Raw genomic sequence first — 115,343 nt, 5'->3', positions numbered from 1 at the left:
CCCTGAGGGTGTCCCGGTGGCGTTCGTACAGGTCGGCCGGGCCGCTGTGGAGGACCAGGGTGGACGGGCCGCCGACGAGGTACGTCGGAACCATGATCGCGCCGTCGAGATAGCCGATGCCGTGCGCGTCGGCCCACTCGGCGGTGGCGCGGGCGTCGTCGGGGGTTCCGGCGGTGAGGTTGACCAGGGTCCGGCCCTCGAGCTCGGCGGCGTGCGGGGCGATGACGGAACGGACGGCTTCGTGGTCCAGCACGCAGATCACCACGAGGTCGCTCGCCGCGATCGCCTCCGCGGCGGTGCCTGCCTCGACGGCGCCGTTCTCCACCAGGCCGTCCGCCCGACCCGGAGTACGGTTCCAGACGGTTGCGGAATGGCCCGCGGCCAGGAACGCGGAGGCCAGAGCCCGGCCCATCGGGCCCAGGCCGAGAACGGTGACGGGGGAAGCAGACATGGGGAACTCCGAGGTAGTGACGGTGACCGATCCGCACACATGCGGGATGGGTGTGGCCGTCGGGGTGTTCGAGGGCAAGTGGAAGTCGTTCGTCATGTGGGCGCTCTCCGAGCGTCCGCGCCGCTTCGGGGAGACCAGGCGGCTGGTCACCGGCATCAGCGAGAAGGTGCTGACCCAGCAGCTCCGGGAGCTCCAGGCCGACGGGATCGTGCACCGGGAGGACTACGACGAGGTGCCGCCCCGGGTCGAGTACTCGCTGACCGAACGGGGCCGTCGGCTCTACGAACTGCTGGAACTGCTCTCCGCCTGGGGTCGGGACCACCTGGCCGCGAGGACAGGGGCGGTATCGGACGACGGACTGGGCGCGCCTCAGCAAGACTTCCCGGTCGCCGGTCCTTGATCAAGTACGCACCTTCAGGTACGTGCCCACGTCGCCCTCCCGCCTTGGCGTTCGTCGCCCCGGGGCGGTACGCCGACGGCCGGCGACGGGGCCACCGGCCGCTCGCCGGGTGTGAGATCCGGTGGGACGGCGGGCAGCAACAGGCCCCTACCGCCGGCGCCCCGGGCTGCTTCGACAACAGAGGAACCGCAGATCGAAACCCCTCGAAAGAGGTCTCGACCTGCGGTTCTTCAAACTGTTTGTCAGTAGTACTCCGAGTAGCCCCGACGGGGCACACGGCAGAGGGATGCAGGATGCGCCCCCGGTCATCGAAGCCTTTGTTCGCTGGACCGATCTGTCGTGTGAGAAGCGGTTCCCGGTTCGCGGTTCGCGGTTCGCTTCGGGCGAGGGTGGGTTTCGTCGACGAGGTCAGCGAGACGGTCCGGCCGGCCCGGACGTCGCGTCGCTTCTTCGATCCGCCCGACAGGGATCAGGCCGTCGAGGACGTCGACGACGAACCGGGACGCGGGGCATGGCTTCGAAGTCGTCTCGTGAGTCGTCGTACGGCAGCGTGTGCGTATCGGGTGACGGATGCTCGGCGATGGCTGGGCGGCCGGCCGGTCAGTCGATGCTGTCGATGATGCGGAAGTCGCGCTCGTAGCCGTCGGGGAGAGCCACCAGCGCCTTCTGGTATGCCTCGCTCTCGTATGCCGCGACGGCCTGTTCGAAGTTGTCGAACTCGATCAGAACGACGCGTTGCGTGATTCCGGCCTCGTGGGCGACGACTCGACCGCCGACGGACAGGGTGCGTCCGCCCCCGGCCCGGACGGCGGGACCGGCCAGCTTGTCGTAGGCAGTCAGCGCCTCGGGGTCGGAAATGGCGGGGTAGACGCTGACCCAGTAGCCCTTGGCCATGGAAACCTCCTGTGTTCGGCCGGATACGTCCGACTTCGAATCGACACTCGGATCGATCGATCCGGCGACCGGTACTGCGGTCGGTTGGATCGTCATATGCGCAGGCTAGGGCTGGATGTGCGGTCGAGGGAAAGACCGATACGGGATAGACTCAGAACGGATCGTTATCAATCGGCAGGGAGGGCGCGTGGCGCCGGATACGGTGAGCCTGCGGTACTTCCTGGTGCTGGCGCAGGAGTTGAACTTCACCCGCGCGGCCGCACGGATCGGTATCGCACAGCCCGCACTCAGCGCCCGGATGCGCCGACTGGAGGCGGAACTCGGTACGGCCCTGCTGGTCCGCAACACGCGGAGCGTCGTATTGACCGCGGCCGGTGCGGCTTTGGCGGAGTCCGCGCCGCCCGCGCTGGCGGCGCTGGACCGGGCATGGGACACCGCCCGGAGCGCGGCGGCCGGCCAACTGGGCACGCTGCGCATCGGATACAGCCTCAGCACCGGGGCCGAGACGGCACCGGCCCTGGTGGACGGGCTGATTCGCGGCAACAGCGGACTCGAGGTCGGCGCGGTCCCGATGGCGACACCGGAGATCTCCCCCGCGGTCGCCGACGGCCGCATCGATGCCGGGATCACCCGCGGTGAACAACCGGGCCGTGGCGTGCGCCGGTTCCTGCTGCGGCGTCAGCGCGTCGGGGTCCAACTGGCGCAGCACCATCCGCTGGCCGAACACCCGGAGATCGAGATCGCCGACGCGGCCGCGTATCCGCTGCGACTCCCGGACCGTGCGGCCAACCCCGTGATCCACGAGCAGCTGTCCGCACTGTTCCGAGACACCCGACCACACCCCCGATTCCACACGCCCGCAGTCTCTTTCGACATGTCTCAGCGCGACCTGCGCGACGGCGTCACCCTCGCCCCGGCCGGAGAAGCCGCGGCCACGGCACAACCGGCCGGTCTCACCTGGCGACCGCTGCGAGGCGCGCCAAGCCTGACGATCCACCTGGTCCTCCCACGCGAGCAGTCGCCGCTACACCGCCGCATCCGTGCCGTCGCCAAAACCCTGGCGCACGAGTTGCACTGGCTGCCGGACTGACGCGCAAGAGGTCGAGCGAGACGCACGCCTGCGGTGGCGAGGCCGAAGACCTTGCGCTCGGCGGACTTCGCGGTGATCACGACGACGACGGCGGTCTTGCCGAATGTCCGACACGACTTCGCCACGCCGGCGGATCAGCATCCTGCGATGGCCCCGGGTCCGGTCCGAGTCGTACACCGCGGCGACGTCCTCGCCCAGCCCGAGATCTCGTGGGAGCGAACACGGGGCACGACCTCATCAGCCCCGCGAACGCGGGGATCGTTCCGCAGCGACGAACTTCCCGGCGGAACGGCCCGCGTTCCACCGGGCCCATGGTGTGCGGCTCCCGATCGCGACGGGCCCGAGTCGTTCTTCCCGCAGGCATGGTCGGGTACATCGAACTCGACAAGACCGCCGAAGTCGACCCCGACAGCGGCCTGCAACTGCGCAGGGTCTTCTTCCTCCTCCCGCACGACCGGGACAGCGAGCCAGAGGGCCCCTACCAGGCAGGCGCGCCCGGAGAGGCGGTCGGACCCGCGCACCATCGCCCCCAGGCGCTTCGGCGAGAAGACCACCCGCTCTTAGCGATGCTCCGCCGCGACAGCGCCGGCCGGCCACTGAAGCCCGCACGAGGGGGGCGCACTCCCGGTCCGAGGAAGGCCTGTGCGGGAGCAGTCGAGAGCGTTTTGTCCACCAGGTGCGGTGGTGTGGAGATCACGATGGGTTCTCGGCCGTGGTGCAAGACGTTTTCGGCCGTAGCCTCTCACCATGCAGTCCACTCTGATGATCTACGACGGCACCGTACCGGCCGATTCCGGCGTCCTGCGGACCGGGGGAGTGCCGCTGGCTCCTGCGGGATTCAGCTGGCCCATATGCGGGTCCTTTTGCGGCGGGCCGCTGCAGTTCTTCGCCCATCTTCCCGTCGAGTACGGCGTTCTGTCGGTGTTCGTGTGCCAGAACGATCCCGGCGCGTGCGAGTTCTGGGACGCGACGTCCGGCGGGAACCGGGTCCATCTGTTTCCCCGGGAGGAACTGCGGCCGGTCGAGGTGCCCGCGACGGGCGTCACGCTGCTGCCCGCCGCCTCGGCCATCCGCACCCACGTCGTGACGCTCGACCCCGCGGAGGACGGCGAAGACGGCGATGACGACGAAGTCGCGCCCGACGCGTACGACCTCGCCCGCTCGGGGTGGAAACGGGAGCCCGAAGAACGATTCGGGAGGCAACGCGAAGTGCTCGGGTCACTCGGAGGCAGCCCCTCCTACCTCGAGGACGACCGACTGCCCGCATGCCCCTCCTGCACCGGCACGATGGAGTTCGCGGCACACCTGGAGGAGGGAATCTCCGCGCAGACCGCGATGAACCTCGGCGGCCAACTGGGCTACGTCTTCGTCTGCCGCGACTGCCGCGAAGGTGCCTTCCTCACGAACTGAGCGGCACACCCCACGCAGCCGACGCTCCGTCGGCCGCCCACCGGCGGCCGACGGAGGCTTGGCGCCGGTTCCGTTTCGACGCCTCGACGCCCTGCGGCGCTCCTGCCCGAGCCGGACAACCTTCCTGCGGCATCGAGGTGACCACAGTGCCCCGGGCGCCACGCGGTCGGCCGTGGGACTCGGCGAACGCCTTGTCCACACCGCGGACGCCCCGCGTCGACTCGGCCGGGCCGAGTCCTCGTCGGCGTCCTGGTCTCCGCCACGCCCACGATCCGCCGGGCCACGTCCACCTCGGTCGCGACACGAATCGGCGAACCGCCTGAGCGTGGCGGTCTTTTCGGCGTTCCCACCGGGTGGACGGGGGAGCCGCGCCCGTAAGTTTCCAGCGCTCGGGAGCACGGTCGTTGGACGCCGTCGCGCTGAAGAGCCGCACCGAGCGCGCGTCGGCCCGGGCCGGGTTGCCACCCAACGCCGGGCGCCGGTGACGGTGCGCCACTGGTCGATGCCGACAAGCGCCGGGGCACCGGGCGCGGACCACTCGGGCGCGGCGTCGGCGGCCAGGCGTGCGGGCCCCGTTGAGTCTGCCAGGCCCGCACGGGGCAGACCTCCGGCTCGCGCCGGCGCAGGATCCGCGCGTCGCGGACCGAGTGCTTCGTCTTGCCGGTGAGAGTGGTCACACGAACCAGGCCGCGCGGGTGGGGCGCGACGTCGCGGGCGAAAAGTCCGGCGGGGTCCTGGGCGCGGGCGGCGTAGTGCACGGCGGCGAGGATGAGCGTGCGGTCGTGGTGTCCGGTGAGGGTGTCAGGGCAAGGCCCGCACCACAGTATACAGTTCTCCGATTACTGACTGTGATGATTTTGAGCCTGTCATCGAAACATTCGGACGGACCGATGAGTTTGTGGCCCGCGGCCGGTCCAAGCTCGTGACACCCGAGGAAAGGACACCGTCATGTCGGAGCTTCTCGTCGATTTCATCACCTCGCTCGACGGCTACGCGTCGGGGGAGGGTTGGCCCGGGTTCTGGGGTCTCGAGGGCCCGGAGTACCTCGGTTGGCTCGGTGAGCAGCCTGAGGTCACCTACCTGATGGGAGCGAACACCTACCGCCAGATGTCGGGCTTCGCCGCCGGCGAGGTCCCGGATGGTCAGGACGAGTTCAGGGCCGAGGAAGAGGCGTCCGTCGACGGGCTCACGCAAGCGTCCAAGGTGGTGTTCTCGTCCTCGCTCGAGGAGCCACTGACGTGGGCCAACTCCACGCTCGTCCGCGACGACGCCGTCGAGACGGTCCGCGCCATGAAGGAGAACGGCTCGGGGCTCCTCAGCACGATCGGCAGCCTCAGCCTGTGCCGGTCCCTGCTGCGGGCCGGACTCGTCGACCGCTTCCGGGTCGGCATGTTCCCGGTGATCACCGGGGCCACGGGCGCGGAACGCATCTACGACGGCTACCCGGACGTCGCCCTCGAGATGATCGAGCACCGGACCTTCGACGGCCGCATCCAACTGGTCGAGTACAAGCCACGCGTGCTCGAACACCCGCCGCTCGGCGCCCCTGCGTGACGTCACTCCGTCCGAGGCGTCGAACGCCACCGCCCGCAGCCTCTTCCAAGTGATCGAACCGGCGAGACCGGCCCCTGTACGGGCACGACTTGGTCGACCTCGCGCTGCGCCCGGCGACGACGACCACCGTGCGCCTGACCGGGTGGGCGCACGACGTCCGTCCGCAGGACTTGGTCCGAATCGCCCTGCGGTCCGCCCCAACCGCACACCGCGACCGCAGGGCGGTGTGCGGTTGACTCGCGGCGGGCCGGCGCCGCGATGGTCGGTTGGATGGGCTCGCGTGTGACGAACCTGTGCATGCAGCGATTGCATCGGAACTCGTCGCCGGGTGGTGGTACGCGACCGCCTCGGCCGTTCGCGCGCGACCGCCTGAACTGCCGGGGGTCGGCGCGCCGCGCGCAATCCGTACACCTTGAAGGGGAGCGAACTCCCGACACAGGTCGTGCGGAACGACCTGCACCCGTCCCGGTGCGTGTCGCCTTCGATGGAGCGGGCGTTCCGACCGGCAGCCGCGACATGGGCACACCGGTGGGGACGGGTGGCCTCCGCCTGCCCGTGGCGACCACGTGGCGGGTGGAGGGAGTAACGGTTCCCCATTGTTTGTGTGCGGCCTGGAACGCCATGCCGCCCCCCTGTGCTCTCGTGAGACCAGTCCTTGTAGGCCATCGTGCTGACTCTCTCCGCAATCCCCAGCAGGCGGCCGTCGATCAAGTCCAGCTCGCGGGATGTGTCGGGCAGTTCGGGCGAGGCGGAGCGAGATCGACAGCAGTGCGTAGACGACGGCGTCCGTCTTGGGGTCGTCGGCGAAGTGGTCGAGTCTTTCCTCGGCCAGGCGGGCGCGCGACCTCGAAGCCGCCGGTATCGTCTCAGGCTTCCGCTCTGACGATGACTACGCAATGGCCTGCGCCCCGGCCGACGACTGCGGCATCGAAGGGGGCAACGGTTACGGGTACCCATATTCCGCCGGGCGACCAACGCGCGCCTTCCGGGGCCTTCGACAACGGCTCGGGTGGATAGCCTTCGCCCCGCACGCCCCGCACGACATAGTCACCGTTCGCCCGCCAGTCACCCTCGGGGCCCAGCAACTCGACCAAGTCATCCGCCAACGCGCGGGCCCTGGCAACGAACTCCTCGGGTGGGCCCCCGTCCATCGCCAGAAAACGGGTCAGTGTCGCCATGATCCACAAGGGTGCGCTGTCGACGGTGAGCCTGAGGCGCAGGGCCGCATCCAGTTCAGCGGGGTCTCGCGGGCCGTCATGGGCGTCTCCGGGTGGCTGACGATGGACCAGTCCCGTGGGTTCCAGGACGCCCCAACATGCCTCGCCGTGGCTTCGCGGGCCGTCCGGCATCATCGCGCCGACCCGCTCATCGTCGTCGGCCCATTCGCTCAGTCGCTTGCCTACATGTGCCGCATCCGGTGGGAGCGTGCTCGACTCGTCCATGGGCCCAATCCTGCCGCCAGACAAGGCGGAGGGCGGTGCGGTGACGGCCAACTGTCCAAGGTCCGCGCTTTCTGACCTTTCGGCCATCATCCTCCGCAACGAAGGGCAGCAAGCCGTACAAGCACCGTCGGCCCGGCCATCAGCCTGGCCGAAGCCGGCCTGAAGTCTCGGGTTCGGTCGTGGGTCGGCGACGGCCCCAACGAGGCGATCACAGCCGACCGGATCGTTTCGGTCGTCGGTGAGGACCAACTCGCCCGAGCCGCCGAAAGTTTGGGGAGGCGGCCCGGGGAGTCGGCCGTGGACCTCGCCGCCCGCCTCCCCGGGCTCGTCGACGCTGCCGCGCCCGACACCCCGGCCACCGCCGACATCGAGGGTGGGTTCCCCGGTCCCCGGATCCGCTGGGCCTCCAGCACGGCGGCGACAGCCTGGACCTGTCCAACGAGGTGCCGATCGACGGCCTGTCGATCATCGACGTCAAGTACCTCTGGAGGCGGCGCCCGGGAATTGCGGCGGATCGAGACCGCCGCTCCGGCTGGGGTCGCTTTCTGGGGCGGCCGCGGCCGGTAATCTCGTCGGACCCGGCACGATGGCGACGGGGCTCGCCCCCGTCGGGCTCACCGCTTCTCGATTGGCGGGTCGGGAAGTTGTGAGGAACGACGGCGACCGTGTCTTCGTGCGGAGAAGCCACCGAGGACGACACCGTGCCCGCGGATCGAAGCACTCATGGCAGCAACAGAATCCACGCGGCGGGTCCGGCGAACCGCGACGTCGACGACATCCTCTGCGTCTCCGTCCTGCTGCCGCCGGGGCCGGGGCCGGGGCCGGGGACGCCGCCGACCTGCGGCCCGTCCCCGCACCCTTTGGGAACAAGCCGCCGCGCGGCGATCCGCGGGCGGCCGATGTCCCGTGCTGTCCGATTCGTCGGTATCAGTGGACGATTCGCTCCACGATCCAGTCGACCAGTGTCTTGGTCACCTGGCTGTGCACGGTGTTCTCCCTGTCGCACTTGAACTCGTCGAGTGCGCTCTTCTCGTCGGCCGCTTCGACCTTCTCGTACGGGTTGACGTCCCACCGGGCCGGGTCGTAGTCCAGAGCGACCGCACTCACCGAGGGGACGAAGCAGCTGAACTTGTAGGTTTCCGGGAGGTCGGCTCCGAGTGCGGCGGCGATCTTGCCGAAGGAGTCGAGGGTGCCGCCGGGGGCGCCGTCGAGGCCGGGAACGTGCGAGGTGAAGCCCCGTCGGACCTGGCCGACGGCCCGCATCTCACCGATCGGCTCGCGCGTCCCGCCGTCGGGCTGGAAGTTCGCCCGGGCGTAGACGATCAGTGGTACCTGCCGCTTGAACACCTCCGTGCCCGCCGGCAGGTCACGGCCGGTGCCGTCGCCGGTGCCGTTGGCCACGCCCAGCTTGCGCGGACGTTGCGGGAACCGGCCGAGGTCTTCCAGCTCGGCCAGGAATTGCGTGCGCAATTCGCTGGAGGTGGCGACGGGGCCTTCGTATTTCGCGTCCGGCACCCATGCGTACAGCAGTTGCTGCGCGGCAGGGCTCCTGATCAGCTCGGCCTCCTTGACCTTGCCGGGCGCGGCCGGCAGCGACTCGAAGAAGTAGGCCATCTGCTGGAGGATCAGCGGGATCCAGGCGCCGTTGTGGGGGGAGTCCCAGGAGAGATAGGTCGCGGTCTGGTGGTCCTGCTGCCGGCTCTCCATCTCGGCGAGGGCGTAGCGGGTGATGATGCCGCCCATGCTGACTCCGCCGACGATCAGCGGCTCACTGCCCTGCCTCTCTTGGATGACCTTGTTGATGGCGCTGATCACCACCCCGGCGTTGGCCTGGATGTAGGTGTGCCGCTCCTCGAAGCCGACCAGGACGACGTCGATGCCCGCGGTGAGCAGCTGCTCGAGGAACCCCACGCTGCTGCCCGGGTAGGGCGCGTTGAAGTGGGCAAACAGTCCCGGGAGGTCACTGCGGCCGTAGTTGAAACCGTCCGCGAAGATGAACGGCCGCTGCAACTCCTTGTGGCCGTCGGCGAGGTAGACCGCGGCTTCGCCGACGGCCACCTCCCGCCGGTACGGTCGGGCGGACCGGAGCGGCCAAATGTGCTTGGGCTTCCGGTCGCCGTCGCGCGCGACGGCCATCGGGGTGCCGAACCAAGGGCCTTGCGGCAGGTTCCCGGCGAACTCCGCCACCTGGTCCGCCGAGGACTTCTCCTCGTCCTGCTTCCACGTCAGTTCGACGTCGATCCTGGCTTCCTGTGTCATGGGACAGCTACCACCTCTGCGTAGATGTTGTTCACGTGGCCCCCAAAGGCCGTCGCGATCACGTGCGAGCGGGCGATCGGTGCGCGGATTTGTCACACCTCCGGCAGCGGATGGGATTCGCTGCATGCCCTCACAGTGATCGAATGTAACTGAATTGTTACCGATTGTGGCGGAGGTTCGCGCGGAGCATCCGCTTCGCCGCCCAGGCATCCTTCGGGATCCGGACGGCGCGACATGGCGGCCGCCGGCCTTCCCGCAGCACGACCGTCGGCTCGGTCCGATCCGGGGACAGGCAGTAGTCCATGGCCCGGCCCGTGGGGCACCGGCCCTCGGTCTCTGCACGGGGACGGGACTCCTGCCGTTTGCGATCCCCAACCGCCTGTCTCGACCGTATGACCTGGCGGTGGTTGCGTGTGCTCTCCGGAATACCGGCCGGGGCAGTGGAACCTCGCGCCCAGCGGCTTGGTCGTGCGCCGGCGAGGACGGGGTTCACGGTCGGGATTCCTGTGTCGGCCGCCGCCTTCGGCTCACTGACCGGACGAGGTAGGAGTTGGAGGATGAGCGGAACGAACTCGTCCAGGCAACCCGCGACTCCGGTTCGCCGGTCTCTCAGGGACGACTGAAGCATCGAAAGCCAACGATTGATCTTGGTGTCGATGTTCTCCTGGCGGAGGCTTGACCGTTGCGGTTCACCGGCCTCCCGCCGCTGGATCCGGTCCCGCGGTGTGCGCTGTTAGTGTCCCTGGCCACGCAATGGCGTCGGCCGGGCGGAGCCGCGGTCGGCCGGACGGGGGAGTACCGCATGGCAAAGATGCCGCGCATGCCAGGAATCGAGTGTCTGGCGGCCCACGGCCGGCAGGCCGATGTGGAGGCGGCCATCAGGAGGGATCCGTCGGCCTTCGCCGACGCGGTTCGATACGCGCCGCACGTCCCACAGCCGCTTTCGGACGCCGCGATCGCAGTCGGCGGCGAATGGATCGGGGCGCTGGCGCGCAATACGGATGCCGTTGCCGAGGACCCCGTCCTCCGTCGGCGGCTCGCCGGCACCGGGCACCCGCTGGTCGCCCGGGCCGTTTTCGAGAACGAGTACGGGCCCTGGGACAGCGTCGATCTGCGGGCGTTGCTGGCCGCGGCCGACGGTGCCGACCCGGATTGGAAGCCCCGGTTGTCCCGGCTCCGCGCCCTGACCCGCACCCGGGAGAACGAGGGCCGGCTCGGTGCCGTTGCCCTGTTGCGTGCCACGTGGTCGGGTGGCAGCACCGGGCTGCGCGCAGGTGACCGCGTCATCGCCATGTCGCATCAACTCGGCTCAGGCCGCGGGACCTGGGCCGACCTGGTCGCCCTTCCCGCCCAGGCAGTCGCCGCCGCGCCGCGGTCCGTCAGTCTGGCCCAGGCGGCCACGCTGCCGCTGCCCGGACTCACAGCTTTGCAGACGCTGGACTGGCTGGCCGTCAAGTCCGGTGAGCGGCTGCTGATCGCCGGCGCCGCAGGGGCGGTCGGCGGACTGGCTTTGCAAATCGCCCGCGCACGCGGCGCCCGGGTCGATGCGCTGGTCTCCCGGGATGCGCAGGGAGCCTTCGCACGCGCTCACGGTGCCGATTTCGTCACCACCGACCGCAATACTCTGCAAGACCGTCACTATGACGCAGTCTTCGACACCTTCGGGGCATTCGTGACCGAAGCGGTGGCCGACGGAGGCCGATACGCGTCGATCGCCACCCAGGCCGGTCCAGTCCCCGACATGTCCTCCCGCAGCGTGCGTACCACCGTCAACCAGGTGCACGAGGACGGCACGGGGCTGGACGAACTGGCCAGGCTCGTCGACGACGGCTCCCTGCGGCCGCGCATGGCCTCCGTTTTCGGCCTCCAAGAGATCCAGGCAGCACACGCTCGTTTTCTCCAGGGCGGCTTGGCAGGAAAGATCGCCGTGGTCTTCTGACCCGGCATCCCGATCTCCGGCTCAAGTGCCGGGGGTTCCGAGGAATCCCCGAGCGGGAGGACCTTTCACGAGCCCCATCACTCCGCACGTTCATCGGGTTTGCGTCACTTTCCGGGATTTGCCACGGTGAGTGACGGGGCGGGGCAGCGGCGCGTGCGTCGATTGTGGGCGCCAGAGTACGTCCGGGCCGTACGCCCCTTGGCCTGACGCTCCGTCAACTCTCTTCCCGGAGCTCGTCTCGGTGCCGTCTCGTCCGCACGGTCGGGGCATGGAGATCACGTGGTCCGGCTGGGCCGGACTGTTGTTCCCGGGGGTAGCCGGGGTCCGTGTCGAGAGGGTGAGATCGCCTCCCGCCGGGTCCGGGTCCGGGTCGAACCAAATGCCGCGAGCGCCGCGTGCCCGGGTGCCTGGGTGCCTGGGTGCCCGGGTGCCCGGGCACCCAGGCCCCGCACCCAGGATCCCCGCGATGGCCGTAGAGATCGCCTACGAGACGCACGCCACCACCACCGACAACGAGGCGGGCTTCGCCACCGGCTGGTTCCCCGGCCGGCTCTCGGAACTCGGTCGTCGCGAGGCCGCGGAACTCGGCGAACGTCGACGTGCCTGCCGGCGCCAGATCGTGGTCGGCGACAAGGTCGTGAACACCCGGAACGGCAGCCGCAAGTCCTGGGCCCCGCAGACCACCGAGACGCGGGGATCGACGGAGAGCGAGAAGCCTCATGACGAGCGTCGCGCCCATGGAGACCACCAGCTTGGGTCGGGAGGTCGCCGTCCTGCCCACCCCCGAGGACGCAGTCCAGTCGGCGGAGGGCGATCTCGCCGCCGACCCGGAGCGCTGGGTCAACCAGGGCATCGTCTGCGACGAGTACCAAGACTTCCGGACCTTACACAGGTCGAACCCTCGAGGTTACGGCTCCGTCCGGCACACATGCGCCGGAACATGTGCGCTTTGGAAATGCCGCCTTGATCACCTGGAACAGCGCGGAGGAGCCGTCCTCGGGCAGCGGCAGCCAGCCGAGTTCGTAGACCCATGCGGATTTCCGCATAGGTCGACCTCCGCCGAACCCGCGAGTATGCCGAGCGTGGGGGCAGAGCTGGTTGGTCGGAGCGGCTGAAAGGGCTCAGTCTTCGGCATGGTCCGGGGTCATGTCGTACTCGTCGATGTCGAGGACGGTTCCGGTGGTCTGCAGGAAGTCGAGCACTTCGCGGTCGAGATGCCAGCCGAACAGGTTCGGTGGGGTCCCGCCGTCCCGGCTGTCGGGATGACCGGGGGGACCCGGTTCGTCGTTGAAACGTCGGACGACTTCCAGGACGGCGCTGGGGCCTTCCCGCTCTTCGGCGTCCAAGCGGCGTGCGAGCGCGGCGATGGCTTCGGTGCGGGGAGCGAGGCGTGCGAGCACGAGGGTGATCTGCTCGTCGACACGTAGGCCCGGTTCGCGGCAGACGACTTTCCAACGGTGGAGCACCGGAATGGCTTTGGGGTCGGTCGTGCGGCTTCCGCGGACCGTGGTCTCGTCGGGTTCGAGACCGAGAATGGCTGTCATCTCCGCAGCGGTCGTGTAGCGGCTGGACAGCGCGAAGTAGACGTACTGGTTGACGGGCATGGGGGAAGAATAGGGGCCGCACCTCACCCCGGTTGCCGTGTGTGGCCTCACCCACGGCGTCGGAGCCTTCCCCGGCAGCCTGTGCGCCGGGCTGAGCCCGCAGAGGGAGGAGCGGCTCGTCGGGTTGTGGCCGGCGTTCGGGCAGGGCGGCGAACTCGGGATGACCGATTTCGAGGCCCATCCGATGGAGACCGTCACGGCCATGGAGAGGTGGCCGACCGCCCCCTGAGCACCCCCCGAGGTCCCAGGCGGCAAGGTCACCGGCAGTCGGAAACTCACGGGCGGGCGCACCATCACGCCGTACGGGGGATAGCTGTCGACGACCGCCGTGCCGAGAACGCCACGCGTGGAAGGAGCGTAGCCACGGAAAACGCGGAGACACCGCGGGCGCGGGATTGCAGCATGCGGTGATGGAACAACGCCGCGCGCTTCGTGTCGATCTCGATCACCTCGACCTCCTCGAACACGATTGGTTGTTCGTGGTGCTGGAGGCCCCTACCGGTACGGTCTACCACCTTCAGACGTGCGGGACCTCGTGCGTGCAGAGCGAGGTCGAGGGCAGTCTGGTGCCCGTGCAGGCCCCCGACTCGTACGCGGCCCTGAACGACCTGTTCGTGCGGGAGTTTGCGGGGACCGGCGGCCCGAGGACCTGGACCCAGATCGACCTCGCCGCACTCCGCGCGGCTGTGGCCCCGATCAGGCTCCCCCTCGGCACCGCCCCGGCCTTCTTCGACCTCGGCCACCCCGGTACACCCGTGCAGGTCGACGAATCCCGCCTGGCCGAGGCAACGGAGGCGTGGATCCCCGTGACCACCGAGTTCGGAAACGGCATCCTCGTGTGGCCCAACTCCGACTGACCGACTGTCAGCCGGCACGCCTAGGCTCCGTTCGTCCTGATCGCGGTTGGGCGATCGGTGAGGCGACGGACGACGAGAGACCACGCCGCGCGTGGTCGCTGATGGGGGAGCGTTGCGGTGTCCGAAGGCGTGACCGTGAAGGACGATCGCCGGCCCGGGTGGCCGCAGGCGGGGGTGGGCACCGTGCGCACCGCCATGGGCGCGATGTCACAGGAGGACAAGGACAGGTTCCCCCACGACGCGCTCCCGTGGCACCGGTTCCCGCACTTCGTCGGGGACGGTCTCGCCCGGTTGTGCCTGGTGGACGACCCCGTCTCCGACGAACTCCGCGCCCTCCTCGGCGACCCTCGCATCGAGCAACACGGCGCCCTGGTCCGGCAGGTGCCATGGCTCCTTTGGATGGCGTGGACATCGCGGCCGGGGGAGTCGTGGTGGGTGCGAGCTTCTTCTGGCGGCGGTTGCCCGGTGGGACGGTGGCAGGTGGGTCCGCGCGGGAGTTGGAGGAGATGGTGCCGTACTGGCACGACCGGGAGTTCGCTTCGCTTCGGGATGCGGGCATGGTGCTGGGGGTCGAGCGCATCGGCGACGTGATGCACGCGGTGCTCACCTTCGACGACCGGGAGGAAGGGGCGTGCGAACTCCCCGTCTACGGAGGCGAGGTACGCGAGGAGGGAGAGGAACACCCGGAGTACGGGTTCCTCGGCGCCGTGGTGTGGGTGCTCGAGCCTCCGCAGGTTCGCGAGGCGGCGTGGTTCCTGCGCGGCGTCGACGTCGCGCAGCGCGTTCGGGAGGTGGAATCGGTGTTCACCGACGACGAGGACTCGCCGCTGGACCTCCTGATGCCGTGGGACGACGACGTGAGGCGGGCGTTGCACGAGGGACTCGTTCGTCTCGCAACGTTCTTCGTCGCCGCTGCAGCTGCGGGTGACGCCGTGGTCAAACGCCAGTCGGCATAAACCCGCCCATTGCCGGTCCGGACCCCGGAGCGACGCCTCCCGCGTCGTGCCGGACCTGTCGATGGACCCCCACTTCGGACACCAACGGAGCACGCCCTGGGCACGTGGGACATCGAGCCTTTCGAGTACGACATGGCCGCCGACTTCGCCCTCACCTTGGGCGAGGCGTCCCTGGACCGGCGCGAGGCGCTCGTGCGGGCCGCGCCCACCCGCGTGGACCGCGCCCGAAACTGCCGAAGCCCGGGCGGGAGGAGGTGGTGGCCGCCGCCGCGCTCGTCGCGGCACACTGCCCGGGCGGCGACCCGATCGGCACGGTCCACGGTCCCGCCGAAGCCCTCCCGATCTTCTCGGACGATCTTCGGGGTCTTGCCCGTCGCTGCGCTCGACCGGGTGATCGCCGAGGACTCCGAGTTCGCCGCACTGTGGGACGAGACCCCCGACGGCCCGAAGCGGCGGGCAGGCATTCGCCGCCTGCGCGCCGTCCTGGCCCCGGAGTTCGAGGCCCGGGCTGAGCCGCTGTTCGAACCCCGGGGGTGAACGCGACGAGGCCGCCGCCGAGGACGCGCTTGCGTACGACGGCGACTTGCCGCCCGACCCCGCCCTCGGCGGGCGCCGAGCAGGACCGCGAGGAGCCACGAACCACACCCCCACGGAGGGCGTCGGCCCCCGGCTACTCGGCCGGCCGCGCGGTGTCAGGTGATGAACCGGATCCCACGCCGGCTTCGGTGCCGCGTATCACAGGGATGGGGGCTCTGCGGATACGTCGGCCCGCGGATCATCCACCGGATCGCACGGCGCGGGTTTCGGCAGGCGGTGGACCGCGATCGCGTCCTCCACCCGCCCCTGCCCGATCAACATGTGGGCCAAGTGTGAACGACCGTAGCCGGTTTCGGCGGCGTAATCCCACAACGCGGCGATCGCCTCGTCGACCCTGCCCTCCGATTCCAACAGCACGGCCAACTGCTCGACGCCGCGCCGGTCGTCGTCGTTCTCGATCCGGGCGGCGACCTCGGTGATCGCCTCGTCTCCTCGCCCGGTCTCGGACAACAACCACGGACGCAGACCCGTGACGTACTCCGCGACGTGCGTATTCCGCTCCGCCGTCTCGGCCGCGAGGTCGAGGGCCATCCGCGCACCGCCGGCAGCGATCAGGAGTTCGAGGAACTCGACCATCAGGCAAGCGCAGTCCACGTGATCCAACTCCGGACGCACCGCCTCCACCGCCTCGTCGACGCGGCCGCTGCGAGCCAGCAGGAGCGCCAACCGGTCCGCGACGCACGGCACGTCCGCCTCGACGGCCGAGCGAAGCACCGCAACGGCGTCGTCGACGCGACCCGACTGCTCCAACCTCTCCGCCAGGGAGCCGACCGCCCAGCGGGCGTGCGGCCCGGTGGCGAGCAGACGCAACTCGTCGAAGCGGTCGTGCCGAGCCAGGATCGCGGTCAACTCCTCGACGTCGTTCGTAGACGTGTGCCGCGCCCTGTCGATCCGCGTGCGCAGCACCTCGACGGCCTCGTCCACCCGCCCGCCACGCTCCAGTACCCGGGCCAACATGATGACCGCGGTGTTCCACGGCCCACCCCTGCCGTCGGCCCGACGCAGGAGGTCGATGACCCGGGCATCACGGCCGTGACCGTCGGAGATTTCGACCAGGGCGTCGCGGTGGAACCAGTCGCCCAGGCGCGGGCGCAGTACCTCGATCGCCTCGTCGATCCGGCCGTTGTCGGCGAGGAGCCGGGCCAGGGAGTCCAGGCGAGGCGTTCGCCGCCCTCGGCCCGGGCCCGCACCAGCGCGATCGCCTCCTCGCCCCGACCCCGGGTGTTCAAGACCCGGGCGGCCTCCTCGACGGCGGGCCACCACCCCGTCTCGGCGAACGGGGCGATTACCTCCCACGCCGCCTCGTACTCGCCACACGCCAGGAAATGCTTCACCGCACCCCGGGCACACCACCACTCGCCCAGCCGCGCCGTGTCCACCACCACGTCCAAGTGGCCCTGTTCAAGCAGGAGATCGACGGTGCGCGGCGGCACTCCGTCGAAGAAGCGTTCCTGGCGGTCGAGTTCGTCGATGTTCACCCGCCGCACCCTAGAGACCAGGCCCGACAGCCGGCGCCGAGCCACGCCACGCCACGCCACGCCACGCCGACAGTTCGGCACTGTCAGCGCGGTGCTTTGCGAGGCGGATCCGAGCCACGACGAACATCGACGACCCGACCGCGTGCCACCGGAAGATCGGATGATTCCCGCGAATCGCCCGCGGTGCTGCGGGTGCGCCTGTCTTGCGCCCATTTCCGACCACTTCCTTTGAAGCACTTCATCTGACGTACTTAGATTGAAGTACTTCACTTGACGTACTTCAGTTGAAGTGCTTCACTCTCGGTGTACTTCAGATCGAAGAGGGGTGTGCGAGATGCGTCAGAACTCACCCCGTCGGGCCGCGCTGCTCGACGGCACCATCGAGGTTCTCGCCCGCGAAGGGGCGCGGGGCCTGACCCAGCGCGCCGTCGACAAGGAGGCGGGGGTGCCCGTCGGCACCGCGTCCAACTACTTCCGCAACCGCGACGACCTGCTCGTCCAGGCCGGCGCCCGTGTCTACGAGCGGCTCAGGCCGGAGGAGGGCGCGCTCGCCGAGATGTTCGACCAGGCGCGGGATGCCGCGTCGTACGGCGCGATGTTGCGGGAGAGCCTCGGCAGGATCACCGCCTTCCCCTCCGGGCATCTGGCGCTGCTGGAACTGCGGTTGGAGGCCACCCGCAGGCCGGAGCTGCGCACTCTGCTCACCGAGCGGGTCCGCGCCGACATCGACGAGAACGTCAGCCGACACGAGTCCGCGAGCCTGCCCGGCGGCGCGACCGCCGTTCTGCTGATGTACCTGGCCATGAACTGGCTGATCGTCGAGCAGCTCACGCTGCCGGACGTGTTCACCGACGCCGAGCGCGACGAGCTCGTCACCCGGGCAGTGGAGCGCATCGTCACTCCGTTCCCCACCACCACGAAATAACCCCGCGACGGCGTCCGCTCCCGAACAGCGCCCGCCGACTCCGCACTTCATCGCAACCGCACCGCGCCGTCCCGTACCACACCGCAACAGATCGACAAAGGACCCATTTTGCGCAAGCTCGTATACTTCATCGCCGCCACGCTCGACGGTTTCATCGCCGGGCCCGACGGCTCCGACCCCACCGGCCCCGGGGGCTTCTGGTCCCCGTCGGAGGACTACATCCGACACCTCGTCGAGGAGTACCCCGAGACCCTGCCGGGGCCTGCCCGCACCGCGCTCGGCGTAACTGCCGAGGGCACCTGCTTCGACACCGTCGTCGAGGGTCGCAACAGCTACGCGGTCGGCCTCGCGGCCGGCGTGACCGACGCCTACCCCCACCTCAGGCACCTGGTCTTCTCCCGGACGCTGACCGAAAGCACGGACCCCCGCGTCGAACTCGTCGCCGACGACCCGGTGTCGAAGATCCGGGAGCTGAAGCGCGCCGATGGCAAGGACATCTGGCTCGTCGGCGGCGGGGAGTTGGCCGGCGCCCTCTACGGCGAGATCGACCGGGTGATCGTCAAACTCAGCCCGCTCACCATCGGTTCCGGCATTCCCCTCTTCGGGCGGACCGCGATCTTCGCACCCAATGCCTGGGAGCTCGTCGACCACACGATCCTCAAGGGCGGCGCGGCCTTCCTCACCTACGACCGGGGCCCCGGAATGGTGTGATCCTCCGCCTGGTGACCGCCCTCCGCACCCATGGCCGTGCGGAGGGCGACGGCGGGTCGGGATGTCGGGTTCGTGGCTCAGGGCCTCGAACGCGCCCTGGCCGGCGTTGCGCAGAGCCTTTCGCCCGGCCGTCCGCCGCACCGGCAACGGCCGGGATCGGCCCCGCTCCGGTGTCGTCGGCCGCCGATGCTTCGCCTCTTGGCCCGGACGAACTCGTCGTCCGTCAGTGCGCCGTGCCGGTGCAGGACGGCGAGCCGGGCGAGTTCGTCGAGCATCGACGGGCTGTCCGGCCGCCGAGGGGCGGCTGGTTCCCCAGTGTCCTGCCGCGCTCTCGCGGCCGCGGCAACCGCGGCGGCGACGGCGTCGCGCAGCGTATCGACGAACGTGTCCGCCCGGGCGAGGTTCTCCCAACCGTACGCACCGCCGACGGCGACGATCTTGAGTACGTGCCCGGTGAGCTGTGACCACGTGGTCGTGATGTCGGTGATGCCCCAGGGGCACCGCCACGGTGGGCCGGCCCTCCTTGGCGTAGATCAGGCGGTGGGTGGTGAGCACCGGGGTTCCGTTGGTCCCTGCCGGGCGCGGGCGGATGTCGCCAGTACGGAGGTTTCGCCGGGCACGGCGGTGTCGTCGACGGCCCACGTCACGGTGTTCGCCCGGTCCATCTGATCGAGCGCCATTTCTGCGGGGTCACCTCAGTCCATGACCTTCACCTTCCTTTCTCAACTCGAATTCCGCGACACATCTGCTGAGTTCACGAACCACCGGGCGCCGGCTCCGGCCGCGCGCAGCACACGCGGCCGCGTGCGGGCCGTACGGGCTGTGCGGGCTGCGCGGCACCACCAACAGTAGGAACCCCGTCCCCGGACTCTCGGGGTTGGCGACCCGAATCGCCTCGTAGCGCACCGGCGGCGCCGTGTTGCCGGGGCGATTCCTTGCGCGCTCAGTCGTCACCCGGGGTGGGTGGTTCGGTTCTCGAGGGTCGTGATGTGTTGGTGAGGTCGGCGCCGGTGGCGGCGTCTCGCCGGGAGTGGACGACGCCGTCCTCGGGGATGACGGCCACGCGCCCGCCATCCGCTCGAAGCCGATTACCTCACCACCCGGCGCGCGAAAATCTATCGTGGCCGCAGTAGACATCAGGTGGTGCTGTGGCTATGGTTTCTGTCGTAGCCCAGAGAGACCGAAGGGCCTGGCAGAGACGAACTGCCGGTCGCAGTACCCGTAGTCGCAGTGCGCAGTACATGAGGTCGCAGGTGCAGGACGGTGCGCTTGTGGTGTCCCGAAGCCAGGGTTGTCGCAGGACGGCGACGGGACTGACGGACGTACCGGGCGGTCCGCAGTGACCAGGGCAGCCGTGAGCAGTACCGCGGTTCACGCGGTGGCGGTACCGGCAAGTGCAGGTCGCAGTGGAGTAGGTGAGCGGTACCTCGGTGAAGGCGTCGGCTGCGGGCGCGCGCACCGGGAGGTTCGGCAGTGGGGTTCCAAGCCAAGCGACACGCAGAACGGGCGATCGGGGCCGGCTGGCGAAGCAGGGGTGGCGCCGTCACGGGCCACCGAGCAGTACGCATTACCCGCGGCACGCAAGAAGGCAGCACCGGCAGTACGCAGTAACCCAAGAGAGCAGTACGCAGCAACCGATAGGGCAGTACCGGCAGTACGCAATCTGGTCACCGAGGAAGAACGAAGGAGTGGAAGCGCCATCGGGATCGCCCGGGCGGAAGTCTCCAACCCGGGTACCGCAGGACATCGTTGGTGAGGTGGTCTCCGGTCACGAATCCGCGATCCCCGCAACCCCCGGCTGCGGTTCGGTCGGGTTTGCGGAACGACAGGCCGGCACAGTGTCAGGGCCGGCGGATGGTGTAGCAGTTCCTTCGGGGCCCTGGTGCCAACGGCACCAGGGCCCCTCAACGCGTTCCACAGAGAGGTGTGATGACAGCAGAGGACCCGCACGGCCGCCTCGACGACGACCACTACCCCGCCTACACCACGGGCCGGGCCGCCGAACTCCTCGGCACCACCCCGAGTTTCCTGCGCGCCGTCGAACAAGCCCGCCTGATCACCCCGCAGCGCTCCACCGGCGGACACCGCCGCTACTCCCGCCACCAACTGCGCATCGCCGCCCGCGCCCGGGAACTCGCCGACCACGGAACCTCCATCGAGGCAGCCTGCCGCATCGCCGTGCTCGAAGGCAGGCTCGAGCAAGCCCACCGCGTCAACACCGAACACCGCCCCGACACCGAACCGGCGAACCCCACGGCCGCGGCCTGAGAACGGCCGAGTCCAGCAAACCGCAGGAGCCTTACGGCTGCCCGCCTGTACACCTACCGCCCGGGACGCACAGCGTTCCGGGCGACCGCACACCCGCTGCGGCCACGAGGCCGAGAACCCACGCGCGAGCACACCCCTCGACCACCCCGGCCCGAGCCATTCTCTTCCCCTCGTCGGATCGGCGGAGTACCGTTCCCGGTCCGTTGACCTTGGGAGGTCCCCGACATGTATGTCGGGAATTCACCAACGACGAAGGTGTCACCTGCCGGGCCGTGACGACCGAAGAGGCCGCCGCCCGACCCGACGAGGAACACCACGTGATGTACCGCCGCGTCCTCGCCACCCACCGCCCGCCCGACCCCGCGATGGAACCCGTCAACCGCACCCTCGCGACACCAACCTGAACGCCCTCGTCCTCGAACACCTCGAAGGACTCCTACACCCCGGCCGCCACATCGGCCTGAACGACCTCGCGCCCGGCCTGCTGCGCCCGGACCCGGCCCGCAGCCGATGGCGAGCATGGACCGCCTGTTCGACCATCAGATCGAAACGATCGCCGACCGGATCCGGCGAGGCCAGGCGGGATGACCCGTCAGCGGGCCACCGGTGATCCCCTCCACCGGTGGCCCGCGCGACGAACGAGAACGGCTGCGACCGCGCCTTGCTGCGGATGCCGTTGGCGAATTCGTCCCCTGCCGGAACGAGACGAACGGAGCGGCTTCACCGCAGGTGGCCGCGATCGGGTCGGCGGGGTTCGGGAGTTCGCCGACGGCATCCACGCGTTGCCGCGACTGGAGCCGTTCCCCGTCATCCTCCGCGGGGCACAGCCCGCACAACACGCCGAAGGCGAATGTGTGGACCCCGCGAAAGGCACCCGCCGACAGTCGCGCCAACCCGGCACCCAGCGCGGGCAGTTCACCCGAACGAGACGAACGAGCCCGCGCCCGACCGGGCGAACAAGCCGAACCGGCCTCCCCGAGGACGCGTGAGACAGCGGAGACACCCGATCCCGAGGCCGCACACCAACCCCGACGACTACGGTCGCCACATGACCGACGACACCCCCCACGCCCCACCCCCGACACTGGTACGGGTGGCACTGTCCGCGAGAACCTGGGTGGACCTCCGCCGAGGAACTCCGGGCCGGGGGCCGTTTCCCGGTGTTCGGGACGATCACACTGGCTCTTTTTGTTTTCGATGCCTGCTTCACTGCTCCTGACCAGGGAATACGCCGAAGTCCTGCCGGAGCGCCGATACTCCGGCAGGACTTCGGGCAGGCGTCGGGAACCAGGTGATCGACAGGTCGGTGCATCTGAGTGCAGCGCTGCCGTAACCCGGTCGTCATCGGGCCGGGGCGGCCGTCAGTGGTCGTTGATGTAGCTCGCCCGGTAGTAAGTGCTGCCCCCTGCGCCTTGGTAGGTGAGGTCGATACGTGCGCCCTCCGCCAGGTTGTACCAGCTGCCGTCGCTGACCCCGCGCGTGACGCACGAACCGTAGCCCTTGGTGACCGTGATCGTGTAGCTGGCAGAGCTCCTGTCCGTGACCGACACCGTAGCCGGCTTGCCGTTGCCGGCCGAATCGCAGACGGAGACGATGTCCCCGTATTCCTCGACGTAGACCGTGACGCCGGGGGCGCGGTACACGTGGTCCCACACGATGCCGTCCGGAACGTCGGCGGCTGAGGCGGGCGGCGCGGCGACGGCGGTCAGCGCCGCCAGTCCGGCTGCGCCCACCAGAGCGCCGATGGTGCGACGAACGCGACGGGAGCGCTTGGTGACCGGGGTTTCACCGGTGGGAGGCATAGGTGTCCTCTCGAAATGTTGGCCGATTGGAGCGACCACCGTAGATCCGAAGCCCTGCTCCTGTCTCGTGCGCAGCGTGGATCGGCGCTTTGTGGATGAAGCCGTTTCTCGGTTGCTGCCGGCGATACCGGGTCGGGCGATGCGGGCGATGATCTGCCGCTCGCGCGGCCACGGAAAGACTTGTTGCAATGTCCGAACTATGTCATCGGCTCGGGCTCGACACCGGAAAAGCATTACGGTGGAGCGTAAAGTGATGCGTCTTTCATAAGCCCGCATGGAGATTCGACGTGGTGGCACATTCGCCACCCGGGCCTTTCGGCTGCCCCGGTCCGACGTGCCGGCGGTCGTTCCTGGATCAGCCGTGCCGTACTTCCGGGTGGCGCGCACGTCCGGCGCCCGGTTTCGGCACGAGCGCGTGCGGATCTTGCCCGAGCCGTAAGGGTCATCGCGTGCTCCGGACGCCGTTGGCCTTGCCCCGGAGCTGCATGGACACGCCGTAGCCGTCGGTCCGCACGTCCAACGGGCCGTCGTCGTTGTCCACGATGTCGGGGTGCGCGTGCACCCGGTGCGTTGCCGCGTTGCCGATGTGGAGCGCGGGATGAAATGCGTGGCGGCGATTGCCTCGGCCCCGGCCGGCTGTCGAGACGCCGGTGGTGAATGCGAGCGCGATGGCCACGCAGAACTTGGCAACGCGTCTGTTCATGGCGCGCAGGGGTATTCCTTTCCGGGGACGGGTTATCGGGGCCGGTCTCCGGTCGGAACCGACGGGGCCGCCGGCCACGGACCGCATTCATTCGCCGCGCTTTTCGGATAGTCGCGGACGTCGCCGTACGGTGCGCGCATTCGCCACGCGAGTGGTGGCAGAATTCCTCAACCGTGGTGCATCGGCAGCCTCTTGTCAGCGGGAAATGGTGCATCAGTTGCGCTGCCTGAAGGGAAATAGTGCTCAAGCACCCAACGGCGAAGGGAAAATGGTGCACGGGTTCCCTATAGCCATGCAGCGGATACGTTCCCCGGCAGTGTCGTCCGCCGCGAATGTGTCGGGTCGGGTCGGGTCGGGATCGGGCTCCCGGAGCTGGGCGCCTCGTTCGGTTGGTGGCGAGTCCGTCGGTGGCGTTGCTGTGCCGAAGCACGCTGGTTTGTCACCGGGGCAGGCTTGTGTGACCGATCTGCTGTGGTGGCCCGCCCAAGGGTGGCGGCGCATGTGTGGCGTGGCTGTCGTGGGGATGCACGTTCCTGTGGCGCTCGGCCCGACCGCAGGGTGTGCTTGCGCCGGCCCCGGCGGTGTACGCGCGCGACGCGGACAGCGTGGGCGAATGGCCCAGTGGCGGGCCGCGGGGGTGTTACGCGCGGGGATGGTCGATGAGCATGCGCTGCCAGTCCAGCGACCACCGCTGCGCCGGATCGGGCCGTCCGGTGGGGTTCCAGTCGGGGTCGATCTCGGTCAGTCGCTGCCGGCGTTCGCGCCATCGGTCGGGGTTTTTGCGGTGGCGGTGCGGCCTTCGCCGGGGTGTTGGCGTAGGGCGCGGCCGATGGCCTGGGCGACCTCCAGGATGCTGCACTTGGGGGTGGCGTGGGAACCGCCGGAGGTCGACCGGTTCGGCCGCCCGACACCGGCGACCCACCCGACGTTCGCCTCCCATTGGGCATATGCCTCCGGTAGGAATCGCGCCGCGACGCAGATGTGGGAGACACCGTTCCTGCGCACGCCGGCAACCATTGCGCCCTCCCGCGCGGGGGCTTCGTGTGCTTGGCTCGTCCGGAGATTAGTTCGTACGCATTTTCGTTCGCCGGTCGAACCACCGGAGTTGATGGTCGTGTCCTGCGGGCGTGGGGATCCCTCGGAGTGGCGTGAATATCGGCTGGGCCTCGGATCGGGCATGCTCCCGATGGTCTTCGTGCTCGGCATCGGTGTCGTGGCCACGGTGGGGATCGCTTCGGAGACCGGCTGGTTCTCCCTCGGGCCGCTGCTGATGGGGCTGTTCTCCGTGTTGATGTCCTTCGAGCTCTTCCGTGTGCACGTGATCAGGGCAACGGTCGTCGACGGGCACGGCGTGACGCTTCGCGGGGTGATTCGTACCCGCGTGGTGGAGTGGCGGGACGTGCAGGGCATCGAGATCGAGACGCTGCCCTGGGGATTGGAGGACCAGCCGACACGGGCGGCCGTGTTGTACGACTCGACCGGGCGGAAATACGACCTTCCCAATATGGACGACCTCCGCACGGACGACCTGAACCACGAGGTGAACGCCCTGCGGGAGACATGGGTACGACGCCGGGGCGAGCATTGGGCGTCCGTCCCCGAGGTGGCGGCCCGGATCAGGCGCGACCGCGGAAGGTGAGTCGACCCCGTACGCGAGATCGCGTGTGTTTCGGTCGTGCCGCGTAGCGTTCGAGGTGTCGGGGGTGGCCCCGTATTCACGGATTTGTGCGGATCGACCGCCCCCGGACTCGGGACCCGTCAACACTTTGCGCTCGCGCACCGGGGCCTCGCGGTCGAGTGCGCTGAAGGCGACGGTTGCCTCCCCGTCGCTGTGGCTCACCTGCGCGAGCAGACCGGGCGCGACGGACACGAGAGGCTCAACCGGCACACGACCGCCAACGCATTGGGAAGATCGCCGGGTTCGTCCGCGACGACGTGACCGGATGGGACTGTCAGTGGCCGAGCTCAAGCACGCCTCCCGCAGCGACATCACCACCGCCCGCACTCTCGTCCGCACGGTCGAGCGACTGCTCATGTCGCTGTTCCTGGAGCGTCTGTGACCACCGGCCATCGCCGGCTCCACAGCACGGAGCGGGCGAAGCCGATCACGCGAGCGACGGCGCGGCCGAAGCACACCACAGGACCGACACGCCCGCCGCTGTGCGGCGCGCGGAGCCGGAGGCGTGTCGGCTGATCTCGCGGACCTCGTCGGGGCGGTCACCGGCGCGGATGGCGGCCGGCACGACCGGAGTGGGCGGCCAGGCGCACGGGGAGCCCGGCGCGTTCGGCGACCCGGGTGATCACCGCGCAACAGCCGTTCGGGGACGGGCTGTCGCCGATCCGGCCGATCCGGTCGACCCGGTCGATGGTGCGGAACGCCGGTCCCTCGACGAGTTCGGCGGCGGTGACTCGTCCGTAGCCGCCGTGGGAGTTCGGGGGCCGCTGGAGGACGGGGAGATCGCGGGCATGGTTCCCACCCTGCGGCGGAACGGGCGCGCGGGAGTACGGGCGGATCGGGCGGGTAGCGGTCAACGATTCGTGCCGACACTTCCCGACCGGGCCACGTGCCGGACGCGACAACCGGTGGTACGACAGGAGCAGCGATGAGCACCCCGTCCGAGCAGAACCCGCCGCCGCCGCAGCAGCAGCGGGCCCCCGGCACCACGTCGGCCATGGATCCCACGCCGCAGGACGAGATGCGCGACTATCTCGGCAGCGGCCTGCTCGAGGGTCGTCGGGCGCTGATCACGGGCGGGGACTCCGGCATCGGTCGCGCGGTGGCGATCGCGTTCGCCAAGGAGGGCGCGGACGTGGCCATCGCGTACCTGTCCGAGCGCGAGGATGAGGACGCCGCACACACCGCGCGGCTGGTCGAGCGAGCCGGGCGTATCTGTGTGGTTCTTCGCGCCGACCTGTCGGTGGAGCTCAACTGTCGGGACGTGGTCGCGCGGGCCGCCCGCGACCTCGGCGGCTTGGACATCCTGGTCAACAACTGCGGAACCCAGAACCCGGTGGACGATCTGGAGCAACTCGACAGCGAGCAGTGGGAGTACACCTTCCGGGTCAACATCCACAGCTTCTTCTGGACGACCAAGGCCGCCCTGGCGCACCTGCCGTCGGGCGGATCGGTGATCAACACCTCGTCGATCAACGGACTGCGCGGCAACAAGACCTTGATCGACTACTCGGCCACGAAGGGCGCCATCCTCGCCTTGACCTATTCCCTGGCCCAGTCCTTCCAGGAACGCGGCATCCGGGTCAACTGCGTGGCCCCGGGCCCGGTTTGGACCCCGCTGATCCCCGCGACGTTCCCACCGGAGAAGGTCGCCACGTTCGGGCAGCAGGCTCCGATGGGGCGCGCGGCTCAGCCGGACGAGATCGCCCCCTCGTACGTGTTCTTCGCGTCGAATCGTCTGTCCGGCTACTACTCCGGCGAGGTCTTGGCTCCCATCGGAGGTGAAACCCTCCCGGGCTGACGCGCCGCTCGCTTGCGGCCACCGACATCGTCCGACTCCTCCTCGCTCCCGTTTCCGACGCGAGCCGATCGCGGACGCGCCGGGAACGGGGGCCGGTAACGCTCGCCCGAACGGCCGGGTTCGCCGATGCCGTGTCAGCACGACGGCACTTTGCCGCGTCCCGTGCCGAGTGCGTTCCACGCGTTCACCGCGTCGGAGAGGGTTTCAACGGGGACCAGCCGCAGTCCGCCGCATGCGGCTCGATCGGCTTCGGCGTATTCGGCACGTGGCAGGACGAACGCCGTTGCCCCGTCCCACTTCGCGGCCAGGAGCTTCATTGGGAGGCCGTCGATCTTGCCGACCCGGCCGTCGTCGATCGCTCCGGCCCGGCGATGGTGCGTCCACCGGTGAGATCTCCCCGGGGTAGCCGAGCCGACATGACTGCTCTGGCGCGACGCTGCTCAGTCTCCGACCCGGTGAAGACCGCTGTCCGGGTCGACCTTCAGATCGCTCAGCAGCCGGCCCGCCTCGGCGAGCAGGGAACCGGACAGCGCGGTTGTCACCGGTCCCGACCGCGCCGCCTCGGGCAAGCGCTCGGCGAGTACGGAGTGGATTTCGGCGGCTCGGTCCAACTCGTCCCGGGCGCGGCGCAGTCGCGCGTTCGGTGGGCCTGCCGCGTCCGGCCGCGCCGATGTGCCGGTCGTGGCCACGGCCCGTCCGTACTCGCGCACCGCTCGTGCCAGTGCCTCCAGGAAGGCCGCGTAGGGCGCCAACGTTCTGCCGTCCGGGGTCAGGTCCACCCCGTCCGCTCGCGCGGTGTCCCGAATGGTCCTGGTGATCGCGATCGTGCGGGCCACCAGGTCCTGCAGCGTGGGCAGGAAGCCGTGCTCGATCTCCGGTACCGGACCATGGCGGTGCCGGCGGGGGTTCATCCGGACACTCTCGCGTGCGTGTTCGGTGGCCGCCCGCAGGTCCTCCCACCGGCGGGAGACCCGCAGCGCCCGCCGATACCGTTCGTCCGCCGCCGCTGCGTCCCATTGCTCGCGCAGCCCGGCGGCCGACTCGGCCAGGATCTCCGCGACCTCGTCCGCCACGTCGAGCGCGGCGCGGCGGCTGTCCCGCAGGTGCATCGGCGGCCGGATCAGCAAGTTCACCGCGAGTCCGATCAGGGCTCCGAGGAGTGCCTCCCCGAGACGGTGTCCGATGGTGGCGCCGGTGACCGGGCCGTAGGACAGCACGAACAGCGCGCTGGTCGAGCTGTACATCCCCTTGTCCCCGAACCGCCGCCAGTTGCCGATCAGCATCGTGATCGGCAGCACCGCCGCCATCGCCCCGATGGTGCTGCCGCACATCACCCAGGCGAGGGCGGCGATCAGCGTGCCGAAGGTCATCGACACCAGGACCTGGAGAGCCTGGGCCACCGATCGGTACACCGTCGCCTGAACGAGCACGATCGCCACCCAGGGCGCCATGATGGCCATCGGGGCCCGCAGCCACCACCCTGCCACGGCCCAACTGAGCACCGCCGCGAGCGCGGCCTTGGCCGACTGCCAGACCAGATCCCGCTCGCGCCCCGGACCTCGCCACGCACGGGTCGCCGACCGCCCGATCCCCCGCAGTTCGGCCCCGACCACCGCGGGCGCGCCACGAAGACGTCGCCCCCAAGAAACAGATGACATCACCCGAGCCTGTCCCGCTGTCCCGATTTGACACCCGCTTTTGTGTCTGGCGGAACTCGGCTATTTCGGCGCGGGCGACGGTCGGGAACTCGAACAACGGAGACCTACACTCGACAAACGAGCCGCCGGGCACGTGGGTTTCGCAGCCGAACAGCCGTTGCCCGCACGTGTTCGCCTTTGATCGGCGCTCACTCGTCGAGTTCTTCGTCGACCACACGGACGCTGCCGACTTTGGGGTCCACCGCGTCCGGAACGACCACGCCGGCCCGGACTCCGGACGTCAGGGAGTCCACGACCGGGGCCGTGAGCCCCTCGCCGGGCAGGGCGGCGGGGATACCCGGGGGGTAGGACGTGAGCATTTCGGCACTGGTGCGGCCGACCGCATGATCTGCCCAGCGCCCTGAACCTCATCGACAGGCGTGCGAACGTCGATGAGGAACCCTCCGTACATCAGCTGCGCGACACCGGCGTGTGTGGCGACGGCGACACTCGCGGCCGAAGGCCTCATCACGTCCGCGCACGCGACGCGCCGTTTTTCGGTCCCACGCCTATGCCCCGATTCCCAAGTCTCGTGGTCCATGCCCGGTCTCGGATCTACTTGTCGCCGCTGCCTCGTCCCGTACCGGCCTGGCGTCGGTTGCGGACCACGAACACCACAATCGCGGCGATGACCGCGATCACGCCTGCCATGACGGCGGGGAGTACCCAGGGGTTCTCGTCGGTGTCGGTGTCCTGCGCCTTCGGGGGCGCCGAGTCGGTGGGGGCCGAGGGACTCGCCGGCGAGGGCTGTGCGGCCGTCGCGCCGTCGCTGCCGGGCGTGGCCGAGGGGCTTGGTGCCCAGGTGGCCGGCAGTCCGGGGACCTCGCCGCGGAACCCGATCGAGAGGTAGCTCTCCTGGCTGCGGTCCCCACCGCCGCCGACCTTGGTGGTGGCCACGGCGCAGCGGGTGCGCAGGCAGTCGACGGGACCGAACGCGGCGCGTACGCGCAATTCCCGGGTGAAGGTGCCGTCGGTGTCGACCCGAACGGGCTCTTCACCCAGGTCGGTGTCGCATGCCGCGTCGGGCCCCTGGGCGGGGTCGCACGTTTTGACGCGCACCTCGCTGCCGGGCCGGAAGCCGCGGCCTGTCACGGTGATGCGATCGCCGGCGGGGTCCAGTGAGCCCGTGCGGTCGGCGGTCAGGGTCGGTCGACCGTCGTTCGTGGGGACGGGGGAGGCGTGCGCGAGTCCCGGCGAGTTCGCGAGTGTCCACATCAGGATGGGTGCGGTGAGGGTGAGGGCGGCTCGAAGGGGACTGCCGGTCGAGGGCATGACCATGATGCTTCCAATCGTTCCGAGTTCGCCGTCGGCCCGTGGGCGCATGGCGGTGCCTTGTTCTGTTTGCCGGGTCAACCCGATTCCGGGAGTGCAAACGCGAAAGTGTTGATCGCTTCGGTTTCTGCCGATACCCGGAGGCGGCGCGGTCATCCGCGACACGCGAGGTGTCGCGGGCGGATCCGCCGGAGGGGGGACGCGAGGCCGGGAGAAATCGGGGGACCGGACCGATCCAGATCCGCATCTCGTCATCCGCGTGCGTTTGACGGTGGAAATGGCCCGATGGGCGTTCGTTCTCGGTGTGCGCTCGGCGTCACGATCGTGTGGCGGATGGGTGGTGGGTCTGGGGCGCGTCGGCGCGGATGACCACGAGTTCCTCTTGACGTTGGCCCGGTGCGATCAGGCCGCGCTGTTCCAGGAAGGTCGCGCGGGCGGTCAGGACCGGGCCGAAGGGTTCGAGGCGGCGGGCGACGACTTCGGCGTGCAGGCCGAGGGATTCCAGGAGGCCCAGGGTCGGTCGCCGGAGTCGTCGATCACCAGGACCCGCCCGCGTGCGGTGTGGTGGCCGGATCCGCCGGCAACAGTTTCACGCGGCGGGCGTTGATCCGCTTGTGGTCCCAGGTGGGCTCGGACAGGTCCCAGGTGGGCCCGGACAGGAGGAACCGGAGCCGCTGCACCGCCGGATGCCGTGCACCGATCAGAGGCTCCGCACCGACCAGACAGGTCGGCGTCTTGTTGCGGTCCCTCGGCAGCAACGGCCCGGCCGGGTACTCGCGGAACCCGCGCCGCTGCGCCAACGTCGAGAAGAGGTCGTCGAACCGCGCGGCGTAGGCCTCCAGCGGCCCGGGTGCGGGCGGACAGGGCACACGCTTGGTCATCGCACCCCCGAGGCGCAGACGGCGGTCCCTTCTATCGGCATCCCGCGACCCCGGCCCGCTGTATTCCGCGCCGCGCCGGGGTCGGGTCGGCGACGGCCCGCCGCTGGGTGGGTGGGTGGTCGTCATCGGTCGGGGCTTTTGGCCTGTTGTTCCTATCTGCCAATTTTGTCGGGGTTGACGTCGAGGATGTGCTCTTTTCCGCGTTGGGTCTCGTAGTCCAGGATGGCGATCTCGGGGTGGCGGACGTCGAAGGCCGGCGATTCGGAGCGGATCCGGGGCAGTCTGGTGAAGTTGTGCCGCGGCGGCGGGCAGGAGGTGGCCCATTCCAGTGAGCGTCCGTAGCCCCAGGGGTCGTCCACGATCACCTCGCGTCCGAACCGGTGTGTCTTCCAGACGTTGTACAGGAACGGAAGGGTGGACAGGCCGAGGAGGAGGGCGCCGATGGTGGAGATCGTGTTGAGCGTGGTGAAGCCGTCGGAGGCGAGGTAGTCCGCGTAGCGGCGGGGCATGCCCTCGGCACCGAGCCAGTGTTGGACGAGGAAGGTGGTGTGGAAGCCGACGAACAGGGTCCAGAAGTGGATCTTGCCGAGCCGCTCGTCCAGCATTTTTCCGGTGAACTTGGGCCACCAGAAGTGGAATCCGGCGAACATGGCGAAGACGACGGTTCCGAAGACGACGTAGTGGAAGTGGGCGACGACGAAGTAGGAGTCGGTCACGTGGAAATCGAGCGGGGGTGACGCGAGGATGACGCCGGTGAGGCCGCCGAAGAGGAAGGTGACCAGGAAGCCGATCGACCACAGCATGGGCGTTTCGAAGGAGAGCGACCCGTGCCACATGGTGCCGATCCAGTTGAAGAACTTGACGCCGGTGGGGACGGCGATCAGGAACGTCATGAAGGAGAAGAACGGCAGCATCACGGCACCGGTGGGAAACATGTGGTGGGCCCAGACGGTGACCGACAGGCCCGCGATGGCGATGGTGGCGGCGATCAGACCCTTGTAACCGAAGACCGGGTTGCGCGAGAAGACCGGGAGGATCTCGGTGACGATGCCGAAGAACGGCAACGCGATGATGTAGACCTCCGGGTGGCCGAAGAACCAGAACAGGTGCTGCCACAGCAGGGCACCGCCGTTGGCGGGGTCGAAAACGTGGGTGCCGAACTTGCGGTCGGCTTCCAGCGCGAACAGCGCGGCGGCCAGGACCGGGAACGCCATGATGACCAGGACCGAGGTCAGCAGCACGTTCCAGCAGAAGATCGGCAGCCGGAACATCGTCATGCCGGGCGCGCGCATGCAGATGATCGTGGTGATGAAGTTGACCGCGCCCACGATGGTGCCGAATCCGGACAGTGCCAGGCCCATGATCCACATGTCGCCGCCGATGGAGGGTGAGCGCACGGCCGAGCTGAGCGGGGTGTAGGCGAACCAGCCGAAGTCGGCTGCCCCGTCCGGGGTGAGGAACCCGGCGACCGCGATCAGCGAACCGAACAGGTAAAGCCAGTAGGCGAGCATGTTCAGGCGGGGGAACGCCACATCCGGGGCGCCGATCTGGAGCGGCATGATCCAGTTGGTGAAGCCGGCGAACAGGGGCGTGGCGAACATCAGGAGCATGATCGCTCCGTGCATGGTGAATGCCTGGTTGTACTGCTCATTCGAGAGCAACTGGGTCCCCGGCCGGGCCAGTTCGGTCCGGATCGCGAGCGCGAGGATCCCGCCGAACAGGAAGAACAGGAACGATGTCGTGAGGTAGAGACTGCCGATCGTCTTGTGATCGGTGGTGGTCAACCACTTCACCACGATCGTCCCACGACGAGATGAGCGCGGAGCCGCCACGTCGGGTGGGAAAGGCGCCAAGGGGGTTTGGACGTCGGTCATTCGTGCTCCACGGGAAGGGTCGTAAGGCGGTACCGGAACGAGGTGGTCGATCGCTGCGCTCGACGGGTGAGGACGTCGTTCACGGATGCCGACACCGATGCCGATGCCGGGAGGCCCATGCCGGCAGGGGCAGTGCTCCCAGTGCCGCGAGCGACGCGCGGGGAACCAGTACCAGCGGATGCGACAGCCTCGTCGCCGCCACCACGCCACACGCCACGGCCACGGGAGCCAGGACGATGACGGCTGCGACGATCCGCAGCCTCGGTGCGGGCGGTGCGGCGCCGGCCCGCACAGGTCCATGCGCCCACACGCCGAGGCGGAGTTCCGCCACGAGGGCGCACCACGCCCGCCGTTCGCCTTTACTCAGGATTCCGGTAGCCATGGCCTTCTCCTCGTAGCACCGCGACAACGCGTCACGGCAAACGCGCGGCCCCTGCCCGCGAAGCCGCCGATCCACGCACCGGCGAGCGGAGTTCACCCGTCCGGTCCTACCGCACAGTCGGGTTCGCTCTCGAAGGCGTCGCAAGCGGCGACCTCGGGTCGAGCGGTGCGCACCCGCCCCGAACTCCTCGTTGTCAATGGCGCAACGGTCGATCGCGGCGCGGGAGCAAGGCGGAGCGGTATGCGGCCCGTGCGCACGCGTAGCCTCGCCGACATGGCGCATGAGGAGGGGTCGCACGTGAGACGCCGGGACCGGATCGCCGCGCCGTGGGGGACTCGCACGCCATAGCCGAGGAGGACCACACGCTGAGCGTGATCGCCCACGGCGGACCGGGTACCAGCCATCTGGACGGAAAATGCCCGGCTGTGCACGGCCACGGCCGCCCGCCGTGCTCAAGGAATCGTTCGACTGTGACGGACAGCCCGGCTCCAACGTCGATTCGATGAACGGCCAGTCCACCGCACAGAACACCCGTGAATGCGGCGCCGATGGCGACCTGCCCGGCTTTCGCAACGGGGCCGACGACACGCACGGATCAGACCCGGTCGCCCCCGTCGCGTGAAGGGTGCGACGGGGGCGGGTGCGTGCGTGTGGCTCTGCTGCTCTGCCGTGGTGCAGCCGAGGATGCGCCGATGCTTGGGTGGGTCAGGTGATGGTCAGGGTGATCGGCCCGGCGAGTGCGGTGTGGCCGTTGTTGTGGAGGTACCAGACCCGGTAGTTGCCGGGGGTGAGCTTGCCGCCGGCGGGGAAGTCGAGGCTGCCGTCGGCGTCGGGGGCGTACTTCCAGTCGGTGGCTGAGCCGTTGGTGGGGCTGGTGCCGTCGCGGTAGAGGCCGATCCAGTTCGTGGCGGCGAGGGTGGCGGCCGGGGTCGAGTAGCGCAGGGTGATGGTGCCGCCGGCGGCGATGGTGGAGGCGGCTGTCGTGAGGGTGCTGGTTGCCGCCGGCGTCGAGGGCGGGGCAGGGGTGGCCGGGGTGAGCGTCGGTGTCGTCTCGGCGGGGAGGTTGTAATAGGCGGTGAGGCGTTCGGCGATGGCGTCGGTGTACGGGGCGAGTGCCGGGAACCGGGTGGCGAGGGTGGTCCTGGCGGCGGCGGTGAGTGCGGCGCGGTCGGTGGTGGCGCCGGCCAGGTGGGGTTCGAGCTGCCGCATCAGGTGGTAGTCGCTGGTGATACCGAGGGTGCCCATCGCCTTGGCCAGGGACGGGGTCGCGGTGGCGGTGTCCTGGACGCGGCTGACGAAGGTGACGCGGTGCAGGATGCGCCAACAGGGGGGCTTGCGGTCGCCCTGCCGGGTCTGACGCAGCGCGCGGGCGTCCGGTCCGGTGTTGCGGTCGAGCCACTCGGGGTCGACGACCTTGCCGTAGAAGTCCTCGTAGTTGTCGGTGGAGCTGTCGAGGTAGAAGGTCATGAACCGGTAGGCGTCGACGCGGCCGGGCACCAGGACCGGGTTGCGCGCGATGTCGAAGACGGGCTTGTCGCCTTCACGTTTTTGCAGGTCGCGTGCGGGTTCGGCCTTCACTTCCAGGCTGAACGTGCGCTTGGCTTCCTTGGTCTTGCTGCGGGTGACCGCGTAGCCGCCGCCGAGGGTGACGCTGCCGGAGAGGTTGACGCCGACCGGGCCCGCTTCGATTTCGGCGAATCCGCCGACGCTCAGGCTGCTGCTGACCGTGTAGTCGCCGGTGGTGACCTGGGTGACCTGGTCGGTGGTGGACATCGTCTCGGAGAACAGGCCGCCGGCCGCGGTCCACACGTAGGTGTTGACCATGTGGCGGCGGGACGCGCTGTTCGCGGCCTTGCGGACTTCGGCCGGGTTCGTCTTGTCCGGGGTCAGACCCGTTCCGGTGCCGCCCATCATGCCGCCGAGGACCCGGTTGGCCTGGTCGCGGACGGGGTTGTGGGCGGCGAAGGTGGCGCTCTCGGTGGACACCGATTCGTAGAAGCTCTGGAGTTGCTGCTCCTCGCGTTGGATGCGTCGTTTGATGGCGTACGCCTCGCGGGGGCGGTAGTAGCTGTGTTCGCCGCCGTCCCCGGCGTTGGGGAACGCGGGGTCGGGGAAGGGCTGCAGTGCTCCGGAGCTGCCCTTGGGAGCGAAGCCGACCAGGCCGTCCAGGGTGCCCTGCTTGGTGTAGCGGGGGTTGATGGGGAACGCGATGATGTTCCAGTCGCGGGGGATGTCGGCGTTGGGGATCATCCGGTAGGCGACCAGGACGCCGGTGTGGGCCAGGCGCAGCGCGTACAGGTCGGCGGTGGCGGACTGGACGATCGCGAAGCCGGTGTTGGCGGGTACCCAGCGCCGGCCGGCGTCGGGGTTGACCTGGCCGGTCCGGGCGTCCTCCTCCCACTGGCCGGTCAGCACGACGCCGCTGGTGCGGGTGGTCTCGGTGCTCTGGGACACGGCGAGGTTGGTGGCCCAGCCGTTGGAGAACTTGATCTCGGCCTCGACGGTCATGCCCACCTTGACCTTGACGGCCTCCTTCGCGGTGCCGACGCCGAGGGGCGCGACGACGATGGAGGTGTCGTCGTTGACCCAGAACTCCACCTTGCCCTTGGCGGACGCGTCCAGGCTGCGCTTCTCGTCGTTGGAGATGGTGTTGGTGACCGAGTCGGCCTGGATGAAGGACACGGACGCCTTCTCGGCGTAGTCGCCGGCGGTTCCCCAGACCATGTTCTCCGAGGGCATCGGCGGGGCGCCTTCGAGGAAGCCGACCAGTTGCGGGTCGAATTGGGCCTGCCCGACCCACGTGCTGGTCAGTTCCCCGGTCTTGAAGCCGGTGTGCAGCTCCCACCTGCCGTGCCGGACGAAGGTGTAGGCGCGTTTCATGACGCCGAACGCGCGTCCGTCGGCGTCGGCTTGCAGGTCTCCGTACTCGGAGGCGGCGGGGGGTGCGTCGATGCGGGCGTTGAAGGTGCTGCCGATTCCGGTGAGTGCGGAGCGGACTTCCGCGGCGTCGGCGGAGATGGGTGCGCTGGAGATGGTGTTTCGCGGTGCGTCGGGTGAGGGGTTCAGGTCGTTGCCGCGCGGCCCGAAGTCCTTGACGGTGGCGCCGGCTTGGGTGGAGGCGCCGTCGAAGGGGAAGTGGGCGACCAAGTCCTTCTTCTCGCCGCGCAGTCGGGCGAACATGTTGTCCAGGATCTGCTCCCGGGTGCGGCAGGTCCGCCAGATCCGTACCTCGTCGATGGTCCCGGTGTACCCGTTGGCCAGTGTTCCGCTGTGGCGTCGGCCTGCGATGGTGGCGTGTGCCTCGCCGGGGTACGTCGGTTGGGCGTGCATGGGCGCGATCCAGGCCGGTTGCGGGCTGCCGTCGACATAGAAGGTGGCGAGGTTGCCGTTGGGGTCGGGGGTGCGCACGCGGCGGGCGCCGCGCACCTTGGCGGGGAAGGTGTCGCAGGCGTCCGCGGTGACGGCGCCCTCCTTCTCGGGGAAGGCCCACCACGCGGTCAGCCCTGGGGTCTTGGGGGTGATCGCGGCGCCGATCTGCTTCTCGTCGCGGGCGACGTTCCAGATCCGTACGTCGGTCAGGGAACCGCGCAGGTGACTTGTGGTCCGGCCCTGGCGGAGGCGGCCCAGTTCGCAGTTGTCGTCGTTGCCCACCGGTGCGGCGCCCTCGAACACGAACGGCTTGTGCCCGACGGGGGCGCCGTCGATGTACAGGCGGATCGCCACACCGCCCCTGTCGTTGTGACCGCCCTTGCGGGTGACCGCGACCCGGGTGAACACGCCGGCCTGGAGCTTGGTCCCGGAGCGGACGGTGACCAGGCTGTCCTTGCCGCCGCCGCCCTTCTCGAACATGAACGCCAGTTGGCCGTCCGCTTCCACGAGCAGCGCGTACGGCACCGCCGTGCCAGCCGCCCCGCCTTCCACCACGCCTTTGCCCACCAGGCCGTGCACGACGCCGAGCGCGTCCAGGCGTACGCCGGCCTCGATGGTCAGGTCGCCGAGCAGGTTCAGCCCCTCGGGTCCGCCCGCGTCCAGGTGGCCGGCGCCGTCCATCGCCATGGCCCAGTGCTGCTTGAACGCCAGCGCGACGTGGCTCCAGTCGCCGATCGCGACCCCTTCCGACAGGGCGAAGGTCTGCGAGCCGACGGTGGCCACGGGCGCGAAGCCGTCCAGTCCGGAGGCCGCCGACCGGAACGGGCCCACCAGGGTGCCGTGGTTGCCGCGGCCGGAGCGGTCGAGTGTCGATCCGTTGCTGAACTGCCAGTACGCCAGCAGGTCGTCCTCGCGGCCGCGCAGTCGGCGACGCATCGTCTCCTTGATCTGGTCCGCGGTCCGCGCGCGGCCCCACACGCGCACCTCGTCCAGGCAGACGCGCGATCCTATGCTGCCGCCCTGGGCACGGAACCCGAGCTTGACGGTGCGTGAATCGTTGGAGCCGGCGATACTCTGGCCACCGAACGTGCCCGCGGCGACCGCGCCGCCGGTTTCGGACGTGCACGCCATTTCCATGCCGTCCCGGTATACGCGGCGGGTTCCGGCGGAGGCGTCGTGGACCACCGCCCAGTGGTGCCATTCCTGGGCGGGGACGGTGGCGGTGGTCATCGCCCAGGTGAGGTCGGCCTGGCCGGGGATGCCGACGTCTCCGCCGAACATGAAGCGGTTGTTCGAGTCGATCCCGACCATCAGGCCGAATCCTGTGCTGAACAGCAGGTCGTCGCGGTTGGTGGCCTGGCGAAGGGCCCACATCTCGATGGTGAAGCTGGTCCCGGTCAGCGTGAGCCGGTCGCCGCATTCGACGACGTTGTCCTCTTCGAGGCTGAGAGCGCTGAACAACGTGGTGCCGCGCAGGGCCAGGCCGTAGGGGGTGGCAGGTCCGGCGGCGCGCAGCACGGTGCCGGTCGCGGAGGCGGGGTTGAGCCACGCCTCCAGGGTCAGGTCGCCATCGGTGGCGAAGTCCGCCCCGTCCACGGCGGTCAGGTACTGCGTGGTTCCGTCGAACGCCGGTGCGCGGCCCGGGGCGTGACCGCGCCAGTGCGGCCCGACCCCGTCGCCGGCGTCTTTCGCGTCGCCGTCGGCGACCACGGCGGTGGTGGAACCCACGCGGGTGACCGCGACGATCCGCGATCCCGAGGACAGGTCGGTGCCGGTCACGCTGCCGGTGGCGTCGGCGTAGTCGTAGAGCACCGCGGTCACCTGCGATCCGGCCGCGGCGATGACCGCGTCGCCGGAGACGGTGAACGTGGTCGCGCTCGCCGGTGCCGCGGCGTCGACCTTGCGTACTCTCCCGCCGACCAGGACCCGGCTGCCGACCGCGAGCGGTGCGGGGAGCGGCGCGGTCAGTTCGACGAGCCGGTCCTTGACCGACAGGACGGTGCCCAGCAGCGTGCCGGCCGGCGGGTTGCCGTTGAGGACCGCGGCCAGCGAGGCCGCGGCACGCGGCACCCGCAGATACGTCTCGGTGCGCGACCCGCAGGTCACGGTCACCGTGCACAGGTCCGCGGCCGAACCGGCATCGGCGGTGACCTGCACGGTGAAGTCCTTGGCGCGCGTGGCGGTGTCGCGCGCGACGAACTCCAGCCGGTCCGAGCCCGCGCCCAGGCTCCGGGTCGCCCTTGTGACCAGCGTGGAGTAGTAGGCCGAGAAGAACTGCCCGGCCCCGCCCCGGAAATACAGCACGACGTCGCCGCCCGCGCCGTCCAGAACGAACGGCGCGTCCTCGGTCCACGCGAACGCCAGCAACGCCCCGTAGACCGTCAGTCCTTGCCGGTCGGTGGAGACCACCGGCATCGCCACCACGGTGTCGCCGCCGCCGCGGGTACCGCCCGACACGGTCATCAACGCGTCCTCCGCGGCGTCCACGGCCGCCTGACGCGCGCCCAGCCGTTGTTGCGCGGCCTGCTGCTCCTGAAGCCGTCTGTGCACGCCGAAGATCGACGCGAACGAGGGGCCGAACATCCGGTCGTAGGAGTCGATGGCCGCCAGAGTCTGCTGAACCTGCGCCGCCAGCTGCCGGTCCGCGTCCAGACTCGCCCGCGCGGCGTCCACGGCCGCCTGCGCGGCGGCCACCGCCGCCGCGTCGCCCACCGCCCCGGACTTGCCCGCCTCGGCCAAGGAGACCAAGGACGGGATCGCCGCGAGACGACCGTCCCGGGCGACCGCGAAGTCCACCGCGGCGACGTAACTGCGATTGGCCGCGCCGCCCGCCGGTGCCGGGCCGGAGGTCCCGCACGCCACGAGCACCCGCGTCTGCCGCTTCTCGTGCCCCACCGCCGTGCCGTACCCGGTCGTGGCCGGCTCCTGCTGGGAATAGGTGACCGCCGCGAGCCCGGTCGACACGGCGCGGCCGGCGAAGCCGAACACGTCCCGCGACAGTCCCGGCCCGTCACCCACCGGAGCGTCGGAAGCCACCCACACCGCGCCGTTGTGCACCGTGCCGTCGCGCATCGCCCTGGTGTGGTCGCCGGCCACTGTCCCGGCCCCCTCGTCGAAGCGGCAGTACACCGCCAGGCCCGGCTCGATGCCCGACAGACGCCGCCCCCGATCGCCGAACTCGGCCTCGGTCCGCGCTCGTTCCCAGATCCGCACCTCGTCGACGTCGCCCTTGAACCCGGCCTCCGGCACGCCCGAGGCCAGCCTTGTCCCGACGCTCGCCGCGGACCGAGCGTCCGGTACCGCCGTGACCGCACGTACACCCGTCCGCACCCCGCCCACGTACACGGCCGCGTTCTTGCCGTCGAACACCGCCGCGACGTGCACGTAGGCGTTCACGGGCACCGCGGTGCCCGACACCACACGGGTTCCACCCAGGTCCGCCACCAGCTTCCGGTCCGCGTCCAACTCCAGCGCGAACGTGCTGGTCGGCGATGCCCCGGTATGGTGCGCCAGGATGGTCCCCGAGGCCGCGGCCGGACGTACCCACGCCTCCACCGTGTAACCGGACGACGCAACCGTCGCGGACCCGGGCGGCGCGGCCGGCAGCAGCACGTGCGTGTTCTTCGCCGGGTCGAACCGCATCGCCGTACCGGCCCGGTCGCGGGTCGCCGGCACGGGCACAAGCGGCCTCTTGGTGTGCGGGCACGTCCCCGGCCCGCGCTCCAGTACCGAGGAGGCGAACTTCGGGTCCGGACTGGTGTAGAGCTGAGCGCCCACCACGTCGAACAAGCCGTCCGAGCCCTGCGCGCAGTTGTAGCCCTCCACGCGTCCCGTCGCCTTGTTCGCCGCGAACACCTGCCACCGGGACTCACCCACGACCGCGGTGGGCAGCAAGAGCACGGTGAACGCGCCGCGTTGCAGAGGCGCGACGAACGACAGCTTCGCGGTGGGCTCGAAGAAGGGGTTCCCCTCCATGTCCCGGGTGCCCAACGTGTCGCTCTCCGAGGCGCCCCGCAGCTTCGACCGCGACCGCTGGTACCGCACCTCCACGACCGGCTTCAGCACCGACCCCACCAGGACGAACCGGTCGCACAGCAACGACCCGTCGACCACGGCGGTCGCCGTCGCCTTCGTGCCCGCCGCCGCGGTGGCCCGATCACCGGACACCGTGCCGCCCTCGGCGTAGAACACGACATCCTTGTGGTTCGCGTCCACTCCCTGGCGAAAGAGCAGGATGTAGCGGCCGTCCGAAACGACCTGGAACGGTGCCGGCGCGCTCAGCCGCGCCGTCGTCGACAAGAACGGGTCACGCTCCTCCACCGGCAGCGGCACACCCGCCACCGCTTCGGTACGTCCCCCGGCCCGTACCCACGGCATCCGCAGTACACCCGACGCCGCGTACGCCCCCGGCGCGGGTACCTCCACAAGCTCGCCGGGGAACGGCACTACCGCCGGTTCCTCGTTCCAGTACCGCGCGTCCAGCGGACCGCGCTTCGCCGACGCCTGCTCCAGGTCCAACACGCTGTAGACGATCCTGCGGTCCGCGTCCATGGCGAACGCCACGGTCGTACCCGAGTGACGCACCATCGTCGTCGACACGTACTTCCGGTCGCTGTACACCCTCGTCAAGCTCTCGTCGTGCGCCACGAAACCCCCACCCGTCGTGCCCGCACCCACGCGGGCCATGGCCAGTTCGCGAAACTCGAACACCGCGCCACCGCCCTACTCGGGCAAGCGGCGTCCACACCACAGCTGATCGACACCGGGTGACCACACGGGTCACCGGCCCCTACAGCCATCCAGGAAATGACGCAGCCCATCGGCTGCCGCACCCGTGCGACGACGGGCGGGAGGCCCGGCGCCCCCGAACCCCGTGTTGGCCCCACGTCAACGACGGACGGTAAAGCCCTTACACAGCAAGGTGGTTCGTGCATGGAACGTATCAACGGGACCGCTGCCACCCGGCGCCTTCACCAAATCCCCACAACCGCGCACACACGCACGCACTCCTGCCTGCGAGAGGCCGCGCCTGGTGCGCTTGTTGCGCTTAGTGCGCGTGGGGCGCCTGGTGCGTGTGGTGCGCCTGCGAACGCTGCAATGCTGGGCGGGTGATCCAGCGGCCACCCGCGTGGCTCACCTTCAAGAGCCGGCAGGCGGACCTTCGACGAGTTGGTCCGGGCGGACGGGGTGGGCCCGGACGAACTGTCGTCCGACGAACGGGTGTTGGCCGACGTCATGGCCGGGTGGGCGATCCCGAAGGCCGACCTGGTCGTGCTGGTCGCGTCCCGGCGGTGGAGTTCGAGGCGATCGGGGCGGGTGGGGAGATGCCGATGGTGTGCTTCTTCGGTGCGACGGCGATCGTGATCGGGTGCACCCGGATGGCCGGCTGCTTCGAGGGGCGCCGTTCACCTCACACACGTCTTCGTCATCGATCCGGTCGGGGAGGACGGGGAGGACGGGGGTGGACGGGTGCGGTCGGCGCCGCGCTGGTGCGGCCCGAACTCCGAGGCCGGGCACTGGCCGTGGTGATCGGTGGACTCACCGCGGCGACCGCGCTGGGGGTGCCGCTCGGCACGCTGGTCGGCCACCTCGCCACCTGGCGGGTCGCACTCGGGGTGGTAGCGGGGTTGTGTCTGGTGATCGCCGTCGCGATCCGGATGATCATGCCCGCACTGCCCGGCGCCGACTGGGTGCCGTTGCGGGCGCGACTGGCGGTGCTGCGCCGACCCGGGGTGCCGGGCGTGCTGCCGCTGACCGTGCTCGGCATGACCGCCGCGTACACCGCATACGCGTACAGCGCGCCTGCGTTGGCGGCGGTCGGGGTCACGGGTTCGGCGGTGGCGTGGATGCTGGTCCTGTACGGCGCGGGTGCGGTGTTCGGCAACCTGTGCTCCGGGCAGGCCACCGACCGACGGGGCCCGGTGCGGGTGCTCGCGGTGACCTATCCTGCGATGGCCGCGGTCCTGGCGCTGCTCGCCGGGCCGGCGGCGGGCGATCCGCCCCGACTGCTCGTCGGCGCGCTGCTGTTCGGGTGGGGCGCCGCCTCCTGGGCGCAGACCCCCGCGCAGCAGCATCGCCTGATCGAGGCCGCACCGCAGGAGGTCCCTCTGGTGGTCTCGTTGAACTCGTCCGGCATATACCTCGGCATCGCGCTGGGTTCCGGCATCGGCGGCATCGCCCTGGGACACGGCGGTGCGGCCACGATGTACGGAGTGGGGGCCGCAATCGCAGTGACGGCCTGGCTGTTCCTGCTCGCCACCACGCGCCGACGCCGGTGGGGGTGAGGGGGGGGACGGTTGGGCTGTGATCGGAGAATCCCGCCTGCGCGTGCTGTGATCGCCGGCCACCATGTGGTTCATGTGCCGAGAGAATGGTGGTGCGGTGGTTGAGTGACCATGAGGGCCGCCGACTGCAGGCGATCGTCTGTCGGGGAACGAAGGGTGCGGTGCGCTTTCGTCGGGCAATGATCGTGCTGACGCGGCTGGTGCAACTCCGTCGGGGCCGCTCTGAGGTCGATCCACGGGCCCCGCGCACGCGTGCGTGCCCGGGGCCGCCCTAACCCGGAGCCTGACGGGCCGCGTTCGGCTGCGTGAGCGAAATGCGCGGTTGCCGGACCGGGTAAGCCCGCAGCCGTTCGGCCGGTGGGCGGCCGGTTCGAAGACGAGCACATGAGGAGCAGCGGTGGCGGACGCACGTAAGCGGGCGAGCATTCCGCTCCGCCGTGCCGTGCGGGGCGTGAGCCCCGACGATCCGTTCGTACGGAACCTTGCCCGTGCGACGACAACGGAAGACGTCCTCGAATTGGTGGACCAGGCATTGCAGCGAGCCGGACAGCGCGGCACCGCAATGGACTTGCTGTCCGTCCACGCCGACGACCTGCGGCCGGTCGCCCTGGGCAGTGTGCATTTCGCCCGGGTCAATCACGATGTCGAGATCGACGGCTTCTCGTGCGACATGCCCACCGGGGCGAACACGTTGGCCGAGGTCCGGGGGAACAGGGTGGTCCTGGATTCGCGGTTCTTCACCACGACAGGCGAAAAGCACGGCCGAACAGACGATGCCCTGGCGCTCATTCAGAAGGAGGGCGGAGGGCCCGACGCCGTGATGTTCGGCATCGTCGGGGTGACGCTCCACGAACTGGAAATCGTCCGTCACCATCAAATCGCCCGGCAGTACGGGCGGGGAGTGCCCGACATCCTGCGCGCCGATGCCATGTCCTCGGAAGCCGAACGCGACGCGGCCGCGTTTCCGTCCCGAGGGCAAGCGCCCGCCGTGCCTTGGAGGGTACGGTCCCTCTACCGGGCACAGCCTGACCTTCGGCTGATCACACCCGAGATCGTCGAGCCCGTGATGGGCAAGAGCGCGGCGCACGACACCGTGGAGTTCACCGCCATAGGCGGGCAACGTGTCCATCAACTGGGCAATCACACCGACCGCCTGAGCGTCGTCGTGACCACCGCGCGATCGTCGGCACGGAGCAAGCCGCGGCGATCCAAGGCGCGGCCCCCGGACTCACCGCCGCCGCGGCCCAGCTCCGGAGATCCACGACCGCCTCCCGTGACGTGTGCAATCGCCCGCACATTGCGTTGACCAGGGGCTTCCCGCCGGCCCGGCAGCTCTCCGCATCCCAGGCCGCGGCCACTCGAGGGCGGGAACCGCTCCAACCGGGCCAGAGCGCAGCCGCGCAGGAGACCGGGCAACGGCCGGCGGCCACCGACCGGGGAAACCGGATGGCACGCGAAGTGGGCGACCGTCGGCTCGATTCCTAGCCTCATCGCGTTGTCGAGTCGGCGCGTCGCTCATGGCGTGAGCGCGCGAGGTGATGGGCCGCACGCAGCAGCTCGCGTGTCGGTGCTTCGGTGCGCTCGCCCGGATTCACCACTGCCAGCCAGCCGGCGGTGCCGTAGACGGGGTGGGCGATCACGGTGTCGGTGGCACTGGGGTCGACCTCGGCGGAGGCTGGTTCGTGTGCTGCGTGACCGGTCCAGTGGATGAACGCTTCCTTCCCGGCGGCAATATTCACGCGGAAGGTGTCCAGCCGGTCCAGACGCGATGCCTCGTCGCCGGGGTAGTCCTTGGTCACGACAGTCGCGAACGGTTGGGCCCTCGTCGGAGTGGCACCGTCGGGTGCGTAGTAGAAGAACGTGTCCCCCCAGCTGATTTCCGGCGTGCCGTCGCCGGGTGCGGGCCTGATGATCAGGACGCCGTCGAGGTCGCCCACAAAGCTGATGATCTCGTCGATGGTCATGTGCTCTAGCGTTGCATTGAAGTACTTGTGGAGACTTTGAGGCCGAGATCGAGGGATGCCGGGATGCCAAGTCTCAAATCAGGGGATATGCGTGCGTACCGCTGATGTCGCGCGACGCGTTGGGTACTCCGTTCAGCAAGTTCGCAATCTCGAGCACGACGGTGTACTTCCGCCCGCGATGCGCACCGCCGCGGGCTACCGGATCTATGGGGAGGTACATCTGCAGTCCGCAATGGCCTACCGAGCCCTCGCCGCGGGCGTGGGGCCGATCGAGGCCAAGAAGATCGTTCGGGCCTTCCACCGGTTTCCCACTTCGCAGGCGCTTGCCCTTCTCGACACGGCGCACGCCCGGCTCGATGCAGAGCGCGCGGAACTGAGGCGCGCTCAGGAGGCCGCCCACGCGATCTCCAGCGAGTCGATCGAAGACGTGCGTGCGTCGGACTCGATGAGCGTCTCCGAACTCGCCGCCGCCCTCGGTGTGCGCCCTTCGACGTTGCGGCACTGGCATGCGGAGGCTCTCGTCATCCCGGACCGCGACCCCGTGCGCGGATCGCGACGATACACACCGACTCAGGTGCAGGATGCGCGGATCGTTCACCAACTGCGCAAGGCCGGATACCGCATCACGCCCCTGCGGGCCCTCATGCCGGAGCTGCGGCGCGCCCGCCGATCGGAGGATGTCGTCTCGGCGCTGGCTGCCAGGGACGCCGGCATCACTGCTCGATCCAAGGCCCTCCTCGACGGTGCCGCCGCACTCAGTGCCGTGCTCTCCATTCACCGGCAAACGGCCTGATCCGGGATTGGCAAGCCACTTGATCGGCACGGCCGACAACGACACGAAGGCACGCGGCCGGGCGCACCCTGGTTTGACGAGACGACCCGGTTGCACCAGATCCTCGGTGCCGGTCCTGGACGGCGGAGAGGTCGACCGCGACCTGCACCGGCCGGTGGCCGAGCCGGTCGGTCCGGCCGGTCCGGCCGGTCCGGCCGGGTGAGCGTGGTGATCGCCGACGCGGGGAACTCGCGGTCGGCACCGAGGGCGAACTGTACGGCGGCGGGGAGAACACGGGGGTCAGCCACCCATTCACGCGATCACGTGGCTGACCCGGCGGTGTTCACGATGCTCGACGGCGTCGGGCGTTCACCGCCGGAGCGGTGTTTCCCCGGGGTCGACCGGGGCCTGGCTCGTGTGGTGTTTCGCGGTGGGGTGCCCCGGGCGTAGTCCGAGTAGCAACGCGTGGCGGCGGGCGGCGCCGATGGCCGCAGTGCCGGCGTCGTCCAGGAGCAGAGTTGCGGAGAGGTCGAAGTCGACGTCGACGACGTGGTCGGGCAGCGCGTTGATGCCGTGCAGGAGGGCTTGGCGCACGCCGTGGGCGACCGTCGCGTCCACCACCCGGGGGAGTGTCACCAGCGCCCGGCCGTCGTCGATCACGCGCACACGGACTTCGCCGTCGTCGGTCACCGTTGTCCCTGCCTCCGTCGTTGTGGTGTGGGTCGAGAATCCGTGCCGTACTGGGTCGGGTCGGTCGCCGGCGTCTTCCCCTGGGACCGTCCCGCCGGGGGAACGCATCGGCGGCCTTCGGGTTCCGGGGTCAATTGCCCAGTCGTGCGCGCAGGAGTGTCTTGGCCTGTTCGGCGCCCTCGCGGGTTTCGCCCTGGGCGCGTCGGAAGAATTCGGCGAGTTCGTTGTCGCCGTCGCGTTCGGCGTCCTGGATGTAGGTCTGCAGGCGTAGGGCGTTGCTCAGGCATCATTCCTCGGTGAGCCAGATGATGTTGTAGTCCTCGTCCTTGGTCCCGGTGATATTGCCGGTCCCGGTCATGGGTACGCGCCCGACACGGTTCCGGAGAAGGTCCGTGTTCCGGCATCCCTCGTCACCTCGGAGCGCTCTGGTGTACGCGCGTTCAGACCACGGGCCCACTGGTGTGACTTTCGTTTTCGCCGGGGCGCTGCCGGGAGCGGCGTACGGCGGAGAGCAGGCCGAGCACGATCCCGGCGCCGATCAGCGGCAGCCCACGAGCCCAGACGTCGGCTTCGACGCGGGTGGACAACAGGACGCACGACGCGGCGCCCAGGATCGGCAGGACGGTGGGGACGCGGAAATGCTCCCGCTCGTGCTCCCCGGGATTGCGGCGCAGCACGAGTACCGCGACGTTGACGGCGAGGAAGACCACCAGAAGCAGGAGGACCAGGGTCGAGGCGAGGGTGGCGACGTCACCGGTGAGGGCCAGGAGCAGGGACAGTCCGGTCGTCGTCGCGATCGCGGTCCACGGCGTGCGGCGGCCCGGCAGGACGCGGGCCAGGAAAGCCGGCAGCAGGCCGTCCCGGGCCATGCCGTACGTCAGTCGCGAGGACATGATGCCGGTCAACAGGGCGCCGTTGGCGACGGCGACCAGAGCGATGGCGCTGAACAGCCACTCGGGTACGCCACCGGCGATCTCGACCACTTCCAACAGCGGGCCGCTGGACGCCACCAGCCGGTCGGTGGGTACGACGGCGCTCGCGACGATGCCGACCAGCGCGTAGATCACGCCGGCCACGACCAGAGCCCCGAAGAGGGCGCGCGGGTAGGAGCGTCGAGGGTTCCTGGTCTCCTCCGCGACGTTGACCGAGGTCTCGAACCCCACGAACGAGTAGTACGCGAGTACCGAACCGCTCAGCACCGCGCCGGCCGGCCCCTTGTCATGGACGCCCAGCTCGGTCAGTCGCGACGGGTCGCCGTCGCCGCGCAGCATCACCCAGGCCCCCAGGCCGATGATCAGGATCAGGCCACCCACCTCGATCAGTGTCGCCACGGAGTTCGCCCGCATCGACTCGCTGATGCCGCGTGCGTTGAGCAGGGCCAGGGCGATCAGGAACAACACCGCCACCAGTGCGATGGGGGCCGTGACGAACTCGGTCAGGTAGTCGCCACCGAAGGCCCGCGCCAACGCGCCGACCGACACGATGCCCGCCGCGAGCATGCAGAACCCGATCACGAAGCCCACGAACGGCCCGTACGCGAGGGTCGTGTAGTGCGAGGCACCGCCCGCCCGCGGGTACTTCGTGGCCAACTCCGCGTACGAACCCGCCGTCAACAGGGCGAGACACAACGCGACGACCAGCGGCACCCACACCGCCCCTCCGACCTCGCCGGCGACTTGGCCCACCAGGACGTACACGCCCGCGCCGAGCACATCGCCGAGAATGAAAAGGAACAGCAACGGCGTCGTCAAGGTCTTCTTGAGTCCGGGCCCGGCTGCCGCGACGGAGGGCACCATCGGTGTCTGCGATGTGGTCATGCGCACCCGTATGCCCCGAAGATCGATTCACAGACGCGGCACGGGCAGAGGTACGTCGAGCGTTTCGGGTACGAGACGGCCAGGTTCGGGTAGTCGCCGCGCATGGCTCGACGACAGCAGTTGATCAACGCGAATGCCGAACGGGTTTGGGACGTACTCGCGGACGCGCGGCGCTATGCCGAGTGGGTCGTGGGAACCAAGCGCGTCGAAAGCGCCGATGACGCTTGGCCCGGCGAAGGGGCGCGTCTGGTGTACACGATCGGGTTCGGGCCGATCACGTTTCGGGACGAGTGCATCGTCCGGCTCTGCGAACCGGGCAGACGCCTGGAGCTGGAGGCGGTGGCTTCGCCGTTGGGGACGGCTCGCATCGGCATCGAACTGCTGCCGTGGGACACCGACACCCTGGTTTTGGTGGACGAGCATCCGCTCCGGGGCCCGGCCGCGCGTCTGCACGGCCCACCCGGCGAGTTCCTTCTGCACCTGCGCAACCGCAGGATGCTCCGCAACCTCGCCCGGGTCGCCGAGGAACCGTCGGAGGGCGAGTACGCTCCGGCGCCCGAAGCCGGCCCCCGATGACCGACGAGGCCGACGCGGTCGTCATCGGCGCCGGCCCGAACGGGCTGGTGGCGGCCAACATCCTCGCGGATCGCGGATGGCGGGTCGAGGTGCTGGAAGCCCGGGAGGCCCCCGGCGGCGCGGTGCACAGCGATCGCGAGGTGCATCCGGACTTCGTGAGCGACACCTTCAGTTCCTTCCACCCCCTTGCCATTGCCTCGCCCGCGATCGCCGCACTGAACCTGCACGAGTTCGGACTTCGTTGGAGTCACGCCCCTTCGGTCCTGGCACACCCCCTCGCCGACGGACGATGTGCCGTCCTGCGGCGCGGCGTCGATGCCACGGCCACAGGGCTGGCAGCGGACTTCGGCACCGACGACGGGGCGGGGTGGCGCAGGCTGTCGGCGCTGTGGGACCGCGTGGACCCGCATCTGGTGAACGCGCTTCTGACTCCCTTCCCGCCGATTCGTTCCGGGATGGCGCTCGCGGCGCGACTCGGGCCGGCGGACGGCCTGCGGTTCGCGCGCATGATGGCCTTGTCGGTGCGCAGATTGGGCGAGGAGGAGTTCTCCGACGTCGGCGCCACGATGCTGTTGGCCGGCTGCGCGCTGCACGCGGATCTGTTGCCGGAGGCCGCCCCGAGCGCGGCATACGGCTGGCTCCTGGCCATGCTCGGCCAACAGTACGGTTGGCCCGTGCCGGTGGGCGGGGCGGGCACGTTGACCGACGCGCTGGTCCGACGCCTCACCGCCAAGGGCGGCAACGTCCGCTGCGGCACGCGGGTGACGTCGGTCGTCGTGCGCGGCGGTGCGGCTCTGGGCGTACGTACGGCGGACGGCGCGGCGGTGCGGGCGCGCCGGGCAGTGCTGGCCGACGTCCCGGCGCCGGCGCTGTACGGCGGGCTCGTCTCGTGGGACGACCTGCCCACGCGGCTGCGCGAGGACCTGCGCCGGTTCGCCTGGGACCCGGGGACGTTCAAGGTCGACTGGGCCCTCAACGGGCCGATCCCATGGACGGCGGACGCGGCGTCCGAAGCCGGCACCGTACATCTGTCCGGCGACCTCGCGGAACTCTCCGACTACGCCGTACAGGTGGCCTCGGGCAGACTGCCCGCCCGCGCGTTCCTGCTGCTGGGACAGATGACCACGACGGACCCCACCCGTTCCCCGGCCGGAACGGAATCCGCCTGGGCCTACACACACGTTCCCAGGCACGTCACCGAGGACCTCGACGGCCGCCTCACCGGACGCTGGGATCTCGCGGAGACGGAAGCGTACGCCGATCGCCTCGAAGCGCGGGTCGAGTCCTTCGCGCCGGGATTTCGCGCAAGGATCACCGCGCGCCGGATCATGTCCCCGCTCGCCCTGGAGGCGGCGAACGAGAGCCTGGTCGGCGGCGCCCTCAATGGCGGATCCGCCGCGCTGCACCAGCAGTTGGTCTTCCGGCCCGTCCCAGGCACGGGCGGATCGCGCACGCCGGTCCGCCGGCTGTATCTGGCCTCCGCATCCGCTCACCCCGGAGGCGGTGTGCACGGGGCCTGCGGCGCGAACGCCGCCCGCGCCGCGCTGCGCGCCGACCGTCTGGCGATCACCCGCGTCATCGGCTGTTGATCGCCCCCGCCGGGCACGTCGAGCGCTCGATCGCTTCGTGATCGATGTCGACGGGCGGTCTCGAGGTACCGTCGGCCGAGGAAGGTGTGTGCGTGCGTAGCCCCGATGGGTTGCCGCTTGCCATCGGTGGGATTGCGGGGCCGCGGTCGTCTCGGTGACAAGCAGGCCCATGAGCGCTTCGGGGCCGCCGCCGCGCACGGCCGCGACGGCCGCGTTCGGGCGCCTCACGCGCATCCGCGTTTCGGTCGCGGTCCCCCGTGGGCTCAGGACGAATCATTCAGTCGGCGGTGGTCTTTCGCACTCCACTTGCGGGTGTCCCTCGGCCGGACGTAGGGCTCCTCGTCCTCGGGGAGGCCGCCGGCGATGGCGCGTCGGCGGGCGAGTTCGGCGTCGAACTCGAGCCCGAGCAGGACGGCGAGGTTGGTGATCCACAACCACACCAGAAAGATGATCACTCCCGCGAGTGTTCCGTAGGTCTTGTTGTAGGAGGCGAAGTTCGCGACGTAGAAGGCGAAGCCGGCGGAGGCGAGCATCCAGATCGCCAGGGCGAGGAAGCTGCCGGGGGTGATCCATCTGAAGCCGCGGCCCTCGGCGTTGGGCGCGGCCCAGTACAGGATCGCGACCATGATCGTTACCAGCAGGACCAGGACCGGCCACTTCGCGATCGACCACGCCGTCAGCGCGCCGTCGCCGATACCCAGTGCGGTGCCCACCTGTCGCGCCAGGGAACCGGTGAATACCACGATCAGCGCACTGGCGCAGGCGAGAATCATCAGCACGACGGTCAGGCCGAGGCGCAGCGGGAGGACCTTCCACACCGGCCGGCCCTCGGGCATGTCGTAGACGGCGTTGGAGGCCCGGATGAACGCGGCGACATAGCTGGAGGCGGACCACACGGCGACCACCAGGCCCACCACCGCCAGGAGCGAGCCCAAGCCACCGTTGTTCTGCAACTGGCGCACCGCGTCGGTGATCACATCGCGTGCCGAGCCGGGGGCCCACTTGTTCAGGTTGTCCAGCACCCGGTCGGTGGTCGATTCGCCGGCGATACCCAACAGGGAGACCAACACCAGCAGGGCGGGGAACAGTGCCAGTACGCCGTAGTAGGTCAGGGCCGCGGCCCGGTCGGCGAGTTCGTCGTCCTTGAACTCCTTGACCGTGCCGCGCAGCACCGCGAGCCAGGCCCGCTTGGGCAACTCGCTCGGCTGATCGGGTGCGCGTTCCTCGACCTGCTCGGACGGGCCCACGTCCTCGGGGCGGCCTTCGGCGTCGTCACGGTTGTGGTCGTCCTCGTGTCCCGGCCGCGGTGCGTGTGTCATGCCTGACGAGTTTCCGTCTTGGCGGCCCGCATGCCGATTTTGACATTCCTGATGGGGCTCGGGTCCGAGGCCGCCATGGACGACCATCCGCGGCTCGTGCAGACGGTCCTGGACACCACCGAACCGAGAATTCTGGTGGAGTTCTACCGCCTACTGCTTGGACTGTCCTTTCGACCCGGCGACGAACCCCCCGTGGAGGGGCGTCCGACGACGCCGACGGGCTCGTCCTGCGCGATGCCGACGGAACGAACAAGCTCGCCTTTCGACGCGTCGACCACCTGACGCGGACGACGTGGCCTCGGCACGACGCCCTGATGCCGATGCACCTGGATCTCGCCGTCCCGGGCACGACCGATCTGCATACGCAGCGTGAGCGCGTGCAGTCTCGGGACGCGGTTCCTGCCTGACGACCCCGACGACCCCGACGAACCGCTGTATGTGTTCGCGGACCCCTCTGGGTATCCGTTCCGCATCTTCGTCGCCTGACCGGCCCCCGGTCGGGACCAGCCGCGTTCTCGGCGCCGGCCCGGCCGCCGGCGGCCTGGTTGCGATGTTCGTCGGTGGGTTCTCGCGCGCTGCCACGGCATATCGCCGAATCCGGGCCCCGAGAACCGCATCCGCCCGGACACGGCACCCCCAAGCCCAGTCATCGGCCCGCCACCCCGCCGGCCCCCGGCCGCCCTCGGTTCCAAGCGTTTGCCCAGGCCCCCCACCCCGGTCCCCTCGACGAAGCGCTACCGGTACCGGTCCTGCGTGCCGGGGGCTGTGTCGTCGCGGCCGCCGGCTCCGAGCAGTCCGGTCGCGTCGAACGTGTGGTGCGCGGCGAGGCGCGGAAGTTCGGTGCGGGCCAGGCGGGTGACCAACGGCGGCAGGGCGGCGCGGACCGGCTGCAGTGCCCTGAGCCATGCGGGGGCGTAGACCGCGCAGGAGCGTCGTTCCACGGCTCGCACCATCCTGGAGGCGACGGTGCGCACCGGGTAGACCTTGCGGGCCGGCCGGGGCATGTGCGCGCGCAACTCCCGCAGGACCGGGTGCTGGTCGGCGTCTCGGATCATGTCGGTGTCGGTCCAGTTCAGGTAGGCGACGCCCACTCCGACGCCCTCGTGGGCGAGTTCCGCTCCCAGGGCGTGGGCGAACGATTCGACACCGGCCTTGGACGCGCAGTAAGCGGTCATCATGGGCGAGGCGCCCATGGCCGCCAGGGATGCGATCTGCAGGTAGTAGCCCCGGGAGGCGAGCAGGTCGGGCAGGAACGCCCTGGCGGTGATCGAGCTGCCGATCAGATTCACCTCGATCACACGCCGCCAGGTCGCGGGGTCGGACTCGGCGAACGGCCCACCCTCGGCCACTCCGGCGTTGGCGACGACCACCGACGGCGCACCCAACCGCTCGCGCACCTGTGCGGCGGTGCGGTGCATCGCCGCATCATCGGTGACATCGACCTCCCACCAGTCGGCTCGCCCCGGCAGGGACCGCGCGACGCGCTCCAGGGACCGCGCGTTGTGCCCGAGCAGCGCCACGACCGCGCCACGTTCCGCCAGTCCAACGGCCACGGCCGCGCCCAAGCCGCGCCCGGCCCCGGTTACGACGGCGACGCGCCCAGCCAGGGGTCGTGCCCTTTTTCGACCGATTACCGACATCCCGCCAGCCTACGTAGACGAGGTCTCGCGGGCCACACGGCGCTCGCGAGGCCCGTTCCGGGCGGGGGCCGGGGCCGGGAACCCGGGCGCCGTCGATTCCCGGTGGCGGCGGCATGGCACCGCTTGGCGACCGTGCCCTCGTCCGGGCGTGGTTCGACGGCGGGGCCGGCACCTCTCGCCGGGGCGATGGGTGCCGGTCCCGCCGTCGTGGGGTTCTCGGGTCGATCGGTCAGACTTCGCCCCGCCAGGCGCCGGTCGCGGTGCCTCGGGATTCGATGAACGTCTTGAAGCGTTCGAGGTCGCCCTTGGCCTGACGGCGGACGAATCCGAGTTTGTCGCCGACGGTGTCGGCGATGCCGTGGGGGTCGTGGTCGAGTTGCAGCATGATCTTGGTGTGGGTGTCTCCCAAGCGGTGGAAGGTGACCACGCCGGCTTGGTGCACCTCGCCCTCGACGGTGGTCCAGGCCACGCGTTCGTCGGGGATCTGCTCGGTGACGGCGGCGTCGAACTCGCGTTTGACGCCGTGGACGTTGGTGGTCCAGTGGGTGAGCGTGGGGGTGCGCTGCTCGATGCGTTCGACGCCGTCCATGAATTGGGGGAAGTCCTCGAACTGCGTCCACTGGTTGTAGGCGACGGTGACGGGAACGTCCACTTCGATGGATTCCTCGATCTGGGACACGCGGCCAACCTTCCTCGATGACGTCGGTGTGACGGTGGACCGCTGCCCGATTTCTCCCGCCCGACACGCTTCACGCCGTGGAGGAGCCCGTGCGTCGGACTCACCTGCGGTCACCCGCTTCGACGGCGGTCACGCGTGGGCGGCTTCGGAGGATGTCTTGGTTGCCTGCGGCGCCCGTTCGGGGGTGCCGACGCCGTTGCGGCCTCGCGGTACGGGTCGCCCGGGGTCGACCGGACGGCGTGGCCGGTGACGGTGCTTGCGTGGGGTCGGCGCTTGGACGCCGACGCCCGGCCGGTGTGTGGGCCGACCAAGGGAAGCCGCGTCGGTCCGCCGGCCCTTCCACGTCGTCCAGTGCCTTGACGGGATCCATCGCACTCCAGAGGGAGTCCGAAACGGCGCCGTCGTAGCGAGCAGCATCCACCAGGGCCTACTCCGGCGACGGATGGGCGGGGTCGATCTCCAGCAGGCCGGCCATGGCTGGTCGCGCGGTGGGGGCGGGAATAGTGGCGCCCATCCAGTGGACGACCTGGCCGGGATGGCGAAGAACGCCCCCGGCGACTCCCCGGCTCGCAGCCTCGTCACCCAGGCGGCAGACAGCGGGCGCCGCGCGGCAGACTTTCTCGACAAGCGCGACGTCGGCACCCTGGTGGGAGACATCCAGGGGTTCGCCCGTCGACGCCCGACCGTACTCCTACGGAACGTTGGCGATCCAGCTCTACGCCCAGACGTTCCCCCGTCGGGTGCGCGCCCTGGTCGGCGACGGCAACATGGATCACCAGAACCTGCGCGGCCCGTGGGACTGGATGAACGCGGGGATCGGTGCGCTCGAGGACAACTTCGTCCGGTTCGCCGACTGGTGCGACACCACGACGGACCCCCGCCCCCTGACGGCCGGTTGGGACTCCGATGACGTGGCACGGTCGTCGGGGGCAGGCTGGTGATGTGTGTCATCGAGGTGGAGGGCTTGTTGCCGAGTTGTCGGTGCGTCGGTTGTACGGCGAGAACCCGGACTGTGTGAAGACGACGTTCGTCGAGCAGGTCGAAGGGCTGACCGAGCGGTATCAGCGGCGCACCCGGCCCTGCGGCGGATGGTCGAGGCGGTTGCGGTGGCGCCGACAGGGTCAGCTGTTGTTCCTGATATCGACCGCCTCGTCGGGTGTGAACGTCACGTCCGCAAAGGTCGTCCGGCATCCGGGGCCGTTCGGTGACTGCGCGAGGAATCCGACCTCGACCGGCATGTCGATCGGTGTTCCCAGGCTGCATACGCGTACCAGGTGCCACGTCCGGCCGTCGGCCGAGCTGTGCAGGGCGAACGCGTGGGTCATACGGGAAACGCGCAGGTATACGGCATCCCCTGCTACGTCCCAGGAGTTCGCGTCGTCGGACGCCCCGCGTGTCACGACCGAGACGACGCTTCCCCGGCCCGCGGGCGAGAACTCGAAGCACAGCTTCAGCCAGGTCGTCTCGTCGGCCCACACCACCAGTACGCCGGCGTCGAAGGTGTGCTGGAAATCGACGCGAACACGGGCGCTCAGCTGGAACGGCCCGGCGACGGCTCCGGTGAGCCTGGTCAGGGCAGAGGGCGGTTGCCCGGGCCCGGCGGTCGGGTCGATGAACAAGTCGCTCTTTTCGGCGGCGACGATTTCGAGTGTGCCGTCCGGAACCGTCCTCCACCGCGCTCCGTCCGGGCCGCCGGCAGTCAACGGAAACGGCAGCCCTGGCAGCCGGACGGCCTCGGGATTCATCGGCGCACCTCACTGGGGTCGTGGCTCAACAGGTCCTCCAGATCGCACAGTGCCAGCGAGTCGAGCCGGATGTCCGCGGCGTCGAAGTCGTGCGAACGGGTCAGCACGTGCGGCACCGCGACACACAGGGCGCCGGCGGCCTTGGCCGCCCGCACCCCACGCCCGGAATCTTCGAAGGCCACGATGTGCTCGGGTTCCGTCCCGAGCCGCCGCGCAGCCAGGAGGTACAGATCCGGTGCCGGCTTGACACGTACGACATCGTCCGCGGTGACCACCACGGAAAAGGCATCGCGCAGCCCGAACTGGTCCAGGTAGGGGACCACGGATGCCTCGCGGGAACTGGACGCGATGGCGAGCGGCACGGCGCGCAACTGTGCCTCGGCGATCAGACGCCGCACACCGGGCAGCGGCGCCTCGTATGCCATCCACGCTCTGAAAAGGCGTTCCGCCTGCTCTTCCAACTCGCTCGCGTCCACGCTCCCGCACCGGGCGGACAGGTCCGTGAACGGATCGAAGTCGTGCAGCGTTCCGCCGACGGACTCGACGACGGAGGCGTACGGCAATTCCTGGAAGTACGTCCGGTAGAGCCGGCGCAGTACCGCGAGCCACAGTACTTCCGTGTCGGCGACCAGGCCGTCGAAATCAAGTACCAGCGCCTTGCGTCGCCTACTCATGAAGTCCCCACCGTGTCCGAGGAATCGCTGCGGGGAACGAGCCGGATGTCCGTCCGGTACGACGCGGATCGGCCGAATGAACACGCTGCGGCGAAGGCGTAGAGCGCAGCGATCGCTGCGAACAGCAGCAGCGGCCGCACGTCGAAGACGACCGCTGCGAGGTAGCCGGTCGGGATGGACACCACGGCGGTGAACGTCTGCACCGCGGCGAAGAACGCGGCGCGTTCGCCCGTGTGGACGCAGCTCACGACGATGGCATCCCGGTAGGACTCGACCAGGAAGGGTCCTGCCGAGGTAAGCACGGCGCACACGCACAGCAGCACGATCTCGCCCCGGCCCAGCAGCAGGAACAGCGCCCAGCCGGCGCAGCTGGTGACGAGTGACCAACGCACCATTGCGGCTGCCGGGATCCTCCCGGACGCCCGCGGCATGACGACGGTGTAGCAGAACAGCGCGGCAAGCGCCCCCACAGCCGGGACCGCGCCGACTACGAGGTGTCCGTACCCCAAGTTCTTGGAAAGGTACACGGCCAGGAAGATGTTGAGTTGACAGGCGACGAAACTCGACACGTACATCAGGATCAGACGGCGCAGCGCGGCGTGTCGGCCCGCCGCCCGCAGCAGCTTCCCCCCGTCGAGCACGCTGCGCAGCAGCCTGGTGTCCGCGTGCCGTTCCATCGCCTCGGAGCCGGCCCGCGTCTCGACGGTGTACCGATGGCGGAGCAAGTTGTGCAGGAGCATGGCAAGTCCGCCGACGAAGAACAGGACTCGCAGCGTCGGCACTGTGCCGTACCGGTCCATGAAGAGCCCGACGACGGGAACCAGCAGCCCCGCGAACATGATCACCACTTTGATGGCCGCGAAGATACGCGGCCGGTCCTCCTCCCGGCTGTCCTCCGTCGCCAGGAGCCAGAACGACACGTTGACGATCTTGGAGGAGGCGTTGAGCAGGTAGCCGACGAGGAACATCCAGGTGTTGTGGCTGAACGCCCAGACGAACATCGGGACGACCCAGGAGGTGACGTCGAACCAGAAGGTGGCCCGGCGTCGCCCCATCCGGTCGGTCAGGGCGCCTGCGACGAGCTGGAACATGAACGCGACGTACAGGTTGGCAGAGAGAATGGCGCCGATGGCGACGGTGCTCAGGCCGACGCTCTCCATGTACAGAGTCGCGTAGTACAGCGCGGCCGTACCGAAGATTGCCCAGAACGGCTCTGTGTAGATGCAGTACCGCGCATTGCGGTCGAGGTCCCCGACGAAACCCCGGCGGGTCACGACCGGATCACGGCCTTGACGGCCTTCACCTCGACCGCCCGCCCGGTGGCGAGGTCGACACCCATGGTGGCTTCGAAGGCCTGGCGGAAGTCGGGCATGCCGACCTCGGTGGTCACCATGTCCGCCAAGGCCGGAGTATCCGCGGCGAAGTCCAACGCCGGGCCGATCGCGTCGTGCACGGGGACGGCTGCGACGATGCTCAGCCCGTCGTCGATGAGCCGCGTGGGTGCCACCTCGACGCGGTAGGTGTCGTCATAGCCCATCGGCACCACCCGGCCGCCCTTTGCGACGACCTCCAGCGCCGTGGCCAGTTGGTTGCCGACCGCGTCGATCACCACGTCGAACTTCCTGCCGCCGGTAAGCTCCGCAACCGTCTCCGGGGTGAGGTCGGCGGGATGGAGCGCGTGGTTGGCGACGCCGGCGGCGAAGTCGCGGCGGAACGCGTTGGGTTCCGTGGCCACGGTGAGCCGGCACAGCCTGCGGGTGATCGTCTGGCACAGCAGCCCGATCGCGCCGGACCCGATCACCAGCGCGGATTCGTGCGGGCGCAGGTTCGACTTGAGGACGCTGTTCAGCGAACATCCCAGCGGTTCGATCAGGCTTGCCACCCGCCAACTCATGCCTTCGGGTATCGGATACAGGTACTGCGCACTGCCGACGTAGTACTCGGCGAACGTGCCCGCAAGCGTGAAGCCCACCTGGTGGTCGTCGAAGTTGAAGCAGTAGCAGTAGGCGCCCAGCCGGCAGTTGCGGCATGTCCCGCAGGACTGCGTGGGATTGACGACGACGCGGTCGCCGACTTTCAGGTGGGTCACAGCGTCGCCCACTTCGACCACAGTGCCCACTCCTTCGTGGCCGAGCACGGTGCCCACGTCCGCGACATCGAGCTTGCCCGCGAGGATTTTGTGGTCGGTGCCGCAAATGCCGGTCATGGCGATCCGCACCTTGGCTTGGTGGGAAGCGGTCAGACGCGGTTCCTCGACATCGACGAGGTCCATCCGTCCTTTGCCCGCGTAGACAAGTGCCCGCATCAGCAGTGCTCCGTTCCGTCGTATTGCCGGTAGGTGGCCAGCGCCGCGACGACGGACCGCTCCACGTCGTCGAAATGCGCTGGTGTGTGTCGGTCCGAGAAGACGAAGTAGCCCTTGGTGAAGATCTGTTGGTCGGCGAGCGCGGTCATCAGGTGCGAGCGGACCGGGTCTGTCCAGAAGTCCGACGCCCCGGGGGTACCGAGCGAGAAGCTGGAGTAGTCGCCGCGGACTTCGACTCTGCCGACCAGTCCCAGTTCGGCGATGCGGGAGCGCCAGTCGGCCATCATCGTGGTGGCCCGGGCCCGCCACGACGGCCATTCCGGCGCCTGTTCCAGCAGGTCCTCACAGGCCAGGGCGGCCGCGAACGCGAGCGACTCGCTGGAATGGGCGTTGCTCATGCGGACTTCCGCGGCACGCATGACCAGGTGGCGGTCGCCGAGGACGGCAGCGAGCGGCAGGCCGTTGGCCATGCCCTTGGATATGCACAACAGATCCGGCCAGACATCGGCTTCGCCGCACGCGCCCCGAGGGCCCATGCGCATTCCGCAGGTGACCTCGTCGAAGACAACCACAACGCCCCGGGACCGGGCTTCCTCGGCAATGGTCCGCAGATCGCCCGCAGACCAGCGGTTCGGACACAAGACCACGGCTGCGGGGAGGCCCTGGGATCCGCGCACCAGGTCGACCACGCGCTCGATGTCACCTGGTCTGCCGACCAGGGTCAGCGCCGCCACGGAGCGGGGGATGCCGAGTTCCCCGGGGCCCTGGGCATAATGCGCCGACGCGGCCCAGTCGTGCCAACCGTGGTACTCCGTCGCAACCACGAGGTCTCGTCCGGTCGCCGCTCGGGCCATGCGCACCGCGCCGCTCACCGCGTCGGCACCACTCTTGGCGAATTTGACCGACTCGAACACCCCGAGCCGGGCCAGGAGCCTTTGCGCCAAGGTCAGTTCGAGCGGATCAGCGACGGAAAACGAGGTACCGCGACGCAGTTGCGTGATCACGGCTTCCTCGACCTCGGGACGCCGGTGCCCCCATGTCACCGTGCCCATGGCCATCTCGCAGTCCAGCCAGGTGCGGCCGTCGACATCCGTGAACTCGGCATCCTTCGCGTACGCCGCTGCGATCGCACCGCGCCCCGGCAGCAGTCGGTGCGGTGTCTTGGCCAGCGTGCTGCACCCGGCCGGCACAACATTCTCGACCTCGGCGAGCCACGCGAGACTGCGCGTATGCGAAGCGGGGCCTCCTGGCGTGGCCGTCACCGAACCCTCGCTCCCGGCCAGCAGCCGGCGGTCAGGTCCGCCAGACTCTGCACGTTGCCGTACAGGTCGACGACGACGTCCGCCGACTGCGTCTCCAGGCGCTGGGTCAACCACATGCCGTTGTCCAGCAACCGCACGAAGTTCTCGACCAGGATCAGCATCGGCCGCGGCTCGGTGAGGAGTTCTCTCGGCAGCATTTGCGGAAGCAGGATGGGGCTCCCGCCGTCGACGCGCGTCGAGTAGTCCAGGATGTCGTGCCGGTCGATCCCCGATGCGTCGGCAAGCGCTCGCCAGAAGTCGTCGGCGTCCGTGCGCGTTTCCGCGAGGTCGAGTAACAGGCGGTCGCGCACGTCCACGATACGGTCCGCGAGGCCGGCGAGGAGCCGAGGGGTGATGTCGTTGTCGATCTGCGCGCCCCAGGATTTCCAGAACCGCGCGAGGTTGTTCTTCCGATTTCCGTCGCGGTGCACCCCGTTGCGCCGCTCCCAGTGGTACGAGGTGACCCTCGGGTCGATCATCGTGCGGTAGCCGAGCCGCCGCGCCCGCATCTGGTAGTCGAAGTCCTCATAGCCGTTGAAGTAGCGCTCGTCCAGCAGGCCCACCTCGTCCCGGACTTGCCGGGTCATGGCGAAGAGCGCGAATGCGGCCATCGGGACGGTGTACGGGTCCTGCGGCAGAGCGGCAGGCCTGGCGTTGAGGTAGAGGTGTCTGCCGAGGGTCTCTCCGAACGAGATGCCGCAGTGCTGCACGCCGCCGGTCTGCGGGTACAGCAGCACGCCCGCGGTCATGCCCGCGTCGGGGTTGTCGCTCAGCGTCCGCAGCATTCCGGACTGCCAACCCGGTTCCAGGATCAGATCCGAGTCGACGAAGAAGATGTGATCGCCCTCCGCGAGGGCAAGGCCTTGGTTCAAGGCCTGTCCGCAACCGCGCGGGTTCTCGTTGTGGAGCGTCGTCACTGTGATCGCATGGGCCCGCTCCGCCTTGATCGCCCGGCCGAACTCCTCGATCTGCTCGCCTACTTCCGTACCGGAGCCGTCGTTGACAACGATTAACTGGGTATCCGGCTCGACCGTCTGCCGCATCGACTCCAGGAAGAGAGCCAGCACGTTCCGGGATTGGAACACGGGCACGATGACACTGCTGCGCATAGATCTCCTTAGAGAATCCCGACGACGCATACCGACCCGCAGGCCAGGCTGACGCGTCGGCGGCACGGCGGCAGACGCGACCAAGCTGGACCTCCGTCGAGAGCTGCCGGGCGGTCCGTGAACGTTCACGTGAACGGTCACGTGAACGTTCACGAGTCTCCATGCACCCGGTTTTCACTGTCAACCCTCGAGACTGCTCCACCACTTCGTCCGCGGAGCGCGGATGCCGGGGCGCCGCGGACAGCGCACGAAGGGCGGACACGGCAAACGGCTAGAATCGCGCACACGATTCGGATTCGGCGATGCGCGGCAATGGTCGGGCGAGGGGACGGCCACATGCAGAACCACGGCTGGAAGTCCGGCGGTTCGCGCGTCACCATCGAGGACGTCGCACGCGCTGCGAGCGTCTCCCGACAGACGGTTTCGCGCGCGATCAACGACAAGGGCGAGATCGACCCCGAAACGCGCGCGCGGGTCCTCGACGCCGCGCAACGGCTGGGCTACCGCCCCAACAGGTTCGCGCGCGGCATGGTGTCGGGCGCCGGCATCACCCTCGGGCTACTGGTTCCCCATCTACGGAACCCGTACTTTCCCCAAGTCGCCGACAGTGTGGTGGATTCCGCAGCCGAACTCGGGTGGACAGTGGTCGTGCACCACACCCGGTCGACGGTCGAGGGCGAGCGCTCGGCTCTGGCGGCGATCCAGCGGCAGGCCGACGCGTTCGTCGGGTACCTGGAGCACCGGGAGTCGTTGGTGCGGGCCGAGCAATGCCATATGCCGTTCGTCCTGTTCGGTGGAGAGGACTACAGGATCACCGGCCCGCGATTCGCCCGCGTAGACGTCGATTTCCGCCACGGGATGCGCTTGGCGCTGGGACACCTGCGCAAAACAGGCCACTCGAGGATCGGGTTCCTTGACGTGCGCAAGCAGTCCGCACCGGGCGAGCCGAGTCCACGCGCCGCGACCCTCCTCGACCTGGTGGACGCCGAGTTCGATATCGCCCTCGGGACAGCCGCGGAATCGACCGTGGAAGCCGGGGCCGAAGGCGCCCGCAGACTCCTGGCCGAGCACCCGGACATCACCGCGATCATGACGTACAACGACATCACCGGCATCGGAGCCGCCCGTGCCGTGATGGCCGCGGGGCTTCACATACCCGAAGACTGCGCGATCGTCGGCTTCGACGGCCTGGACGTCGCAGACCTGGTGGACCCGCCGCTGACGACGCTGCGCGTCGACCTGCGACGACTTGGGCGGGAGTCCGTGCGCCTGGTGGAGCGTGCGATCGGAGGGTCCGCCGACGAGCCCACCGCTGTGATCGCACCAACCCTGGTCGTCAGGCGCTCGACCGTGGGGGAATGAGCACACCGATCCGCAACTCGAGGCCCCGGCCCTGTTGGCCACTCGCGCGGTTGCCCGCGGTCCAGCCCGGGAGTCGACGGGCCCGCCCGGGCGTCACGGTTCGAGGTCGACGACCCCCCTGCCGCCCGGCATGTCCAGCGGCACGGAGACCTGGTCGTGCGTGATCAGCCAATCGCCGTCGATCTTCCGGAAGCAGAAGGTGACCCGGACCCACATGCCGCCCATTGCCGTCCCGTCGGGCAGTGTGCCGCTGAGGCGACCGAAGGCGTGCGTGAACGCCACGTCTTCGCCCACTGTGGGCATCAGGTGGCGCAGCTCGTAGGTCACCTCCCAGAAGAACGTGAACACGTTCGCCCAGTTCTTGAGTTTCGCGTCGATCCCCACGTGCTGGAGCGGCGGATCGATGTCGAAGGACACGACGTCCGCGGAGTAGAGCCGCCTCAGGCCCTCGAGGTTCTTGGCCCGGATCGCGTCGACGATCCGGCCGATGTGGTGGCGGATGGCGGCTTCGTCCGTCTCGCGCTGTGTGGGTGTGGCTGTCCGTCCTTCCGTGCTGTGGGCGACGACGTGGTCCAGCAGTGTGTCCAGGGCGCTGACGTGGTGGGCGCCCGGGGTGAGTGTCGCGTGGTCCTCGAAGTCGGTGTGCAGGGACAGCGAGACCTGCGGGGTCACGGCACCCATGTGGAGCAGCTCGCACAGTGTCCGCAGCTGCCGGGCCGCGCGGGTGCCGCCCCCACCTCCGTAGGAGACGAACCCGACGGCCTTGTGGGTCCACTCCGCGTACAGGTAGTCGATGGCGTTCTTGAGGACGCCGGGGATGGAGGCGTTGTACTCCGGGGTGACCATGACGAATCCGTCGAAGCGGGCGATGGTGTCCGCCCATGCCCGGGTGTGCCCGTGCCGATAGCGCCCGGCGAGCGCGGGCAGCGGCTCGTCCAGGTGCGGCAGCGGGTGGTCGAGCAGGTCGATCACCTCGAATTCGGCGTCGCCGCGGCGGGTCGCCCGCTCGTGGACCCACCGGGCGACCTGGTCGCCCTTGCGGCCGGGGCGGGTGCTGCCGATGAGTATTCCGATCCTGGTCATCGCTGTCTCCCGAGGTGTCCTGCCCGGGCTCTCCGGGCCGGTGGTGTCTGTGAGCAGTACGACGACGCGGCCCCGCGGAACGTCAGGGGGAGTCGTGGACCTGACAATCGGACGTGCTCTCTCGTCGGACCGGTGAGGGACGATCCGAACTTGGGGAGCCATCGAAACCATGACCGATCACGCGGCATCACGGCACGACGAGTCGGACGCGGGCTTGGGCGCGATCATCAGCGAGCGGCGGCGGCTGATCGGTCTCGCCTACCGGCTCCTCGGTTCCCTGGCCGAGGCCGAGGACGCGGTCCAGGAGACCTACACCCGTTGGTACGCCATGTCCCGACAGCGGCAGGACGCCATCGACTCGCCCGGCGCCTGGCTGACGACGGTCGCCAGCCGCGTGTGCCTGGACCTCCTCGGCTCGGCACGTGTGCGGCGCGAGCGCTACGTGGGCGAATGGATCCCGGAGCCGCTGCCCGAGCGGACCGACTGGATCAGCGGGCGCCCGGGTACCGCCGCGACCGACCCCGCGGACCCGGCCGACCGGGTCACGCTCGACGAGTCGGTGAGCATGGCGTTTCTCGTCGTCCTCGAATCCATGACCCCGGCCCAGCGGGTCGCGCTCATCCTGCACGACGTCTTCGGCTTCTCGTTCGCCGAGATCGCCGTGATCACCGGCCGTACCCCGGCGGCGTGCCGCGAACTGGCCTCCTCCGCCCGGCGCCGTGTACGAACCTCCCGGCCCCCCGAGGTTCCGGCGGCCCACCAGGCGGGCCTCGTCGCGGACTTCAAGCGGGCGTGGGACGCACAGGACATCAATGCCCTTGTCGGCCTCCTCGCCCCCGGCGCCACCTTCACGGTGGACGGGGGCGGCGTGGTCGCCGCCGCACTCCGCCCGATCGAGGGCGGCGAGGGGATCGCGCGGTACCTCGCGGACCTCGCCGTCCGGGCATCCGGCGGCCTGATGGTCCTGGAGCGCACGGTCAACGGTCGAGCCGGACTGGTGATCGAGCACGAGGGCGTCATCGTGGCGGTGTACGCGTTCGACGTCGCGGACGACCGGATCACGCGCATCTGGGCGGTGCGCAACCCCGACAAACTCCACCCGTGGACGGCGGGCTGACCGCAGGACCGGTTCAAAGTCGGGGCTGGTGTGCGAAGTTGCCGGTCCCAACAGTTCGCCTCCATGACCATCCGAACACGGACGTTCGTCGGAGCCCCGAACGACGCACCCGTCCCCGACGCGTTGCCTCTCCCGTCGTGGACGAGAGCGACGACGTACGTTGCCCGACCCGGAGGGCGCCGGACGATCCGTCTGCTTCGGCGAGTGCGGCCCGCCGACCCAGCCGGTGTCGTCGGCGACGGATGCCTGGTTCGAGGAAGACGACAGGGCCGAAACCCTGGTGGACACCGCACGACGCCCGCTTCCTCGTGTCGGGCGGGGTCGGCTCGACGCGTATCCGAATCACACGAGGCGCAGGGTGACGTGTGTGGTGTGGTGGCGCGGTTCCTCTCGGATGTCGACGCTTTCGGCGAGGTGTTCCACGATGGCCAGGCCTCGACCGGGTTCGCCGTCGGCGCATGGGGGGAGGGCGCTCGTTCGGCTCGCCGGAGTCGACGACCCCGACGCTCAGGACACGGTCGGTCAGGACCAGGATGATCGCCATGTCGGCGCGGCCGTGCCGGGCGGCGTTGGCGGCCGGTTCGCCGACGATCAGGACGGCGGAGTCCAGGTCGTCTCCGGTCACACCCCAGGAGGCCAGGAGGGCGCGGGCGAATCGGCGGGCGTCGGAGACCCGGCACTCCCGGGCGGGCAGGGCCGCGGCGGCGCACCGGCGCGGGGCCCCGGGTGGGGGTGGTTGCGTGGTGGTCGGTGACGGTGTCCGGTGGCGAAGCTCTCCGGTCTGGGCCGGCGGCGTTGCGTCCGGTGGGACGAACATGGCGAGGCTCGCGATCTATATCGGTCCCGACCCCCGAGGGGGTGACACCGCGGCACCGACCCCAGGGCAGTGCTGCGCCGCCGAATCACCGATGGCGGCCCGCCCCCGCCCCCACCCCCAACCCCAACCCTCACCCCACCCCGACCGCCGACGGCGAACTCGTGAAACCACCAAACGAGACGACACAGTTCGTTTCCATCCGCTGGGAAACGCCTGAGCACGCCCGACGGTCCCGCTGCCCGTACCCTGCCGGGGCGGCGACCGGCGGCGCGTGGCGTGCCGTCACGGGAGCGATGTCGTCCCGCGATCGGGCCACCGGAAATCGGGGTCCGCCGTGGTGCGGAATCCGCTCCGTCCGCGTCGGGCCGGCATCGCGCGCGATGTCCCGGCCACTTTTCACGCCCGCCGGCCGACTGGTAACTTGCCTACTCCCTATCGCCGTTCGTCAAGGGACGCCCGTGACAGAGGACGACCACGCGCAGTCGTTGGCGGAGGAACTCGGCCACGCTCTTCAAGGGTATATGTCCGTTCTCGGCGAGATAGCGATGGCAAGGTCGTTGGACAACGGCGTGCACGGGCCGACCGCCTACTTCGAAGAAACCCGACGAAGAAGCAGACGACTTCTGTCGGTGGTCCACCAGGAACTCGCGAAGCAGGTGGGGGCCGCCGCGGAGCGTGCCGCGGGTGTCGAGGTCGCCTCGGGCCGTCCGGCGAGCGTGGTCGATATCCTCAGGTTCCTGCCGGACCACGTGTCCACCGTCCCGGACCGCGCCGATGTACCCACGCTGGAATCCGACCCGCCCGCAGTGGTCCTCGCTGATCAACTCGCCCGGGGAGCGCGGGGAATCGCCGACCAAGTGCCCATGGACGACGCGGGCGCCCATCCCATGGCCTGGCAGCTGTTGGAGGTGGCCGTAGGCGCGGCCAGGCGGCCCGAACATGCGAAGGACGTCCGCCCGCTCCGGTACGCCATCGAGATGTACGTCGAGGCCGAGTGCATGTCTCGCGATCCGTCCTGGCGAGTCCGTGAGCGCGCCTCTGAGCCGCAACTGGCCGCGGAAACCTGGGTTGCGCGGTGGATGATCGAGGCGACCGCCGAATTCCTCGACAAGACGACCGAGGTGTTCGTCGCCCGGCGCGACGACTACCTGCCCGCACGCGCGGAGGGCGTCGCCGGCGGCGTGGCACGGATGTACGCCCAACGTGGGCAGGGGCAATCCGTGGCACAGTCCGGGGAGTTGCCCGACAGGACCGCGGGTGGTCGTCCGGTGCCCGTAGTCGGAGCGAGGGCGAAGACAGGTGCCCGGCATGCCGACGGCGCCCCGGTGGCGGGCCGCGTTTCGAACGCACCGGCCGAAGTCAACAGGGTCGAACCGGGGGCCCCGGCACCGGGCGCGAAGAGCGCGACCTTTTCGTCCCCGACGCCCGCCCACCACGTTGCCGCCATCGGCATGCGGGCGGTGGACAAGAACCTGTCGGCCGCACCACCTCCCGCGATCGGTCCGGGGAGCAGCGACGCCGCCGTCAACACCACCCGCGAAACACGCATCCCCACCCGCGCCCAAACCGCCCGAATGACCAGGTAGACGCACGTAGCCTGGTGCGTGTCCGCACGCGGTGGTCACGCGGATCCGCACGTAGCCGGTGCGGGGAACGCGGCCGATCGATTCCGATCGGCGGTCGGCGCCGCGTCGCACGACGTGCTGACCACCGGCCGACGCCCGGAGCATCACACGCTCTGCCCGGCGATCCCGGCCCCGCCGAACCCCGGCGTGACACCCGGCGCCGTACGCGCGTCGTTACCGTGTCGCTTCGTGTCGGAAACGATCGGCCTGCCTGTTGCCTGTTGCCTCCTGCCTGCCGTCTGCCGTCTGCCGTCTGCGGTCTGCCGTCTGCGGTCTGCCGTCTGCCGCCGATCGGCGACCGGGGGACCGGCAACCGCCCGGATGCTGGTCTGTGGCCGTTTCGGGCGCGCCGGGGTTGCCACGCGGCAGTGCTACCGCAGGCAGGAGAGTCGCGAGGGGAGGGTCAGTGCCAGGGCGCCACCGGCCACGGCGAACGATACGGCGGGCGACCCGGGCCGGGAGCGATGCGCCCAGGACGCTGATGTCCAGGGGCACCAGGGTCAAGGCGCCGACGGCGGGTGCCGAGGATGACGCCGGCCGCCGAGGAGACGACTGCCTCGGCCGCCACCACGCGTAGTACTCGGCGTCTCCCGGCTCCGACGAGCCGGTGGAGCGCGAACTCGCGGCGGCGCCCAGCGACTGAAGCCGCTGGGAAGGGCCGGGCCGTGCTTGGAGATCCCTTCCGTCCGCTCAACGGAGGTTCCCCGGACTGTGTTTGGAAGCTGCCGCGCCGGGAGCCTGATGTCGTCCGGAAGACCTGAGATCGAGGACCCGCGCATCCCACAACCCGCGTCGTCGACGAGTCGGTTCACGCGGACGAGTTCTGCGGGGCCGACAGGAGGCTGGTTCCCAGGGCGGTGGTGGTGTGCAGAACCGTGTTGGCTTGGCGGAGGCTGGTGACCAGGCCGGTGGCCCGGAGCGCGGCGGCGTGTTGGGAGGCCGACGCGTTGGAGATTCCCAGGTGTCGGGCCAATTGTGTGGTGGTGTGACCGCCCGGGTCTGCGAGCGCCTGCAGGACGGCCGCGCGTGTGCGGCCCAGGAGCGTCGCCAGGCTCTTCGCTGCGTGCGCAGGAGCCGGTTCGCGGACGAGGTCGTTCGTCCGTGGATCCCGGAGCGGCGGGTAGATCAGTACGGGGGTGTCGACGTCGTTGAGTAGTGCCCGAGGGCGTGGGCCGCAGAAGACGTGCCCGCACAGGAGGAGCCCGCGACCCTCCAGATGGAAGTCGACGTCACCCTCTCCAGGAAGACCGGGAAGCTCCAGTACCGGTTCGCGCCAGTGCGCGTGCGGATGCAGTCCGGCCAGCAAAGCGCCGATCCCGGCGCGTGCCATGATGTCGATACGCCGGGCTCGGTCGGCGTCCAAGACGGCGCGCATGCGGTCGGCGAAGGGCGTTACGGCGATGTCGTGATAGGCCGCCAGGGTGTCGGCCACCGTGTCCAGGGTGTCTCGGTCTCCGTCGGCCAGTTGCCGCACCCACGCGGGCGGGCGGCGGTGCGATGACAGGCGTTGTACATCGGTTGCGAGGCGCTCGCGTGGCGTGGCCCGTATCGCCTCGAAGACCCCCGTGCCGGGGAACGCCGGCGCGCTGGGGGTGAGGAAGTCCGGTACCCAGCCGACAGCCGGGACCAACGACCCGAGCAACGACGCGCGAGGAGGCAGCCGTTCCAGCACGTGACTCCGCCAGGCACGGAAGAGCGGGACGGAGCCCCGGCGCAGGACTTGCAGACTCATCACCGCCTCGCTGATCGGAAGCGCGCGGTGGTGAGCGAACGCCACCCCCGTCAGATCCCGAGCCGTGAAGTGAATACGTAACATGTGCCCCCCATTGTCGGTTTACCCGCCGCCGCAGCCCGGCGGCCGGTGATATTCGGTCACGCCCGAAAGTTGTTGTCGCGATCGGTGCGACCGAAGAGGCTTTACCCAGGCGCAAGGCATGAAGCCTCCCGTCCCGCGCCCCTGACGATTCGCGGCAACGTGTTCGGAACACGCGGTGACCCGCAACAAGGTACTCGCGGTGACAAGCGGGTGAATTCGGTCGCCTCGGGGCCCAGCCCTCGGATTTCAGGGCGGATGCCGTTCCGCGTTCGTAGGCGAGAAGGACAAGGCAAGGCACGAACTCGGTGTTCCTACCGAAGGAGAGATCCACGCGTATTCGTCGTGCGATCGCGATCGCGGCTGTCGACACCGCGCCGCTGTTGGGCGGCTCGGCCGCGCCGGTGTTTGCCGCCGCGTCCCAGGCGGCGGCCGCCGCTTCCGCGGTCGGGTCCGACTGTTTTGCGCGGGGGAGGAAGAGGCCGGTATCGCGGGGCCCGAGGTCTCCTTGCGGCCGGGCGGTGAGCCGTACCCTACGAGTCGGTGTGGCCTTTGTCATCGGGGGTGACGGGTGGAACGCGGGGAACTGGTCGCGGGGCGTTACGAGTTGCTGAAACGGCTCGGCCGCGGCGGGATGGGTGAGGTGTGGGCGGCGCGGGACCGGGTGCTGCACCGGGACGTGGCGGTCAAGATGCTGGTCCTGGACGAGGCGGTGCACGCGGACCTGCCGCGCCGGTTCGAACGCGAGGCGGTGGCCGCCGCGCAGATCAACCATCCGAACGTGGTCGCCCTGTACGACCGGGGGATCCACGAGGACCTGTGGTTCCTGGTGATGGAACGCGTCGAGGGAGCCGACCTCGCCGCGCACATGCGCGACGGGGAACCCGTGGATACGGACCGCGCGCTCGCCATCGCGCGCGAGATCTGCGCGGCACTGGCCGCCGCGCACCGGGCCGGCGTCGTCCACTACGACATCAAGCCGCACAACGTGATGATCACCCCCGACGGCGCCGTGAAGGTCGTCGACTTCGGCATCGCCGGCTTTCTCCAGGCCGCCTTCACCCTCGCGGCCTCCTCCCAACTCGCCCCCGCCGGCACCCCGCAGTACGGCGCGCCCGAGCAGTTCCTCGCCGAACGCGGCGACGCCCGCTCCGACCTGTACGCCCTCGGCAGCGTGCTGTTCGCCCTGCTCGCCGGCCGACCACCGTTCACCGGCCACACCAGCTTCGCGATCATGCAACGCAAGCTCACCGAGGACGCCCCACACCTGGACACCCTCCGCCCCGGCCTGCCACCCGCCCTGACGGAACTGGTCGCCGCACTCCTGGAACGCGAACCCGACCGGCGCCCCCAGAGCGCGGAAGAGGTCCACGAACGCCTCGGCCGACTCGGCACCGCCTCCGCCGCCCCCGGCACGTCCGCCGCGACCACCGTCACTGCCCCACGATCCCCGAAAACGACCCCACCGCACACACAACGCCCGCCGGCTCACGACGGCGCCTTCGACATCTCCTGGACCGGCCGGGAACCGATCACCGACTACGCACCTTCGAGGTTTGACACCTCCCAGTCCGCCGTGCTTCGTGTCGTGATCACCTTGGCGGTCGCGGTGGCCTCCTTCTTCGGCGTGAGCGTCACGGGCGGCTTCGACGACGGCGAAGACTCCTACATCTGGTTGATCCCGAACGCGGTGGGGATCCTGGCCGCAATCTGGCTATTCATCAGCCTCATCCTTCTGCAGATGGGGGTGCGCGCGAACGGACGACACCGGCACGCGCTCCCGAACAGGGCGCCCTGGTCCCTCCACGTCGGCCCCCAGGGCATCGTCACCACCGACGGCTTCCGCCGCACCGTCACCTGGGACCAGGTCGAGACGGTCACCGCGGAGGTCGTCGTCGCCCCCGTGCCGTACGCCTATCGCGGACTGTACGTCCACTTCGTCGATGACGCCGGTGGCACTCCCCTACGTCCCGCGGGCTGGTTCTACCCCGACAAGGCTGCTTCCGGCACGGTGGGCCGCATCCCCCTGTGCATCCTGGGCCCGTTGACCGAACGGGAGTACGACGAGCTCACTCGGGCCCTCACCCGCCACGCCGGCGCCCGGTGGCGTCCGGAACTCGGTCACACGCCGTATCTCCGGGAAGGGGGCGCGGTCCGACGACCGGCCGGGGACGACGAGCGCCGGATCGCGTGAGCGTCGACCACGGGGGTGTCGACTCCAGCGCTCGTCCCGATGGCGGTCGACCCCGCGTTGTTCACCAAGACGTCGATGCCCACCCGGCAGCGCGGACGCACCACCCCGGGTCTCGACGACCGACGCGGCATCGGTCAGGTCCGCAGCGAACGCCGACATGCCGACAATGCCGGCCATCCGCGCACCGCGCGACCAGCATGCAGCGGTCGCCAACCCGATTCCGGCCGCCCCGCCGGTCAGCACCGCGGAGGGCCCGGCGAAGCCCCGCTCCCCGGCCGCGAGTTCGTCCCGGCAAGATGCACAGGCGAGACCCGCGGCCCACCGGCGATCCGGCATCCCGGTTGTGCGGCCGTTCGTTCGGCGCGTGCGGCCCAGGCCAAGGCGACCGCGAGGGCGGCGAGCAGCAGTGAGCACGGGTGCCACAGCGCGCGGAAGAGCTGGATGACGAAGTCGTCGAGGTCGTCGGCGCCGAGGGGGAGTCGGTGTTTCCCATGACGGTGAGCAGCGTGGCGGTGGCGCCGGACGGCCGGCCGGCCGGCGGTGACCTTCGGCTGTGAGGTCGCGGTGCCGGCATGCCGCTGACCGTATTCCCGCACGGCGCGCCCCGGTGTCCGCCGCGCGCAGGCCGGCCGCCCGGGGGAGTGCCGGCGCCTTGGGGCCGGGTGCGCCGGCGGTGAGTGGTCCACGCCCGGCGGATCAGACGTCGGACGGTGATGATGGAGTCGCGGCGTGGGTGGTCGAAGCAGGCGTCGACGACTGCGGTGCGCTGCTCGGAGCAGCGGGCGAGGCGGTGAAAGGCGGTCCGCCGGGCGTGCGTACGTCCACATGTTCCTCGCTCCGCTGGCCCGACTCGCCCGACTCGCCCCGGGGTCGGGCAGGTTGCCGCTGTGGATCCTTGCCTGTGGGGTCGTGCTTGATGCGCCCCCGGCGACGTGTGCCGTTCCGGCGGCCCGGTCAGCGGGACAGCGGTATGAGTACGAGCAGCGGTACGAACAAAGTCCACTGGGGCAGGGTGAACACCGCGCCGCCGAAGGCTGCCACATTGACGGTGAAGAACACGCAGGTGAACGCGGCGGCGATGAACCAGGCGAGAGCCAGAACCGGCCGTGCGGCCGTTCGTTCGGCGCGTGCGGCCCAGGCCAGGGCGACCGCGAGGGCGGCGAGCAGCAGTGAGCACAGGTGCCACAGCGCGCGGAAGAGCTGGATGACGGAGTCGTCGAGGTCGTCGGCGCCGAGTAGGGGGTCGACGAATTCGGAGGTGCCGAACAGGTGAAGTCCGGTGATGCCCGCGGCAAGGGCGGCGGCGGTCCACAGCGGCCAACGGCGGCCGGCCGCGGTCGTGGGGGTGATGATGGCGGTGCTTGACACGGAAACCTCCGGTGTGGGGCGGGTGTTCATCGGATCTCAATGCCGCGCGAGATCATCGCGGCCAGTTGGCCGGCCAGCCGGGGCGTCGGGGATTCGCCGACCAGCGCGACATGGAAGAACACCGCTCCGGCCAACGTGTCCAGGACCAGGTCGACCGGCGTGTCGGTGGCGATCTCGCCGCGCTGCGCGGCCCGGTCGAAGACGACCGCCAGTCGGTCCTTGGACGGAGCCAGGAAATCCGTGCGGATACGTGTCCTCAGGACCGGATCGGCGGCGAAGTCGGCGAGCAGCCCCGGCAGCGCCGCGCTGCCGGCCGGAGTGCGGAACTCGTCGATCAGGGATTCGAGCAGCTCGGTCAGGTCCCCGGTGAGTGTGCCGGTGTTCGGGATCGGGGCGTCGTCGGTGGTGGTGAACACGGCCTCGAAGACCAGTTCCGCCTTCCCCGACCACCGCCGATAAATGCTGTCCTTGCCGACCCCGGCACGTGCTGCCACGGCCCCGATCGAGGTCGCCGCGTAGCCGACCTCGACCACCAGAGCCCCGGTCGCGCCGATGATCGCCGCGTGCGAACGGGGATCCCTGGGACGCCCCTTGGGGGAGGAAGAGGAACTCATGGTCTTACCTTACGGGTCGACCCGTTTGATAACAACGGGCGGGCGAACCGAACCTCCTCTTCGCCTCGGGCGCAACGGTTCGAGCGCCGGCGACGCAGTTGCTCTCGTCGACCGTCGCTTCGACCTTCGGGTACCAGTGTTCGTCCGCCGGTTCCGGAAGATGCGGACAGTCAACGGACTGGGGCGATCCGCATCGAAGTCCTTGTTGCCCACCGGTGTTTCGCCGGTTCGGGGGACGGCGACGGTGGGGCGAGCACGTGACGCGCGGTGTTGGCGGCGTCCGTTCCCGGAGATGTTCCTGCGGTGGGCCGCGGCCACGGAGCGGGACGTGGACACCGTGCCGATCAAGGTCGGGAAGAACGCGGGAAAGCACCCCGCGATCGCCTCCCTGTACCGGCCCTCGCCGAAGCCGAGGAAGCCGGCGCACCCACCGACGCCCACCTCGTCGGCCCGCGCCGGCCCTGCCCCCGCCCGGATCACCGGTGCGGGCAGCGGCACCAGCGCCGAGTCGATGGAACGGTTCGCCCGGCAAGTCCTCGACGGCGATCGCGTGCCGGACGACTTGGCCTGGCAGGCCGAGAACGGCTCCGACGACGTCATGGTTCGGTTGCTTGCGCAGACCCGGGATGGAAACGCCGAGTGATCCCGATGCCGCCCCACCGCACGAAAGTGCTCAGCGTCCCCTCGGCGCAAGAGGGCTGGGCGAGCCAACGAGACCATTCTCGGCGCCGACGGCTGTACGCCTACTACTGGACCCCGGGAACGCGCACGCGTCCGCAGCGAGACGGGCTTCCGCCGGGGCGGACGCCCCCGGTGGAGACACGAGGCCGGGGCGGGGCAGGGGCGGCGCGTTTGCCTGATCGGGTGAGCAGCGGTCGATGTCGTGCCGGTCCGCCGTGCGCGCGGCGCGTCGAGCATCAGCGGGCCGGCGTAGCGGCCGTTCGGGGGTGGCCGGCGGCGGCGTGGTGCGGCCGGCCACCGATGCTCAGGCGGCGAAGCCTCCGTCCACGGCGATGGCGGCGCCGGTGATGTACCGGCCGCCCTCGCCCGCGAGGTGGGCGACGGTCGCGGCGACGTCCGAGGGCTGTCCGTAGTGTCCGAGGGCGGTGAGGTCCTTCTGGGTGTCGGCGCCCGGGCCGTCGGAGGGGTTCATGTCGGTCTCGATGGGCCCGGGGTGGATCAGGTTGGCGGTGATTCCTCTGGGGCCCAACTCGCGGGCGAACGATTTCGTCAGGCCGATCAGGGCGGTCTTGCTCGTCGAGTACAGGGAACCGCCTGAGAACGCGGAGCGTTCGGCCATGCAGCTGCCGATGTTGATGATCCGGCCTCCTTCAGCCATGTGCCGGATCGCGGCCTGGGACGCGACGAAGGGCGCCCGCACGTTGACGTTCAGGACCCGGTCGATGTCCGCCTGCGACAGTTCCTCGACAGGGCCCAGGACGCCGATGCCCGCGTTGTTGACCAGTATGTCGAGCCGACCGAACTCGGCAGCGGCCCGATCCACCGCCTCGCGCACCGCCGCCGGGTCCGCGCTGTCGGACCGTACCGCCCAGGCCCGGCGGCCCAGTGCCTTGATCCGATCCACCACGTCCGCCGCGCGCTCGGCATTGTGCTGATAGGTCAGCGCGACATCGGCTCCGTCCTCGGCCAGCCTGAGCGCGACCGCCTCGCCGATCCCCCTGCTACCGCCGGTCACGAATGCAACCTTGCCTTGAAGCACCGCAGTCATGTTCGCTCGTCTCTGTGTTGCGTTCGTGGACATGTCGATGCTCGTGGGTCTCCAGTCGGGAGTCTGGCGACATTCGGACGTCGCGTTGGCAAGGTGGACGCACAGCCAACCGCAACGCGGCTACCCCGCTCCGCGGGAAGCTGCGTGCAGGCGCAACCCGTTACCGTGCGGCCATGACATTTCCCAGCGAGCGGTTCGAAGGATGCTTTCCCGAGCTCTTCGGCTTCGTGCTGCTGGATGCCACAGGGCTCGACGATCTCGGTGTCGGCAGCCCTGTCGGCAGGAATCTGCTGCAGTTGTTCAGCACGAGTGAGCAGGGCGATCGGGTCGTACGGGACGGCATCGCGATTCCCGCGCAGAACATCGATCCCGGCTTCTACACCGTGCTCGTACGCCACGCCCGCAGCCCTTCACCGTGGCAGGACCCCAAGGTGACATCCGCCGGGTGGGTTCTGCACGTCCGGTCGGGAGAACTGCTGCTGTGCGGCCTGGGCTACCTCACGAAGTGGACGCCCGACCATCCCCGGCATCGGCGCATTTCCGTACCACCCGGCTGGTACGAAGTGGAAGTCCACGGACACCGATTGCACCCCGACGACCCCGACGACGCCGCCTACGAATTCGTCCTGAGCGGTCCGACCGGCGCCAGGCCCACATTCCATGCCCACCTCAACCACGGCCTCAACCTCAACGACAACGATTGATCACATCGGACTCATTCGTCTACCGCGGGTGCTCCTCAAAGGCGTTGCCCCCGAGCAATACCGAGGCTGAGCCCGGGACATAGTCATGGATCCAGCTCCGGATGCCGTCATTGGGACGGTAGGACTCCGCGCAGGTGACGAACTCGGCAACGCTGTGGCAGGCGGCGACGCTGGGATCGTTGGGGAACTCGCTCTGCGGAACAGGCGCGGGGGCGATGACCTGCCATGGGCGGCCGACACGTCTGCGTCCGCTGCTCCCCGCTGCGCCCCGACCCCGCGCAGCGCGGCCGGCTCGTGGAGATCCGCGACAACCTGCTCGACCGGATCGCCGAAGCCGAGCGCGAAGGCCGGCGCGGCGAGATCGAGGGACTCCGCGTCAGCCTCGCCGGTGCGGAATCCAGGATCGGCCAGATCGATGCGGCGGCATCGGGCGGGCCAGTCGTGCTCGGCACGCCGACGCCGAGAGCGAACCGCCACGGGTGATCAGGCAGCGGGTGGGGACGAAGCGGCAACCCCTCATGTCGATCGCCGTCGTCGCGGTGCGGCCGCCCGAATGTCGGGGCGGCTGCCGGACGCGTTGGCCGGCTTTGCTTGGAGAGTGCGCCTTCGTACAAGGCGAGTGCTCGGGCTCCCCGGCAATCTGGACACACGCCGTCGGCGTCCGTTATTTCGATGACGGCACCCACAATCGCAGGGAGTCGGGAATCAATGCGCATACGCCGGACGTCGGCAGCCGTCGCGCTGGGATCATCACTGGGAATCGGTGCCTCGGGTGCCGCACCCGTGTCGGGCGTGGTTGGCCGTCGTGGGCGGCAACGCCCGGGCCCGCAGGTTCTACGCACGCAACGGCTCGACCGACGAAGGCCCGTTCGCCTATCCGGCGGACGGCGCCGCGGACCCCGTCCTCGTCCCCTGCCACCGCTACATCAAGCCTGTCGAAAGACATCCGACGAACTGCTGAGCTTCACTCCTGCGGCGGGTGGGATGTTCAGTGGATGGCCACCACCGGCGGTGTCCTTGACGAGGGCAGCGACAGCGCCTGCTACACCCGCCCGCCCGGGTCGTCGACGCGGGCGGCGAGACGCCGACCCACGGCGCCGGCCGAATCCCGGTGGCAGCGCGGCGAACATCGCCTTGCGGCGGGAGGAAGGTACGCCGCCTACGCCGTCTTGGCCCGGTAGACGAAGGCGGGCGGAAGGTTCCGCCACACGGTCCGGGTGCGTTCGACGGTGCCGAAGGCATCGGAGAGTTCGTCGGCGAAGCGGCGTGCCGTCGGCATCCAGGCGGCGTGCCCGTACGCGAACGTCGTCATCCACCCCCCCGGTGTCAGCGCGCCGGTGACCGCGTCGAGGATCTCCCGGCGGACGCCGACCGGCATCACCGCCCAGGGCAGGCCCGAGACGACGGCGTCCACCCCGCCGGACGGGACCAGCCGCGACAGGTCCGCGGCCGACCCGTCGACGACGTCCACGTCCACCCGGGCGTCCGGGAGAGCCGCCCCGGCGCCGGCCGCCACCAGCGCGGCGCGTCGGGCCAACCGGCCCCGAAGGCCGGCGGCAAGGTGCGGGTTCACCTCGATCGCGACGAGGTGCGCACCGGGCCGCATGCGGGCCAGCAGCGCATCGGTGACCGCGCCGGTGCCGGGCCCCAACTCGACGACAAGCGAGGCGTCGCCGAGCCCGATGCCGTCGGTGAGGCAGTCGGCCAGACCGTGCGAGCTCGCCGCGACGGCGCCGGTACGGAGAGGGTGGCGGAGGAACTCTCGGAAGAACATGCCGAAAAGCTAGGAACGCGGGCCGTCGCCGCACGTCCCCCGGTGAGTCGCGGATGATCGTCCCGCAGGACACCGCGGTGTCCTCCTCGCGGACCGGACCGTCATCCTGAGGTGCCGCCGCCATCCCCCTCCCCGGTACGAGGCGCCGGGACGGGGCCGAAACCTAGCCTGGGGAGCGTGCCCCGCCTCCATCGATTGATTCCGTGGCTGCGCCACCACCGGTGGCCGGTCGACGCCGTGCTGATCGTCGTCCTGGCCTCGCCCAACGACCGGCTGCACGGACCGGGTTGGCGCCCGGTGTGGGTGCAGGTCACGTTCACCGCGGCGCTGCTCCTGCCGCTGCTCGTCCGCCGCCGGTTCCCGCGCGCCTTCGCCGCCTGGGTCGTGGCGGTGGCGTGGCTGCAGTACGCCGTCCACCCATGGCGCGGCGAGCCGCGACTGTGCGACGCCGTACTGTTCGTCGCGATCTACACGCTGGTGGTCCGCGGCCATCGGCGTGCCGCCGCCGCGATGTGCCTCGCGGTCGCGGCATGGTTCACCGCGTACGCGCTGACCTGGTACCTGGACGAGTCCGTGAACTGGTCCAACGTCGCGCTGCTGGTCGCGCTGATGTTCGGCAGCTCGTGGATGCTCGCCGAGTACGTCTTGGCCCGCCGCGCCTACCTGGCCGAGGTCGTGGAGCGCGCCGCGCACGCCGAGTCCGAGCGCCGGGCCCACGCCCGCGCCGCCGCGGCCGAGGAACGGGCGCGCATCGCCCACGAGTTGCACGACGTCCTGGCCCACAGCGTGAGCGTGATGGTCGTGCACGCCGAAGGCGCCCGGCTGGCCCGGCACAAGGAACCGCAGGTGGTCGGCCGCACCCTCGACACGATCTCGGCGACCGGCCGCGCCGCCCTGGACGATCTGCGCCGCCTGCTCCGCGTGGTGGCCGAGCGCGAGCCCCAGCCCACCGTCCAGGACCTGCGCGGCCTGGTCGAGCAAGCCGGCACCGAGCAGCGCCCGGTACGGCTGACGTTGCACGGCAGCCCGGACGCCTTCCCGGCCAGCGCCGGCCTACAGGTCTTCCGCATCGTCCAGGAGGCCTTGACCAACTTCCTCAAGCACGCGGCCCCGGACGCGTCGGCGCATGTCCGTGTGGACTTCGGTGACCCGGGCCCCGGAAGGGTGGCGCAGGTCGAGGTCGTCAACACCGCCGGCCATCGCCCCCGGGCGGCAGAGCGTGTCGACGAAACGCACGAAACCCTCGTGAGCGGCCCCGCCCATACCGCGGTGGCAGGGCACGGCCTGGCCGGCATGCGGGCCCGCGCAGCGCTCTTCCACGGCACCGTGTACGCGGGCACGACCCCAGAGGGCGGATACCGCGTCCGTGCGGAACTCCGCCTCCCCGACTCGGCGTTCCACCACGCCCCGATCCAGGATGCGGCGGTCGCACGATGACCGGCCCCCTCGACGCCGAGATCCGCTCCGGCGAACCGTCCCCGGCACGCGTCCTGCTCTGCGACGACCAAGAACTGATGCGCGTCGGTCTGCGCATGGTGGTGGACAGCCAGGATGACCTGACGGTCGTCGGCGAGGCCGCAGACGGCGGCCGCGCCGTGGAACTCGCCGCGGCGCTGCGCCCGGACCTCGTGCTCATGGATGTGCGCATGCCCGTACTGGACGGCGTCGCGGCCACCGGTCGTATCGTCCGCGAACTGCCCGGCGTGCGCGTCCTGGTCATCACGACCTTCGACCTCGACGAGTACGCGTACGCAGCCCTGCGCGAAGGCGCGAGCGGCTTCCTGGTCAAGGACGCACCCGCCGACGAAATGCTCGTGGCGATACGCGGCGTACTGCGCGGCGACACCTTCGTCTCCCACTCCGTCACCCGGCGCCTGATCGACCGCTACGTCACCGGCAGCAGCCCACCGGTCGGCCGCGAACGCCTCGACCTGCTGACCGACCGCGAACGCGAAGTCCTCGGCCTGGTCGCCCGCGGCCTCAGCAACCGCGAGATCGCCGCCGCCCTCCACCTCGGCGAGACCACCGTCAAGACCCACATCGGACGTGTACTCACCAAGCTCGACCTCCGCGACCGCGTCCAGGCCGTGGTATTCGCCTACGAATGCGGCCTCGCGACGCGCTGATGCCCCATCGCGGAAACCGTCCGCCAGACGTCCTTTGTCCTTGGGGTGCAACCGGGTGTGGGGCGGCGGCCCGTCGGCTGCCGGCCTCCGGCTCATGACGTGGCTGCCTGTCGACTTCGTCCATCCGGTTCGCGTGGCGCTGCCCGGCCATCATCTCCTGCGTCCGGTCAGGGGTGCCGACGCCGCGCTCGACCACCCGCCGCTCTCGGTGTGCAGCCGTGCGTACCGGTCAGTTTTGTCGGGTGGCGAAGACGTATGCGACTCCGGGGTTGCGGGTGATCACGGCGTGGCCGGTGCCCACTGGTAGGGGCATGTCCGAGACGGTGCGTTGGAGGACTGCTTTGGTGCGGAGGTCAACGGCCATCGAGGGGTTCTTGCCGGAGTACAGGACCGGGCCCACGACGGTGACCGGGGTCAGGCGGACCTCGTCCTTGGCCTGCTGCCACAGCAGTTTCCCGGTGTCGGTCTCCCAGGCGGCGGTGGTGTTCGTCGTCGCGACCACGACGACGGATCCCTGAGGGTTGGAGAGCCCGGACTTGTGCGTGCCCGAGAGCGTCGGGCCGGTCGACAGCAGCCTGCCGGTGGCGGGGTCGTTGACACTGTAGGCGATGGCGTGGGACTGCGTTGCGCCGTAGTCGTACCAGGCGATGACCAGCTTGTCGCCGTCCTGTTCGACGAGTTCGGGATCAACGGTGGCGGCTGCGCCGGCCGGCCGGGCGAGGTTCTGCGGCGTCCACAGGGTGGCCCCGGTGGCGGGATCGAACCCGGCCAGGGTTTCCGCTCTGTGCAGGTCCACGGACTTGGAGTCGCGGCGCCGGTGGACGATCACCCCGGAGGCGACGGTGGCGCTCTCGTCCATGCAGACCCGGTCCTGGCAGGGGATCCGCCAGCCGGGAGCGTCGCTGCCGGCGTCGCTGATCACCAAGGCCCCGGCGTCGCTTCCCCTGCCGTGCTCGGTGACGATGCGCCTGCCGTCGACGATGAAGGGCTTGTCCTGGCCCGGGTATTCCTTGTGGGCGATGCGCTGCCCCTTTTCGTCGAAGACGTCGACCACCCAGGCCGTCTTCGCCGGCGAGATCCCGTCGGAGGGAGTCTTCTTCACGCTCTCGCTCACCAGCGCGGGACGGCCGTGCCAGGTGCCCGCGACCGGCTTGCCGGGAACTTCGACGCTCGCGTGACTCGCGCCGGTCGCCGCGTCGCGGAACTCCACACCACTGCCGTCCCCGCCGTCTCCGTGCGGCGTGATCAAGGCGACGCTCGCGCCGAGGGGTGCGGCGCTCGCTCCTCGGCCGGTCAGTTGCGCCGACCAGAGCGGTGCGCCGCGTACGCCCGCCGGTGGTTCCCCGGGAAACGCGGCCGCCGTGGACCGGCGCCCCGCACCGCCCGAAGCGGCCGCCGTTGCGGCGGATCCGCCATCCGGGCCCTTCGGGCTCCCGCCGCCGGAATCAACGCATCCCGCGACTGCCAGGCTCGACGCCACACCGACGGCGAGTAACACCACACGCCTCATGAGTACACCAACTCCCCCGTCCGACACAGGTCTTCGACCCGTCCGAGCACGGGCACCATAGCCGACGGCGCGCGTGATCGCTCTTCCGGCCGAACCGGCCGGCACGACAGTGGGCGTTCGAGGGAGTACGGTCTCGGGCCGCTGCTGGCCGGCACGACGGCGGCGGCGGGCCCGGGGCGCGGTGGATCCGGCTTCGTACGTCGAGCACCCTCACCGGTTTTGGACGATCGACGGTCCGCCCCCACAGCGGCTACGTTTCGCAGGCGCGGCGCGAGCTTCGGTGGGGTGACGTCGATCGTGTCCCGGGCGCGGTCGGTGCCGGCGTCACGCCTGCCGGCACCGAAGCGCCCGCCCACCCCGCGGCCTCGGGGCAGGGACCGCAGGGCCGCGGCGGGACCCGGCGACGGGGAGACGCCGGACCACCACGACGGGACGGGCACAACGACCCACCGGCCGCCGAGTGACGCCTACGCTCCCGGAGACAACCGGCCGACCGCGTCGACCCACCCGCCGGCCGCGGAAACGGCCTTCGTAGCAGTCGGACGGTTCGTGGGCGAGCAGGGCGGCCTAGCGGCACGCGTCCCGGTCGCCTACTGCGCCGGCGCGGTCGGCGGCGGCCGGGAGCACGGTGTTCAGGGTGAGCGCGAGCCGGAGGATTGCATGACGTACCTCCTCGGCCTCGTCGTCGCCGATCGCCTCGCCGGGCCGCCCGCGGGATCCGGGCCCCCTGCCCTCCCGCCAGGGACGGCGCGCCCTGCAGCGCGAGGAGCGCCGCCGCCAGGACCGGCGAGGCGTTGTCCCACAACGCGGGGAGGATCTCTCCCGGTCCGCGCACAGCGCCAGGAGACTGCCCGCCGCTCCCGCCGGGCAAAAGCCCTGGCATGCCGCCCGCAGGACGGACCCCGTCTCGCCGGGATCGACCTCGCGCAGCGCGGCGTCGTGCTCCACGAGGAGCGCCCGCACGTCTTCCGCTCACCGTCGTCGCCGCCGCCCATGCGCGCCCCACCTTTGTGTCCGTCCGCGAATCCTCATCGCCGAACCGGTCGACCGCGATAGGGCAATCACCCACCCAAGGGGCGCAACTCCGCCGAGTCGCCTTCCTGTTGCTTCCGCACGGCCGGTGTGTCGTCGGCCGGGGCCCGGTCCTCGCACGGGTGGCAGACAGCGTGGCGGTGACGAGGGGGCGGGGCGAGCAGGTGCTCACGCGGGTTCAACGACTTCGCCGGCCCCTGGGTCGCGCGCCGGGCCCGCCCGCCGGACGCCCCCGCGCGGTACCACGCGGCCGTGCCACCTCCGCGCCACCTTCGTCCTCGAGGTACAGGCCACACCGTCGACCGCCTCCGCGCCCACGGCCCGATCGACGGGAAGGCGTTCGCGACCCTGCGCCGACCCCGGTGACCCCGGTGCGCCCGCCGGTGCGCCCGCCGGTGCGCCGGACGGTGAGGTGACGGTGCGGTCGGGGATGAGGGCCCCCGACCCGCCGAACCGGAGTCCAATAGACGCAGGTCGGAAGCACTTTCTGTGTATCTGATCAAGACCCGGACGCACCCCTGGCAGGGGCGCGAGGTCAGCCGCTTTCCCGGCCTGGCAGGGGCGCACCGTCCAGGAAGGCGTGATAGGTCTCGACGGCGTCCGGCTCGATTTCAGAGTTGGAGGGGCCGTAGCGGGTGTCGGTGCGGTCCCGCTTCGGCCCGGAGACCCAGAACTCCTCACCGGTCGCCACGTCGTAGAAGTTCGCGTCGGACATCCCCCCTGCACGGCGCAGTGTCCTGTCGTGAAAGTACGCGGTGCTCCAAGTCTTCGAGAAGTCCACCCACCCGATCCACGAGGGTCCGCGGTCGGTGCTGTAACCAGTCTTCAACTGCACGAACATCAGACGTCGAGGCATACGTTCAGGGTCCTGCACAGGCCGCACCTGTGACCAGCCATTTTGCGGGCGCCTACGAGACCCGACGCCACCGCCGACAAGGGCCCGGACAGGTGGGTACGACCCGATGCACTCTCCGCCTATCCGATCAAGACCCGCACAAGCCCACTCGTTCGCGTTGGTGGCTGGTGAGCGTGTCCCAGGCGGCTTTCTGCCGGGACGACCCACCGGGCGACCGGCGTGCCGCGATGGACCACGTCGAGGACCACGTCGTCGAGCCGGGCCCGGGAGTGTTCGGTGGCCGGGACGCTACCGGCGTCGGCGAGTCGTCCTCGCAGGTCGTCGTAGCCGGTGGAGATGTGCACCTGCGGCGGCAACACCGAAACGTCGTGGCGTCCGGTCGGCAACACCGGCACCGCGACGGTCCTCACCCACTCCTCGAGCCACCGCAACTCGTGCGCGAGGATCGTCCACACCCCGTGTGGGGCCGGTGCAGGCACACCGTCGGGACACCGAGAACGCGATCCGCTCCCTAGCGGCACACCCGGCGGTACGCGTTGTGTGCGAAGGCTTCGCGGGCTTCGTCGGAGGCACCGCCGGTGCAGGGTCGATCATCCCGGCCGAGAAGAATCACATTCGTTCGACGGGGCCCGTTCGCATCCAACCAATGGTTTCGCGGGACTTGCAGTGCTTGAATGCCGCGGTGGTCTTGGACGTGGGGGAACTGCTTGCAGCGCACGATCGCATCCTGCGTGGCTCCGGTTCGGCGCATCCGCGGTTCGGCACAGTGGTCGAGCGGATCGGACCGTTGACCCTCACTCACTACGGTACCCACTGCATCGTCGAGCACCTCGCTCCGGACGCCTCGACCCCGGTCGCGCGGCTTGCCGCGCAAGTGCGGCAGAGCGCGGCCGAGCGTGTGGAACCTGTGGAGTGGCGTGTGTTCGCCCACGACGCCGAGGCGTCGCAGCTGACGGCCTCGCTCGAAGCGGCGGGTCGGTGACGTGCGCGTCATCGAGCCGGCGGCGCGGTTGGCCCGCGGCCGGGGCCCCGGCGTCCCTGCTGCGATCGCCACCGGCAGCAGTCGCCGTTTCGTCCGGGCGGGACTGGGACGCCGCAAAGCCGGCCGGTGTGTTCGACGTGGTCGTTGTCCGCGATGACGTCGCGCGCGGCAAGCCCGCCCCCGACATCTTTCTCCGCGCCGCAGGACTGTTGGGGGTCCCGGCCCGCTGCTGCGTGGTCTTCGAGGATGCCGATACCGGCATCGCCGCCGCCCTGGCTGCCGGCATGCGTGTGACCGATGTGCGGCGGCACCTCACGGGGGTCACCGACACACGCCGATCCGTGGCGTCCCGGCTTTCCCCGCGAACGCGGGTGATGGGCCGGTTCGACGACCGGCAGGCGCCCAACGGGCCGTGAGCCGGGTACTTTTCCCGGGTTTCGTGGCGGTCCGACCGGGCTGCGGAGGTGATTCCACGGGTTGTCCGGTCGCGGTTCGGGGTCTTCGATGTGGAGCAGTGCGCGAAGGCAGCGGTGGAGTGCGGTGTGGCCGGTGCAGTCGATCGCGCGCATCCAGGGCAGCGGTGCCATCACTTGGGCGATCGTCTCGCTCGCGCACGCGTCCAGCGCGGTGCGCAGTTCGTCCGGGACCGGTGCGTCGGTTGGCCGCGGCGGCGTGACGCCTCGGCCGGGGGCGACGCGATCCCCGCGGCGATCCCGATCGACTGCGAGGAGGGGCGGGCAGTGCGTAGCCTGGTTCGGAATCATGGTCGGTACGCGACGTATTCGGCGGCGTCTGCCCGGCGCCGCCCGGGGGTGAGCGATGACGTACACGGATCCCATGCTGCCCAGGAGACTGGCGGCGCTGCACCAGGACGTGCTGGAGTTCTTCGCCCGGGTGGAATCCCTGCTCGCACAAGCGGATCCGCACCTGGAGGACACGAAGAATCGCAAGAAGGCCACCCAGGCACTGATCGATCTGGTCACCGAGGCGCGAACCTCCGTGCAGAACCTGGAACTTCGGATGGCGATCATCGCGCCGATGAAGGCCGGCAAATCCACCATCGTCAACTCGCTGGTCGGCTACGACCTGGTGCCCAGCCGGGCCGCCGCGATGACCACGTTACCGACCGAGATCGTGCTCTCCCAGCCCGACGACAGGCTCCGCCCGACGCTGCAGATCGACCCCAGGGACCACGAACTCTTTCGTGAGGCCATCCGCCGGATCGCCGACGAACTGGCCCCGGACAGTGCCGATCCCGGCTATCGGGATCGGATGACCGGCCGCTACCCCTACCTCGCCGACTTCCTTCGGCAGATCCAGGACGACTGGCTCGCTCGCTGGAACCGCACCACCTTCACCGGCCTGGACGACATTCGCGGCGCCCTCACCGCGTTCAACGACCTGACACGCCTGGCGGCGGGGCTGCGCAATCCCGTGCACCTGGCGGACCGGCTGCACGCCGTGCCCCGCATCGTGGCCTCGCACCGATGGGCTCCCACCGACGACACGACCGCGTTCGGCCACCTCGTGCTGGTGGACACCCCCGGCCCGGACGAGGCGAACAGCGGCCTGCGCCTGTCCGACGTACTGCGCCAACAACTCGACAAGTGCTCGGTCATCCTGGTCGTCCTGGACTTCACCAAGCTCAACAGCACCGCCGCGACGACCATCAAGGACACGATGGAACCGGCGCTCGCGGTGATCCGACGCGACCAGTTGTTCGCCGTGGTCAACAAGGTCGACCAGCGCCGACAGGGCGACATGAAACGCGACGAACTCCGCCGGTTCGTGATCGACGACCTGCGTCTGGTGGACGGCGACGCAAGTGACCGGGTCTTCGAACTCGTCGCGATCCGGGCCCTCCAGGCGGTCCGCTGCCTCGACGAGGTCGAGGCGGCCGAGGCGACCCGACCGGGCAGCTTCCAGCCTCGGAGCGGACCGGCCACGCGGGCGCTGTACGAGTTGATCTACACGATCGAAGCCGAGGAGGAACTCGGCGAGGCGACCACGGAAAGCGTGCGCAGGCTCGCGGAGAAGGCCCGCTCGCGCTCCGGCCTCGACGACTTCCTGCGCCAGGCAATCGCCACGCTGCGTACCCAGGCGGGCTCCCGGGTCATGCAGAACGCCCTGCGCCGCACGGTCGCGGGCATCGTCGGACTGGCAAACGAGGTGCAACTGCGGCGCGGCGCACTCAAGAGCAGTCGCGAGGCGGTGGCCACCGAGATCGAACTGCTCGACAACGACCTGCGCCGGATCGGCGAGATACGCGAGGAACTCGACAGCAACACCGACGTCGCCGACCAACTGCGCTCCGACGTCGACAAGATCCTGCGCGGCACGCGCGGCAGGAGCCTGCGCGCCATCCGCGACATCGAGGTGACGGACAAGCCCGCCGGTATCGCGGGGGAGGCCCGGCTGATCTCCCAGGCGCTTCGGCCCAATCAGCAGGTGCCGGCCGTGGACGCGGTCGAATTCGACACCGTGGAGGACGCGCAGGCATTCCTGAGCCTGCTCACCCGGCCCGTGATCGAGAGCATCGACGAGGCGCTGAAGGCGGCCCAGAGCACGGCCGCACGCACCTTCGTCGAACGGATCAACAGCGAGGTGGACCGGCACGGTGCTCGGCTCCAGCCGGTACTGGAAGAGGCGCACCGACGCCTGCGCACCCAGTTCCGGATCACCCTCGACGTGCCGCCGGCCGAACTCTCCGACGACACCGAGGACTGGGCCGCGATCCCGCTGCGCAGCGAACAGCGCACCATCGAGATCTTGGTGGAGAAGACCCTGCGCCGGCGCGTCTGGTACAAGGTGTGGATCGGCTGGGGCACATTCCGGGAGCAACATCGCGAGGAACAGCAGAAGTCGTTCCACCGGATTGGCCTGGACGATGTACGCGAGCGGATGATCGGCGACCTGGACCGCAAGATCGAGGCGATGCGCGAGGAGTTCCACGCCTACCTGACGAGCGAGTTGTCCCGACACGTGGAGAACTACTACGCGCAATTGCGTAGATACCTCCAGCGCTACCGGGACGCGCTCGCCGAATCGCTCAAGGATCGCGAGCGCAAGCGTGAATCGCTCGGCGAGTGGGAGGCGCGGGTGGGCCGCTTCCATGAGGAGTTGCGGGCCGAGACGCTGATCGCCGAGGACTTCCTCGACGGCCTCCAGCCGATCACCTCCCTGCACGGCCTCCAATGAGCGACCCGACCGGCCCGACCGGTGAGTTTGAGATCGCCCCCGCCCGGGTCTCCGAACTGGCCCGGAGCATCCCGCTGGTCAGCGACGCGCTGTTGCTCGAACTGGTCAACTGCCTCCAGGTCGCCACCGATCTGACCCGGCTTCCCCGGCACAGCGGGTTCTTCAAGGCGTTCGTGGCCCGGACCGTGGGGCGAGAGGCGCAATCCCTGCTCAACCGCAACGTGGTCGACGCACAGCGGTTGCTGCTGCAGCGGATCGAGGAACTCACCGGCCAGGGCTCGGTGTCCAACCTCGCCCTGGCTCAGGCCGGTCGGCTCCTCGCCCGGACCCGGCAGGACCTGGACCGGCTGACCACCGACGAGAGCGACCATCGGACGGCGCTCGACGCGACCCTGACCCGGCTGCAGGCCGGCTGGGCCGATCAGCACCGACTGCTGACCGGCCGCCTGGAGGCGATGCACCACCTCGACATGTTGATCACGGCGTGGTCGGCCGAGCAGACCTATCGCGGGCTGCCCTGGGCGTTGCAGGTGGTTCTGCTCGCCCAGGAGGCGTATCGCGGACCGGTGGGCCAGTACGAATTCCAAAGCGGCGACCCGATGTTCCGCGATCTGCTGGCGAACAAGATCCTGGCGGGCAGCCGTACGCGACTGCCCCGCCTGCTGTTGCTCGACGACGAGTTGTTGGCCCCGTGTCTGCGGTTGGAATCACCGGCGGACATCCCCATGCTCGCCGACCTGGTCCGTTCCTACTCCCGGCTCGTGGACGGTCACGTGCCGCTGCTTCCGCTGCCGTATGTGGTCGGCCGATGTCTGGTGCTGGCGGCCGAGGCGGCGGGTCCGGTCCAGGACGTGGTCCACCGGGCGATCGAGGACGCGGCACGGTACGACATCCGGCCGGGGCGGACGGTCAACCCGCGGGCGTTCGTGCGCCAGGTGGTGGCGAGCACGGCCGCGGTGGTCGCCGCCGACCGTCGGATGCTCTCTCCCGCGGAGCCGGCGATGGGCCCCGGGCCCGGCGTGGAAGCGGAACCCGTCGTGGGGTCGGCGCGAGGCGCCGAGGCGTCCGCGGATGCGGATGCGGGACCCGTCGTGGGGTCGGCGCGAGGCGCCGAGGCGTCCGCGGAGGCAGAGGCGGGACCCGTCGTGGGGTCGGCGCGAGGCGCCGAGGCGTCCGCGGAGGCAGAGGCGGAATGCGCCTCCGAGCCTTCTCGGGGTCCTGGATCCAGCGGTGAGCGGGCGCCGGCTGCCGAATCCCCACAGCCGCCCGCCACCCCCGTGCCCGACACCGGTCCGACGCGGCCGATTTCGGCTCCGGTGCCCACCACGAGCACGAGTCCGACTCCCACCGCGCCGGGTCGACACCGCGGCGCCGAGCCTCGGTCGACCGACATCGTGGCCGTGCCCCGACCGCTGTCCGCCGGCTCCGCCGCGTCGGTCTGGGGACTGGTACTGGCCGGCGGTGGGGCCAAGGGCGCCTATCAGGTCGGCGTATTGCGCCGACTGGCCGAGGAGGGCCTCGAACCGCGCGCGATCTCCGGTGCCAGCATCGGCGCCTTGAACGCGGCCGTGGTCGCCTCCTCGCCCTCGTTGGCCGAGGGGGCCGCTCGGCTGGCCGTGGTCTGGGAGGCCCTGGGGACGGCGTACCAGGCCGCCGAGAACGAGCGCGGCGCGGGCGTCGGCGCGGGCGTGCGGGCCGAACTCGCGCACGTCCCGGTGCCCGAGAACGCGTCCGGTCCACCGGCGGGTCTGCGCGAGCTCCACCGCCGCAGGCACAGTCCGATCCTGCGCACCGAGTTCCTGCGCGGACTGCTGGAACGCTGGGTGGATCCGGCGGCTCTCGGGCGCGGTCCCGACCTGTGGGTCTCGGTCTTCCCCGCGATGGCCGGCTGGTCCGGATTGGGGTGGCTGGTCGACCTCGGGCGCTCCGCCGCCGGTGCCTCCGCGACCTGGTTGCGCGTCCAGGACCTGGCCGAACACGACATGCACGACGCGTTGTTGGCCAGTGCGGCGTTGCCGTTCGTCTTCCCGCCGCGCCGGGTCGCCGGCCGCCCCTACCGGGACGGCGGCCTCGGTGACAACGTGCCGCTGAACCCTTTGGCGGCGGACAGCGGTTGCACCAACGCCGTGGTCGTCCACCTGGGCAACGGCGTGGTCTGGGACGGCGCGGCCTATCCGGGATGTGCCGCGCTGGAGATCCGGCCCACCGACGACATCGTCGAGCACCCCGATCGACGACTGGGGAACCTGGGCGCGCTGTTGGACTTTCGACCCGCGCGCCTGTCGGAACTGCAACGACGCGGCTACCGCGACGCGGCCGCGCTCGTCGGCGCCACGCGCGCGATGCTCGATCGCGCCCACACGTTGCGCGGCTCGCTGAAGGAGGTGGACTCCGCACTCGCCGCGGCCCGAAACGCGTCGGAAGCCGAATCCGACCGGCCTCCCACACCGTGACCGGACGATGAGCCGACCTCGCCACGAGTCCATGACGGACGACCGCCGCGAGCTGCCCCGGGTCAGACGGGGGCGCCGAAAGCTGCCCCGCCGGGTACCGTTCGGCATCGAGGCACACACCTCACATCCCCTGCCCTTGTCCCCGTTCACGGGAGGACCGAGCTGTCTTTTCCCGCCGACGAAGCACGTTTGTCGTCACCGGATCGACGCGCAGGCCGCCGACTGAAGCAGTGTGGGCTCGGACCACACCCATGAACTCACCGCGTTCACCGTGGACAGCAGTTCGCCGGTGCGCGGGTGGCGAGCGGTGAGGTCCATCGCGGAGAACGCGCCGTCGTGGATGCGCCGGCCGAGGCGGTCGCGGTGCAGGACGTCGAGCACGTCGAGGATGCGCCCGGTGCCGCGTACGAGGCGGAACATCTCGGAGACGTGCACGGCGTCGCCCGGCTGGGCCGATGCCGGCAAAGGCTGAGCGGCCTCGGGGATGTGGGACGGCGTCAGTGCCTCCCGGCCGCGAACCTCATGTTCGGCAGCCATCCGGGGGGAAGTAGCTGGAGGTGATCCGGTAGATCCCGGGGCGCGAAGCGGTCAGTTGTATCCAGGGGCCGCTCGCGCGCAGGCAGGCGCCGTCGGAATACAGCCAATGCGAGTAGGTGGCACGCACGGTGACCGTTCCCGGGCGGGGCATCCTGAGCACGATGTCGGCGTCGCCGGCACGGAGCACTTCGGCGGGGGCGGTGGCCAGTGGCACGGCGTCCCGGACGCGGAAGACGGTCCAATAGGCGTCGTTCCAGACCGGCTCCAGCCAGGAGCCCAGGCGTCCGGACCGGATCAACGCGGCCTCGGTCCTGGCGTAGCCGTCCGGTGGGGCGTGCGGCAGGACGACGTAGCCGACCGCCCAATCGTTCAGCCACGCCCGATAGCGCGCCTCGTCGAGCTCCTCGGAGTAGAACAACCGGCCGCGCTCCATGTCGAGTTGGCGGTTCCAGCCGCGCACCGCCTGGAAATATCGGGCGAACACCCGGGCCTCGCGGTGCGAGCCGGTGGGGACCACTTCGACACGGCCGCGATAGGCGCCCAGCCGGTCCAACTCGGCGATGACCCCGGCGGTGTGCCGCGACCAGTCGGGCACCTCCGTATGCGCCTGCACATCTCGGACCGCCACCACCGCCGTCCAGATCACGCACATCGCCAGCCCCGCTGCACAGAAGCGCGAGCGGAAGGACACGTCACCACCGACTCGGAGCGAGAACCTCCCGGGCTGCGGGCCTCGCCGTCTCCGCTCGAACCAGATTGCCAGCAGCACGGGCGCGCCGAGAAGCGTGCCCAGGCGCTCGACGTTGGTGCCCACCGGCGAGGGAATCAGCCAGGTCAGCACCACACCGACGGCGTAGACCGCGCCACCGGCCCGCAGCTCGCGCCAGTCGCGCGGTGCCGTCAACGCCACCACGACGCCGGCCAGGACCGGCAGGATGATCCGCTCGGCTCCCATGGGCTGTTGGCCGTGGGACGGGAACAGCGCGCTCACCAACCCGCCGACCACACCCGTCGGCACGATCAGGGCCAGGCCTCTCGCCCACTGCCGGTCGAGCAGGAACCCCGCGCCCGCCACGAGAAGGAACAGACCGGCCACGGGGCTGAACAGCACGGTCAGCCCCGTCCCCACGACCCCCGCGACGAGCCGCCACACAGGTGTGTGCCGCCCGACGAGGACCAGCAAGGTGCCCAGCGCGCTTGCGACACCGAGAGCGAATGTGGCGCGGCCCGAGACCACGTTGGCCCACACCGCCAGCGCCCCGATCAGCGCCGGCCACGTGGGCACTCTCCGGGTGGTGCGCACCAACAGCGCGGCCAACAGCCAGGTCGAGGTCAACCCACTCAGGGCGGCGAGGGTGCGGACCCCGAGCAACGCCATCAACGGCGGCGAGAGGACGCTGTAGCTGCCGACGTCGATCCCGCCGAACCAGAACAGGCCGTACGGTGTACCCGGATGCCGCACGGCGAACTCCGCCCAGGAGTACTGAGCCGCGAGATCACCGCCACCGGTGGCCAGCAGGAGACCCCATCCCACATACAGGGGTAGTGCGAGCGCAACCGCCACATGACATATCCGCCACCGGGGCGGGGAGACATCGGACGGCTTCGCGGGCTCGGGGTCCCCGCCGCGACGCGCGCCGGTCGCCTGGCCCGGGCGACCACCGCGCCGTTCGCCGGAGGCGGCGCCGACGACCGCCGTCACGATGCGTTCGCTCTCGCGTCCGAACGCCGACCGACGCGGGCATGGACCCCACCGCAGGCGGCGCAGTGGAGCGAAATGATTCCGGCCGTCGCCCCCGCGCGGCTCGCTCATGACAGGTTCCTCACAGGCACAAATGGGCTCCACAACCGCTCGACGGATGCGGAGCCTGCTCAGGCATCAGGATGACGCACGAAGACTAATGGCCAGGCGCGCCGTGTGGCGCTCGGGGGCGGACCGGGCTCGATCGAGGGGAGGCCGGCGGCCCTATGGTAGGACGGCGCAGGACACGGCGGGGGCAGCGAGTGTGAGCGCGAGGACTGGGTGGGACGTGGTGCCCTGCCGGCTCCCGGTCGGCCGCGCGGTGTCGTCGGCGGGCCGGCGGCGGGTTTCGCGTGTCAGGGCCGGGCGGCCGCGGTGCACCGGTGCCGCCGGAAGGGCGAAGGCCGGGATCCGCCGTGGTGTGGCACGTATCGGTGCTCCAGCCGTTTGCCCATGTCCGGGACGCCGGGACGCCGGGACGCCGGGACCCGGCGTGGGCGATCCTTCAACGGCCGCCACCGTACAGTCGCGGCGCGATGCCCACTGGCCGGCGCGCCGATGTGCGGCACCCGACGACAAGGGAGACGACGTGGCGTTACGGAAAATGGCCGAGGTGGACCTGAAGTAACCGGAGCCGGCCTGTTGTCTCGGCCGCCACTGCCCCGCGGCACGCCGGCACCCCGCGGGGGAGCAGACCGGGGGAGTCGCCGGGCACACGGCTCCGATCCGGCCCGCCCGTCCGGGTCCTGCGTGTGCCGGACGTGGGTGCGTGCGGCCGATACGGTGTGACGTGGAACGGGGTGGCTGGCCCGCCCCGTGGCGGGGTGGGCCGGCCGTTGTCACGCGGTGGGCGCGAGGTTCACCTCTCGGTCCACAGCGGCTATCCGGTGCCGTCGACGGGGCAGCCGAAGCGGGGCCCATTCGCCGGCGCGGATACCCTGATGGCCTCGGTTGGCGGTGAGGTGCCGACACCCGGACACCACGAGGCGATCGCCCTGTTCGAAGAAGACCTGGCCGCCCGAACCCGCGCCGTGGAGCCGGATCACGGCAACACCTGGGGTTCACGACACCATCTCGCCCCCTCTGACGGCGACCGGGTACCGGCGTTCCCGACGCTCGGGGAGTGTCTTCCCGCTCGCATGGTGTTCGGGGAGTGTCTTCCCGCTCTCAGGGTGTTCGGGGCCGGAGCATCCGGCGTGAAAAAACCACCCGGTCGGCGGTCGGTTTACGAGGTGCCGTCAAGGACCTGGCGCAGGTGGTGCGCGAACTCGTCCGGTTTCCCCGGATATCCGAACTCTCCGTCGCAGAACCCGCCGTGATGGCTCGGGAACACGGTCACCCGCTGCCCGAGGAGTTCGGCGGTCGCGACGGAGGTGCGTCCGGTCTGCACGTTTTCGGACTCCTCGCCCACGGCGAACACGACGCGGGTCGGCGAAGCGGCGATCGCGTCGGCATCCGGCCGATAGCTGCTGACCGCCCATGACCGGTGGGACAGCAGCGGATCGTCACGTGAGCCGTCATCGTGCGTGGGCATCCCGAACGCGGTGCCGGAGATCGCGGCGCCCGGGGCCCGGGAGGAGTGATCGTCCCCGGGGCGGCCGGGGCATTCGTGCGGGCACGGTGGAGACGGCCACCGAGGGCATGCGCGACGTCTGGGACAGGACCGGTCCACCCGACCTGGTCACACGCGGTTGGGCGTTTCGGTCGTGGGGCGCGACGGGGGCGGCGACACTCCGGGGTGGCTCGTGGACGGCCCGGATCCCGAGGCGTGGAGGACGCTCGTGGGGGACCGGGGCAGCGAATGGCGCGTCTACGACCGCGGCATGGTCGAGTTCCTGTGCCGTCTCCTCACGGTGGACCGGGAGAACCCGCTCGACGTCCCGGCCTACCTCCGTGGAACGCCCGGTCCCGGGGCCGGGCGACATTGGCGCAGCCTCCCGGCGGAAGCGCTCTCCGAACGCGACTCACGCTGAACAACCGCCTTCCTCCCGCGGCCGACTGCAGGGCACTGACACGGGCGCGGTCGACGCGGGTGGCGCATTCCGACACGGACACCCTGGGTCATGACACCCCCAACCGGCCCGCACCGCCCCGGAGAGCAAGTCGCACTGAGCGAACGACTGCTCGTATCCGCCTCCGCCGACCACGACCCGTCCGTCGAGAACCGCGGCCTCGATCGTGAGCAGGCAATCCGCAGACGAATCGTCCTTGTTCGGCCCCCGCGGGTTGTGCAACCGGTGCTCGGTCCAATGGTCATCGGCCGGATCCCGGTCGAACGCGTTCCGGCCACGAGAGTCGACGCAGACCACCAAGGGTCGTCCGTCGACGGTGACGACGTCGAAATCCTGGATCCGCCGGTCGGAAATCATTCGGCTTGACGCGAGCAGGGATGGGGAGTTCGTCATCGAACATTATCGCCGGCCGGCGACGCGCCATGAGCGACGGGCGGGGGAGCGGTGATCGACGGTGATCGGTTCACGCCGTAGGGCATCTCGAGGATGAGGTCCGGTGTCGGCGGCAGGACGCGCGTGGGGGCGTCGTAGTCCGACCAGGCGATGGTCCGCGAGTGGGTGGGTGCTCCCGTGAGGATCGCACGTTCGGGGAGCGGTCGTCCTTTGGAGGGGATAAACACGTGGGTGGTGCCGGTCGGGCCGGTTTGCTCGAACACTATCGAGGGGTGGGCGTTCGGCGCGGGGCCGGCCCTACGGGTGGCCTGGGCGAGCACCCCGACGAACCCGCGCGGATCGTAGGACTTCGAGGTGGTCAGGACGTCGGCGCGCAGCGGGTCGTCGCTCACGAGGTGGGCGTACTTGCCGTACAGGTCGTTGATCAACGCGTCGTCCTGGGGGTCCAGGTAGCCGAGTGCGTCCGCCCAAAACAGGCGGGTCGCCCTGACGTACACGTCGGAACCGACACTGATCACCTCGACGACCAGGTCGCCGGATTCCATGCGGGCGGTAAAGTCCCCGGTCCTGGCGTCGAGTCGCATGTCCGTGTGCGTATCGGGCTCGCCGTTCCCGATGGCGTCGACCACGACGTGGACGGAGCGGGCGCGTTCCACCAGGGCCCTGACCCGGTCACGCAGTTTCGCGTCGCCAAGGGCCGAGTTGTCGCTGCTCTCCGAGCTCGTTTCGTCCAGTACGCCCACCACCGAGCAGCCCGTCGCGAGCAGCACGACCAGCGCCGCCGCCACGGCTGTCGATCGCCGGAGCACGGTCGTTCGTGCCGACTGGAGAAGGCGACGACTTCCCGCGGACGGCGGGCGGTCGTAGGACACCGAGCCCCGACCGGACACGACCCTCGTCGTCTCGACGCCCGAACTCCGGTACGGGCCCGGTATTTCGTCGGAGGCCCCGCCTCGCGGAGACCGCGCCGGCACCGCCGCGAGTGTCGCGCTCTCGCGGACGGACCGCCTCGAAACCGATCGCGTTCGTTTCGACACAGGACTCCCATCCCCCGGCTGGGCCCCACCGACCACAACCGGGCCCATCCTCGCGGAAGCGTGATCGGGGGGATCAACCGGGGGCCACGACGAATTGGCCCATGAATCGGCTCACTTCATTCGCCCAGGCGAACACGGCCGCTTTCGTCGATGCAGGCGTCGTAGATGTCGTCGTCCAGGATCACGCCGTCGATGACGACCTCGATGTCCTCGTCGACGTCGACGAACACCACGCCGTCGTCACGCCCCGCGCGGCCAGGATCCTCACACGCGGCGCATCCCACGGCGGGCGGAGCTCGACCATCACGACCCCCGAACCTGCTTCGGACACTCGCAGCGGCTCGGTCGGTCCCCTCTGCGAGTGTGTCGCCATGACGATGGCATCACCTGACGAGCGTCCCGACGAGGCCGCTCTCGAATTCCTGCGCTCGGCGTTCGAACCGGCGTGGCGGGAGCCGGCTTTCGGATACGAGGCCGTCACGGCGTGGGAGAACGAGAACGGGGTGGTGCTTCCGGAGCCGTACCGGAGTCCGGTCGCGGAGATCTCCAACGGGTCCTCGCTCGGGCTGCCGGAGGACGGTGGCCCGCCGCCCCTGGGCCGACTCACGCCGGGTTGGTCCCACTGGGTCAACCGGGATCCCGCCGCGCCGTTCCCGCTCCGGGAGACCTGAGCCCGGGAGGGCGAGCCCTTCGCGGCGGACCACGACGAGCGCGTCGCCGACGTCTGCAACCACGGCTCCGTCGTGCTGGGCACCGACGATGAACTCTCCTACCGGCTGCTCGTCGTCAACGGGCCCCACGGGGCAGGGTCTGGCTGGTCGGCGAGACGGGCGCCTACCGGTATCCGGGGCCGGAAGCCTTCGGCCTCCCGGAATGGGTTCGACGCCGGCACGCCGGCGACGGCTGGTGGGACTGACCGCGACAGGGAGCCCGACGCGCCGAGAGCGCACCGGGCCCGAACACCTGGTGGGGATGCTGCCGCTGCCGACAGCGTCTGCACGATCTTCCCTGTCCGGTGTACCTTCCCGGGCTTCGGGTTCAGGTTCCGTTCGACGGACCACATCACCGTGCACGAGGCCGCCGGAGTGATCGGCAATCGGAGGCCTACGCGAGTCGGCGAGCTGCGTCGCGCTCCGACGGTCACGTCGAGATCCGCCCCGCGCGGGCGACACCCGGCGCCACGCCATGCGGACGGGGCGCCCCGAACGGAGCGGACGAGCACCCGCCTCCCGGATCGCAGAGCCACCCGTTCGACGGACGGAAAACACGTCGATCACGTCGGACCGGTACCGCACAATGGCCCGCATGTTCCCCGATGACACCTACCTGTCGAAACTCGGACGACTCACGTACTCCCTGGCCCTGCTGGAGAGCACAGCCCTCGCGCACCTGACACAACTTGCGGGCCTGCCACCGGCGTTGACCGCCCGCAAACTCACCGGCAAGACCCTCGAGGCGATCGCGCGCGCCCTGACCGACCCGGCCAACCTCGCGAAGGTCACCGACCCCTCCACCCGAACGTACCTGGACGCGGCCGGCGAGGAACTCGCCGCCGCCGCCCGAGCCGGCCACGCCATCACCCACGCCCGCGCCGCCGAACCCGGCGAAGAGCCCCGTCTGCACCGGCGTCCAGACCACAGCACTGCCGGCACCGACATCACCACCACCTGGCTCGACCACGCCCAAGCCGAACTCGACGACGGGCTACGCCGCCTCGGCGAAGCGCGCCGCACCGCCGCCTGACGCCTGGCACGCTGGGGTCTCCGGGCGCGCGGTTCGCGCGGGTGCCCGGCGGCTGCACCCTCCTTCGCGGTGTGAGGCCACGACCGTGCCGTCGCCCTTCCCGGTCCAGAGCCCGCGCCCTCGGTTGTGCCGGCCGACCACGGCGAACGCTCCTCCGGACGGATATCGCTCCGCCCGATGAGCATTGCGGTGAAGCCGCTCCGACACACGAGAGCACCCCTCACTCCGACTCGACTTCCTGGCGATTCGGCAGATTCTCGCGTCGAATCACGGTAGGATCGAGAGGGTCGGTGTCCGTGTGGGAAAGGTCGGGCGGATGAGCGACGGAGAGCGGACACCGGACGGGGACGCCTCGGGTCGGATTGCGCGCGGTGCGGTCGGCCCGGGTCCGGGTCCGGGGTTCGGGGTGGAGGAGGTCCGCAGGCAGTGGGCGCGGGTGGTGGCCGACGCCGCAGACGGCATCCAGGTGGTGATCCACGCTCCCCACGGCGTGCGTGCGGTGTTGGGTCCGCCGACGCCGGATGTGTTGGCCGCGCAGGGGGAGTTGCCGGCGTTCACGATGACCGCGGCCCGGCAGGGCTTGGGCAACCTGGTGCGCGCGGCCGCGGCGGGTACCCCGCAACTGGTCTTGCGCTACCGCCGCGTCTACGCCCAGATCACCCACACCGCCACCACAACCAGCGGCGGCGGCACCGCCGTGCCGGCGACGCGGGCGATGCCCGGACCGGACGCCCCCGACGTCGCGCCCCCGCCACCCGCCGCTCCGATCACCCCTGCCGCTTCCTCGGGGGCGGGTCGTCGTGTGGCGGGGTTCGCGACGGCGTTGGGCGAGGCGACCACCGCCCGCCGCCGTGCGATCTCCTTCGGCCCCACAGCCTTGGACGAGGCCCTGGGCGGTGGCGCGTTGCCCGGCCGCCTGGTGCTGGTGGTCGGTGCGCCCGGAGCCGGCGCCGGATTGTTGGCGGCGGGCACGGTGTTGTCCGCGACCCTGGCCCCGGCCGACGACCCCGACAAGCCGAACGCGGTGCTCTCGTGCACGCCCGGCCGCCCCCGCGCCGACATCGCCGCCCGCCTGACCGCAGCCGCTGCCGGAGTCGACCACCGCAGGTTGCGTGCGGACACCCTCACCGAGATCGAACGCCACGCCGCCGACGCCGCGTCGGCGCGCCTGGCCGCCGGGGGACTGCTCCTGGACGACGGCGCCGACCTCACCCTGGACCTGCTCCGGGAAACCGCAGCGGATATCGCGGGCCTGCGCCTGGTCGCGGTGGACCCGCTCAACCACCTCCTCCCCGGCGCGGCCGGCGTTGCCGGTCCCGATGTCCGCCATGGTGTGGCCGCGTTGCGCCGGTTGGCGGCGGATCTGGACGTGCCGGTGGTGGCCGTGTGGGAGACAGGTGTGGGCGAACCGCCGGAGATCGTCGCGGCGTTGGGCGAGGCGGACACCGTGGTGCATCTGACGCGTGAGGGTGAGCAGGCGTTCGCGATCGTCGCCGAACGCGATCTGGGCCCGGTCGCTCAGGCGGCGCTGCACGCCGACTTGGCCCACGTCCGCTTCACCGACCCCGCACCGGCTTCGACCGCCGTGGCCGAGACCGGCCCGGCCGAGGTGCCCTCCGCCGACAGCACCGAACCCCTAGCTCCCGCTCCTCGCGAACGAACCGAGGGCCGACAGGATGGGCTCGCGGCCGGCGCACCGGCGACCGCGCCCCGCCCCTCGACCACGCCCGCCCGCGCCGGCGCCCGCCCCACCTCCGCCGCGCCGAAAGCCCCGGCCGCGTCGAAGGCGCGCAGGGTTGTGATGGACGCCGACGAGGACCCGCTGCCCGGGGCGATCGCCGGCGCGGTCGCCGAGGAACTCGCGGCCGCCGAGGGAGACATCACCGCCGCGAGCGAGGCCTTGGCCCGCCGGGCGATCCCCGACGTGATGGAGCTCCTGCGGCTGTCGCGGGCCGGGTCCCGGTACGAGCACACGTGGTATCCGCCGTTGCCGGAGTTGTTGCGCAAGCGGAGCAAGGAGGAGTCGGACGCGGTGTGGGAGGCCCGCCCCAAGTGGCGCAACCGGCACCTGCCCCCGGGCGATCACGAGGTCACCGCCCTGGACATGAACGCCGCCTACCTGTCCGCGCTCAAGGCCCACCTGCCCATCGGCCCGCTCGAACACCGCGCCGGCCCCGACCTGGACGACTTCGACGGACCGCGCGGCCGCAAACGCCGCCGCGCCGGCATCTACCTCGTCGAGCCCCCGACGTGGGAGCACGACGATCTCCCGAACCCGCTCGGCGACCGGGACGAGCCCGGCCCGCTGTGGATCACAGACCCCACCCTGCGACTCCTCCTGCGCTGCGCCTCGCCCGCGTACGGCACCCTGTGCGAGGAACCGCAGATCCTCGAGTCCTGGACGGCGGTGGCGACCGAGAACCTCCTGGAGCGGTTGCGGACCGCGTTGCGCGACGCCCGCGACGCGGCGATCGCCGAAGGCGACGACGTGACGTTGGACTACGTGAAGCAGATGTACGCCAAGCTGGTGTCCACGATGGGTGGTTCGAACTACAACCGGGAGATCAACCGCCCGGACTGGATGCACATCATCCGCTCCCAGGCGTTCTCCAACCTGTGGGTCAAGGCCTTCAAGGCCCACCGGGGCGGCCTCGCCGTGGTGCGGGTGATGGGCACCGACGAACTCCACCTCACCGGCGGCGACTGGCGCACCGTGTTCGCCGAGGGCCGCGGGGTGGGCGACGTCAAGATCAAGGACACTTACATTCTCCAGACCAAGGACAAGAGTTGACGGCCCACCCCACCGACCCCACCGACCCCGCCGCCCCCTCGACCGAGAGGAACTGACCGCGTATGCCGTACCGCTCCCTGGAGCCCGGCAAATACGGGATGCGCGGCATGCGCGCCTCCGCCCTGGCGGCCGAGCGGCTGGACGAACTCGCCGACGGCGTCAGCTCGCCCGTCGACACCGAACGCGGCCTCGCCGCCCGCCTGCGCTACCTCACCGCCTCGCGAGCCGGCTACGAGGCTATGGAGACCGCCGGTATCGCCGTCACGCCCCGCACCCTCGCGGCCTGGCTCGCCGAGGATCAGACCCCCAACCGGGCGAACCTGCGCCGGATCGACGCGGCGTACCGCGACCTGCGCCGGCGCAACGTGGCGCGGTCGCTGACCCGTCGCCTGAACAACGGCGGCCGCGGCACCCGGGTGGAACTGCACCCGCACGACCAGTCCGGTGTACGCGAGCCGCACCGTCGAGCGGGCGTGGCCGGGCACCGCAGTGTCAACGTCCGCCGTTGGGACGCGATCGTGCGCGCCTGGGCGGCCGGGGACGAACGGATGCTCGACGAACTGTGGACCGACGAGGTGTTGGCCGATCTCGGCTCGGACTGGGGCGGCTTCGAGTTCGCCTCCGGGGTCGGATTCGCAGCCTAGCCAACTGTAGGGTCTCAGTCTCCGTGGCATCTCACGATTTCGGTATCGAACGCGGCATCGAACTGAGACGACGCAGGGCAGCGGACTGCGGTGTACGCCGGATGTGCGACCTCGACGCCGAGGACCCGAGCCACTTCCTGTTGTGCGACCTCTTCGTCACGCCGGTCGTGCGCCAGGTGGTCGAGCGTAGGGATCGACCGAGCGGGCGCTCCACTGCCTTTGGCGACGCACGTCCGGTCGTCCCGCGCATCGACCACTCGTTGGCACGATCGGCTCCGCAACGCCGTCATCGCGCCCGAGTGGGTCGGTGACGAGGGCGTGTCCGGGAGGGCACGCCTTGCTCACGTCCCGGTCGACGTTCGGGCGGGCGGTTGTGGCGTGTTCGGCCCTCGTGGGGGCTCCTGTCTTCGTATGGTGGCCGCCGGCAACGTCCGAGCAACAACCAGGGCATCGACTGTCCGGCCTCGACGCTACGTTGATCGCTCAAATGCCTGACGGGAGACGGGGTATCGTGGCTGACTTCGAGGGCCGTCTGGTGGCCATGCTCGCCGAGCTCCGCGCGACCGAGGGAATCGCGGTGCACGACGCAGGCGAGGGAACCCTCGCCATGTGGCTCACGGGACCGGACCACGCGCTTGACGTGATTCGGAAGGCCGCCGGTGTCCACCTTGCGCCGTTCATGGCCGACAATTTCCACAAGCTCCGGGCCCGATGGGACGCACACCTCCGGGACCGCAACGAGTAGCGCCCCCTGGTGCGTTGCGCGCAGATCTGGCGAAGTCTCGGGAGGCGGCCCGGCTGACAGGCTGGTTTACGCCACTCTGGGTCGATGTGAGTCTCATCGGAGTGGGCGTTTCTCATCGATGTCTGCCGTGACCGATGAGTTTCGTGCGGATCCGTGGTCGATACGGCTGGATACACCGACGGCGATGGGCCTGTGCCGGGAACGTGCCGGCGCGGGCGAAAGCACATGGAGGCAGTGATGAGCGTCGACGACTCCGACCAGGGGTACGCGATCCGGACGGGCGGGCAGGGGACGCGGGCGGGCGGTCCCAGGGTGTTGGTGGCGGGGGCGAGCATCGCGGGACCCGCGCTGGCCCACTGGCTGCGCCGGCGGGGGGCCGAGGTGACCGTGGTGGAGCGGGCTCCCGAGCTGCGTCCGGGCGGGCAGGCGGTGGACGCGCGGGGGGTCGCCAGGGAGGTCATCGGGCGCATGGGGTTGGCCGCGGCGGTGCGCGCGGCGTGCACTGACACCGCGGGCGCGCACACCGTGGACGCGGACGGGCGGGTGCTGGAGACCTTCGATGCCGACGACGACGGTGGCGACGGGTTCATCGCGGACATCGAGATCCTGCGCGGGGACCTGTCCAGGGTGCTCTACGACGACACCCGCGACGGCGTCGAGTACGTCTTCGGCGACCGAATCGCCGATCTTGCCCAGGACGCGGACGGAATGGTTCACGGAGCTGGTCGGGCGCGCGATCAACGGCGTCGAACTGCCCGACTACGCGGGGGTGCCGGACTCCGCAGCCCCGACCGGATCGGCGATCACCACGTCTGCCAAACCGTAGGCGTCACACACGTGTCCAGAGGGACCACGCTTCGGTAGGAAACCGCCGGACGACCTCCGCTCAGTGCCGGCAGGTGTGTGCGTGGAACCCGGTTGGCCGGGCGCCCGGTGGTCCGCATCGGAGCAGGCTGCGGCAGCAACGTTGTCACCGGCGTTGCTGCGGGCTCGGGCTCCGGTGCGGGTTCGGGCAGCAGGGCACGGTGCTGGATCACGGTCTTCTCGACGGCCTCGGCGAGGTTCTTCCAGAGGAGGTAGCGGTCGGCGACGTGGATCGCGTCAGGCGCGCCCAGACGTCCGGCCTCGCCGAATGAAGCCGAGCCCGCCCCCCCGACGAGGTCCAGGACGTCATCCCGCACCACACCCCATATGGCCACTACCGACCCCGGCAGCATGGCCTACAGGGGCGGCGGTTGAGCCAACGCCGGTGAGCCGCCGGGGCATCGGCGCCGGGCCGTAGCACCCGGCGACCCGGTCCATGAACGACCACTTCGTCGGGCCCCGCCCGGAGCGACCCGAAGCCCCTCGCCACCACACCCCTCGAATCTCACTGCGAACCTCACACCCACCGAACGCGAACACCCCCTCTCGACACCGCGGTTCACCACCACATGCACGCGGCACGCGGAACCCGACGCGTGGCGCAAGAGGGCCGGAAGCGGGCCCGTGGCTCCCTCCACAAAACGGTGCAGGACGGCTGGAGCCTGCTCCGTTGCTTCACGCTTCACCTGTCCCTTTCGGGGAGTTCCGGGACTCGGCGGTTCGTCGGGCAGAATCGGCGGTGGTACCGGGCGGCCGGGCTGGTTCCCGTCCCTGTCTGGCGCCGAAGTGATCACCCATAACGGTCGGCTCCTTCGCAGCGGTCGACACCACTCGAGCGGAGCAAACGCTCCGGCGGCGCGGATACCGTTCGTGACGTACCCGTGCACGGTGGGACCGCGCCGTGGAGGAAGACGGAATCCCCCACGGTGCGAGCGGAGGCGCGCAGCGGAGCACCGGTCGTGCCCGGCGTGCTCGGCCGCGTTGGCATGATGGGGCGGATCCGCCCTGGGATGCTCCGCCAAGCGCAAGCGCGCATCGATGCCACACAGGCGGATCGTCTCGAGACGACAAAGCACTGAGCCGAGTCCCCGATAGTCCCTCCGCTGCGCCGCCACGATCCTCGGGCCGGCGGACTGGCCTGAACCCGTTCCCCATGGGTTGTCGTGATGCCGGGCCGCGGTCTGGAATGCCTGCTCCCGGGGCCTCGGGCCTGAGCCAGGCCGAGTTCGACAACCTCAGCGCCACCGGCTGCCGGGCCCCTTTTCGATGGCGACACCCCCGCCGAGCCTGACGGGGCTCCGGACCGAGCATCGACAACTCGTTCCGCCGGCCCACCGGCTTGGCCTGACCGGGCCTGTTGTTCTCGGCAGGTCCGTGGTGGCGGGAGTGAGGGTCGGATGGTTCTGGTTGACTGGGCGGTGGAGGAGGAGACCATGACCGCTGAGCATGCCGAGTGGGGCGACGAGCCGCTGATTCCGATGCCGCCGTTGAAGATCCGGGCGCTTCGGGAGGCGGTGGCCGTGTTGAGCCCCACCTACCTGCCCGAGTTCCAGCAGGAGGAGGACGAGGCGCTGGACTGGGTCGCCGAGAACCTCCAGCCGAACGCGGTCCGGCTGTTCCTGCGCAAATGGGCCGTGTTCGTGGCGATGGAGCGCCGCCCCGCCCTCGCGCGGCGTCTGCGCGAGTTGGAGCGCGTCGTGGCGCGGTCGCACGATCCCGAGGAGATCCGGACCGCGGGGACCGAGATCGCCCGCCTGCGCGCCGAGGCGCACCGCGAGATCGCCGGTGGGTGACTGGTCCTGGGAATGGCTGCCCAGCCTGGAAGAGGTTGCCGCGGGTTTGCCGTCCGAGGTGCTGTCCGCCGTCGAGAAGGCGGCCGCGGACCTGGCCACGGTCAACTCCCTGGTCTACTCGACGGTGTCGACTTCCAGGGCACCGGCCCGGGCATTCGCACCCACAGCGACTCGGCCCGCAACCTTTTCTTCGAATACCTCACCGTCCCCCGCCAGGAATGCATCTCCATCACCCAGGTCACCTGGCTCGGACTCTGACACCGCCTTCTGTAGTCGTGGCCGCCGCCCCGGCCAACTCCGCTACCGACGCGGCTACTGCACCTCGTGCGCCGGCCATCGTCGGAGGAGGTCGGGCCATCGGGCTGCCCGCTGCGAAGGCGGACGTGTCCTCGCCGCCGGCGAGGCGTACGCCCACTGACGGCGCCCCATGCGACTGGGCCGTTCGGGTGGTGGTCGGTCGTAGGGGGCCCGCAGCATCGGGGCGGCGTTCCAGGATGGTGGTGGCCGCCGACCCGGTGGCCGGGGTGTCGGCAACATGCCCGTTGCGTGATGGGCTCGCCCCCGATTGCTTCGAGGAGTTCGATCCCATGCGTGCACGCTTGATCGCCGTCGTCGCCGCCGCGGTCGCGGCCGTCGCGACACTCGCTCCGCCCGCCCAGGCCGCGCCGCTCGGCGACGGTACATACCGGTTTCCGGCCCTCAGGGACGGCAAGTGCCTGATCTGGTACAAGCCGGTTACGAGTCCCGGCACGGTGTCACTGGGCGCCTGTACGGAGACCGCCTCCACCTCGCCCGACTGGCAGGTGCGCCGGCGACCCAACGGCACGATGGACATCTCCAAGGCCGGTTCCGACCCCCGCAGGTGCATGAAGGTCAACGACAACCACAGGCTGGCGGTCAACGACAACTGCGACGCCGACAGGTACGCCGACTGGACCGTGTCCTACGGCACCGACAAGCCCGGCGGCATCGTGTACGCCGACATCGAACACACCCCGCACGACCAGTCCCCTTCGTGGGGGAAGGTCGTGGACTTGCCCGACGTCACCGGTCGCATCGTCGTGCAAGCGGCCCCCATCGAGCCCCACTACTGGGGCCTGCAACAGGTCGGCGGCTGACCCGACCCCCGGTCGGTGTCGATGACGCGCCCGGCGCGGACGTTCGCCGCGTCCGTCCTTCGGCGACTTCGACGGCGGTCGTGACGGCATGGTTCGACCAGCCCGCCCGCACGACGTGAGCACGCCCCACACCGGTCCCTACGGGGCGGGCGCGGGTGGCATGCGCACGGGCGGCCTCGGGTTCTCGTGATCCGCCCGAGTCGTTCGCGTCCGGGCGCGGGTGAAGCCGGACCCACGAGGTGGGTCCGGCTTCCGATGGTGCGCAATGTGGCCGGTGGCGGTCGGCCGTTCGCGCAGGGCACGCGGCGTGTCACGTCGGACACGCCGGGGACCACCGCCGAGTGGCGGGCCCGTTCCGGAGAGGCCGAACGGCGGCGGTCCGCCTCGTTGTTCGGTCCTCGCACGTTCCGTGGAAAACGGGGTAGACGCCGGTCGTGTCGACGGAACGACCCGGCGGCGCGCTCGGATTGCGGTCCGGTGACCGCCTGCGCGAAGGGGATGGGCATGGGTTTCGATGTAGCGGCGATCGCGGGTCACGGTGCGTTGTCGGCGGGGAGCCGACCGGACGGCCCGAGTTGGTTCCCGTACGCGTTCGTGGCGCTGTGGGTGGTCCTCGCGATCATCGTGATCCCGCGCTTCCTCAAGAAGCGCAAGCGCTGACCCGAAGGGCACGCGGCCGACGCCTCGAACGGGGGGAACCGCCGCGGGCGCCGCGGCGCGGGTCGGGCCGCGACCGAACGCCGGGTGTCCGGGACGACCGGCCAGTCGTCGTGGCCGCCCGCGCTCGTCCGGCCAAGACCGGCCCGACTTCGCCGGCGGCCCCGACACGATGGACGAACGGATCCGGGCAGCCCTGCACACCATGCGCAAGCGGCCGGAAGACGACGGGGGCGCGGCCGACACCGCCCGCTCGGTGCATCTGTCGACCTCCCGGTTCGGTTCCTCCATCTCTTTTCCGAGAACGCGCGGACGAGCTTTCGCCGGTACCGGTTGTGGACGCGCATGATCCACGTCGCGGCCGCCGTGGCCAGAGGCCAGGATCTGACCACGGCTTGCCTCCGTCGGCGCCGGATTCGCGTCGCCGTCGCACTTCAGCGACAGCTTCCGCGCCATGTTCGGCCTCAAGGTCGGCAGGCTGCTGTCCTCGGGCACCGGCATCGTCGTGGTCGACCGGGACTGAATCCGGCACCGCGATCCGCATCCTGAACTCCGGGCCGATCCGAAGCGCTTCGGCACCTGCCGGCACCGGGTGACGTTCCACGACTGCCTCAGTGGAGCTTCCGGAAGAACGCGCGGACGTCGGCGACCAGAAGGTCTGGGGCCTCCATGGACAGGAAGTGGCCTCCGCGGTCGAGTTCCTTCCAGTGCACCACATTGTGGTCGCGTTCGGCCCACCGGCGGATGCTTACGTCGTGGGCGGAGACCAGGACGCCGGTCGGTACGGTGCCACGCTCGGCGGCCGGCCGGGATTCGGTGCCGCCGTCCGTCCCGTCGTCGTATTCTTCGGCCGGGTCGTCGGGTACCGCACCCCAGGAGGTGGTCTCCTTGCCCGACTCCGCCTCCCAGTCGCCGTCCCCGCTCCAGGAGTTCGCGGAGATCTCCTCGTAGTACACTTGCGCGGCCGACGCGGCGGTGCCGGTGAACCAGTAGAGCGCCACATCGGTGAGCATGCGGTCGCGATCGACGCTGTCCTCGGGCAGGCCGTCCTCCGGGTCGGTCAACTCCTTGAACTTCTCGACGATCCAAGCGAGTTGACCGACCGGCGAGTCGTTGAGGCCGTACGCGACGGTCTGCGGCCGCTTGGCGTTGCACTGCAGGTAGCCGTCGTTGAAGTCCTGCATCGCCTGCCAACGGCGCTGTTCGACGTCGGTGAGGCCCTCCGTCTCGCCCTCCAGACCGATCGGGAAGGTGATCAGGGCGTTGACGTGGATCCCGACGACGTGTTCCGCGTCCTGCTGGCCCAGTGCGGGGGCGACCCACGCGCCGGTGTCGTAGCCCTGGACCCCGTAGCGCGCGTACCCGAGGCGGGACATCAGCCCCGCCAGCACGGCGGCCATCCGGGCCGCACCCATCCCGGGTCCGGCCAGCGGCGTGGAGAAACCGAACCCCGGCAGTGACGGGACGACCAGATGGAACGCCTCGGACGGGTCACCACCGTGCGCGCGCGGGTCGGACAGCGGCCCGATGACGTCGAGGAAGTCCACCACCCCGCCCGGCCAGCCGTGCAGCAGCATCAGCGGCAGCGCGTCGGGCTCGGGCGAACGCACGTGCAGGAAATGGAGGTTCTGCCCTTCGACGGTGGTGACGAACTGCGGGTGCTCGTTGAGCGCGGCCTCCTGCGCCCGCCAGTCGTAGGACGTTCGCCAGTACTCGGCGAGCTCCTTCAGATACCCGACCGGCACTCCTCGGCTCCAGCCGACCCCGGCCACCTCGTCCGGCCAACGAGTGGCCGCCAGACGCGCGTTCAGATCGTCGAGGTCGGTCTGCGGGACGTTGATGCGGAAGGGGCGTACGCCCTCTGTCGTCGTCATGCCGATCACGCTACGACCCACTTGGGACGATCCTGTTCCTAAGCTTCGGGCAGTGTTGTCCTCATGTTGGAGACCTCCGCGCGACTGCTCAAACTGTTGTCGCTACTGCAGACCCACCGCCACCAGTCGGGCGCCGAACTGGCCGAACGCCTCGGGATCACCCCCCGCACGGTCCGCCGCGACGTGGAACGCCTGCGCGAACTCGGCTACCCGGTCCACGCCACCCGGGGGACCGCCGGCTACCGCCTCGGTGCCGGGGCGACGCTGCCGCCGCTCCTCCTCGACGACGACGAGGCTGTCGCGGTGGTGATCGGACTGCGCACCGCGGCGGGCGGATCCGTGGCCGGTATCGAGGAGACCTCACTGCGGGCGCTCACCAAACTGGAGCAGGTCCTGCCATCCCGGCTGCGATACCGCGTCCAAGCCCTGCACGCCGCGACGATCCGGGCCGGCGTCGCTCCCACGCCGCAAGTGTCGCCGAACACGCTGATGGCGATCGCCGACGCCTGCCGCCGGCACGAACGACTGCGCTTCGACTACGCCGGCCCACGCGGCGGCGACTCCATCCGAACCACGGAACCGCACAGCCTCGTCAACTTCGACAGGTACTGGTACCTGGTTGCCTGGGACACCGACCGCCGGGACTGGCGCACCTTCCGCGTCGACCGGCTCACCCCGCGCACGCCGATCGGACCGCGCTTCGCGCCACGGGACCCGCCCGACGGCGACGTGGCCACCTACCTCGCACATCGACTGTCCTGGCGAACCTGGCCCTGTCAGGCGACGGTCACGCTGCACGAGTCCGCCGAGACGATCCTGCGACGCATCTGGCCCGGCATGGGCGTCGTCGAACCGCTCGACGACGGCAACTGCCTGCTGCGCCTGGGCGCCGAAACCCCCCGGGACCTGGCCTGGATGATCACTTCGGTGGACGTCGACTTCACCCTCGACGAGGCGCCGTCCGAGGTCGCCGACGCGCTCCGCAGCCAGGGCGAGCGCTGCCTACGCGCGGTGCGGTAGCGACAACAGCACCTCCGGAGGGCGGTCGCCGTCGCGTGCGGGCGTCGCCGGAAGCCGAGGAGGCGATGGTCGAGGCGTGGGTCATCCGACATACCGGGTGCGCGCCAAGATGTTCGCCTCGACCTCCGAAAGCTCCCCGAAGCCGAGGTGCCGGAGGGCCGCCAGGTCGTGGCGCTGCCGGGCGTCGGGCTTCGGTCGGGCCGCGCGTGAAGCTCGACGTACGCGGTCCCGAGCGCATCGCGCTGCTCGGCCGCAACGGTGCGGGCAAGACAACGCTGCTGCGGAGCATCGCGGGGCTTACCGAGCCGCGCACCGGCGAGGTGCGGCGGGAGGTGCCGATGCGCTGCCTCCCGCAGCACCTGGACCTGTTGTTCGACGACCTGACCGTGGTGGAGAACGTCGGCCGTTTCGCGCCGGATGCGAGCGACAACGAGATCCGCGCGCGGCCTGCCCGGTTCCTCTTCGGGGACGGCGGGCCGACCAGCGGGCGGACTCGTTGTCGGGCGGCAAGCGGTTCCGGGCCACGCCGGCGGCGCTGCTGCCGGCCGAGCCCGCGCCGCGATTGCTGATGCTCGACGAGCCGACGAACAACCTCGACATGGCGAGCGTGCGGCAGTTGACGACCGCGCTGGAGTCGTACCGGGGTGCGCTGATCGTGGCGAGCCACGACGTGTCGTTCCTGCGCGGCTCGGCATCACGCGGTGGCTGAACCTCGACGGCGGGGGCTGACGGCGGTGGATCCCCGGTAGTGCGGGCCTGACGCGCGCCGTCACGCGCCGCGGCGCCCCGCCGTCCCGACCGGGACGGCGGGGCGCCGCGGCGGGCGCGTCCGCGGGTCGGCTGCCCGGGACCGGCAGGACCAGGGCGCAGGTGGGCTGCGCGTTCGCCGGATCGAGCGCGCCGAGCACCTCGCGCAGCGCGACGCCGTTCGCGGGCTACCAGGCCACGGTGCCGCCCTGGGACGCGGCGTCGCCGATCTCCCGGTAGCGGGGGTCGGACACACCCGCGTAGACCACGGTCATGGTCAACCGGGCCGGCTCGGCGCGGGTGTTGCGGTACGCGTGTGGCCGATCGCCGCGCATCCGCAGCGCGTCGCCGGGGCCGACGGCGAACGTCGCGCCGCCCACCTCGACGGTGACCGTGCCCTCGTGCACGTGCAGAAGTTCGCGCGTACCGGCCGGGTGCGCGCCTGCGGACACCTCGTCGTGGGCCGCGAGGCGCAGTTCCCACAGCTCGGTGAACGGCACGGTGGTGTCGTTGATCAGCAGGCGGAACACGCTCTCCCGGCCGCCGGGCCGGGTCGGCGCGTCGTCGCGGCGGGCCACGTGGCCCAGTTCCTCGGGCGGCTCGACCAGCCGACCGATCGGGATGCCGAGAGTGGCCGAGATCCGGGCCAGGGTGGCGATGCTCGGGTTGGTTCGGCAGGTCTCGATCTGCTGGAGCATGTTGCGGCTCACTCCGGAGCGCCCGGCGAGTTCCTCCAGCCGCCAGCCCCGGGCCTGCCGGGCGGCGCGCAGATTGGCGGCGAGGGTGGAGCCGACGGCTTCGGCGGGATCGGTCATGGCGTGATCGTGTCCTCAAGGTCCAAAATACTGTGTCTATGACACATGATAATGGTTACGGGCGAGGCGCCGGGCAAGACGCGACCGAGGTCGAGATCGGCGGAGGCCACGCCGACGTCCGGGTGCGGCGTCGGGTGTGGCGGCTGCTCGGGGTGGGGCTGGTCGACTACCTGGGCGTGGGGTTGTTCGTCGCGTTCTCCGCCGTCTACTTCACCCGGATCGTCGGCCTGTCCACCGGCGGCGTGGGCCTGGGTCTCGGGCTGGCCGGACTGATCGCCCTCGGTACGGCGGTGCCGATCGGCCGGCTTGCCGACCTCGTGGGGGTACGCAACACCCTGGTCGCCCTGCACCTGGCCCGCGCGGCCGGCACCGCCGGCTACGCGGCCGTCGGCGAGTGGTGGGGCTTCCTCGTCGCGGTCACCGTGGTCACCACGGCCGACCAGAGCGTGTCCGCGCTCACCCAGGCATTCGTGGCCGAACTCGCCGACGGCGCCGACCGGGTGCGCACCCTGGCCGCCTACCGCACGGTGGCCAACCTGGGGATCAGCCTCGGCGCCCCGCTCGGCGGCCTGGCCGTCGGCCTGGGCGACGCGGCCGCGTTCCGCGCGGTCGTGCTCGTCAACGCCGCCGCGTTCGTGCTGGTGGCCGGGCTGCTCGCGACGATTCCGGTGCCGCCGGCCCGGGGCGCGGCGACGCGAGTGTCCGGATGGGGCGCGCTGCGCGATCGGCGGGTGTGGGGGTTGGCCTCGATCGACACGCTGCTCCAACTCTGGCTGCCGGTGCTCAATCTGGGCATCCCGCTGTGGCTGACCACGCGCGGCGGGTTGTCCGCAGCCTGGCTCGGCGCGCTGTACGCGGTCAACACCGTCTTCGGCGTGGTGTGCCAGATGCCGGCCGCGCGGCTCGCGGTCTCGGTGCGGGCCGCGCGGCGCTGCCAGGTGGCGGCCGGCGCGCTGCTCGCGGCGGCGTGCGTACTGCTGTGGTCGGCCGAATGGGCCCCCGCCGCCGTGGTGTTCCCGATCGGCGTGGTGCTGCTGTCCTGCGGCGAGGTGATCGCGGTGTCCGCCGCCTGGACGTTGTCCTACGCCGTCGCGCCGGACGACCGCCGGGCCGAATACCTGGCCGCGTTCGGCATGGGTCGCTCGGTCGGACGCCACGTACTCGGCCCGGTCCTGATCACCGCACTGCTCCAGGCAGTGGGCGGCGTCGGATGGGGCGTACTGGCCGCCCTGTTCGCGAGCGCGGGCATCGGCACGCTGTTCGTCCGCCTCCCGCCCGACCGCTCGTCCGCCGACGGGCGCGAAGCCTGAGCGGCGCGTCGTGCGCACGGCCGCGCTGCGCCGGTCCTGATCAACCACCACGACCGTCTCGGGAGTACGCGAAGGAGCACGCATGGATCAGGCCCGCTTCGGGATCACCGTTCCTCGGAACGCCCCGCTCACCGAACACCCCCGCCTCGTGCCCGCCATGATCCGGGCCGGTCTCCTCATGCCGGACGGGAGCGGTTTCCACGAGGCCGGACTCGACGACGATCCGCAGGAGGAAGCAGGTGGAGCTCCGGTGTGGGATTCGGTGTCTCGCCGTTGCCCGTTTCGTCCTCGATTCCCTGTGCTGCTATCAGGTGGTAGCTTGCCGGGTATGGCGAAGACTCAGGTGAATCTCCGGTTGGAGGAGGCCGTGGCGGAGATGGCGCGCCAGGCGGCGGAGACGCGGCACATTCCGGTGAACGAGTACGTGGAACAGTTGATCCGCACGGACAACGAGCGTCTGCGCGAGACGTTCCTCGCGGGCGCGCAGGAGGTCCTGGACGGCTACGGCGATCTCTTGGACGAGATCGAGGCGCGCGGGTGAGCGTGAGCGTCGATCTGGCGTGGATCCTCGAGGTCGCCCGCCGCGCGGGGCGCGACGACCCGGCCCCGGACGACTACGGCGTGCCGGTCGCGGCCGTGGAGCGGCATCGGGCGGTGATCGCCGGACAGGACGTCTACCACGGCATCTACGCCAAGGCCGCCGCGTTGGCGCACAGTCTGGGCCGGATGCGCTGGCTGGAGCGCTCGAACCTGCGGGTGGCCGTCGCGGTGGCGCACGGCTACCTCTCGGCGTGCGGCGTGCCGGTCAAGCTCACCCAGGCCGGAGTCACCGCACTCGCCGACGAGTTGACCCGCGCCTCCTCCACCGCGGCGAGCGTCGCGGCCGTCCTCAAGTCCTGGGACACCGCCGACTGAGGCCCTGGGCCCACGTGCCTTCGGCGATGTCGGCGCGTGGGTCGGGGCCGGGAGCTACCTGCGAGAGGAGTTCCCGGGCGAGGCTTTCGGCACGGTGAACGCGGTGCCGGACGAGAGCTCGTCGCGCTGGAACGACCCCGCTCTGCGATCACGCGCGCTGTTCCGATGTGGACGTGCGCTATCCGGCATCGGTTTGCGTGGCGGGTTGTCGAGCGAAGGTCCATGCCGGGTGGTGTTCCGCGATGAGGAAGCGGAGGTGGCCGGTCCAGGCCGTGTTCGACGGACACGGCTTTGGTTCGAGTTCGGCGTTTCAGTTCGACCGCCAACTCGGGCATCGTGACTGCGATCCTCGACATGCCGGTCGACTTGCGAGCCGGTCTTGTCGAACGCCTGCCCGCCGTTGCCGCCGTCTCACAGGCTTTCGGCAGAGGGCATCGGGGCACGGGGCAGGTTCCCCGTGGTCTTCGCCCGGACGGCCGGTGGCGTCACCACGCTCACCCTGCACAGTGCGCCGTGACCGCCGCCACCGTCCGGTGCGGGTCCTGCGAGCGGGGACGCCCGGCTCGCCCGGGCGGCCTTGCCACGGCCTGACCATGGACGTCTTCGAAGTTCTGCACGTGCGCCGATCCTGATCAGCACACACAGCGGGAAGGCACTTGGGGCACGGGCGACTCCGCCGACGGCGGGCCCTCGTTCAGCAGACCGGCTCCGCCAGGTGCACCTCCTCCCATGGCTGCTGCCACACTCGATTGTTGATAAATGTTTGAATACGGGGCTCTGGGGCGGCATCATGATGGAATATGTTGGATGGGGAGTCGGTCATGCCGCCGCAGACGGGCAGGGAACTCGGGCGTGGATGCCCAGATCGACTCACCGCAACGCTCCTGACTACGCAAAGGCGCTCTTTCATGCAGTCACCCATACGTATCGGACTCGTGGGCTACGGGTTCGGTGGTCGCTTCTTCCATGCTCCGCTGATCGCCGCCGAGCAGGCCTGCGACTTCGTGGGAGTGGTCACCACTTCGCCCGAGCGCCGTGCCCAAGTGGCCGAGCGCTGGGACCGGCCGTCCTACGATTCGCTGGAGCACCTGGTGCGGGCGGGTGCCGAGGCGGTCGCCATCTCCACTCCCGCGGCAACCCATGTCCCGCTCGTGCGGCGGGCGTTGGAACTGGGATTGGCCGTGGTCTGTGACAAGCCGTTCGCCCTCGACGCGGCCTCCGCGCGTGCCACCGTCGAACTCGCGGAAAAACTCGGCCGTCCCCTGACGGTGTATCAGAATCGGCGATGGGACTCCGACTTCCTCACCCTGCGCGCACTCCTCGAGCGCGGTCGGCTCGGCACGTTGGTGCGGTACGAGTCCCGCTTCGAGCGCTTCGCCCTCGGGCAGGCGGTGCCCCTCGCGGGCGGTGGCACGCTCCTGGACTTCGGCAGCCACCTCGTCGACCAGGCTCTGGTGCTCTCCGGGCCGGTCGCGAGCGTGTACGCGGAGATGCATCGGCGCGACGACACCAAGGGGCTCGACGACGACGTCTTCGTGGCCCTCACCCACCGCAACGGGGTGCGCTCCCACCTCTGGGGCAGTTGGCGACAGGGCGCCCCGGGCCCCAGGATGCGTGCCACCGGAAGCACGGGCACCTTCGTCGTCGACCGCGTCGACGGCCAGGAGCAGGCACTGCTCGCAGGCACGACTCCCCAATCCGAAGGGGACCGCTGGGGTCGAGAGCCCGAGCAACACCGGGGCCACGTGCGGCGCGGGGACGTCATCGAGCCTGCTTTCCCCGAGCGCGGCAGATGGGATCTGTTCTACGCCGGTTTCGCCGCCGCCGTCCGTGGGGCGGGCCCCGTGCCCGTCGACCCCTGGGACGCCGTGGCCACCGCCACCGTCCTGGATGCCGCCCTGAGCAGTGCCCGCGAGGGCCGAGTGGTTCAACTGTCCTGAGATTCCCCTGGGTTGACACCCGGGCCGGAAGCCGGATTGGCCCACGCCCACGGACCAGGGCGGCGACCCGCCTCGTCCTTCGATCAACAAAGTTTGTACTTCAGATGGAAGAAGTATGAATCTTTGTGTGAAAAGTCTTTCGATCGAAGACGAAAGATACTAGATTTTTGGCGGACGCCGGCCATGCAGGCCGGGCGAGGGGAGGCCGTCTTTGCTCAGCAACTTCGACCATTCGGCGCTCACAGTCGGCGTGACCGGCGACCCGTTCACGGTCGAACATGCTCCGAGACACAACGCAACGCGAGGTTGGGTCGGTCCCGGGGGAGGATCCCGACAATGGTGCCCCTGCCGATCGTTGCGCCCGCTTGCGACCTGATCGCGGAGGGAAGCCTCGGCGAACGTCCCGGTTCGGTCACCAAGCCCGAATGACCCTGAGCGTCGGGGCCGTCGGCGGGTGGCTGTCCGTCCGAGACGGGCACCTGCTTGCCGCGGCAGGTCGCGCCGCCAGGGCAACTCCGTGTGAACACACGGGCGCCCGCCCACGCGCAGGCGTCGTAGAGCCCGCCCGGAAACTCGGCCCCGCATTGGTCTCGCGCTCGTCGTGGCGCACCTCCTCGGTCGGGTCCTCATACACGCTCGACAATCGCATCGCGTTCCATCGACAGCCTCGCGTCGCCGGCCTCGTTCGAGGCGCGCCTTCGTCCGACCAGGCGTGGTGTGTCGGCCTTGGTACGGCCGGGCGCTCGGCCCGGTCGCACCAATGGCCACCAACCACCCGCACCCTCGCAGCAATCCTCGTACCGACTCGCCTGCCCGCGATCCGCGCGGCGCGGGCGACACACCCCTGCGCTCACAAGGAGAATCCATGCGCACGACAGGTCCGCCCGCCACCCGGCGAATCCTCCGCTCGATAGGTGGCGTCATCGCTCTGGTGCTGGCCGTGTTAACCCTGAGCCCGATGCAACCGGCGCTGGCGCACAGCGAGTTCCGGGTCCTCCTGTTCACCGGGACCGCCGGCTTCGCGCACGACTCGATCCCCGCCGGCGTCGCGATGTTCCAGGAGGAGGCCGAGGCCAACCACTACGAGGTCGTCCAGTCCGCCGACCCGGTCGTCTTCGAAGACGCGAATCTGGCCGGGTTCGACGCGCTCGTGATGCTCCAGAACTCGGGCATGGTCTGGGAGACCCGGGCTCAGCGCGAAGCCCTCGAACGGTTCGTGCACTCCGGCAGAGGAGTTGTAGCCGTGCACGCCGCGCTGGACATGGGCATCGAGGACCAATACCCCTGGTGGGACAACCTCATCAACGGCGGTGCCCACATGCCGGGGCACCCTCCCGGCATCCACCAGGGCACCGCCGAGGTCGCCGACCGTGTGCATCCTTCGACCAAGGATCTGCCGGAGCGCTGGTCCCGCAGCGAGGAGTGGTACAACTTCGACAGGAACCCCCGGGGCAATGTGCACGTCCTGGTGACGGCGGACGAGAGCACCTACGACCCGGGCCCGTCCAGGATGGGCGCCGACCACCCGATCTCGT

General features: G+C 70.2%; 100 protein-coding genes and 6 pseudogenes (1 of these 106 running past the window's edge). 56 read left to right on the top strand and 50 right to left on the bottom strand.

Annotated features, from left to right (window positions below; translation table 11 throughout):
• A protein-coding gene (locus tag ACIRL2_RS26925) for an NAD(P)-dependent oxidoreductase (RefSeq protein WP_402235116.1) crosses the window boundary here: on the bottom strand, positions 1-451 show its 5' portion. 416 nt of this gene lie to the left of the window's left edge; only the first 451 of its 867 coding nucleotides appear in the window; the start codon lies at positions 449-451; the stop codon falls past the left edge of the window.
• Between ACIRL2_RS26925 and ACIRL2_RS26920 the strand changes: the two genes are divergently transcribed.
• Complete coding sequence (locus ACIRL2_RS26920) at positions 450-851, top strand: winged helix-turn-helix transcriptional regulator (protein WP_395861546.1); 402 nt, start codon at positions 450-452, stop codon at positions 849-851. The genes ACIRL2_RS26925 and ACIRL2_RS26920 overlap by 2 nt on opposite strands.
• Positions 852-1,451: 600 nt before the next feature.
• Here ACIRL2_RS26920 and ACIRL2_RS26915 read toward each other — a convergent pair.
• Entirely contained in the window at positions 1,452-1,745 is a 294-nt protein-coding gene (locus ACIRL2_RS26915) for a DUF1330 domain-containing protein (protein WP_395861548.1), read from the bottom strand.
• A gap of 187 nt (positions 1,746-1,932) precedes the next feature.
• On the opposite strand from ACIRL2_RS26915, the gene ACIRL2_RS26910 reads away from it, so the two are divergent.
• From ACIRL2_RS26910 to ACIRL2_RS26895, 4 genes and pseudogenes are all read left to right on the top strand, one after another.
• A complete protein-coding gene (locus ACIRL2_RS26910) occupies positions 1,933-2,835 on the top strand; it encodes a LysR family transcriptional regulator (RefSeq protein ID WP_402235112.1) in 903 nt (300 codons plus the stop codon).
• 362 nt (positions 2,836-3,197) lie between these two features.
• Positions 3,198-3,399 (top strand): annotated as a pseudogene (locus ACIRL2_RS26905) (DUF6009 family protein); the annotation flags it as partial.
• A gap of 183 nt (positions 3,400-3,582) precedes the next feature.
• On the top strand, positions 3,583-4,245 hold the full coding sequence (locus tag ACIRL2_RS26900) for a hypothetical protein (RefSeq protein ID WP_402235109.1): 663 nt from the start codon (positions 3,583-3,585) through the stop codon (positions 4,243-4,245).
• 948 nt (positions 4,246-5,193) lie between these two features.
• Complete coding sequence (locus tag ACIRL2_RS26895) at positions 5,194-5,799, top strand: dihydrofolate reductase family protein (protein WP_395861552.1); 606 nt, start codon at positions 5,194-5,196, stop codon at positions 5,797-5,799.
• Between the two features lie 866 nt (positions 5,800-6,665).
• Here ACIRL2_RS26895 and ACIRL2_RS26890 read toward each other — a convergent pair.
• Complete coding sequence (locus ACIRL2_RS26890) at positions 6,666-7,241, bottom strand: hypothetical protein (RefSeq protein WP_395861554.1); 576 nt, start codon at positions 7,239-7,241, stop codon at positions 6,666-6,668.
• A gap of 138 nt (positions 7,242-7,379) precedes the next feature.
• On the opposite strand from ACIRL2_RS26890, the gene ACIRL2_RS26885 reads away from it, so the two are divergent.
• On the top strand, positions 7,380-7,808 hold the full coding sequence (locus ACIRL2_RS26885) for a YidB family protein (protein ID WP_402235303.1): 429 nt from the start codon (positions 7,380-7,382) through the stop codon (positions 7,806-7,808).
• A gap of 360 nt (positions 7,809-8,168) precedes the next feature.
• Here the strand turns inward: ACIRL2_RS26885 and ACIRL2_RS26880 are convergent, their stop codons facing one another.
• Positions 8,169-9,500, bottom strand: coding sequence for a hypothetical protein (locus ACIRL2_RS26880; RefSeq protein ID WP_395861556.1), 1,332 nt, complete (start codon positions 9,498-9,500; stop codon positions 8,169-8,171).
• Between the two features lie 802 nt (positions 9,501-10,302).
• Here ACIRL2_RS26880 and ACIRL2_RS26875 point away from each other — a divergent pair.
• The gene (locus tag ACIRL2_RS26875) at positions 10,303-11,439 is read left to right on the top strand and encodes a zinc-binding dehydrogenase (protein ID WP_402235106.1); all 1,137 of its coding nucleotides are present in this window, start codon (positions 10,303-10,305) and stop codon (positions 11,437-11,439) included.
• Between the two features lie 1,121 nt (positions 11,440-12,560).
• On the opposite strand, the gene ACIRL2_RS26870 is transcribed toward ACIRL2_RS26875, so the two are convergent.
• Positions 12,561-13,043, bottom strand: a complete 483-nt coding sequence (locus ACIRL2_RS26870) for a DUF4279 domain-containing protein (RefSeq protein ID WP_402235103.1) — start codon at positions 13,041-13,043, stop codon at positions 12,561-12,563.
• Between the two features lie 37 nt (positions 13,044-13,080).
• Between ACIRL2_RS26870 and ACIRL2_RS26865 the strand changes: the two genes are divergently transcribed.
• The 4 genes from ACIRL2_RS26865 to ACIRL2_RS26850 all read left to right on the top strand — a co-directional run bounded on the left by ACIRL2_RS26865 (position 13,081) and on the right by ACIRL2_RS26850 (position 15,393).
• Positions 13,081-13,272 carry a hypothetical protein gene (locus ACIRL2_RS26865; protein ID WP_402235101.1) on the top strand — a complete coding sequence of 64 codons (192 nt, stop codon included), beginning with the start codon at positions 13,081-13,083 and terminating at the stop codon, positions 13,270-13,272.
• 181 nt (positions 13,273-13,453) lie between these two features.
• Positions 13,454-13,900, top strand: coding sequence for a DUF6210 family protein (locus tag ACIRL2_RS26860; RefSeq protein WP_395861565.1), 447 nt, complete (start codon positions 13,454-13,456; stop codon positions 13,898-13,900).
• Between the two features lie 386 nt (positions 13,901-14,286).
• Entirely contained in the window at positions 14,287-14,856 is a 570-nt protein-coding gene (locus ACIRL2_RS26855) for a hypothetical protein (RefSeq protein WP_402235099.1), read from the top strand.
• A 366-nt stretch (positions 14,857-15,222) separates the two neighbouring features.
• Positions 15,223-15,393, top strand: coding sequence for a hypothetical protein (locus ACIRL2_RS26850; protein WP_395861576.1), 171 nt, complete (start codon positions 15,223-15,225; stop codon positions 15,391-15,393).
• Positions 15,394-15,591: 198 nt separating this feature from the next.
• On the opposite strand, the gene ACIRL2_RS26845 is transcribed toward ACIRL2_RS26850, so the two are convergent.
• Positions 15,592-16,749 (bottom strand): tetratricopeptide repeat protein, encoded by a 1,158-nt coding sequence (locus tag ACIRL2_RS26845; protein WP_402235096.1) that lies wholly within the window; start codon positions 16,747-16,749, stop codon positions 15,592-15,594.
• Positions 16,750-17,265: 516 nt separating this feature from the next.
• Between ACIRL2_RS26845 and ACIRL2_RS26840 the strand changes: the two genes are divergently transcribed.
• The 5 genes from ACIRL2_RS26840 to ACIRL2_RS26820 all read left to right on the top strand — a co-directional run bounded on the left by ACIRL2_RS26840 (position 17,266) and on the right by ACIRL2_RS26820 (position 21,239).
• Positions 17,266-17,856, top strand: a complete 591-nt coding sequence (locus ACIRL2_RS26840) for a TetR/AcrR family transcriptional regulator (protein ID WP_402235093.1) — start codon at positions 17,266-17,268, stop codon at positions 17,854-17,856.
• A gap of 108 nt (positions 17,857-17,964) precedes the next feature.
• Positions 17,965-18,567 (top strand): dihydrofolate reductase family protein, encoded by a 603-nt coding sequence (locus ACIRL2_RS26835; protein ID WP_402235091.1) that lies wholly within the window; start codon positions 17,965-17,967, stop codon positions 18,565-18,567.
• 170 nt (positions 18,568-18,737) lie between these two features.
• Complete coding sequence (locus ACIRL2_RS26830; RefSeq protein WP_402235088.1) at positions 18,738-19,031, top strand: hypothetical protein; 294 nt, start codon at positions 18,738-18,740, stop codon at positions 19,029-19,031.
• Positions 19,032-20,496: 1,465 nt separating this feature from the next.
• A complete protein-coding gene (locus tag ACIRL2_RS26825; RefSeq protein ID WP_395861585.1) occupies positions 20,497-20,835 on the top strand; it encodes a MerR family transcriptional regulator in 339 nt (112 codons plus the stop codon).
• A 272-nt stretch (positions 20,836-21,107) separates the two neighbouring features.
• A complete protein-coding gene (locus ACIRL2_RS26820; RefSeq protein WP_402235086.1) occupies positions 21,108-21,239 on the top strand; it encodes a hypothetical protein in 132 nt (43 codons plus the stop codon).
• A gap of 957 nt (positions 21,240-22,196) precedes the next feature.
• On the opposite strand, the gene ACIRL2_RS26815 is transcribed toward ACIRL2_RS26820, so the two are convergent.
• From ACIRL2_RS26815 to ACIRL2_RS26805, 3 genes are all read right to left on the bottom strand, one after another.
• Positions 22,197-22,826, bottom strand: a complete 630-nt coding sequence (locus ACIRL2_RS26815; protein WP_402235083.1) for a hypothetical protein — start codon at positions 22,824-22,826, stop codon at positions 22,197-22,199.
• 253 nt (positions 22,827-23,079) lie between these two features.
• A complete protein-coding gene (locus ACIRL2_RS26810; RefSeq protein WP_402235081.1) occupies positions 23,080-23,340 on the bottom strand; it encodes a hypothetical protein in 261 nt (86 codons plus the stop codon).
• 741 nt (positions 23,341-24,081) lie between these two features.
• Entirely contained in the window at positions 24,082-24,345 is a 264-nt protein-coding gene (locus ACIRL2_RS26805) for a hypothetical protein (RefSeq protein ID WP_402235079.1), read from the bottom strand.
• A 172-nt stretch (positions 24,346-24,517) separates the two neighbouring features.
• Here ACIRL2_RS26805 and ACIRL2_RS26800 point away from each other — a divergent pair, with 172 nt between their 5' ends.
• Positions 24,518-24,979: a PH domain-containing protein gene (locus ACIRL2_RS26800; protein ID WP_402235076.1), complete on the top strand. Its 462-nt coding sequence runs from the start codon at positions 24,518-24,520 to the stop codon at positions 24,977-24,979.
• Positions 24,980-25,557: 578 nt separating this feature from the next.
• On the opposite strand, the gene ACIRL2_RS26795 is transcribed toward ACIRL2_RS26800, so the two are convergent.
• The gene (locus tag ACIRL2_RS26795) at positions 25,558-25,872 is read right to left on the bottom strand and encodes a hypothetical protein (RefSeq protein WP_402235073.1); all 315 of its coding nucleotides are present in this window, start codon (positions 25,870-25,872) and stop codon (positions 25,558-25,560) included.
• A gap of 71 nt (positions 25,873-25,943) precedes the next feature.
• Here ACIRL2_RS26795 and ACIRL2_RS26790 point away from each other — a divergent pair, with 71 nt between their 5' ends.
• On the top strand, positions 25,944-26,816 hold the full coding sequence (locus ACIRL2_RS26790; protein ID WP_402235072.1) for an SDR family oxidoreductase: 873 nt from the start codon (positions 25,944-25,946) through the stop codon (positions 26,814-26,816).
• Between the two features lie 134 nt (positions 26,817-26,950).
• Here the strand turns inward: ACIRL2_RS26790 and ACIRL2_RS26785 are convergent, their stop codons facing one another.
• From ACIRL2_RS26785 to ACIRL2_RS26750, 8 genes and pseudogenes are all read right to left on the bottom strand, one after another.
• The gene (locus ACIRL2_RS26785) at positions 26,951-27,133 is read right to left on the bottom strand and encodes a hypothetical protein (protein ID WP_402235070.1); all 183 of its coding nucleotides are present in this window, start codon (positions 27,131-27,133) and stop codon (positions 26,951-26,953) included.
• Between the two features lie 123 nt (positions 27,134-27,256).
• Complete coding sequence (locus tag ACIRL2_RS26780; protein ID WP_395861599.1) at positions 27,257-28,474, bottom strand: aromatic acid exporter family protein; 1,218 nt, start codon at positions 28,472-28,474, stop codon at positions 27,257-27,259.
• Positions 28,475-28,662: 188 nt separating this feature from the next.
• A pseudogene (locus tag ACIRL2_RS26775) lies at positions 28,663-28,857 on the bottom strand (ornithine decarboxylase); the annotation flags it as partial.
• A 211-nt stretch (positions 28,858-29,068) separates the two neighbouring features.
• Positions 29,069-29,785, bottom strand: a complete 717-nt coding sequence (locus ACIRL2_RS26770; protein ID WP_395861601.1) for a neocarzinostatin apoprotein domain-containing protein — start codon at positions 29,783-29,785, stop codon at positions 29,069-29,071.
• Between the two features lie 536 nt (positions 29,786-30,321).
• On the bottom strand, positions 30,322-30,666 hold the full coding sequence (locus tag ACIRL2_RS26765; RefSeq protein ID WP_395861603.1) for a hypothetical protein: 345 nt from the start codon (positions 30,664-30,666) through the stop codon (positions 30,322-30,324).
• Positions 30,667-30,818: 152 nt separating this feature from the next.
• Positions 30,819-32,540, bottom strand: a complete 1,722-nt coding sequence (ctaD, locus tag ACIRL2_RS26760; protein ID WP_402235067.1) for a cytochrome c oxidase subunit I — start codon at positions 32,538-32,540, stop codon at positions 30,819-30,821.
• A 79-nt stretch (positions 32,541-32,619) separates the two neighbouring features.
• Positions 32,620-32,922 carry a hypothetical protein gene (locus ACIRL2_RS26755; protein ID WP_402235064.1) on the bottom strand — a complete coding sequence of 101 codons (303 nt, stop codon included), beginning with the start codon at positions 32,920-32,922 and terminating at the stop codon, positions 32,620-32,622.
• A gap of 705 nt (positions 32,923-33,627) precedes the next feature.
• Positions 33,628-41,001, bottom strand: a complete 7,374-nt coding sequence (locus ACIRL2_RS26750; RefSeq protein ID WP_402235061.1) for a LamG-like jellyroll fold domain-containing protein — start codon at positions 40,999-41,001, stop codon at positions 33,628-33,630.
• 779 nt (positions 41,002-41,780) lie between these two features.
• Here ACIRL2_RS26750 and ACIRL2_RS26745 point away from each other — a divergent pair.
• A complete protein-coding gene (locus ACIRL2_RS26745; protein WP_402235059.1) occupies positions 41,781-42,575 on the top strand; it encodes an MFS transporter in 795 nt (264 codons plus the stop codon).
• Between the two features lie 397 nt (positions 42,576-42,972).
• Positions 42,973-43,881 carry a hypothetical protein gene (locus ACIRL2_RS26740; protein ID WP_402235056.1) on the top strand — a complete coding sequence of 303 codons (909 nt, stop codon included), beginning with the start codon at positions 42,973-42,975 and terminating at the stop codon, positions 43,879-43,881.
• A gap of 181 nt (positions 43,882-44,062) precedes the next feature.
• Here ACIRL2_RS26740 and ACIRL2_RS26735 read toward each other — a convergent pair whose 3' ends face one another.
• Positions 44,063-44,539 carry a DUF6194 family protein gene (locus ACIRL2_RS26735; protein ID WP_395861614.1) on the bottom strand — a complete coding sequence of 159 codons (477 nt, stop codon included), beginning with the start codon at positions 44,537-44,539 and terminating at the stop codon, positions 44,063-44,065.
• Between the two features lie 91 nt (positions 44,540-44,630).
• Between ACIRL2_RS26735 and ACIRL2_RS26730 the strand changes: the two genes are divergently transcribed.
• Positions 44,631-45,332, top strand: coding sequence for a MerR family transcriptional regulator (locus ACIRL2_RS26730; protein ID WP_395861616.1), 702 nt, complete (start codon positions 44,631-44,633; stop codon positions 45,330-45,332).
• 348 nt (positions 45,333-45,680) lie between these two features.
• On the opposite strand, the gene ACIRL2_RS26725 is transcribed toward ACIRL2_RS26730, so the two are convergent.
• The 3 genes and pseudogenes from ACIRL2_RS26725 to ACIRL2_RS26715 all read right to left on the bottom strand — a co-directional run bounded on the left by ACIRL2_RS26725 (position 45,681) and on the right by ACIRL2_RS26715 (position 47,818).
• A complete protein-coding gene (locus ACIRL2_RS26725; protein WP_395861618.1) occupies positions 45,681-46,001 on the bottom strand; it encodes a hypothetical protein in 321 nt (106 codons plus the stop codon).
• Between the two features lie 130 nt (positions 46,002-46,131).
• A pseudogene (locus ACIRL2_RS26720) lies at positions 46,132-46,359 on the bottom strand (hypothetical protein).
• 82 nt (positions 46,360-46,441) lie between these two features.
• Complete coding sequence (locus tag ACIRL2_RS26715) at positions 46,442-47,818, bottom strand: APC family permease (RefSeq protein WP_402235053.1); 1,377 nt, start codon at positions 47,816-47,818, stop codon at positions 46,442-46,444.
• A gap of 102 nt (positions 47,819-47,920) precedes the next feature.
• On the opposite strand from ACIRL2_RS26715, the gene ACIRL2_RS26710 reads away from it, so the two are divergent.
• Both ACIRL2_RS26710 and ACIRL2_RS26705 read left to right on the top strand, forming a co-directional pair.
• On the top strand, positions 47,921-48,394 hold the full coding sequence (locus ACIRL2_RS26710) for an SRPBCC family protein (protein WP_395861621.1): 474 nt from the start codon (positions 47,921-47,923) through the stop codon (positions 48,392-48,394).
• Positions 48,391-49,983 carry a phytoene desaturase family protein gene (locus ACIRL2_RS26705; RefSeq protein ID WP_402235050.1) on the top strand — a complete coding sequence of 531 codons (1,593 nt, stop codon included), beginning with the start codon at positions 48,391-48,393 and terminating at the stop codon, positions 49,981-49,983. The genes ACIRL2_RS26710 and ACIRL2_RS26705 overlap by 4 nt, the downstream gene beginning before the upstream one ends.
• Positions 49,984-50,246: 263 nt before the next feature.
• Here ACIRL2_RS26705 and ACIRL2_RS26700 read toward each other — a convergent pair whose 3' ends face one another.
• The gene (locus tag ACIRL2_RS26700; RefSeq protein WP_402235046.1) at positions 50,247-51,302 is read right to left on the bottom strand and encodes a YihY/virulence factor BrkB family protein; all 1,056 of its coding nucleotides are present in this window, start codon (positions 51,300-51,302) and stop codon (positions 50,247-50,249) included.
• 18 nt (positions 51,303-51,320) lie between these two features.
• On the opposite strand from ACIRL2_RS26700, the gene ACIRL2_RS26695 reads away from it, so the two are divergent.
• Positions 51,321-51,584: a hypothetical protein gene (locus ACIRL2_RS26695; protein WP_402235044.1), complete on the top strand. Its 264-nt coding sequence runs from the start codon at positions 51,321-51,323 to the stop codon at positions 51,582-51,584.
• Between the two features lie 452 nt (positions 51,585-52,036).
• On the opposite strand, the gene ACIRL2_RS26690 is transcribed toward ACIRL2_RS26695, so the two are convergent.
• Positions 52,037-52,942: an SDR family oxidoreductase gene (locus ACIRL2_RS26690; RefSeq protein WP_395861628.1), complete on the bottom strand. Its 906-nt coding sequence runs from the start codon at positions 52,940-52,942 to the stop codon at positions 52,037-52,039.
• A gap of 229 nt (positions 52,943-53,171) precedes the next feature.
• Positions 53,172-53,621, bottom strand: coding sequence for an SRPBCC family protein (locus ACIRL2_RS26685; RefSeq protein ID WP_402235040.1), 450 nt, complete (start codon positions 53,619-53,621; stop codon positions 53,172-53,174).
• A 701-nt stretch (positions 53,622-54,322) separates the two neighbouring features.
• Between ACIRL2_RS26685 and ACIRL2_RS26680 the strand changes: the two genes are divergently transcribed.
• Complete coding sequence (locus tag ACIRL2_RS26680; protein ID WP_395861632.1) at positions 54,323-54,562, top strand: hypothetical protein; 240 nt, start codon at positions 54,323-54,325, stop codon at positions 54,560-54,562.
• A gap of 180 nt (positions 54,563-54,742) precedes the next feature.
• Here the strand turns inward: ACIRL2_RS26680 and ACIRL2_RS26675 are convergent, their stop codons facing one another.
• The 6 genes from ACIRL2_RS26675 to ACIRL2_RS26650 are packed head-to-tail and all read right to left on the bottom strand — an operon-like array spanning position 54,743 to position 60,755.
• Positions 54,743-55,366, bottom strand: a complete 624-nt coding sequence (locus tag ACIRL2_RS26675; RefSeq protein ID WP_402235037.1) for a DUF1349 domain-containing protein — start codon at positions 55,364-55,366, stop codon at positions 54,743-54,745.
• A complete protein-coding gene (locus ACIRL2_RS26670; RefSeq protein ID WP_402235034.1) occupies positions 55,363-56,040 on the bottom strand; it encodes an HAD family hydrolase in 678 nt (225 codons plus the stop codon). The genes ACIRL2_RS26675 and ACIRL2_RS26670 overlap by 4 nt, the downstream gene beginning before the upstream one ends.
• Positions 56,037-57,314, bottom strand: coding sequence for an MFS transporter (locus ACIRL2_RS26665; protein WP_402235032.1), 1,278 nt, complete (start codon positions 57,312-57,314; stop codon positions 56,037-56,039). The genes ACIRL2_RS26670 and ACIRL2_RS26665 overlap by 4 nt, the downstream gene beginning before the upstream one ends.
• Positions 57,311-58,345, bottom strand: a complete 1,035-nt coding sequence (locus ACIRL2_RS26660) for a zinc-binding dehydrogenase (RefSeq protein ID WP_395861639.1) — start codon at positions 58,343-58,345, stop codon at positions 57,311-57,313. Before ACIRL2_RS26660 ends, ACIRL2_RS26665 begins: the two co-directional genes overlap by 4 nt.
• Positions 58,345-59,607: an aminotransferase class III-fold pyridoxal phosphate-dependent enzyme gene (locus ACIRL2_RS26655; protein ID WP_395861641.1), complete on the bottom strand. Its 1,263-nt coding sequence runs from the start codon at positions 59,605-59,607 to the stop codon at positions 58,345-58,347. Before ACIRL2_RS26655 ends, ACIRL2_RS26660 begins: the two co-directional genes overlap by 1 nt.
• Complete coding sequence (locus tag ACIRL2_RS26650; protein ID WP_402235028.1) at positions 59,604-60,755, bottom strand: glycosyltransferase family 2 protein; 1,152 nt, start codon at positions 60,753-60,755, stop codon at positions 59,604-59,606. Before ACIRL2_RS26650 ends, ACIRL2_RS26655 begins: the two co-directional genes overlap by 4 nt.
• A gap of 117 nt (positions 60,756-60,872) precedes the next feature.
• On the opposite strand from ACIRL2_RS26650, the gene ACIRL2_RS26645 reads away from it, so the two are divergent.
• Entirely contained in the window at positions 60,873-62,117 is a 1,245-nt protein-coding gene (locus ACIRL2_RS26645) for a LacI family DNA-binding transcriptional regulator (RefSeq protein WP_395861645.1), read from the top strand.
• Between the two features lie 93 nt (positions 62,118-62,210).
• On the opposite strand, the gene ACIRL2_RS26640 is transcribed toward ACIRL2_RS26645, so the two are convergent.
• Positions 62,211-63,200: an NAD(P)H-dependent oxidoreductase gene (locus tag ACIRL2_RS26640; protein WP_402235024.1), complete on the bottom strand. Its 990-nt coding sequence runs from the start codon at positions 63,198-63,200 to the stop codon at positions 62,211-62,213.
• A gap of 169 nt (positions 63,201-63,369) precedes the next feature.
• Here ACIRL2_RS26640 and sigJ point away from each other — a divergent pair, with 169 nt between their 5' ends.
• Positions 63,370-64,317: an RNA polymerase sigma factor SigJ gene (gene sigJ, locus ACIRL2_RS26635; RefSeq protein ID WP_402235022.1), complete on the top strand. Its 948-nt coding sequence runs from the start codon at positions 63,370-63,372 to the stop codon at positions 64,315-64,317.
• Between the two features lie 13 nt (positions 64,318-64,330).
• Here the strand turns inward: sigJ and ACIRL2_RS26630 are convergent, their stop codons facing one another.
• Positions 64,331-65,134 carry an ATP-binding protein gene (locus tag ACIRL2_RS26630; protein WP_395861650.1) on the bottom strand — a complete coding sequence of 268 codons (804 nt, stop codon included), beginning with the start codon at positions 65,132-65,134 and terminating at the stop codon, positions 64,331-64,333.
• Positions 65,135-65,514: 380 nt separating this feature from the next.
• Here ACIRL2_RS26630 and ACIRL2_RS26625 point away from each other — a divergent pair, with 380 nt between their 5' ends.
• Entirely contained in the window at positions 65,515-66,720 is a 1,206-nt protein-coding gene (locus ACIRL2_RS26625; protein ID WP_402235019.1) for a hypothetical protein, read from the top strand.
• Between the two features lie 442 nt (positions 66,721-67,162).
• Here ACIRL2_RS26625 and ACIRL2_RS26620 read toward each other — a convergent pair whose 3' ends face one another.
• Both ACIRL2_RS26620 and ACIRL2_RS26615 read right to left on the bottom strand, forming a co-directional pair.
• Complete coding sequence (locus ACIRL2_RS26620; RefSeq protein ID WP_402235017.1) at positions 67,163-67,543, bottom strand: FtsX-like permease family protein; 381 nt, start codon at positions 67,541-67,543, stop codon at positions 67,163-67,165.
• Between the two features lie 24 nt (positions 67,544-67,567).
• Positions 67,568-68,575: an ArsR/SmtB family transcription factor gene (locus ACIRL2_RS26615; protein WP_402235014.1), complete on the bottom strand. Its 1,008-nt coding sequence runs from the start codon at positions 68,573-68,575 to the stop codon at positions 67,568-67,570.
• 568 nt (positions 68,576-69,143) lie between these two features.
• Between ACIRL2_RS26615 and ACIRL2_RS26610 the strand changes: the two genes are divergently transcribed.
• Together ACIRL2_RS26610 and ACIRL2_RS26605 are read left to right on the top strand one after the other, a co-directional pair.
• Positions 69,144-70,766 (top strand): protein kinase, encoded by a 1,623-nt coding sequence (locus ACIRL2_RS26610; protein WP_402235012.1) that lies wholly within the window; start codon positions 69,144-69,146, stop codon positions 70,764-70,766.
• Positions 70,767-71,182: 416 nt separating this feature from the next.
• Entirely contained in the window at positions 71,183-71,323 is a 141-nt protein-coding gene (locus ACIRL2_RS26605) for a hypothetical protein (RefSeq protein WP_402235317.1), read from the top strand.
• 98 nt (positions 71,324-71,421) lie between these two features.
• On the opposite strand, the pseudogene ACIRL2_RS26600 reads toward ACIRL2_RS26605, so the two are convergent.
• The 3 genes and pseudogenes from ACIRL2_RS26600 to ACIRL2_RS26590 form a co-directional block, all read right to left on the bottom strand.
• A pseudogene (locus ACIRL2_RS26600) lies at positions 71,422-71,586 on the bottom strand (IS5/IS1182 family transposase); the annotation flags it as partial.
• A 134-nt stretch (positions 71,587-71,720) separates the two neighbouring features.
• Entirely contained in the window at positions 71,721-72,134 is a 414-nt protein-coding gene (locus ACIRL2_RS26595) for a hypothetical protein (RefSeq protein ID WP_402235009.1), read from the bottom strand.
• Between the two features lie 26 nt (positions 72,135-72,160).
• Positions 72,161-72,748, bottom strand: a complete 588-nt coding sequence (locus ACIRL2_RS26590; protein WP_402235007.1) for a TetR/AcrR family transcriptional regulator — start codon at positions 72,746-72,748, stop codon at positions 72,161-72,163.
• A gap of 328 nt (positions 72,749-73,076) precedes the next feature.
• Here ACIRL2_RS26590 and ACIRL2_RS26585 point away from each other — a divergent pair, with 328 nt between their 5' ends.
• Positions 73,077-73,391, top strand: a complete 315-nt coding sequence (locus ACIRL2_RS26585) for a hypothetical protein (protein WP_395861662.1) — start codon at positions 73,077-73,079, stop codon at positions 73,389-73,391.
• A gap of 342 nt (positions 73,392-73,733) precedes the next feature.
• Here ACIRL2_RS26585 and ACIRL2_RS26580 read toward each other — a convergent pair whose 3' ends face one another.
• Positions 73,734-74,477, bottom strand: a complete 744-nt coding sequence (locus ACIRL2_RS26580; RefSeq protein WP_395861664.1) for an SDR family NAD(P)-dependent oxidoreductase — start codon at positions 74,475-74,477, stop codon at positions 73,734-73,736.
• A gap of 173 nt (positions 74,478-74,650) precedes the next feature.
• On the opposite strand from ACIRL2_RS26580, the gene ACIRL2_RS26575 reads away from it, so the two are divergent.
• The 3 genes from ACIRL2_RS26575 (at position 74,651) to ACIRL2_RS26565 (ending at position 76,142) form a co-directional block, all read left to right on the top strand.
• Positions 74,651-75,181 carry a hypothetical protein gene (locus ACIRL2_RS26575; protein WP_402235003.1) on the top strand — a complete coding sequence of 177 codons (531 nt, stop codon included), beginning with the start codon at positions 74,651-74,653 and terminating at the stop codon, positions 75,179-75,181.
• Positions 75,182-75,475: 294 nt separating this feature from the next.
• Positions 75,476-75,664 (top strand): hypothetical protein, encoded by a 189-nt coding sequence (locus ACIRL2_RS26570; RefSeq protein WP_402235002.1) that lies wholly within the window; start codon positions 75,476-75,478, stop codon positions 75,662-75,664.
• A gap of 322 nt (positions 75,665-75,986) precedes the next feature.
• Complete coding sequence (locus ACIRL2_RS26565; RefSeq protein ID WP_402234999.1) at positions 75,987-76,142, top strand: hypothetical protein; 156 nt, start codon at positions 75,987-75,989, stop codon at positions 76,140-76,142.
• Between the two features lie 198 nt (positions 76,143-76,340).
• On the opposite strand, the gene ACIRL2_RS26560 is transcribed toward ACIRL2_RS26565, so the two are convergent.
• Entirely contained in the window at positions 76,341-76,955 is a 615-nt protein-coding gene (locus ACIRL2_RS26560) for a class I SAM-dependent methyltransferase (RefSeq protein ID WP_402234996.1), read from the bottom strand.
• Positions 76,956-77,132: 177 nt separating this feature from the next.
• Here ACIRL2_RS26560 and ACIRL2_RS26555 point away from each other — a divergent pair, with 177 nt between their 5' ends.
• Positions 77,133-78,392, top strand: coding sequence for a sensor histidine kinase (locus ACIRL2_RS26555; RefSeq protein WP_402234993.1), 1,260 nt, complete (start codon positions 77,133-77,135; stop codon positions 78,390-78,392).
• Positions 78,389-79,081 (top strand): response regulator, encoded by a 693-nt coding sequence (locus ACIRL2_RS26550; RefSeq protein WP_402234992.1) that lies wholly within the window; start codon positions 78,389-78,391, stop codon positions 79,079-79,081. The genes ACIRL2_RS26555 and ACIRL2_RS26550 overlap by 4 nt, the downstream gene beginning before the upstream one ends.
• Before the next feature lie 229 nt (positions 79,082-79,310).
• Here ACIRL2_RS26550 and ACIRL2_RS26545 read toward each other — a convergent pair whose 3' ends face one another.
• The 4 genes from ACIRL2_RS26545 to ACIRL2_RS26530 all read right to left on the bottom strand — a co-directional run bounded on the left by ACIRL2_RS26545 (position 79,311) and on the right by ACIRL2_RS26530 (position 82,958).
• Entirely contained in the window at positions 79,311-80,330 is a 1,020-nt protein-coding gene (locus ACIRL2_RS26545; protein ID WP_402234990.1) for a PQQ-binding-like beta-propeller repeat protein, read from the bottom strand.
• 828 nt (positions 80,331-81,158) lie between these two features.
• Positions 81,159-81,554 carry a hypothetical protein gene (locus tag ACIRL2_RS26540; protein ID WP_402234988.1) on the bottom strand — a complete coding sequence of 132 codons (396 nt, stop codon included), beginning with the start codon at positions 81,552-81,554 and terminating at the stop codon, positions 81,159-81,161.
• A gap of 604 nt (positions 81,555-82,158) precedes the next feature.
• Positions 82,159-82,479, bottom strand: a complete 321-nt coding sequence (locus ACIRL2_RS26535; RefSeq protein WP_402234985.1) for a hypothetical protein — start codon at positions 82,477-82,479, stop codon at positions 82,159-82,161.
• A gap of 119 nt (positions 82,480-82,598) precedes the next feature.
• Complete coding sequence (locus tag ACIRL2_RS26530; RefSeq protein ID WP_402234982.1) at positions 82,599-82,958, bottom strand: hypothetical protein; 360 nt, start codon at positions 82,956-82,958, stop codon at positions 82,599-82,601.
• Positions 82,959-83,017: 59 nt separating this feature from the next.
• Between ACIRL2_RS26530 and ACIRL2_RS26525 the strand changes: the two genes are divergently transcribed.
• From ACIRL2_RS26525 to ACIRL2_RS26510, 4 genes are all read left to right on the top strand, one after another.
• Positions 83,018-83,461 carry a hypothetical protein gene (locus ACIRL2_RS26525; RefSeq protein WP_402234979.1) on the top strand — a complete coding sequence of 148 codons (444 nt, stop codon included), beginning with the start codon at positions 83,018-83,020 and terminating at the stop codon, positions 83,459-83,461.
• Positions 83,392-83,877, top strand: coding sequence for an HAD family hydrolase (locus tag ACIRL2_RS26520; RefSeq protein WP_402234976.1), 486 nt, complete (start codon positions 83,392-83,394; stop codon positions 83,875-83,877). The genes ACIRL2_RS26525 and ACIRL2_RS26520 overlap by 70 nt, the downstream gene beginning before the upstream one ends.
• Positions 83,878-84,280: 403 nt before the next feature.
• The gene (locus ACIRL2_RS26515; protein ID WP_395861686.1) at positions 84,281-86,659 is read left to right on the top strand and encodes a dynamin family protein; all 2,379 of its coding nucleotides are present in this window, start codon (positions 84,281-84,283) and stop codon (positions 86,657-86,659) included.
• Positions 86,656-89,112 carry a patatin-like phospholipase family protein gene (locus tag ACIRL2_RS26510; protein ID WP_402234973.1) on the top strand — a complete coding sequence of 819 codons (2,457 nt, stop codon included), beginning with the start codon at positions 86,656-86,658 and terminating at the stop codon, positions 89,110-89,112. The genes ACIRL2_RS26515 and ACIRL2_RS26510 overlap by 4 nt, the downstream gene beginning before the upstream one ends.
• A 195-nt stretch (positions 89,113-89,307) precedes the next feature.
• On the opposite strand, the gene ACIRL2_RS26505 is transcribed toward ACIRL2_RS26510, so the two are convergent.
• From ACIRL2_RS26505 to ACIRL2_RS26490, 4 genes and pseudogenes are all read right to left on the bottom strand, one after another.
• Positions 89,308-89,649, bottom strand: coding sequence for a hypothetical protein (locus ACIRL2_RS26505; protein ID WP_402234971.1), 342 nt, complete (start codon positions 89,647-89,649; stop codon positions 89,308-89,310).
• The gene (locus ACIRL2_RS26500) at positions 89,633-91,213 is read right to left on the bottom strand and encodes a hypothetical protein (protein WP_395861691.1); all 1,581 of its coding nucleotides are present in this window, start codon (positions 91,211-91,213) and stop codon (positions 89,633-89,635) included. Before ACIRL2_RS26500 ends, ACIRL2_RS26505 begins: the two co-directional genes overlap by 17 nt.
• A gap of 1,402 nt (positions 91,214-92,615) precedes the next feature.
• Positions 92,616-92,933 (bottom strand): annotated as a pseudogene (locus ACIRL2_RS26495) (alpha/beta hydrolase); the annotation flags it as partial.
• Between the two features lie 858 nt (positions 92,934-93,791).
• Positions 93,792-94,604: a hypothetical protein gene (locus tag ACIRL2_RS26490; protein ID WP_402234968.1), complete on the bottom strand. Its 813-nt coding sequence runs from the start codon at positions 94,602-94,604 to the stop codon at positions 93,792-93,794.
• Between the two features lie 599 nt (positions 94,605-95,203).
• Here ACIRL2_RS26490 and ACIRL2_RS26485 point away from each other — a divergent pair.
• The 9 genes from ACIRL2_RS26485 to ACIRL2_RS26445 all read left to right on the top strand — a co-directional run bounded on the left by ACIRL2_RS26485 (position 95,204) and on the right by ACIRL2_RS26445 (position 105,190).
• Positions 95,204-95,503 carry a hypothetical protein gene (locus ACIRL2_RS26485; protein WP_395861697.1) on the top strand — a complete coding sequence of 100 codons (300 nt, stop codon included), beginning with the start codon at positions 95,204-95,206 and terminating at the stop codon, positions 95,501-95,503.
• A gap of 634 nt (positions 95,504-96,137) precedes the next feature.
• Positions 96,138-96,575, top strand: coding sequence for a hypothetical protein (locus tag ACIRL2_RS26480; protein ID WP_395861699.1), 438 nt, complete (start codon positions 96,138-96,140; stop codon positions 96,573-96,575).
• A gap of 316 nt (positions 96,576-96,891) precedes the next feature.
• Positions 96,892-99,366: a DnaB-like helicase C-terminal domain-containing protein gene (locus tag ACIRL2_RS26475; RefSeq protein WP_402234965.1), complete on the top strand. Its 2,475-nt coding sequence runs from the start codon at positions 96,892-96,894 to the stop codon at positions 99,364-99,366.
• Between the two features lie 62 nt (positions 99,367-99,428).
• Complete coding sequence (locus ACIRL2_RS26470; RefSeq protein ID WP_395861703.1) at positions 99,429-100,010, top strand: transcriptional regulator; 582 nt, start codon at positions 99,429-99,431, stop codon at positions 100,008-100,010.
• Positions 100,011-100,521: 511 nt separating this feature from the next.
• Positions 100,522-100,755: a hypothetical protein gene (locus ACIRL2_RS26465; RefSeq protein WP_402234962.1), complete on the top strand. Its 234-nt coding sequence runs from the start codon at positions 100,522-100,524 to the stop codon at positions 100,753-100,755.
• Positions 100,756-100,992: 237 nt separating this feature from the next.
• Positions 100,993-101,619 (top strand): FAD-dependent monooxygenase, encoded by a 627-nt coding sequence (locus tag ACIRL2_RS26460; RefSeq protein ID WP_402234961.1) that lies wholly within the window; start codon positions 100,993-100,995, stop codon positions 101,617-101,619.
• Between the two features lie 1,433 nt (positions 101,620-103,052).
• Positions 103,053-103,412 carry a hypothetical protein gene (locus ACIRL2_RS26455; RefSeq protein WP_402234958.1) on the top strand — a complete coding sequence of 120 codons (360 nt, stop codon included), beginning with the start codon at positions 103,053-103,055 and terminating at the stop codon, positions 103,410-103,412.
• A 587-nt stretch (positions 103,413-103,999) separates the two neighbouring features.
• Positions 104,000-104,530 (top strand): hypothetical protein, encoded by a 531-nt coding sequence (locus ACIRL2_RS26450; RefSeq protein WP_395861711.1) that lies wholly within the window; start codon positions 104,000-104,002, stop codon positions 104,528-104,530.
• Positions 104,531-105,034: 504 nt separating this feature from the next.
• Positions 105,035-105,190, top strand: a complete 156-nt coding sequence (locus ACIRL2_RS26445; RefSeq protein ID WP_395861713.1) for a hypothetical protein — start codon at positions 105,035-105,037, stop codon at positions 105,188-105,190.
• A 608-nt stretch (positions 105,191-105,798) separates the two neighbouring features.
• Here the strand turns inward: ACIRL2_RS26445 and ACIRL2_RS26440 are convergent.
• Positions 105,799-107,061, bottom strand: a complete 1,263-nt coding sequence (locus tag ACIRL2_RS26440; RefSeq protein WP_402234954.1) for an epoxide hydrolase family protein — start codon at positions 107,059-107,061, stop codon at positions 105,799-105,801.
• 63 nt (positions 107,062-107,124) lie between these two features.
• Between ACIRL2_RS26440 and ACIRL2_RS26435 the strand changes: the two genes are divergently transcribed.
• A complete protein-coding gene (locus ACIRL2_RS26435) occupies positions 107,125-108,081 on the top strand; it encodes a helix-turn-helix transcriptional regulator (protein WP_395861717.1) in 957 nt (318 codons plus the stop codon).
• A gap of 108 nt (positions 108,082-108,189) precedes the next feature.
• Positions 108,190-108,810: pseudogene (locus tag ACIRL2_RS26430) on the top strand (ATP-binding cassette domain-containing protein); the annotation flags it as partial.
• A 206-nt stretch (positions 108,811-109,016) separates the two neighbouring features.
• Here the strand turns inward: ACIRL2_RS26430 and ACIRL2_RS26425 are convergent.
• Positions 109,017-109,643, bottom strand: a complete 627-nt coding sequence (locus ACIRL2_RS26425; RefSeq protein WP_402234951.1) for a helix-turn-helix domain-containing protein — start codon at positions 109,641-109,643, stop codon at positions 109,017-109,019.
• Between the two features lie 38 nt (positions 109,644-109,681).
• Here ACIRL2_RS26425 and ACIRL2_RS26420 point away from each other — a divergent pair, with 38 nt between their 5' ends.
• The 5 genes from ACIRL2_RS26420 to ACIRL2_RS26400 form a co-directional block, all read left to right on the top strand.
• Positions 109,682-110,953 (top strand): MFS transporter, encoded by a 1,272-nt coding sequence (locus tag ACIRL2_RS26420; protein WP_402234948.1) that lies wholly within the window; start codon positions 109,682-109,684, stop codon positions 110,951-110,953.
• Positions 110,954-111,281: 328 nt separating this feature from the next.
• Positions 111,282-111,494: a hypothetical protein gene (locus ACIRL2_RS26415; RefSeq protein ID WP_402234946.1), complete on the top strand. Its 213-nt coding sequence runs from the start codon at positions 111,282-111,284 to the stop codon at positions 111,492-111,494.
• Between the two features lie 2 nt (positions 111,495-111,496).
• Positions 111,497-111,868, top strand: coding sequence for a fic family toxin-antitoxin system, toxin component (locus ACIRL2_RS26410; protein WP_402234944.1), 372 nt, complete (start codon positions 111,497-111,499; stop codon positions 111,866-111,868).
• A gap of 908 nt (positions 111,869-112,776) precedes the next feature.
• Positions 112,777-113,808, top strand: a complete 1,032-nt coding sequence (locus ACIRL2_RS26405; RefSeq protein WP_402234941.1) for a Gfo/Idh/MocA family protein — start codon at positions 112,777-112,779, stop codon at positions 113,806-113,808.
• 865 nt (positions 113,809-114,673) lie between these two features.
• Positions 114,674-115,343 (top strand): ThuA domain-containing protein (locus ACIRL2_RS26400; RefSeq protein WP_402234939.1); only part of this gene is annotated, 670 nt, incomplete at its 3' end.

This window comes from Embleya sp. NPDC127516, from assembly GCF_044765325.1.
GTDB lineage: Bacteria > Actinomycetota > Actinomycetes > Streptomycetales > Streptomycetaceae > Embleya.
The sequence above is the reverse complement of the archived record's forward strand: the minus strand, read 5'-3'. Positions and strand labels throughout refer to the sequence as shown.

Coding starts and splice junctions, on each gene's coding strand:
- ACIRL2_RS26800 (WP_402235076.1), top strand. CDS start 24,518: ATGCTCCCGATGGTCTTCGTGCTCGGCATCGGTGTCGTGGCCACGGTG.
- ACIRL2_RS26715 (WP_402235053.1), bottom strand. CDS start 47,818: ATGACCACATCGCAGACACCGATGGTGCCCTCCGTCGCGGCAGCCGGG.
- ACIRL2_RS26915 (WP_395861548.1), bottom strand. CDS start 1,745: ATGGCCAAGGGCTACTGGGTCAGCGTCTACCCCGCCATTTCCGACCCC.
- ACIRL2_RS26785 (WP_402235070.1), bottom strand. CDS start 27,133: ATGAAGCTCCTGGCCGCGAAGTGGGACGGGGCAACGGCGTTCGTCCTG.
- ACIRL2_RS26505 (WP_402234971.1), bottom strand. CDS start 89,649: ATGGCTGCCGAACATGAGGTTCGCGGCCGGGAGGCACTGACGCCGTCC.
- ACIRL2_RS26880 (WP_395861556.1), bottom strand. CDS start 9,500: ATGACACAGGAAGCCAGGATCGACGTCGAACTGACGTGGAAGCAGGAC.
- ACIRL2_RS26780 (WP_395861599.1), bottom strand. CDS start 28,474: ATGTCATCTGTTTCTTGGGGGCGACGTCTTCGTGGCGCGCCCGCGGTG.
- ACIRL2_RS26735 (WP_395861614.1), bottom strand. CDS start 44,539: ATGACCATCGACGAGATCATCAGCTTTGTGGGCGACCTCGACGGCGTC.
- ACIRL2_RS26700 (WP_402235046.1), bottom strand. CDS start 51,302: ATGACACACGCACCGCGGCCGGGACACGAGGACGACCACAACCGTGAC.
- ACIRL2_RS26415 (WP_402234946.1), top strand. CDS start 111,282: ATGGCGAAGACTCAGGTGAATCTCCGGTTGGAGGAGGCCGTGGCGGAG.
- ACIRL2_RS26485 (WP_395861697.1), top strand. CDS start 95,204: ATGACGATGGCATCACCTGACGAGCGTCCCGACGAGGCCGCTCTCGAA.
- ACIRL2_RS26630 (WP_395861650.1), bottom strand. CDS start 65,134: ATGTTCGTCCCACCGGACGCAACGCCGCCGGCCCAGACCGGAGAGCTT.
- ACIRL2_RS26440 (WP_402234954.1), bottom strand. CDS start 107,061: ATGACGACGACAGAGGGCGTACGCCCCTTCCGCATCAACGTCCCGCAG.
- ACIRL2_RS26920 (WP_395861546.1), top strand. CDS start 450: ATGGGGAACTCCGAGGTAGTGACGGTGACCGATCCGCACACATGCGGG.
- ACIRL2_RS26420 (WP_402234948.1), top strand. CDS start 109,682: ATGACACATGATAATGGTTACGGGCGAGGCGCCGGGCAAGACGCGACC.
- ctaD (WP_402235067.1), bottom strand. CDS start 32,540: ATGACCGACGTCCAAACCCCCTTGGCGCCTTTCCCACCCGACGTGGCG.
- ACIRL2_RS26535 (WP_402234985.1), bottom strand. CDS start 82,479: ATGCCTCGACGTCTGATGTTCGTGCAGTTGAAGACTGGTTACAGCACC.
- ACIRL2_RS26460 (WP_402234961.1), top strand. CDS start 100,993: ATGAGCGTCGACGACTCCGACCAGGGGTACGCGATCCGGACGGGCGGG.
- ACIRL2_RS26650 (WP_402235028.1), bottom strand. CDS start 60,755: ATGCGCAGCAGTGTCATCGTGCCCGTGTTCCAATCCCGGAACGTGCTG.
- ACIRL2_RS26590 (WP_402235007.1), bottom strand. CDS start 72,748: ATGAGTTCCTCTTCCTCCCCCAAGGGGCGTCCCAGGGATCCCCGTTCG.
- ACIRL2_RS26675 (WP_402235037.1), bottom strand. CDS start 55,366: ATGAATCCCGAGGCCGTCCGGCTGCCAGGGCTGCCGTTTCCGTTGACT.
- ACIRL2_RS26810 (WP_402235081.1), bottom strand. CDS start 23,340: ATGAACAGACGCGTTGCCAAGTTCTGCGTGGCCATCGCGCTCGCATTC.
- ACIRL2_RS26870 (WP_402235103.1), bottom strand. CDS start 13,043: ATGCCCGTCAACCAGTACGTCTACTTCGCGCTGTCCAGCCGCTACACG.
- ACIRL2_RS26860 (WP_395861565.1), top strand. CDS start 13,454: ATGGAACAACGCCGCGCGCTTCGTGTCGATCTCGATCACCTCGACCTC.
- ACIRL2_RS26640 (WP_402235024.1), bottom strand. CDS start 63,200: ATGACCAGGATCGGAATACTCATCGGCAGCACCCGCCCCGGCCGCAAG.
- ACIRL2_RS26470 (WP_395861703.1), top strand. CDS start 99,429: ATGCCGTACCGCTCCCTGGAGCCCGGCAAATACGGGATGCGCGGCATG.
- ACIRL2_RS26855 (WP_402235099.1), top strand. CDS start 14,287: ATGGCTCCTTTGGATGGCGTGGACATCGCGGCCGGGGGAGTCGTGGTG.
- ACIRL2_RS26710 (WP_395861621.1), top strand. CDS start 47,921: ATGGCTCGACGACAGCAGTTGATCAACGCGAATGCCGAACGGGTTTGG.
- ACIRL2_RS26510 (WP_402234973.1), top strand. CDS start 86,656: ATGAGCGACCCGACCGGCCCGACCGGTGAGTTTGAGATCGCCCCCGCC.
- ACIRL2_RS26425 (WP_402234951.1), bottom strand. CDS start 109,643: ATGACCGATCCCGCCGAAGCCGTCGGCTCCACCCTCGCCGCCAATCTG.
- ACIRL2_RS26480 (WP_395861699.1), top strand. CDS start 96,138: ATGTTCCCCGATGACACCTACCTGTCGAAACTCGGACGACTCACGTAC.
- ACIRL2_RS26515 (WP_395861686.1), top strand. CDS start 84,281: ATGACGTACACGGATCCCATGCTGCCCAGGAGACTGGCGGCGCTGCAC.
- ACIRL2_RS26670 (WP_402235034.1), bottom strand. CDS start 56,040: ATGAGTAGGCGACGCAAGGCGCTGGTACTTGATTTCGACGGCCTGGTC.
- ACIRL2_RS26875 (WP_402235106.1), top strand. CDS start 10,303: ATGGCAAAGATGCCGCGCATGCCAGGAATCGAGTGTCTGGCGGCCCAC.
- ACIRL2_RS26705 (WP_402235050.1), top strand. CDS start 48,391: ATGACCGACGAGGCCGACGCGGTCGTCATCGGCGCCGGCCCGAACGGG.
- ACIRL2_RS26840 (WP_402235093.1), top strand. CDS start 17,266: ATGCGTCAGAACTCACCCCGTCGGGCCGCGCTGCTCGACGGCACCATC.
- ACIRL2_RS26755 (WP_402235064.1), bottom strand. CDS start 32,922: ATGGCTACCGGAATCCTGAGTAAAGGCGAACGGCGGGCGTGGTGCGCC.
- ACIRL2_RS26690 (WP_395861628.1), bottom strand. CDS start 52,942: ATGTCGGTAATCGGTCGAAAAAGGGCACGACCCCTGGCTGGGCGCGTC.
- ACIRL2_RS26625 (WP_402235019.1), top strand. CDS start 65,515: ATGTCCCGGCCACTTTTCACGCCCGCCGGCCGACTGGTAACTTGCCTA.
- ACIRL2_RS26765 (WP_395861603.1), bottom strand. CDS start 30,666: ATGACCAAGCGTGTGCCCTGTCCGCCCGCACCCGGGCCGCTGGAGGCC.
- ACIRL2_RS26575 (WP_402235003.1), top strand. CDS start 74,651: ATGACATTTCCCAGCGAGCGGTTCGAAGGATGCTTTCCCGAGCTCTTC.
- ACIRL2_RS26770 (WP_395861601.1), bottom strand. CDS start 29,785: ATGCCCTCGACCGGCAGTCCCCTTCGAGCCGCCCTCACCCTCACCGCA.
- ACIRL2_RS26900 (WP_402235109.1), top strand. CDS start 3,583: ATGCAGTCCACTCTGATGATCTACGACGGCACCGTACCGGCCGATTCC.
- ACIRL2_RS26660 (WP_395861639.1), bottom strand. CDS start 58,345: ATGCGGGCACTTGTCTACGCGGGCAAAGGACGGATGGACCTCGTCGAT.
- ACIRL2_RS26475 (WP_402234965.1), top strand. CDS start 96,892: ATGAGCGACGGAGAGCGGACACCGGACGGGGACGCCTCGGGTCGGATT.
- ACIRL2_RS26790 (WP_402235072.1), top strand. CDS start 25,944: ATGAGCACCCCGTCCGAGCAGAACCCGCCGCCGCCGCAGCAGCAGCGG.
- ACIRL2_RS26445 (WP_395861713.1), top strand. CDS start 105,035: ATGGGTTTCGATGTAGCGGCGATCGCGGGTCACGGTGCGTTGTCGGCG.
- ACIRL2_RS26560 (WP_402234996.1), bottom strand. CDS start 76,955: ATGTTCTTCCGAGAGTTCCTCCGCCACCCTCTCCGTACCGGCGCCGTC.
- sigJ (WP_402235022.1), top strand. CDS start 63,370: ATGACCGATCACGCGGCATCACGGCACGACGAGTCGGACGCGGGCTTG.
- ACIRL2_RS26895 (WP_395861552.1), top strand. CDS start 5,194: ATGTCGGAGCTTCTCGTCGATTTCATCACCTCGCTCGACGGCTACGCG.
- ACIRL2_RS26615 (WP_402235014.1), bottom strand. CDS start 68,575: ATGTTACGTATTCACTTCACGGCTCGGGATCTGACGGGGGTGGCGTTC.
- ACIRL2_RS26450 (WP_395861711.1), top strand. CDS start 104,000: ATGCGTGCACGCTTGATCGCCGTCGTCGCCGCCGCGGTCGCGGCCGTC.
- ACIRL2_RS26580 (WP_395861664.1), bottom strand. CDS start 74,477: ATGACTGCGGTGCTTCAAGGCAAGGTTGCATTCGTGACCGGCGGTAGC.
- ACIRL2_RS26825 (WP_395861585.1), top strand. CDS start 20,497: ATGACAGCAGAGGACCCGCACGGCCGCCTCGACGACGACCACTACCCC.
- ACIRL2_RS26890 (WP_395861554.1), bottom strand. CDS start 7,241: ATGGACGAGTCGAGCACGCTCCCACCGGATGCGGCACATGTAGGCAAG.
- ACIRL2_RS26435 (WP_395861717.1), top strand. CDS start 107,125: ATGTTGGAGACCTCCGCGCGACTGCTCAAACTGTTGTCGCTACTGCAG.
- ACIRL2_RS26455 (WP_402234958.1), top strand. CDS start 103,053: ATGACCGCTGAGCATGCCGAGTGGGGCGACGAGCCGCTGATTCCGATG.
- ACIRL2_RS26405 (WP_402234941.1), top strand. CDS start 112,777: ATGCAGTCACCCATACGTATCGGACTCGTGGGCTACGGGTTCGGTGGT.
- ACIRL2_RS26550 (WP_402234992.1), top strand. CDS start 78,389: ATGACCGGCCCCCTCGACGCCGAGATCCGCTCCGGCGAACCGTCCCCG.